This window comes from Dyella flava (genome assembly GCF_016904955.1).
Lineage (GTDB): Bacteria > Pseudomonadota > Gammaproteobacteria > Xanthomonadales > Rhodanobacteraceae > Dyella_B > Dyella_B flava.
On record NZ_JADIKE010000039.1, the window covers coordinates 512,632 to 623,193 of the forward strand.

The 110,562-nt window shown below is 60.8% G+C and carries 94 protein-coding genes and 3 tRNA genes; 58 read left to right on the forward strand and 39 right to left on the reverse strand.

From position 1 onward, the window contains the following. Nucleotides 1–61 precede the first annotated feature (61 nt). Nucleotides 62–1,078 (forward strand): tRNA pseudouridine(13) synthase TruD, encoded by a 1,017-nt coding sequence (truD, locus tag ISP19_RS20700; RefSeq protein ID WP_204684298.1) that lies wholly within the window; start codon nucleotides 62–64, stop codon nucleotides 1,076–1,078. A 102-nt stretch (nucleotides 1,079–1,180) separates the two neighbouring features. Here the strand turns inward: truD and ISP19_RS20705 are convergent, their stop codons facing one another. Next, the gene (locus tag ISP19_RS20705; protein WP_204684299.1) at nucleotides 1,181–1,657 is read right to left on the reverse strand and encodes a hypothetical protein; all 477 of its coding nucleotides are present in this window, start codon (nucleotides 1,655–1,657) and stop codon (nucleotides 1,181–1,183) included. A gap of 136 nt (nucleotides 1,658–1,793) precedes the next feature. Beyond that, the gene (locus ISP19_RS20710) at nucleotides 1,794–2,351 is read right to left on the reverse strand and encodes a Smr/MutS family protein (protein ID WP_204684300.1); all 558 of its coding nucleotides are present in this window, start codon (nucleotides 2,349–2,351) and stop codon (nucleotides 1,794–1,796) included. A 162-nt stretch (nucleotides 2,352–2,513) separates the two neighbouring features. Between ISP19_RS20710 and surE the strand changes: the two genes are divergently transcribed. The 4 genes from surE to ISP19_RS20730 all read left to right on the forward strand — a co-directional run bounded on the left by surE (nucleotide 2,514) and on the right by ISP19_RS20730 (nucleotide 5,576). Next, nucleotides 2,514–3,305 carry a 5'/3'-nucleotidase SurE gene (gene surE, locus ISP19_RS20715; RefSeq protein ID WP_204684406.1) on the forward strand — a complete coding sequence of 264 codons (792 nt, stop codon included), beginning with the start codon at nucleotides 2,514–2,516 and terminating at the stop codon, nucleotides 3,303–3,305. Then, nucleotides 3,305–3,994: a protein-L-isoaspartate(D-aspartate) O-methyltransferase gene (locus ISP19_RS20720; RefSeq protein WP_204684407.1), complete on the forward strand. Its 690-nt coding sequence runs from the start codon at nucleotides 3,305–3,307 to the stop codon at nucleotides 3,992–3,994. The genes surE and ISP19_RS20720 overlap by 1 nt, the downstream gene beginning before the upstream one ends. Beyond that, nucleotides 3,994–4,602, forward strand: a complete 609-nt coding sequence (locus tag ISP19_RS20725) for a YqaA family protein (RefSeq protein WP_204684301.1) — start codon at nucleotides 3,994–3,996, stop codon at nucleotides 4,600–4,602. The genes ISP19_RS20720 and ISP19_RS20725 overlap by 1 nt, the downstream gene beginning before the upstream one ends. A 77-nt stretch (nucleotides 4,603–4,679) precedes the next feature. Then, nucleotides 4,680–5,576: a peptidoglycan DD-metalloendopeptidase family protein gene (locus ISP19_RS20730; protein ID WP_239556965.1), complete on the forward strand. Its 897-nt coding sequence runs from the start codon at nucleotides 4,680–4,682 to the stop codon at nucleotides 5,574–5,576. Between the two features lie 121 nt (nucleotides 5,577–5,697). On the opposite strand, the gene ISP19_RS20735 is transcribed toward ISP19_RS20730, so the two are convergent. Next, a complete protein-coding gene (locus tag ISP19_RS20735) occupies nucleotides 5,698–6,072 on the reverse strand; it encodes an Mth938-like domain-containing protein (RefSeq protein WP_204684302.1) in 375 nt (124 codons plus the stop codon). Nucleotides 6,073–6,081: 9 nt separating this feature from the next. After that, entirely contained in the window at nucleotides 6,082–6,378 is a 297-nt protein-coding gene (yhbY, locus tag ISP19_RS20740; RefSeq protein ID WP_204684303.1) for a ribosome assembly RNA-binding protein YhbY, read from the reverse strand. Between the two features lie 77 nt (nucleotides 6,379–6,455). Between yhbY and rlmE the strand changes: the two genes are divergently transcribed. Both rlmE and ftsH read left to right on the forward strand, forming a co-directional pair. Beyond that, entirely contained in the window at nucleotides 6,456–7,106 is a 651-nt protein-coding gene (gene rlmE / locus ISP19_RS20745; protein WP_204684304.1) for a 23S rRNA (uridine(2552)-2'-O)-methyltransferase RlmE, read from the forward strand. Then, nucleotides 7,103–9,043 (forward strand): ATP-dependent zinc metalloprotease FtsH, encoded by a 1,941-nt coding sequence (gene ftsH, locus ISP19_RS20750; RefSeq protein WP_204684305.1) that lies wholly within the window; start codon nucleotides 7,103–7,105, stop codon nucleotides 9,041–9,043. Before rlmE ends, ftsH begins: the two co-directional genes overlap by 4 nt. Nucleotides 9,044–9,273: 230 nt before the next feature. On the opposite strand, the gene arsC is transcribed toward ftsH, so the two are convergent. From arsC to ISP19_RS20770, 4 genes are read right to left on the reverse strand one after another with little or no spacing between them, the layout of a single operon-like run. After that, nucleotides 9,274–9,624, reverse strand: a complete 351-nt coding sequence (gene arsC / locus ISP19_RS20755; protein WP_204684306.1) for an arsenate reductase (glutaredoxin) — start codon at nucleotides 9,622–9,624, stop codon at nucleotides 9,274–9,276. Between the two features lie 9 nt (nucleotides 9,625–9,633). After that, nucleotides 9,634–11,037, reverse strand: coding sequence for a pseudouridine synthase (locus ISP19_RS20760; RefSeq protein WP_204684307.1), 1,404 nt, complete (start codon nucleotides 11,035–11,037; stop codon nucleotides 9,634–9,636). Next, nucleotides 11,034–11,990 carry an SMC-Scp complex subunit ScpB gene (scpB, locus tag ISP19_RS20765; RefSeq protein ID WP_204684308.1) on the reverse strand — a complete coding sequence of 319 codons (957 nt, stop codon included), beginning with the start codon at nucleotides 11,988–11,990 and terminating at the stop codon, nucleotides 11,034–11,036. The genes ISP19_RS20760 and scpB overlap by 4 nt, the downstream gene beginning before the upstream one ends. Before the next feature lie 53 nt (nucleotides 11,991–12,043). Further along, entirely contained in the window at nucleotides 12,044–12,970 is a 927-nt protein-coding gene (locus tag ISP19_RS20770; RefSeq protein WP_379945867.1) for a segregation and condensation protein A, read from the reverse strand. A gap of 812 nt (nucleotides 12,971–13,782) precedes the next feature. Here ISP19_RS20770 and ISP19_RS20775 point away from each other — a divergent pair. Further along, entirely contained in the window at nucleotides 13,783–14,187 is a 405-nt protein-coding gene (locus tag ISP19_RS20775) for a PilZ domain-containing protein (protein WP_379945868.1), read from the forward strand. Between the two features lie 60 nt (nucleotides 14,188–14,247). Here the strand turns inward: ISP19_RS20775 and ISP19_RS20780 are convergent, their stop codons facing one another. Then, entirely contained in the window at nucleotides 14,248–15,936 is a 1,689-nt protein-coding gene (locus tag ISP19_RS20780) for a long-chain-fatty-acid--CoA ligase (protein WP_204684309.1), read from the reverse strand. Between the two features lie 41 nt (nucleotides 15,937–15,977). Between ISP19_RS20780 and ISP19_RS20785 the strand changes: the two genes are divergently transcribed. Beyond that, nucleotides 15,978–16,511: a hypothetical protein gene (locus ISP19_RS20785; protein ID WP_239556966.1), complete on the forward strand. Its 534-nt coding sequence runs from the start codon at nucleotides 15,978–15,980 to the stop codon at nucleotides 16,509–16,511. 57 nt (nucleotides 16,512–16,568) lie between these two features. Here ISP19_RS20785 and acnA read toward each other — a convergent pair whose 3' ends face one another. Further along, nucleotides 16,569–19,304: an aconitate hydratase AcnA gene (gene acnA / locus ISP19_RS20790; protein ID WP_204684310.1), complete on the reverse strand. Its 2,736-nt coding sequence runs from the start codon at nucleotides 19,302–19,304 to the stop codon at nucleotides 16,569–16,571. 393 nt (nucleotides 19,305–19,697) lie between these two features. Here acnA and acnB point away from each other — a divergent pair, with 393 nt between their 5' ends. Both acnB and ISP19_RS20800 read left to right on the forward strand, forming a co-directional pair. Next, entirely contained in the window at nucleotides 19,698–22,289 is a 2,592-nt protein-coding gene (gene acnB / locus ISP19_RS20795) for a bifunctional aconitate hydratase 2/2-methylisocitrate dehydratase (RefSeq protein WP_204684311.1), read from the forward strand. Between the two features lie 141 nt (nucleotides 22,290–22,430). Continuing rightward, on the forward strand, nucleotides 22,431–23,333 hold the full coding sequence (locus ISP19_RS20800; RefSeq protein WP_204684312.1) for a LysR family transcriptional regulator: 903 nt from the start codon (nucleotides 22,431–22,433) through the stop codon (nucleotides 23,331–23,333). Nucleotides 23,334–23,427: 94 nt separating this feature from the next. Here ISP19_RS20800 and hflD read toward each other — a convergent pair whose 3' ends face one another. From hflD to ISP19_RS20815, 3 genes are read right to left on the reverse strand one after another with little or no spacing between them, the layout of a single operon-like run. Then, nucleotides 23,428–24,051 (reverse strand): high frequency lysogenization protein HflD, encoded by a 624-nt coding sequence (gene hflD, locus ISP19_RS20805; protein WP_204684412.1) that lies wholly within the window; start codon nucleotides 24,049–24,051, stop codon nucleotides 23,428–23,430. Nucleotides 24,052–24,061: 10 nt separating this feature from the next. Further along, complete coding sequence (gene mnmA / locus ISP19_RS20810; RefSeq protein WP_204684313.1) at nucleotides 24,062–25,189, reverse strand: tRNA 2-thiouridine(34) synthase MnmA; 1,128 nt, start codon at nucleotides 25,187–25,189, stop codon at nucleotides 24,062–24,064. Beyond that, nucleotides 25,186–25,677 carry an NUDIX hydrolase gene (locus ISP19_RS20815; RefSeq protein WP_204684314.1) on the reverse strand — a complete coding sequence of 164 codons (492 nt, stop codon included), beginning with the start codon at nucleotides 25,675–25,677 and terminating at the stop codon, nucleotides 25,186–25,188. The genes mnmA and ISP19_RS20815 overlap by 4 nt, the downstream gene beginning before the upstream one ends. A 131-nt stretch (nucleotides 25,678–25,808) precedes the next feature. Between ISP19_RS20815 and clpS the strand changes: the two genes are divergently transcribed. Both clpS and clpA read left to right on the forward strand, forming a co-directional pair. Next, nucleotides 25,809–26,138, forward strand: a complete 330-nt coding sequence (gene clpS / locus ISP19_RS20820; protein WP_204684315.1) for an ATP-dependent Clp protease adapter ClpS — start codon at nucleotides 25,809–25,811, stop codon at nucleotides 26,136–26,138. Nucleotides 26,139–26,258: 120 nt separating this feature from the next. Next, entirely contained in the window at nucleotides 26,259–28,529 is a 2,271-nt protein-coding gene (gene clpA, locus ISP19_RS20825) for an ATP-dependent Clp protease ATP-binding subunit ClpA (protein ID WP_204684316.1), read from the forward strand. 83 nt (nucleotides 28,530–28,612) lie between these two features. On the opposite strand, the gene infA is transcribed toward clpA, so the two are convergent. Both infA and ISP19_RS21530 read right to left on the reverse strand, forming a co-directional pair. Then, on the reverse strand, nucleotides 28,613–28,831 hold the full coding sequence (infA, locus tag ISP19_RS20830) for a translation initiation factor IF-1 (protein WP_115476254.1): 219 nt from the start codon (nucleotides 28,829–28,831) through the stop codon (nucleotides 28,613–28,615). Nucleotides 28,832–28,910: 79 nt separating this feature from the next. Then, nucleotides 28,911–29,405: a polyhydroxyalkanoic acid system family protein gene (locus tag ISP19_RS21530; RefSeq protein ID WP_338082394.1), complete on the reverse strand. Its 495-nt coding sequence runs from the start codon at nucleotides 29,403–29,405 to the stop codon at nucleotides 28,911–28,913. Between ISP19_RS21530 and ISP19_RS20840 the strand changes: the two genes are divergently transcribed. The 11 genes from ISP19_RS20840 to ISP19_RS20890 all read left to right on the forward strand — a co-directional run bounded on the left by ISP19_RS20840 (nucleotide 29,286) and on the right by ISP19_RS20890 (nucleotide 38,242). Next, nucleotides 29,286–30,056 (forward strand): FHA domain-containing protein, encoded by a 771-nt coding sequence (locus ISP19_RS20840; protein WP_204684318.1) that lies wholly within the window; start codon nucleotides 29,286–29,288, stop codon nucleotides 30,054–30,056. The genes ISP19_RS21530 and ISP19_RS20840 overlap by 120 nt on opposite strands. A gap of 90 nt (nucleotides 30,057–30,146) precedes the next feature. Next, a complete protein-coding gene (serC, locus tag ISP19_RS20845; RefSeq protein WP_204684319.1) occupies nucleotides 30,147–31,232 on the forward strand; it encodes a 3-phosphoserine/phosphohydroxythreonine transaminase in 1,086 nt (361 codons plus the stop codon). Nucleotides 31,233–31,322: 90 nt separating this feature from the next. Next, nucleotides 31,323–32,411 carry a prephenate dehydratase gene (gene pheA / locus ISP19_RS20850; RefSeq protein ID WP_204684320.1) on the forward strand — a complete coding sequence of 363 codons (1,089 nt, stop codon included), beginning with the start codon at nucleotides 31,323–31,325 and terminating at the stop codon, nucleotides 32,409–32,411. Then, nucleotides 32,408–33,715 carry a 3-phosphoshikimate 1-carboxyvinyltransferase gene (gene aroA / locus ISP19_RS20855; protein ID WP_204684321.1) on the forward strand — a complete coding sequence of 436 codons (1,308 nt, stop codon included), beginning with the start codon at nucleotides 32,408–32,410 and terminating at the stop codon, nucleotides 33,713–33,715. The genes pheA and aroA overlap by 4 nt, the downstream gene beginning before the upstream one ends. 164 nt (nucleotides 33,716–33,879) lie before the next feature. Beyond that, nucleotides 33,880–34,656 (forward strand): 3-deoxy-manno-octulosonate cytidylyltransferase, encoded by a 777-nt coding sequence (gene kdsB / locus ISP19_RS20860; protein WP_204684322.1) that lies wholly within the window; start codon nucleotides 33,880–33,882, stop codon nucleotides 34,654–34,656. Then, nucleotides 34,653–35,120, forward strand: a complete 468-nt coding sequence (locus ISP19_RS20865) for a low molecular weight protein-tyrosine-phosphatase (protein WP_284385057.1) — start codon at nucleotides 34,653–34,655, stop codon at nucleotides 35,118–35,120. The genes kdsB and ISP19_RS20865 overlap by 4 nt, the downstream gene beginning before the upstream one ends. Nucleotides 35,121–35,186: 66 nt before the next feature. Beyond that, entirely contained in the window at nucleotides 35,187–37,013 is a 1,827-nt protein-coding gene (gene uvrC, locus ISP19_RS20870) for an excinuclease ABC subunit UvrC (protein ID WP_204684323.1), read from the forward strand. A gap of 128 nt (nucleotides 37,014–37,141) precedes the next feature. Next, on the forward strand, nucleotides 37,142–37,753 hold the full coding sequence (pgsA, locus tag ISP19_RS20875) for a CDP-diacylglycerol--glycerol-3-phosphate 3-phosphatidyltransferase (RefSeq protein WP_204684324.1): 612 nt from the start codon (nucleotides 37,142–37,144) through the stop codon (nucleotides 37,751–37,753). 37 nt (nucleotides 37,754–37,790) lie between these two features. After that, nucleotides 37,791–37,866: transfer RNA gene (locus tag ISP19_RS20880), tRNA-Gly, on the forward strand. 146 nt (nucleotides 37,867–38,012) lie between these two features. Then, nucleotides 38,013–38,088: transfer RNA gene (locus ISP19_RS20885), tRNA-Gly, on the forward strand. An 80-nt stretch (nucleotides 38,089–38,168) separates the two neighbouring features. Beyond that, nucleotides 38,169–38,242 (forward strand) — tRNA-Cys (locus ISP19_RS20890). Between the two features lie 125 nt (nucleotides 38,243–38,367). On the opposite strand, the gene ISP19_RS20895 is transcribed toward ISP19_RS20890, so the two are convergent. Beyond that, nucleotides 38,368–38,943: an NADPH-dependent FMN reductase gene (locus ISP19_RS20895; protein ID WP_204684325.1), complete on the reverse strand. Its 576-nt coding sequence runs from the start codon at nucleotides 38,941–38,943 to the stop codon at nucleotides 38,368–38,370. A 62-nt stretch (nucleotides 38,944–39,005) separates the two neighbouring features. On the opposite strand from ISP19_RS20895, the gene ISP19_RS20900 reads away from it, so the two are divergent. Beyond that, complete coding sequence (locus ISP19_RS20900; protein WP_204684326.1) at nucleotides 39,006–39,467, forward strand: MarR family winged helix-turn-helix transcriptional regulator; 462 nt, start codon at nucleotides 39,006–39,008, stop codon at nucleotides 39,465–39,467. Nucleotides 39,468–39,471: 4 nt separating this feature from the next. Here ISP19_RS20900 and ISP19_RS20905 read toward each other — a convergent pair whose 3' ends face one another. Further along, the gene (locus ISP19_RS20905) at nucleotides 39,472–40,326 is read right to left on the reverse strand and encodes a LysR family transcriptional regulator (RefSeq protein ID WP_239556967.1); all 855 of its coding nucleotides are present in this window, start codon (nucleotides 40,324–40,326) and stop codon (nucleotides 39,472–39,474) included. A 110-nt stretch (nucleotides 40,327–40,436) separates the two neighbouring features. On the opposite strand from ISP19_RS20905, the gene ISP19_RS20910 reads away from it, so the two are divergent. The 5 genes from ISP19_RS20910 (at nucleotide 40,437) to ISP19_RS20930 (ending at nucleotide 48,038) form a co-directional block, all read left to right on the forward strand. Next, complete coding sequence (locus tag ISP19_RS20910; RefSeq protein ID WP_204684327.1) at nucleotides 40,437–40,952, forward strand: lipocalin-like domain-containing protein; 516 nt, start codon at nucleotides 40,437–40,439, stop codon at nucleotides 40,950–40,952. A gap of 276 nt (nucleotides 40,953–41,228) precedes the next feature. Continuing rightward, the gene (locus tag ISP19_RS20915; RefSeq protein WP_338082395.1) at nucleotides 41,229–42,461 is read left to right on the forward strand and encodes a TolC family protein; all 1,233 of its coding nucleotides are present in this window, start codon (nucleotides 41,229–41,231) and stop codon (nucleotides 42,459–42,461) included. Then, entirely contained in the window at nucleotides 42,458–43,534 is a 1,077-nt protein-coding gene (locus ISP19_RS20920) for an efflux RND transporter periplasmic adaptor subunit (protein WP_239556968.1), read from the forward strand. The genes ISP19_RS20915 and ISP19_RS20920 overlap by 4 nt, the downstream gene beginning before the upstream one ends. A gap of 2 nt (nucleotides 43,535–43,536) precedes the next feature. Then, the gene (locus tag ISP19_RS20925; RefSeq protein ID WP_239557003.1) at nucleotides 43,537–46,581 is read left to right on the forward strand and encodes an efflux RND transporter permease subunit; all 3,045 of its coding nucleotides are present in this window, start codon (nucleotides 43,537–43,539) and stop codon (nucleotides 46,579–46,581) included. A gap of 41 nt (nucleotides 46,582–46,622) precedes the next feature. Beyond that, nucleotides 46,623–48,038, forward strand: coding sequence for a cryptochrome/photolyase family protein (locus ISP19_RS20930; RefSeq protein WP_204684330.1), 1,416 nt, complete (start codon nucleotides 46,623–46,625; stop codon nucleotides 48,036–48,038). Here ISP19_RS20930 and ISP19_RS20935 read toward each other — a convergent pair. Together ISP19_RS20935 and ISP19_RS20940 are read right to left on the reverse strand one after the other, a co-directional pair. After that, on the reverse strand, nucleotides 48,020–49,222 hold the full coding sequence (locus ISP19_RS20935) for a cation:proton antiporter (RefSeq protein WP_204684331.1): 1,203 nt from the start codon (nucleotides 49,220–49,222) through the stop codon (nucleotides 48,020–48,022). The two genes, ISP19_RS20930 and ISP19_RS20935, sit on opposite strands and share 19 nt — an antisense overlap. A 43-nt stretch (nucleotides 49,223–49,265) precedes the next feature. Further along, the gene (locus ISP19_RS20940; RefSeq protein ID WP_204684332.1) at nucleotides 49,266–50,711 is read right to left on the reverse strand and encodes an MFS transporter; all 1,446 of its coding nucleotides are present in this window, start codon (nucleotides 50,709–50,711) and stop codon (nucleotides 49,266–49,268) included. A gap of 169 nt (nucleotides 50,712–50,880) precedes the next feature. Between ISP19_RS20940 and ligA the strand changes: the two genes are divergently transcribed. Together ligA and epmA are read left to right on the forward strand one after the other, a co-directional pair. Continuing rightward, nucleotides 50,881–53,268 (forward strand): NAD-dependent DNA ligase LigA, encoded by a 2,388-nt coding sequence (ligA, locus tag ISP19_RS20945; RefSeq protein WP_204684333.1) that lies wholly within the window; start codon nucleotides 50,881–50,883, stop codon nucleotides 53,266–53,268. A 6-nt stretch (nucleotides 53,269–53,274) separates the two neighbouring features. Further along, on the forward strand, nucleotides 53,275–54,243 hold the full coding sequence (gene epmA, locus ISP19_RS20950) for an EF-P lysine aminoacylase EpmA (protein ID WP_204684334.1): 969 nt from the start codon (nucleotides 53,275–53,277) through the stop codon (nucleotides 54,241–54,243). Nucleotides 54,244–54,297: 54 nt separating this feature from the next. Here epmA and ISP19_RS20955 read toward each other — a convergent pair whose 3' ends face one another. Further along, nucleotides 54,298–54,942, reverse strand: coding sequence for a response regulator (locus ISP19_RS20955; protein ID WP_204684335.1), 645 nt, complete (start codon nucleotides 54,940–54,942; stop codon nucleotides 54,298–54,300). Between the two features lie 142 nt (nucleotides 54,943–55,084). Here ISP19_RS20955 and ISP19_RS20960 point away from each other — a divergent pair, with 142 nt between their 5' ends. Further along, nucleotides 55,085–55,780, forward strand: a complete 696-nt coding sequence (locus ISP19_RS20960) for a response regulator (RefSeq protein ID WP_204684336.1) — start codon at nucleotides 55,085–55,087, stop codon at nucleotides 55,778–55,780. Between the two features lie 131 nt (nucleotides 55,781–55,911). Continuing rightward, the gene (locus ISP19_RS20965) at nucleotides 55,912–56,163 is read left to right on the forward strand and encodes a hypothetical protein (protein WP_204684337.1); all 252 of its coding nucleotides are present in this window, start codon (nucleotides 55,912–55,914) and stop codon (nucleotides 56,161–56,163) included. 107 nt (nucleotides 56,164–56,270) lie between these two features. On the opposite strand, the gene ISP19_RS20970 is transcribed toward ISP19_RS20965, so the two are convergent. The 6 genes from ISP19_RS20970 to ISP19_RS20995 all read right to left on the reverse strand — a co-directional run bounded on the left by ISP19_RS20970 (nucleotide 56,271) and on the right by ISP19_RS20995 (nucleotide 64,260). Next, nucleotides 56,271–57,269: an NAD(P)H-quinone oxidoreductase gene (locus tag ISP19_RS20970; protein WP_204684416.1), complete on the reverse strand. Its 999-nt coding sequence runs from the start codon at nucleotides 57,267–57,269 to the stop codon at nucleotides 56,271–56,273. Between the two features lie 28 nt (nucleotides 57,270–57,297). After that, nucleotides 57,298–57,999 carry a pirin family protein gene (locus tag ISP19_RS20975; protein ID WP_204684338.1) on the reverse strand — a complete coding sequence of 234 codons (702 nt, stop codon included), beginning with the start codon at nucleotides 57,997–57,999 and terminating at the stop codon, nucleotides 57,298–57,300. Nucleotides 58,000–58,097: 98 nt separating this feature from the next. After that, a complete protein-coding gene (locus ISP19_RS20980; protein WP_379945906.1) occupies nucleotides 58,098–59,546 on the reverse strand; it encodes an MDR family MFS transporter in 1,449 nt (482 codons plus the stop codon). Between the two features lie 241 nt (nucleotides 59,547–59,787). Next, on the reverse strand, nucleotides 59,788–60,993 hold the full coding sequence (locus ISP19_RS20985; protein WP_204684339.1) for an acetyl-CoA C-acyltransferase: 1,206 nt from the start codon (nucleotides 60,991–60,993) through the stop codon (nucleotides 59,788–59,790). Nucleotides 60,994–61,133: 140 nt separating this feature from the next. Continuing rightward, nucleotides 61,134–63,521 (reverse strand): 3-hydroxyacyl-CoA dehydrogenase/enoyl-CoA hydratase family protein, encoded by a 2,388-nt coding sequence (locus tag ISP19_RS20990; RefSeq protein ID WP_204684340.1) that lies wholly within the window; start codon nucleotides 63,519–63,521, stop codon nucleotides 61,134–61,136. An 82-nt stretch (nucleotides 63,522–63,603) separates the two neighbouring features. Beyond that, nucleotides 63,604–64,260, reverse strand: a complete 657-nt coding sequence (locus ISP19_RS20995; RefSeq protein WP_204684341.1) for a TetR/AcrR family transcriptional regulator — start codon at nucleotides 64,258–64,260, stop codon at nucleotides 63,604–63,606. Between the two features lie 233 nt (nucleotides 64,261–64,493). On the opposite strand from ISP19_RS20995, the gene ndk reads away from it, so the two are divergent. The 8 genes from ndk to moeB all read left to right on the forward strand — a co-directional run bounded on the left by ndk (nucleotide 64,494) and on the right by moeB (nucleotide 72,628). Beyond that, nucleotides 64,494–64,919 carry a nucleoside-diphosphate kinase gene (gene ndk / locus ISP19_RS21000; RefSeq protein ID WP_204684342.1) on the forward strand — a complete coding sequence of 142 codons (426 nt, stop codon included), beginning with the start codon at nucleotides 64,494–64,496 and terminating at the stop codon, nucleotides 64,917–64,919. A gap of 20 nt (nucleotides 64,920–64,939) precedes the next feature. Then, nucleotides 64,940–66,049 (forward strand): dual-specificity RNA methyltransferase RlmN, encoded by a 1,110-nt coding sequence (gene rlmN, locus ISP19_RS21005; RefSeq protein WP_204684343.1) that lies wholly within the window; start codon nucleotides 64,940–64,942, stop codon nucleotides 66,047–66,049. Beyond that, nucleotides 66,039–66,836: a type IV pilus biogenesis/stability protein PilW gene (pilW, locus tag ISP19_RS21010; RefSeq protein ID WP_204684344.1), complete on the forward strand. Its 798-nt coding sequence runs from the start codon at nucleotides 66,039–66,041 to the stop codon at nucleotides 66,834–66,836. The genes rlmN and pilW overlap by 11 nt, the downstream gene beginning before the upstream one ends. Beyond that, nucleotides 66,833–67,873: a helix-turn-helix domain-containing protein gene (locus tag ISP19_RS21015; protein WP_204684345.1), complete on the forward strand. Its 1,041-nt coding sequence runs from the start codon at nucleotides 66,833–66,835 to the stop codon at nucleotides 67,871–67,873. Before pilW ends, ISP19_RS21015 begins: the two co-directional genes overlap by 4 nt. Before the next feature lie 155 nt (nucleotides 67,874–68,028). Next, a complete protein-coding gene (locus ISP19_RS21020; protein WP_204684346.1) occupies nucleotides 68,029–68,679 on the forward strand; it encodes a YfgM family protein in 651 nt (216 codons plus the stop codon). Next, nucleotides 68,676–69,875, forward strand: coding sequence for an outer membrane protein assembly factor BamB (gene bamB / locus ISP19_RS21025; RefSeq protein WP_204684347.1), 1,200 nt, complete (start codon nucleotides 68,676–68,678; stop codon nucleotides 69,873–69,875). Before ISP19_RS21020 ends, bamB begins: the two co-directional genes overlap by 4 nt. 18 nt (nucleotides 69,876–69,893) lie before the next feature. Continuing rightward, nucleotides 69,894–71,294, forward strand: a complete 1,401-nt coding sequence (gene der / locus ISP19_RS21030; protein ID WP_204684348.1) for a ribosome biogenesis GTPase Der — start codon at nucleotides 69,894–69,896, stop codon at nucleotides 71,292–71,294. Nucleotides 71,295–71,458: 164 nt separating this feature from the next. Then, a complete protein-coding gene (moeB, locus tag ISP19_RS21035; RefSeq protein ID WP_204684349.1) occupies nucleotides 71,459–72,628 on the forward strand; it encodes a molybdopterin-synthase adenylyltransferase MoeB in 1,170 nt (389 codons plus the stop codon). Here the strand turns inward: moeB and ISP19_RS21040 are convergent. After that, nucleotides 72,625–73,188, reverse strand: coding sequence for a GNAT family N-acetyltransferase (locus ISP19_RS21040; protein WP_204684350.1), 564 nt, complete (start codon nucleotides 73,186–73,188; stop codon nucleotides 72,625–72,627). The two genes, moeB and ISP19_RS21040, sit on opposite strands and share 4 nt — an antisense overlap. A 67-nt stretch (nucleotides 73,189–73,255) precedes the next feature. Between ISP19_RS21040 and folD the strand changes: the two genes are divergently transcribed. From folD to tadA, 4 genes are all read left to right on the forward strand, one after another. Next, nucleotides 73,256–74,110 carry a bifunctional methylenetetrahydrofolate dehydrogenase/methenyltetrahydrofolate cyclohydrolase FolD gene (folD, locus tag ISP19_RS21045; RefSeq protein WP_204684351.1) on the forward strand — a complete coding sequence of 285 codons (855 nt, stop codon included), beginning with the start codon at nucleotides 73,256–73,258 and terminating at the stop codon, nucleotides 74,108–74,110. Between the two features lie 103 nt (nucleotides 74,111–74,213). Beyond that, the gene (gene guaB / locus ISP19_RS21050; protein ID WP_204684352.1) at nucleotides 74,214–75,671 is read left to right on the forward strand and encodes an IMP dehydrogenase; all 1,458 of its coding nucleotides are present in this window, start codon (nucleotides 74,214–74,216) and stop codon (nucleotides 75,669–75,671) included. 117 nt (nucleotides 75,672–75,788) lie between these two features. Next, a complete protein-coding gene (guaA, locus tag ISP19_RS21055; RefSeq protein WP_204684353.1) occupies nucleotides 75,789–77,369 on the forward strand; it encodes a glutamine-hydrolyzing GMP synthase in 1,581 nt (526 codons plus the stop codon). A 75-nt stretch (nucleotides 77,370–77,444) separates the two neighbouring features. Then, nucleotides 77,445–77,939: a tRNA adenosine(34) deaminase TadA gene (gene tadA, locus ISP19_RS21060; RefSeq protein ID WP_204684354.1), complete on the forward strand. Its 495-nt coding sequence runs from the start codon at nucleotides 77,445–77,447 to the stop codon at nucleotides 77,937–77,939. Here tadA and ISP19_RS21065 read toward each other — a convergent pair. Then, nucleotides 77,907–78,791: an NAD-dependent protein deacetylase gene (locus ISP19_RS21065; protein ID WP_379945885.1), complete on the reverse strand. Its 885-nt coding sequence runs from the start codon at nucleotides 78,789–78,791 to the stop codon at nucleotides 77,907–77,909. The two genes, tadA and ISP19_RS21065, sit on opposite strands and share 33 nt — an antisense overlap. A 103-nt stretch (nucleotides 78,792–78,894) precedes the next feature. Here ISP19_RS21065 and ISP19_RS21070 point away from each other — a divergent pair, with 103 nt between their 5' ends. Both ISP19_RS21070 and ISP19_RS21075 read left to right on the forward strand, forming a co-directional pair. Continuing rightward, a complete protein-coding gene (locus ISP19_RS21070; protein WP_204684355.1) occupies nucleotides 78,895–79,572 on the forward strand; it encodes an NAD(P)H-binding protein in 678 nt (225 codons plus the stop codon). A 160-nt stretch (nucleotides 79,573–79,732) separates the two neighbouring features. Next, entirely contained in the window at nucleotides 79,733–80,170 is a 438-nt protein-coding gene (locus tag ISP19_RS21075; protein ID WP_204684356.1) for a universal stress protein, read from the forward strand. Between the two features lie 12 nt (nucleotides 80,171–80,182). Here ISP19_RS21075 and ISP19_RS21080 read toward each other — a convergent pair whose 3' ends face one another. From ISP19_RS21080 to ISP19_RS21100, 5 genes are all read right to left on the reverse strand, one after another. Next, the gene (locus ISP19_RS21080) at nucleotides 80,183–81,061 is read right to left on the reverse strand and encodes a CHAD domain-containing protein (protein ID WP_204684357.1); all 879 of its coding nucleotides are present in this window, start codon (nucleotides 81,059–81,061) and stop codon (nucleotides 80,183–80,185) included. A 39-nt stretch (nucleotides 81,062–81,100) separates the two neighbouring features. Further along, a complete protein-coding gene (locus ISP19_RS21085; protein ID WP_204684358.1) occupies nucleotides 81,101–83,026 on the reverse strand; it encodes a glycosyltransferase family 39 protein in 1,926 nt (641 codons plus the stop codon). Beyond that, nucleotides 83,023–84,102 carry a glycosyltransferase gene (locus tag ISP19_RS21090; protein ID WP_204684359.1) on the reverse strand — a complete coding sequence of 360 codons (1,080 nt, stop codon included), beginning with the start codon at nucleotides 84,100–84,102 and terminating at the stop codon, nucleotides 83,023–83,025. The genes ISP19_RS21085 and ISP19_RS21090 overlap by 4 nt, the downstream gene beginning before the upstream one ends. A gap of 381 nt (nucleotides 84,103–84,483) precedes the next feature. Then, nucleotides 84,484–85,845, reverse strand: a complete 1,362-nt coding sequence (locus tag ISP19_RS21095) for an alpha-L-fucosidase (RefSeq protein ID WP_204684360.1) — start codon at nucleotides 85,843–85,845, stop codon at nucleotides 84,484–84,486. A 39-nt stretch (nucleotides 85,846–85,884) separates the two neighbouring features. After that, entirely contained in the window at nucleotides 85,885–86,661 is a 777-nt protein-coding gene (locus tag ISP19_RS21100; protein ID WP_204684419.1) for an IclR family transcriptional regulator, read from the reverse strand. 218 nt (nucleotides 86,662–86,879) lie between these two features. On the opposite strand from ISP19_RS21100, the gene fucP reads away from it, so the two are divergent. After that, nucleotides 86,880–88,160, forward strand: coding sequence for an L-fucose:H+ symporter permease (gene fucP / locus ISP19_RS21105; RefSeq protein ID WP_284385079.1), 1,281 nt, complete (start codon nucleotides 86,880–86,882; stop codon nucleotides 88,158–88,160). Next, complete coding sequence (locus ISP19_RS21110; RefSeq protein WP_204684361.1) at nucleotides 88,160–88,501, forward strand: L-rhamnose mutarotase; 342 nt, start codon at nucleotides 88,160–88,162, stop codon at nucleotides 88,499–88,501. Before fucP ends, ISP19_RS21110 begins: the two co-directional genes overlap by 1 nt. Nucleotides 88,502–89,223: 722 nt before the next feature. Here the strand turns inward: ISP19_RS21110 and ISP19_RS21115 are convergent. The 6 genes from ISP19_RS21115 to ISP19_RS21140 are packed head-to-tail and all read right to left on the reverse strand — an operon-like array spanning nucleotide 89,224 to nucleotide 95,317. Beyond that, nucleotides 89,224–90,426, reverse strand: coding sequence for an alpha-hydroxy acid oxidase (locus ISP19_RS21115; protein ID WP_204684362.1), 1,203 nt, complete (start codon nucleotides 90,424–90,426; stop codon nucleotides 89,224–89,226). Continuing rightward, complete coding sequence (locus ISP19_RS21120; protein ID WP_204684363.1) at nucleotides 90,423–91,742, reverse strand: enolase C-terminal domain-like protein; 1,320 nt, start codon at nucleotides 91,740–91,742, stop codon at nucleotides 90,423–90,425. The genes ISP19_RS21115 and ISP19_RS21120 overlap by 4 nt, the downstream gene beginning before the upstream one ends. Next, nucleotides 91,739–92,599 (reverse strand): fumarylacetoacetate hydrolase family protein, encoded by an 861-nt coding sequence (locus ISP19_RS21125; RefSeq protein ID WP_204684364.1) that lies wholly within the window; start codon nucleotides 92,597–92,599, stop codon nucleotides 91,739–91,741. The genes ISP19_RS21120 and ISP19_RS21125 overlap by 4 nt, the downstream gene beginning before the upstream one ends. A 21-nt stretch (nucleotides 92,600–92,620) precedes the next feature. Then, nucleotides 92,621–93,367: an SDR family oxidoreductase gene (locus ISP19_RS21130; RefSeq protein ID WP_204684365.1), complete on the reverse strand. Its 747-nt coding sequence runs from the start codon at nucleotides 93,365–93,367 to the stop codon at nucleotides 92,621–92,623. Nucleotides 93,368–93,413: 46 nt separating this feature from the next. Next, a complete protein-coding gene (locus ISP19_RS21135) occupies nucleotides 93,414–94,292 on the reverse strand; it encodes an amidohydrolase family protein (RefSeq protein ID WP_204684366.1) in 879 nt (292 codons plus the stop codon). After that, complete coding sequence (locus ISP19_RS21140) at nucleotides 94,289–95,317, reverse strand: aldo/keto reductase (protein WP_204684367.1); 1,029 nt, start codon at nucleotides 95,315–95,317, stop codon at nucleotides 94,289–94,291. Before ISP19_RS21140 ends, ISP19_RS21135 begins: the two co-directional genes overlap by 4 nt. A gap of 316 nt (nucleotides 95,318–95,633) precedes the next feature. Between ISP19_RS21140 and ISP19_RS21145 the strand changes: the two genes are divergently transcribed. The 8 genes from ISP19_RS21145 (at nucleotide 95,634) to ISP19_RS21180 (ending at nucleotide 110,502) form a co-directional block, all read left to right on the forward strand. Further along, the gene (locus tag ISP19_RS21145; protein WP_204684368.1) at nucleotides 95,634–96,680 is read left to right on the forward strand and encodes a glycosyl hydrolase family 18 protein; all 1,047 of its coding nucleotides are present in this window, start codon (nucleotides 95,634–95,636) and stop codon (nucleotides 96,678–96,680) included. A gap of 31 nt (nucleotides 96,681–96,711) precedes the next feature. After that, nucleotides 96,712–99,333: a glycoside hydrolase family 3 C-terminal domain-containing protein gene (locus ISP19_RS21150; RefSeq protein ID WP_204684369.1), complete on the forward strand. Its 2,622-nt coding sequence runs from the start codon at nucleotides 96,712–96,714 to the stop codon at nucleotides 99,331–99,333. Nucleotides 99,334–99,773: 440 nt separating this feature from the next. After that, complete coding sequence (locus ISP19_RS21155; protein ID WP_204684370.1) at nucleotides 99,774–100,799, forward strand: glucokinase; 1,026 nt, start codon at nucleotides 99,774–99,776, stop codon at nucleotides 100,797–100,799. A 9-nt stretch (nucleotides 100,800–100,808) separates the two neighbouring features. Next, nucleotides 100,809–102,479, forward strand: coding sequence for an alpha-L-fucosidase (locus ISP19_RS21160; protein WP_379945891.1), 1,671 nt, complete (start codon nucleotides 100,809–100,811; stop codon nucleotides 102,477–102,479). A 145-nt stretch (nucleotides 102,480–102,624) separates the two neighbouring features. Next, a complete protein-coding gene (locus ISP19_RS21165) occupies nucleotides 102,625–105,609 on the forward strand; it encodes a TonB-dependent receptor plug domain-containing protein (protein WP_204684371.1) in 2,985 nt (994 codons plus the stop codon). A gap of 101 nt (nucleotides 105,610–105,710) precedes the next feature. After that, a complete protein-coding gene (locus tag ISP19_RS21170; RefSeq protein WP_204684372.1) occupies nucleotides 105,711–107,936 on the forward strand; it encodes a glycoside hydrolase family 20 protein in 2,226 nt (741 codons plus the stop codon). Continuing rightward, on the forward strand, nucleotides 107,917–108,354 hold the full coding sequence (locus tag ISP19_RS21175) for a hypothetical protein (protein WP_204684373.1): 438 nt from the start codon (nucleotides 107,917–107,919) through the stop codon (nucleotides 108,352–108,354). Before ISP19_RS21170 ends, ISP19_RS21175 begins: the two co-directional genes overlap by 20 nt. A gap of 435 nt (nucleotides 108,355–108,789) precedes the next feature. Continuing rightward, a complete protein-coding gene (locus ISP19_RS21180; RefSeq protein WP_204684374.1) occupies nucleotides 108,790–110,502 on the forward strand; it encodes a ShlB/FhaC/HecB family hemolysin secretion/activation protein in 1,713 nt (570 codons plus the stop codon). Nucleotides 110,503–110,562: the final 60 nt, after the last annotated feature.

Genomic DNA, 110,562 nt, shown 5'->3' on the forward strand with positions numbered 1-110,562 from the left:
CTTCGGATCGCGTCCAGGTAACCCAATCTGCGCATTCGCGCTTTCAAGGTTTTACACATTAATGGCCACGACAGAGCTGGAACTACCCAAGGCCTATGGTGTTTCGCCCCTGAGCGCCGAATTACGCCGTACACCGGAAGACTTTCGTGTCGACGAAATCCTTGGCTACGACGCTGATGGCGAAGGCGAGCATGCCTTGTTGTGGGTGGAAAAGCGTGGTGCGAACACGGATTGGGTGGCGCGCGAACTGGCAAGGTTTGCGGGTGTGTCACCGCTCAATGTCGGCTATGCGGGCCTGAAAGATCGGCATGCCGTGACCCGCCAGGCATTCACGGTGCAATTGGCAGGCAAGCCTGATCCGGACTGGTCCGCGTTTCCGCATGATGACGTGAAGGTGCTGGCGAGCACGCGACACAAGCGCAAGCTCAAACGCGGCGCCTTGCGCGGTAATCGCTTCGTCCTTGTATTGCGCAGCGTGCAAGGCGATCATGCCCACGCTGAGCAGGTCCTGCTGGCGATTGCATCACGCGGCGTACCCAATTATTTCGGGGAACAACGCTTTGGACGGGAAGGCGGCAATCTGGCCCAGGCACGTGCGATGTTTGCCGGGCGACGCGTTGACCGCGAGAAACGTTCGATTCTGCTCTCCGCCGCACGCTCACACATTTTCAACAGCGTGCTTGCTGAGCGCGTGGAGCGTGATGTCTGGGATAAACCGCTGGACGGAGAGATCTGGTCGCTGGCCGGTTCACGCTCCTGGTTCGGCCCGGAGCCGTTCGACGACACGCTTGCCACGCGTCTTGCGCAGGGCGATATCCATCCGTCCGGTCCGCTGTGGGGGCAGGGAGAGCCGCCCACGACGGCCGTGGCCGGGACGTTGGAACGTCAAGTTGCCGCGACTTTCGCTGATCTAGCCGAAGGCGTTGCCGCAGCGCGCATGGAGCAAGAGCGTCGCCCTCTGCGGCTGCTACCAAAGGAATTGCACTGGCGCTGGCTGGATAACGAAACGCTGGAACTGAGTTTCGAATTGCCTGCGGGTGCGTACGCTACGGTCGTAGCACGTGAGTTGATTGCATGAATATCATGCCTTGACGGCAAGTGAAGATGCTCACGACATGAGTGCCACGTGCAAGGCCCAGGGATGCGCGGATTTAAACCCGTAGGCCCATATGTGTATCGCTCAATCTGACGAACTTGAACGTATCAACGTCGCCATATCGTTGAGCAGCGCGCCATGCGTGGCAGGTTGTGCCTTGTTGGGATCGTTGTTGGCGCTGAATGGTCGGCTGCGCGGTAGCCAGTAAGGCGCCGTCAGATAAAACGGGAGACGATGGAGTGCATCTGCATTGGACACCGGCGTCAAACCAAGATGGATGTTGGCAGGGCTCGTGAACCGATTGAGCGAAGCAGAAGTCGGCGAGCTGGTTTTCCAGTCACTGGCTTGAACTGGATTTTTGCCCCACGCATCAGGCGTGCTCGTGCCTGCGATAGGCAACGTCGGCATGCCTGCTAATTTTGGTAAGGGTGTTGAGTAACGAGTTTCCGCAGGTTTGTTTTGAAAACTTGTAGAGGGTGTAGCGGCATTCTGCGCGACTGCTTGTAACGACAGCGCCAGCCCACAGACGACCCCAACTGCGATGATGACCTTGCTTCCCATCAGTACACTCCTTTGCGATTCCTAAGCAATGTTTTGCTTTGGTTGGTTGGCATGCCCGCCGCCTGTCACTCGCAGTAAACGCTAGCAAAAAATCGTGCAGGTGACGCTTATCTTTGATGCATCGTATGGAAACCGTTCACGGGCGGCCTTTCGACTTCAAAAGTACGACTACCGCCCCTGTGCCACCCTGCATCGGACGGGCCGACGCAAAAGCAATGACATCGTCACGGCGGCGCAGCAGACGGTCAGTCAGGACCTTCAGGACCGGACCGCCGGCTTTTGAGCGTAACCCTTTGCCATGCACGATGCGTACGCAGTGGATGCTACGCTCGGCGGCCTCGGCAAGAAAAGCCGAAATCGTTGCCTGGGCTGCCGCAGCATTCATCTGATGCAGATCAATCTCGTCCTGCACGCTGAACTGGCCACGCTTGAGCTGGCGCAATAGCTTGGGCGGATAGCCGTCGCGTAGATAGCTCAACTCCTCGCCGACTTCCATCAATCCTGGATCAAAGGCCATGTCGAGCAGTTCACCGGGTACGGCTGCCTCGTCGGCCTCCAGCATGTACGGATGCGGCTCTGGCTTGGGCGCCGATGGGGGCGGTGGGACGGGGTCGAGCTGCCTCACTTCGCCGATCGCCTCGCGAAACAGCCGGCGGTCCTCTTCATTGATGGTAGTGGGCTTGTGACGCTTCATCCGGTCATCCTAGCAACGACCGACCGCGCAGGTGAAAATTCTGTGGGACGGGTTCTAAGTGGCGGTGAAACCGGCGGTCTGCTCGGTTAGACTCGTGCATCTAGGGAGCATGCGCAGCCACCTGTGGGCCGCACGCTGGCAATTGGCTTTGAACGGATCATGATGCGAGTTCTGGTAAGCAACGACGATGGCGTGGACGCCCCGGGCATCCGCGTGCTCGCCGAGCGCCTTGGCGCGGTCGGCCAGGTCACGGTAGTGGCTCCTGATCGGGACCGCTCCGGCGCGAGCAATTCCTTGACGCTCGACGCGCCTATCCGGGCCTTGCGCATGGATAACGGTTATTACCGGGTGGCAGGCACGCCCACTGATTGCGTGCACCTGGCGCTGGCCGGCATGCTGGAAGACGAGCCGGATATCGTGGTGTCCGGTATCAACAATTCCGCCAATCTCGGCGATGACGTGATTTATTCCGGTACGGTTTCGGCGGCAATGGAAGGGCGCTTTCTCGGTTTGCCCGCCATTGCCGTGTCGCTGGTCAGCAAGGATCACAAGGGCGAGCATTACGACTCCGCGGCCAGGGCGGTGCTGCTGTTGATGGAGCGTCTGCTGGTCGATCCGCTGCCTGCCGATACCATTCTCAATGTCAATGTGCCGGACCTGCCGTGGGCCGATATTCAGGGCTTTGAAGTCACCCGCCTGGGCAAGCGGCACCGCTCCGCACCGTGTATCAAGCAGACTGATCCGCGTGGCAAGACCATCTGGTGGATCGGTCCGGCCGGCGACGTGGACGATGCCGGTCCCGGTACCGACTTCCACGCCGTGCGGCGTGGTTTCATTTCTGTCACACCCATCCATGTGGATCTCACCCGTTTCCAGGCGCTGGAAAAAGTGAGCACTTGGGTACATGCCTTGAGCGATGGCATGGCTGACAAATCCGACGGTAAGGCCGCGTGATGCATCCATTGCCGCCATCTGCATTGAAAGGCGAGGGCATGACCTCGCAACGTGCCCGCGACCGGCTGGTTGCCAAGCTGAAGGAAGAGGGCATTCGCGATCAGCGTGTGATCGATGTGATGCGTAACCTGCCGCGCCATCACTTTATCGACCAGGCCTTGCATTCGCGGGCCTACGAAAACACCGCGCTGCCGATTGGCCACGGCCAGACTATTTCCCAGCCGTGGGTGGTGGCGCGCATGACCGAAGCGCTGCTAGAGCCCTTCGATGCGAAGTCGGGCCGTCCGCAAAAGGTGCTGGAGATTGGCACGGGGTCGGGTTATCAGGCCGTGGTGTTGGCCAACCTGGTGCCGCAGGTTTATACGGTGGAACGCATCGAGGAGTTGTTGCGTCAGGCGCGCCGGCGCTTCCGCCAGTTGGGTATTGAGAACATTCGCTCACGTCACGATGACGGTAAGTTGGGCTGGGCGGCGGAGGCGCCGTTCGACGCCATCATCCTTACCGCCGCCGGCGATGCGATTCCCACCCAGGTGCTTGATCAATTGAGTCCCGACGGTGTGCTGGTCGCGCCGGTTGGTTCCCCCAGCAGCCAGACGCTGATCCGCATGCGTGGCGATGGCAAAGGAGATTTTGTGCAGGAAGAGTTGGCCGCAGTGAGTTTCGTACCTTTGCTGGGTGGCATCGGCTGATGCGCCTGTTCGGAAGGTTGTATGCGCGTGTTCTGGTATGGGCGCGCGATCCAAGGGCGGTCTACTACCTGTGCGGATTGAGCTTCGTCGAAGCCTTCATCTTTCCGATCATGCCGGAAGTGATGTTGGCGCCGATGATGCTCGGCAAGCGCCACCGGGCCTTTTTCTACGCCAACATAAGCCTGCTGTTTTCGCTGGTGGGTTCACTGGTGGGCTATTCCCTCGGCCACTGGGCTTTCCATGCACTGACGCCGTTGCTGCAGTCGCTGCACCTGTATGACCGGATCCAGATCGGGGTGGAAAATCTGCGTACGCAGATGAATCAGCATTGGCTGGAGTTGCTGCTGGTATTGACGCTTGCGGCCTTGCAGCCGGTGGTGCCGATGAAGTTTGTTACCTGGGCAGCAGGTATCGTCGGCGTGCCAGTGATTCCGTTCCTGATCTGCATATTGCTTGGACGCGGCAAGCGCGTGTGGTTGCTGGCCTTGTTGATTCGGCTGTTCGGCGAGCGTGCCGAGCGGATGCTGCATAAGCATGTCGAATGGATCGGCTGGGGCGCCCTGGTAGTGCTTGCAGCGCTCGCAGGCTGGTGGGTACTGAAGCATTAACCGCTGGCAATCTTTCCCGCTGGGGCCGCATGAAAACTCTGTTAGACCCCGTTATGCTCACGCGCATGAAAGGATTGATGCGATGGTCTGCCCTTACCACGATTGCGATACTCATGACCGGCTGCGCCCGCACGGTCGTGGTGCAACAGCCCCCCGGCGGGCAGGCTGTTGTGCGTCCCGTGCAAGCGGGTAATGCACCAGGCACTTATACGGTCGTCAAAGGCGACACGCTTTACTCCATCGCTTTTCGCAACGGCACCGACTTTCGTGCTGTTGCCCAGTTGAACGGCATCGCGCAGCCTTACACGATCTGGCCGGGGCAAGTATTGAAACTGCCCGGACACGCCGGTCCGGTTCCTGTGCGGACAGCTCCCACTGTCGTTGTGGCGAAAGCACCGCCAGCACCGCAGCCTTCCAGCACTCCTGCACCGGTGTTCCAGGCTGTTCAAACAACGCCTGTGGGCACACCACCAAGCCAGCCGCCCGCCACGGCGACCACCGTCGTACCGGTTGCCGGCGGTGCCCCTGCGGCGCCTGCTGCGATCGGCAATGCCGCGCCCGCCGCCACGCCCATTATTGCCACCGGTGGTACGCGCAGTGCCGGAGGCGTCAAGTGGCGTTGGCCGGCATCCGGCGCGGTGATAGGCCGCTTCCAATCGGGTGCCGCGATACCGGGCGTCGATATTGCCGGCAAGGCGGGCGATCCCGTCGTGGCCGCAGCCGATGGCGTCGTGGTGTACAGCGGCAACGGCTTGGTCGGCTATGGCGAGCTGATCATCATCAAGCACAACGATAGCTTTCTCTCGGCCTACGGCCATAACCGCAAGCGCCTGGTTACCGAAGGCCAGCAGGTGAAGGCGGGTCAGCAGATCGCCGAAATGGGATCCAGTGGCAGCGCGCGCGATGAACTGCAGTTTCAGATCCGCAAGGACGGTAGCCCTGTCGATCCGCTTGATTACCTGCCTTCGCGGTAAGAAAAGCCAGGACAAGGAAGTTCAGCGAGTGATTTCGCTGTGCGCGTTGACATTGAATCTGGAGCGAAAGACAGAAGCCGATGGCGCTTCGCGGCTGGGTGCCTTTCTCTAGTTCCAGCGACTAGGCCGGCAGGATAAAGGCGGCAACCACACGTCGTCCTTCGCTGGCCAGCAAGCCGTAGGTACGCGCCGCGGCAGCGTTATCCATGACCTCGACACCGATCCCTCGGCGCAGGAAGCCAGCCAGGAACGCAGCCGGGGGAAATTGCTGGCGCGACCCCGTGCCTAGCAATACCAGCTCCGGCTTCAGTTCCAGTATCCCGTCGACATGGCTTTCATCCAGGGCGAGCGCACTGGTTACCGGCCAATGTTCGACGGCGCGTTCGGGTGCCAGCAGGAAGCTGGTGGTCAGGTCACGATCCACCACGGTGATGGCATTGTTGGCGACCCGGCGTACAAACAGGAAATCACCCGGGCGCTCCAGCGAAAGATCCATGATGTTTCCTCAGCGCGGCAAAGCCAGGCGGGGATCGTCCTCGTTGCGCCGGAACAGCACCACGATGTGACCGATCTGTTGCACGCTCTCCGCGCCGGTGCCATTGATCAGCGTATCGATCTGGGCCTCCCGCTCGTCCTTGTCGCCTCCGGACAGCTTCACCTTGACCAGCTCGTGATGCGAGAGCGCAAGGTCGAGCTCCTTCACCACTGCTTCGGTCGCACCCTTGGCACCCAGCAGGATCACCGGGTGGAGGTCGTGAGCGAGGCTGCGCAGATAGCGTCGCTGTGAAGGGGAAATAGCCATGCGTTCAGTCTCGGATTCGCGAGCAGGGGACCTTAAAGGGTATCATGGTATCCCCCTGTTCCCGGCCGTTGCCGATCATGCCTCGCAGCAAGAGCAGTTCCCGCTGGCTGCGGGAGCATTTCGATGATGTCTATGTAAAGAAGGCCCAGGCCGAGGGCCTGCGTTCCCGTGCCGTCTTCAAGCTGGAAGAACTGATCGAGCGCGACCGCTTACTGAAGCCCGGCATGCGCGTCGTCGATCTGGGCGCTGCCCCTGGTGGCTGGTCGCAGCTGGTCCGGCAGCGCCTGGGCGATAGTGGTACCGTGGTGGCACTGGACATCCTGCCCATGCAGGGTATCGCCGGGGTGGATTTCCTGCAGGGCGATTTTCGTGAAGAAAGTGTCTTGCGCGAACTGGAATCACGCCTGGATGGCCAGAAGCTTGATCTTGTGCTGTCTGACATGGCCCCCAATATGAGTGGTGTGGCCTTGGCCGACCAGATCCGGGCGATGGACTTGGCCGAACTGGCGCTTGATTTCAGCCGGCACTGGCTCAAACCGGATGGAGCGTTTTTAATCAAATTGTTCCAGGGATCAGGCTTCGATGATTACCTACGCAGCTTGCGCGCGGAGTTTTCGCGCGTAAGTATGCGTAAACCTAAAGCCTCACGCGCGCGTTCGCGTGAGGTATATGCGCTGGCTACCGGATTCAAACCGGGAGGCCGGCAAACTGGCGAGAACCGCGCATGAACGAGACATGGAAAACCCTGTTGCTCTGGCTGGTAATTGCGGTGGTGTTGATCACCGTGTTCCAGAGCTTCAACCCGCACGGTGGCGCCTCTTCGGATCTGCCTTACAGCAGCTTCGTGCAGAGTGTGGACAGCGGTAATGTCGCCACCGCTACCATCAGCGCCGAAAATCCCGCCACGATCAGCGGCAAGCTGAAGGACGGCAGCAACTACCGTACGGTCGCGCCCGTGCTCGGCTTCTCCACCAGCACGGTGGTCAAGCAGATGCAGGACAAGAACGTCACGGTTACCCAGGATTCCGGTACCGGCTTCTCGCTGATCGGCCTCCTGGTGAACTGGCTGCCGGTGATCCTGATCGTCGGCGTGTTCATCTGGTTCATGCGCCAGATGCAGCAGGGTGGCGGCGGGCGCGGCGCGATGAGCTTCGGCCGTTCGCGTGCCAAGCTGCAGGGCGAGGATCAGGTCAAGGTCAATTTCAGCGACGTCGCCGGTTGCGACGAAGCCAAGGAGGAAGTCGGCGAACTGGTCGAATTCCTGCGTGACCCGGGCAAGTTCCAGCGCCTGGGTGGCAAGATTCCACGTGGCGTGCTGATGGTCGGGCCGCCCGGCACCGGCAAGACGCTGCTGGCCAAGGCGATTGCCGGCGAAGCGAAGGTGCCGTTCTTCTCGATCTCCGGCTCGGACTTCGTGGAAATGTTCGTTGGCGTCGGCGCATCGCGTGTACGCGACATGTTCGACCAGGCCAAGAAGCACGCGCCGTGCATCATCTTCATCGACGAAATCGATGCGGTGGGTCGTCATCGTGGCGCCGGTCTCGGTGGCGGTCATGACGAGCGCGAGCAGACGCTCAATCAGCTGCTGGTCGAGATGGATGGTTTCGAAGGCACCGAAGGCATCATCGTTATCGCCGCGACCAACCGCCCCGACGTGCTCGATCCGGCGCTGCTGCGTCCGGGTCGCTTCGATCGCCAGGTGGTGGTGGGCCTGCCGGACGTAAAGGGCCGCGAGCAGATCCTCAAGGTGCACCTGCGCAAGGTACCGACGGCCAGCGACGTCGATCCGATGGTGATCGCGCGCGGCACGCCCGGTTTCTCCGGTGCGGACCTCGCCAACCTCGTCAATGAAGCGGCGTTGTTCGCCGCGCGCGAAAATGCGCGTGAAGTGCGCATGAACCACATGGACAAGGCTCGCGACAAGATCCTGATGGGTACCGAGCGTCGTTCGATGGCTATGAGCGAGGACGAAAAGAAGCTCACTGCTTATCACGAAGCTGGTCACGCCATTGTCGGCCGCGTGGTGCCCGAGCACGATCCGGTCTACAAGGTCACGATAATTCCGCGCGGCCGCGCGCTGGGTGTCACCATGTACCTGCCGGAAGGCGACAAATACAGCATGAACAAGGTGGCGATCGAATCGCAGCTTTGTTCGCTGTATGGCGGTCGCGTCGCCGAAGAGCTGATCTTCGGTGCGGACAAGGTCACCACCGGTGCTTCCAACGACATCGAGCGCGCCACCAAGATGGCCCGCAACATGGCCACCAAGTGGGGCCTGTCTGATGAGTTGGGTCCGGTGACCTACGGCGAGGAAGAGGATGAAGTGTTCCTGGGCCGTTCGGTGACGCAGCATAAGAACGTCTCCAACGAAACGGCGCGCAAGATCGATGAAGTGGTACGCGACATTCTCGACCGCGCCTACGCCCGTACCACGCAGATCCTGACCGACAATATCGACAAGCTGCATGTGATGGCGGATGCCCTGCTGCAGTACGAAACCATCGATGCGCGCCAGATCGACGACATCATGGCCGGCCGCGTTCCGGGGCCGCCGGCAGACTGGTCAAAGACCTCGTCGTCGTCCGGGTCGTCCGTACCACCGCCGCCGCCGCGCGGTGACGCTGGAGCGAAGGTGGGAGATCCGGCTACGCAAAGCCGCATCTGAGTTAGCACTTAGTGAAAAAAAGCCGCCTCCAGGGGCGGCTTTTTCATGGCCGATGCAAACAGCGGCCGCTGTCGGAATTCGACGCTGGTACGTCGTTGGTTTTGAGCTTTGGCTCCGCCGCAAATTTGCCAGTCGCTGCGGCGAAAGCCGAAGTCAGAAAACATCATCGGGCCCCATGCTTGGTCGGGGCGACCGTGAGCAACGTCGGGCACCGATGCAGTGCCCCGGATTTACCGTTTGAGAATGCCGAGCACGGTTTCCGGCGGACGCCCGATAACGGCTTTGCCATCGGCGACCACAATCGGGCGTTCAATCAGGCGCGGATGTTTGGCCATCGCATCGATCAACGTTGCGTCGTCCAGCGAATCGTTATCCAGGTGCAGCTCCTGGTAGACATCCTCGCCACTGCGTAACAACTGACGAGCGGTCATGCCAAGTTGTGACAGCAAGGTTTTCAGCTCGGCCGCGCTGGGCGGCGTTTCAAGGTAATGGATCACCTCGAAGGGTTTGCCGTGTTGTTCGAGCAGTGCCAACGCGCTGCGCGATTTCGAGCAGCGACTGTTGTGGTAAATGCGGATCATTGAAGCTGCTTAGCGGTTGCCGGAGCGATTGCCGCCGCCACCACCGTGAGGACGACCGCCACCACCATGCCCATGCGGACGGTTGCCACGGCCCTGCGGACGACCACCTTGGCCTTGCGGGCGACCGCCCTGACCTTGGCCGGGACGTCCGCTACCACGCTGGCCGCGGTTGGCATTGCCGCCAGCGTTGAAGCCGCCATAGGGATTCGCGTTGCCGGCGCCCCCACCGCCGCCACCGCCGCGGCGATTGCCAGATGTATTGGCGCCACCACCGCTGCGCCCACCTTCACGGCTCTCACCAGCAAACCAGGTACGCGCCGGTGGCAACTCCTGGCCCGGGCCGATGCCGCGCTTCTTCTTGCGCGGCTTGCCGGCGCGATCCGGTTTGTCGATGTTGCCGTTCACTTCGCGATTTGGATTACGGCGGCGCTGCTGCTTGCCGCGTACGGGCTCTTCGCGGATCCGGTCGAAGGCGCGCAGTTCGCGGGCCTCGTCGTGATAGCCACCACTCCATGCGGTACCAGCACCTTTTTCCGGGCGATATTCGGTGACGTTGCGCGGTGCGCGGCGCTGGTGCAGCACAGGACTGAGCGTGAGCACCGGCTGCGGTGCGCCGAGGCCGGCGACCTTGCGCAGTTCCTTGACTGATTCTTCGTTGAGCGCTTCGCAGTCGCCACGGCGCAGCATGCGCGGCAGCTCGATGTTGCCGTAGCGGATACGCTTGAGGCGGCTGACCAGAAAGCCTTGCGAATCCCACAGACGGCGGACTTCGCGATTGCGGCCTTCGCGGATCACCACCCGGAACCAGCTATGGCTGCCGCCACGGCTGATGATGGCGATTTCATCGAAGCGGGCAGGGCCATCTTCCAGTTCTACCCCAGCCTTGAGTTTTTCGATGATTTCGTCCGGCACTTCGCCATGCACGCGGCATAGGTACTCGCGCTCCAGGCCGCTGCGCGGGTGCATCAGGGCATTGGCGAGTTCACCGTCGGTGGTCAGCAGCAGAAGGCCGGTGGTGTTGATGTCGAGGCGGCCTACGGCGACCCAGCGCGCGCCTTTGAGTCGCGGCAACTGTTCGAACACGGTGGCGCGGCCTTCAGGATCTTCGCGGGTGGTCACCACGCCCTCAGGCTTGTGGTAGACCAGTACTTCGGCGTCGTCGCGGTTATCGGTGGCGACGACAAATTGCTTGCCGTCGAGTACTACGCGGTCACCTGCGCGGACACTGGCGCCGATGTTGGCGGCACTGCCGTTCACTTCGACTTCGCCCGCCTGAATACGCTGCTCCAGCATGCGTCGCGAGCCGAGGCCGGCGTTGGCGAGCACTTTGTGCAGGCGTTCTTCGATCTGGGGGGTATTCTCAGGCGGCGTGGCGCGCTTGAGGCTCAATACGGATTTTTGCGGCGCATTCATGCGCGGTACTCCTCGGTGTCTTGCTCGGCGGAGCCTTCATCGGCGTCCGCGTGGTCCGCTGCCTCGTCGGCAGTGGCGGGGGATTCGGTGACAGCATCTGCTTCGCTAGCGGATGCCTCGTGCTTGGATCCGGTGTCGTCCGCGTGGTGCTGCGGCTCCGGGTTTTCAGGTATTTCGTCGGCCTCTGCTTCGATAGCTGGTTCTTCCGACGCGGTTTCTTTGTGAGCGTGCTCTTGAGCTAGTTCCTCATGAGCATGAGCTTCATCGACGTGTTCTTCCTGGATCTGTAGCTCTTCGGAATGCGGATCGTATTCCTGTCCCTCAGCAGTCGCTTCGGCTTCGACATCTTCGGCATCCGGATCGATCGGCAGATCCTTGATGACACGCGGCGGGAAGGGCTCGTTATCCAGGCGGAGCTGAGGATCTTCCATGTCGCGGATTTCGGAAAGCGTAGGCAGCTCGTCCAGTGACTTCAGGTTGAAATAGTCGAGAAAGCTGCGCGTGGTGCCGTACAACGCGGGTTTGCCGGGTACATCGCGGTGGCCCACCACACGTACCCACTCGCGCTCTTCCAGCGTCTTGATGATGTTGGATGAGACCACCACGCCACGAATCTGTTCAATTTCCGGGCGCGTGATGGGCTGGCGGTAGGCAATCAGTGCCAGCGTTTCCAGCAGGGCACGCGAGTACCGGCTCGGCTTCTCGCTCCACATGCGTGAAACCCAGGGATGCACGTCCTGGCGGACCTGGTAGCGGAAGCCGGAACCGACTTCCTTCAGCTCGACTCCGCGACCCTGGCTGTCGTCGGCGAGCATCTCCAGCGCCATGGCGATCTGCGCCCGGTCGACTTCATCTTCCTCGATGAACAATTCGCCGAGCTGGGCCACGCTCAACGGCTGGCTGGCGGCAAGCAGGGCTGCTTCGATAATCGCTTTGAGTTGCTCGATCTGCATAGCCTTAGGATCGGGTGTCCATAACGGTTGCGTGCCTTTGTCTCAGAGGCTGGTCATTCGGTGCCGGATGCGACGTTCTGTTCTTCGAAGGCATCGTCGCCAGCGGCAACTTCGGCTTCTTCGCTGGCCGAGTTGGCGTTGGCTTTCACGTAAATCGGTGCCAGCGGCTCTTCCTGCACGATGTTGATGAGGAACTCCTTGGCTAGCTCCAGCATGGCCAGGAAGGTGACCACCACGCCCAGACGCCCCTCGCTTACATCAAACAGGCTTTCGAAACGATGGAACTGGGTGTCATCCAGGCGACTGAGCAGCTCACCCATGCGCTGGCGCACACTCAGTGCCTCGCGCTTGATGGCGTGATGCCCGAACAATTCGGCCCGGTGCAGCACATCCTTGAGGGCCAGCAGCATTTCCTTCAGGTCCAGCGGCGGCGGCAACTTGATGACATTGCGCTCGCCGACATCGGCCTGCACGGCCACCGTATCGCGCTCCAGACGGGGCAGGGCGTCAATGTCTTCGGCCGCTTTCTTGAAGCGCTCGTACTCCTGCAGACGGCGCACCAGTTCGGCACGCGGATCTTCTTCCAGGCCTTCTTCCGTGGGCGGCCTGGGCAACAACAGCCGCGATTTGATTTCAGCCAGGATCGCGGCCATCAGCAGGTATTCCGCGGCCAGCTCCAGGCGCATCACATCGCGCATCATCTCGATGTATTCCATGTACTGCCGGGTGATTTCGGCAATCGGGATATCGAGAATGTCGAGGTTCTGCCGGCGAATCAGGTACAGCAATAGATCCAGCGGTCCCTCGAACGCCTCCAGGATGACTTCCAGCGCATCCGGAGGAATGTACAGGTCCTGCGGCATTTGCAGGATCGGTTCGCCGCGCACGATGGCAAGCGGCATTTCCTGCTGCTGCGGAACCCCGGCAAACGCATCATGCGTTGCTTGTACAGGCTGAGACTCGGTTGGCTCAGTGCTCATTAATGCATGTCATTAGGCCACCCGGCAGGGCTGGCGGTTCGTTCTGTGGACGATCAAAACCTGTTTTCGATGCACGATCGAAGCGAGGTTCATGCCTGGAATGCCTTCGCTTGCACAGGCACCCCTAATGAAGCCAATCACTTTTCGCGATGCCCAGCCAAGACATGCGGTGTTCCCGCGATAACAACCCTGATGAAGCCACTTGGTGCGGTTCGGTCAGGTGGGCGGTCGCTAGGTGCCGGGTCGATATCGCTGAAAACGATCAGGCAGGAACCATGCGTGACGCCGCTGGCGTCGCCCGCGATTCGTAAGGTCGGCTGAGTACATCGGGTGGAGGCCATCCCCACCGGGGCTCCCAGTGGCCATCCATGCATGGCTCCACACGCGGGTTACAGATTAACGGCAGGATGGCGACATGTCCAGTAAGGGCTTCAGCTTTTGTAAGGGGCTGGAAAGGTGCTTTATGAGCAATGGGGCGACAAGGGCGCCCGCCTCCGGCAAAGCCTGTCTGGGGCTTGATTCGGCGGGCGGGTAGGAGCACGGTCATGGGTCCCCGGTTGCTCCATCGGAAGAAGGCGAATGTACTGACACGGCAGCATGTGACCCATTGTGTCGATGGTTGTTCGTTCAGGACGGTTTGACATGCCTTGCTCGGATGGCTGCAACGTGGTTGTAGCAGTGGCATGCCGCTTGCTTCATCATATGCGGCTATCCGGGAGACATCGGCCGATGATGAGGCGATGTTGAGGGACACAGAGGGAAGTGTCGAAGGGAGGCACAGGCTTGGTTGCCTGCAAGTCGGATCTGGGCGTATGGCGGAAACGCTGTGCGGGGAGATAAAAGGCATGACCACAATGGGTGACGACGCCATGGACGGTTCCGATAAGGAACATTTGCGCCCGGCGCGCATGCGCATCAAGACGACGGTGCTGATGAGCCATGGCGACGAATCGCATCCGACCGACCTGATCGACATCTCGGCCACCGGCGTGCTGTTGCGCCGGCCACGCGAGTGGGGTGGCAAGGCGGGGGAAAGCTGGGTGCTGGACATGATCTTCGGCAGCGACCTGCATATCCACCTCGAGGCGAAGGTGGCCCGTGTATCAGAAAGACACATCGGTTTCGCCTACACGCACATTCCGGAAGACAAGCAGGTGCCGCTGTGGAACTTGCTGGGCGGCTACGCGGACATCCTGGAGATGTGGCACGACGAATGATCGTGCGGATCCACCCCGCATTACGCGGGGTGTATGAACCTGGAGCCTTGAGGCGCGATATCAGCTGGTTGCGACAGCTTTCTTCTCATCGCGCAATTCGCGACGCAGAATCTTGCCGACATTGCTCTTGGGCAGGGCATCGCGGAATTCGATCACCCTCGGGCGCTTGTAGCCGGTAAGGTTCTCGCGGCAGAACTCCTTGAGCTTTTCCACCGTGAGGTTCGGATCCTTGCGTACCACGAACAGCTTCACGGCTTCGCCGGAATGTTCGTCGGCAATGCCGATGGCTGCGACTTCAGCGACGCCTGGGCACTTCATCACCGTATCCTCGATCTCGTTCGGATACACGTTGAAGCCCGACACCAGGATCATGTCCTTCTTGCGGTCGACGATGTAGATATAGCCGGAGTCGTCCATGCGGCCGATATCGCCGGTTCGCAACCAGCCATCCGCGCTGAGCACCTTGCTGGTTTCGGCGGGCTGATTCCAGTAGCCCTTCATGACCTGCGGGCCCTTGATGCAGATTTCGCCGACCTCTCCAATGCCCAGGTGCTTGCCATCTTCATCCTGGATGCTGATCGAGGTCGAAGGAATGGGCAGACCGATGGAGCCATTGAAGTGGGCACCATCCACCAGTGGATTGATGGTGGCGACCGGGGAGCTCTCGGTCATGCCATAGCCTTCGATCAATGCGCAGCCGGTCACTTTCTCCCATTTCTCAGCCACCGCGCGCTGCACGGCCATGCCGCCGCCGAAGCTCATGCGCAGGCTGGAGAAATTGATCTGGTCGAAGCCGGGGGTATTCAGCAGGCCGTTGAACAGGGTATTGACGCCGGTGATCGCGGTGAAGCGGATCTTGCTCAATTCCTTGACGAAGCCCGGCATGTCGCGCGGATTGGTGATGAGTATGCTGCGGCCGCCGAAGCGCAGGAAGATGAAGCAATTACAAGTGAGGGCAAAGATGTGATACAGCGGCAACGCTGTGATGATGGTTTCTTCGCCAGACTTGATCTTCGCGCCGAACCACGCCCCAGCCTGCAGCATGTTCGCGATCATGTTGCCGTGCGTAAGCATCGCACCCTTGGCAACGCCTGTCGTGCCCCCGGTGTATTGCAGGAAAGCAACGTCGTCGTGCCCGAGCGAAGGCTTGGGCAGCTGGTGCTTCGCGCCGCGGGTCAGCGCTTCGGAGAAACGTACCGCATGTGGAAGATGGTAGGCGGGTACCATTTTCTTGACGTGCTTGAGCACGAAATTGACCAGCACGCCCTTGGCGCCCAGCAGGTCACCGATGCCGGTCGTGACGATGTGCTTGACGCTTGTCTCGCTGACAATTTCCTGCAGCGTTGAAGCGAAATTGTCGAGCACCACGATCGCCTGCGCGCCGGCATCGGTCAGCTGATGCTTGAGTTCACGTGCCGTGTACATCGGGTTGGTATTCACCACCACCAGTCCGGCGCGCAAGGCGCCAAACAATGCGATGGGATACTGAAGAATATTGGGCAACATGATCGCGATGCGATCGCCCTGCTTGAGCTTGAGCTCACCGGTCAGGTAGCCCGCGAACTGACGGCTGAGCGTATCGATCTCGCCATAAGTAAGGCTTTTACCGAAGTTGCTAAAGGCGGACTGTTGCCGATAGCGTTCAAACGCTTCGTCCAGCACGGCAGCAACCGATGTGTATTGATTGATGTCGATCTCTGCAGGTACGCCAGCCGGGTAGTAATTCAGCCACGGACGCTCATTACTCATGTTCGATCCCAACCTCCAGTAGTGACATGCCGATGGTGACGATGGCTGGCATCAGGCATGATGCGGGCAAGGCATTGGAGCATACGCGTGCGTATAGCGGCAAGCCGCGCTGCAACGAGATTTCTCATGGGTGGGCGATGACGTCGAGGTTGCGATTTGGGAGCCTGATGATGGTGCTGGCGCTTGCCATGACGGCTTGCCACCGCACCCCGGACGATGTCGCCGTTCGGCAAGCCATTGATGCGGCGGCCCGGGCGGCCGAGCAGGTGGATGCCTCGGCGCTGCTCGGCCAGCTTACCGATGATTTCGATGGCAATGACAACGCCATGAGCCGGCAAGACATCGGCAATCTGCTACGTGCAGCGAGATTTCGTGGCGAGACCTTGCACGCAGTACTTGGTCCGGTGGATGTCGAGCAGCGTGGCGATCGCTACGTGGCGGATTTCACGGTCACGCTCACCAGCGGCGGCAAACTGTTCCCTTCGCAGTTGGGCGTCTACAAGGTGGAAACGGCATGGCGCCGGGAAGGGCATGCTTGGCGCTGTTACGAGGCGACCTGGACGCAGCAGCTTTGAGCCTGCGCGGTATTTGCCCCCTCTCCTGCCGGGAGAGGGGGCATGCGGCGCGTTACGTCAGGCAGCCTTCTTGCTGGCCAATTGACGCAGTACGTATTGCAGGATGCCGCCGTGGCGGAAGAATTCGCGTTCCTTCGGCGTCAGCAGCAGCACTTTCACCGTGAATTTCTTTTCACCTCCGTCGCCCTTGGCAACCACCGTGGCTTCCTTCGACTCCCCGTCCTTCAGGCCGGTGATCTCGAAAGTCTCCTTGCCGGTCAGGCCCAGCGACTTGGCGTTTTCGCCATCCTTGAATTGCAGCGGCAATACGCCCATGCCGACCAGGTTGGAGCGATGGATGCGTTCGAAACTCTCGGCGATCACTGCTTTCACGCCTAACAGCAGGGTGCCCTTGGCTGCCCAGTCGCGCGACGAACCGGTGCCATATTCCTTGCCGGCGATCACGATCAGCGGTGTCTTGTCGGCTTTGTACTTCATGGCGGCATCGTAGATGGCCAGTTGCTCACCACTGGGTACGTACAGCGTATAGCCGCCTTCCACGCCGCTCAGCATCAGGTTTTTGATGCGGATGTTGGCGAAAGTGCCGCGCACCATCACATCGTCGTTGCCGCGGCGCGAGCCGTAGGAGTTGAAGTCCTTCGGTTCCACGCCCCTGGAGATCAGGAAGCGGCCGGCCGGGCTGTCCTTCTTGATCGAGCCGGCCGGAGAGATGTGATCGGTGGTGATCGAGTCGCCGAACAGGCCGAGCACGCGCGCACCGTGGATGTCTTCGATCTTGCCCGTCTCCATCGTCATGCCATCGAAGTAGGGCGGGTTCTTGATATAGGTGGAGTCGCTCCACTTGTAGACCGAGCCGTCAGGCGATGCGATGTTGTTCCAGCGGCTGTCGCCCTTGAATACATCGGCATAGTTTTTCTCGAACATCTGCGGATTGATGGCGCCCGCGATCACATCTGAGATTTCTTTGTTGCTCGGCCAGATGTCTTTCAGGTAGACCGGCTTGCCATCGCTGCCTTCACCGATCGGATCCTGGGTGAGATTGATGTTCAGGGTGCCGGCCAGCGCATAAGCCACCACCAGTGGCGGGGACGCGAGATAGTTCATCTTCACTTCCGGATGCACGCGACCTTCGAAGTTGCGGTTGCCGGAAAGCACCGAGGCCACGGCAAGATCACCTTCGGCAATGCCTTTACTGATTTCCGGCGGCAACGGGCCAGAGTTGCCGATGCAGGTGGTACAGCCATAACCGACAATATAGAAGCCGACTTTCTCCAGCTCCTGCAACAACCCGGTCTTTTTCAGGTAATCCGTTACGACTAGCGACCCCGGGCCGATCGATGTCTTTACCCACGGCTTGGCTTTCAGGCCTTTTGCCGCGGCTTTCTTCGCCACCAGGCCGGCGCCGAGCATCACTGCGGGATTGGATGTGTTCGTGCAGGAGGTGATCGCCGCGATCACCACGGAGCCATCCTGCAAATGAAATTCATGGCCGTTCATGTGTACGCGCGAGCCCTTGTAGGGTGCGCTGGCGTCGTTTCCTATGGCGGTACCGCCGCCTTCGTTAGCAAAGCGTGCCTCGGCAGTATTGCGGTTGGCGGTGAGTGCGCCAAGGCTGTCCTCGAAACTCTTTTTCACATCGCCCAGCAGTACACGGTCCTGTGGGCGTTTGGGGCCAGCCATCGAGGGCTTCACGTCGGCCAGATCGAGCTCGAGCGTGGTGGTGAATTCGGCATGCGGGGTGTTTTCGTCGTGCCACAACCCTTGTGCCTTGGCATAGGTTTCGACCAGCTTGATCTGGTCTTCGCTGCGGCCGGACAGATGCAAATAATTGAGCGCTTCCTGGTCGATCGGGAAGATGCCGCAGGTTGCGCCATATTCCGGCGCCATGTTGCCGATGGTGGCGCGATCGGCTAGCGGCAGATGCTTGAGGCCGTCGCCGAAGAATTCCACGAATTTGCCGACCACGCCGAGTTTGCGCAGTATCTGCGTGACGGTCAGCACCAGGTCGGTCGCCGTGACGCCTTCCGACAGTTTGCCGGTCAGCTTGAAGCCCACCACCTGGGGAATCAGCATCGATGACGGCTGGCCCAGCATTGCCGCTTCCGCTTCGATGCCGCCCACGCCCCAGCCCAGCACGCCGATGCCGTTGATCATGGTGGTGTGCGAGTCGGTACCGAATACGGTGTCCGGATACAGCCATGACTGGCCGGCTTTTTCAGTGGCAAACACCACACGTGCGAGGTGTTCCAGGTTCACCTGATGCACGATGCCCGTGCGTGGCGGTACGACCTTGAAGTTGTTGAAGGCTTTCTGGCCCCAACGAAGAAACGAGTAGCGTTCCTGATTGCGGTGGAATTCGATCTCGACATTCTTTTCCAGCGCCGATTCCGAACCGTACACATCAACCTGCACCGAGTGGTCGATCACCAGTTCCGCCGGCGCCAGCGGATTGATCTGCTTGGCGTCGCCACCCAGCTTCACCACGGCATCGCGCATGGCGGCGAGGTCGACCACGCACGGTACACCTGTGAAATCCTGCAACACCACGCGCGCGGGCATGAAGGAAATCTCGGTATCCGGTTCTGCCTTGGCATTCCAATTGGCAACGGCTTCGATTTCCTTCTTGGTGACATTGACGCCGTCCTCGTGGCGCAACAGATTCTCCAGCAGAATCTTCATCGAGTAGGGCAGGCGCTTGATGTTGAAGTGCTGGCCGAGTTTGGTCAGGCTGGCGATCTGGTACGAGCTGCCGTTGACGTTGAGGGTGTCGCGGGTGGCGAATGAATCCAGCATGGGAATAACTCCTGTTGCGTGAAGTCTGGCGGACGCACGAGGCGTAGCAGGGGGATGCTAGTGCAACAAACGTTAGGGGAATTGCAAAAACAACCTTCTTGTCTGGAGGTCCCGAAGAGTTTGGGCCAAATTGGCAGGCACGCAAGCCACTTTGGAGTCATTTCGCCATGCTCACATTGCAAGATTTCGAATGCAGGCGGAAACACCATCTTGGATTGCGGCCATTGCGCGGCGACTGGCAAAATACGCGACTGAAATGAAGCCCGAAAGCGGCATGGGGACAGGCTTTCCGCCTGTCCGGCCCAGGTAGCGGCCGTGCCGAATCGAACCAACCGGGGATCTATCCGCCCGACGGCGGAGGCATCCCTTTTGCCAGCCACAGGACGAGATCACATGCTCAACGCCTATCGCCAACAAGCCGCCGAGCGCGCCGCGCTGGGAATTCCCCCGCTGCCGCTGTCGGCCCAGCAGACTGCCGACCTGATCGAACTGCTGAAGAACCCACCTGCCGGCGAAGAGGCGTTCCTGGTGGACCTGATCACCAACCGCGTGCCGGCTGGTGTGGACGATGCCGCCAAGGTCAAGGCTTCCTACCTGGCAGCGGTGGCCTTCGGCGCCGAGAAGTGCGCGCTGATCAGCCGTGAGAAGGCGACCGAACTGCTCGGCACCATGCTGGGCGGCTACAACATCCAGCCGCTGATCGAGCTGCTGGACGATGCGCAGGTTGGCGGCATCGCGGCCGACGCGCTGAAGAAGACGCTGCTGATGTTCGACTCCTTCCACGACGTGAAGGAAAAAGCCGATAAGGGCAATGCGCACGCCAAGGCCGTGCTGCAGAGCTGGGCTGATGCCGAATGGTTCACCAGCCGCCCGGAAGTGCCACAGAGCCTGACGATCACCGTGTTCAAGGTGCCGGGTGAAACCAATACCGACGACTTGTCGCCCGCACCCGATGCCACCACGCGTCCCGACATCCCGCTGCATGCACTGGCCATGCTGAAGAACAAGCGCGAAGGTGCGCCGTTCCAGCCGGAAGAAGACGGCAAGCGCGGTCCGATCCAGTTGATCCAGGATCTTGCCAAACAGGGCCACCTGGTTGCCTACGTTGGTGACGTGGTCGGTACCGGCTCGAGCCGCAAGTCCGCTACCAACTCCGTGTTGTGGTGGACGGGCGAAGACATCCCGTTCATCCCGAACAAGCGCTTCGGCGGTGTGTGCCTGGGCAGCAAGATTGCTCCGATCTTCTACAACACCATGGAAGACGCTGGCGCACTGCCGATCGAACTGGACGTCTCCAAGATGGACATGGGGGATGTGGTCGAGCTGCGTCCGTATGAAGGCAAGGCGCTGAAGAACGGGCAGGTGATCGCCGAGTTCCAGGTGAAGTCCGAGGTGCTGTTCGACGAAGTGCGTGCCGGCGGCCGTATTCCGCTGATCATTGGCCGAGGCCTCACCGCCAAGGCGCGCGAGGCGCTGGGCCTGCCGCCGTCCAACCTGTTCCGTCTGCCGCAAAACCCAGCCGATACCGGCAAGGGTTACACCCTGGCGCAAAAGATGGTCGGCCGCGCCTGTGGTCTACCAGAGGGCAAGGGTGTGCGTCCGGGCACCTACTGCGAGCCCAGGATGACCTCGGTGGGTTCGCAGGACACCACCGGCCCGATGACCCGCGACGAGCTGAAGGACCTCGCCTGCCTGGGCTTCTCGGCCGATCTGGTGATGCAGTCGTTCTGCCACACCGCGGCCTACCCCAAGCCGGTGGACGTGAAGACGCACCACGAACTGCCGGCCTTTATCGCCAACCGCGGCGGTATCAGCCTGCGCCCGGGCGATGGCGTCATCCACTCCTGGCTCAACCGCATGCTGCTGCCTGACACCGTCGGCACCGGCGGCGACAGCCACACCCGCTTCCCGATCGGTATTTCGTTCCCGGCCGGCTCCGGCCTGGTGGCCTTCGCTGCTGCCACCGGTGTGATGCCGCTGGATATGCCCGAATCGGTGCTCGTTCGCTTCAAGGGTGAACTGCAGCCGGGCGTCACGCTGCGTGACCTGGTCAACGCGATTCCGCTCTATGCCATCAAACAGGGGCTGCTGACGGTGGCCAAGCAGGGCAAGAAGAACATCTTCTCCGGCCGCATCCTGGAAATCGAAGGTCTGCCCAGCCTCAAGGTGGAGCAGGCGTTCGAGCTCTCCGACGCATCGGCCGAGCGCTCGGCTGCCGGCTGTACCGTGCACCTCAACAAGGAACCGATCATCGAATACCTCAACAGCAACATCACGCTGCTGAAGTACATGATTGCCCAGGGTTATCAGGATGCCCGCAGCCTGCAGCGGCGGATCAAGGCGATGGAAGCCTGGCTGGCCAATCCGCAACTGCTCGAACGCGATGCAGATGCTGAGTACGCCGCAGTGATCGAGATTGATCTGGCCGATGTGCACGAACCGATCGTTGCCTGCCCGAACGATCCAGACGACGTAAAGACTCTGTCCGATGTTGCCGGCGCCACCATCGACGAAGTGTTCATCGGCTCATGCATGACCAACATCGGTCACTTCCGTGCCGCATCGAAGTTGCTGGAAGGCAAGCGTGATATCCCGACTCGCCTGTGGGTGGCACCGCCGACCAAGATGGATCAGCAGCAGCTCACCGAGGAAGGTCACTACGGCGTGCTCGGTACGGCTGGTGCGCGTATGGAAATGCCGGGTTGCTCGCTGTGCATGGGCAACCAGGCGCAGGTGCGTGAAGGTGCGACGGTGTTCTCCACCTCTACCCGCAACTTCCCGAACCGCCTGGGCAAGAACTCCAACGTGTATCTGGGCTCGGCCGAACTGGCTGCGATCTGCTCGCGTCTGGGCCGCATCCCGACCAAGCAGGAGTACATGGCCGATATTGGTGTGATCAACGCCAATGGCGACAAGATCTATCGCTACATGAACTTCGACAAGATCCAGGACTTCAAGCAGGTTGCGGATACCGTCGAGGCCTGAGTGATCAGGTAAGTGGAACCGAAGCCCGGCCCCCGCGCCGGGCTTCGTCGTTTATGCTGTGCCACGTTGTGAAGCGCCTCCGCCGGGGCGCCGGAATGACCACGCGATGCGTACGCACTGCAACGGATACGGGACGGCAGGATGATTTCCACTCACTTATCGGTCGTTTCGTTGCGAGACTTGATCCTTGTGCAGGCGGTGCATCGCCATGGCAGCTTCAACAGTGCGGCACGGGCCATGCACATCAGCCCATCCGGCTTGTCGCATCAGGTACAGAAGGTAGAGCAGGCACTGGGCGCACCGCTGTTCGAGCGCGGCGGCCGGCGTGTGGTGCCTACGGCGGGCGGGCAGCGTCTGCTGCAACAAATCGATGCGGTACTATTGGCGGCCGAGCATTTGCAACAGGCTGCGCGTGCGGGTGAAACCGCGTTCGGCGGCGAGTTGCGTTTGGGGGTGCTGGCGACGCTGGGGCCCTATCTCTTGCCTCATCTGATTGCGCCGTTTCCGCAGCATTTTCCTGGCGCGCGGCTAAGCCTGTCGGAAGGCAAGCCACGTGGCTTGCTGCGTCGTTTGCACGAAGGCGAGCTGGATGCCGTGCTGGCGCCACCGGTTCCCGCCGTCAGTGGCATCTGCATGCAAGCGCTGTTCTTTGAGCCATGGGAAGTGCTGCTGCGCGCCGACCATGCTTTGGCCGGCAAGCGCACTGTTTCGTTGGATCAGCTTGAAACCAATGAAGCGATTTTGATGGCGGAAAGCCACGCTGATGGCGAGGGCTATGTGCAGGATGTGAGCCTGGAGAGCCTGGCCGCGCTGGTGACCCTGCGTGGTGGCCATGCCTTGGTACCGGCACTTGCGCATGATCGTTTGGCATCGATGCCCGACATCGCGCTGGCCAAGATCAAGGGGCAGCAGGCCCCGGGGCGCGAAATTGCTCTGTATTGGCGTGAAGCTTCGCCATGGCACGGCGATCTGCAAGTGTTTGCCGCCTTGCTGCGCAAGTTGGCGCGGCAGCGGCCGGGGCTCAAGCTCATTGGCGATGATTGACCAACGCGGCGTTTCGCTAAGCGGTTAGCACGCTGTCGCACCACGCGTTGTTAAAGCTGCATGGATATGGCCGCAGCTTGGGTTCTGGCTTTAATCAGCGATTATCCAGCGTCGTACCGGTCAATAGCCCGCGCGCCAGCATGCTGCATTGGCGGCGGTGAAACAGTAGTTGCCACTGGCGCCCGCCAATCTGGTGCCACAGTACGGCCGAACGTACCGCTGCAAGCAAACTCGTGCGCACGCGTTCCACCAGGGCCGGCTGCTGCAACCATTGCGGATTGCCCGTCACCATCACGCGCGGCCGCAAGGTAGAGAGCGTGCCGGCGTAGAGTTCGGCCAGCCGGCTGAACACTTGGGGTGAATTGAGACCGAAATGCTCGGCCTGCCGCTTGGCCGACACAATGCCCTGTTGCAATTGATCGAGCAGATCCTTGCGGTGCACAAGGCTGCGCTCCAGGCGCATGACGGTTACCACCATGCGCGTTATCGCCATATCGCGACTGTTTTCGTCCAGTTGCCCGATCAAGGTGCGTAGGCCGACACGCAGGCCGGAAACATTGCCGTACACGCCGATGACGGAGGGCGCGTCGATACGAAACACGCTGGCAAGGCTTGCATCCAGTGCCAGGTCGTCACAGCGGCCTTCGTTCGCCAATTGATGGGCAAGCGCTGACGCCTGGAACAGGCCGGCCAGGGCAAGAACGCGTTCCTCATTGATCGCAAAGGCTTCAAACACGCTGTGACACTCTTGTTGTTGCTTCTTGTTGCAAGCCGCCATAAGCGGCATCGGTGGCGGAGATTACTGCACCACCCAGGCATTCCTCGCCGGCGTAGAACACCACCGACTGGCCGGGCGTGACGGCGCGTTGCGGATCGTCGAAACGTACTTCTACCTGATCGTGATGCACGGACACCACGCAAGCTTGATCGTGCTGGCGATAGCGGGTCTTGGCCGTGCAGCGAAATTCCGCGGCGGGCGGGGCCCCGGCAATCCAGGTGGGCGATTCGGCAACCAACCGCCGCGAATGCAGCCATTCGTTCTCGCCACCCTGCGCCACGAACAGCACATTGTGCGCGACATCCTTGCCAACCACGTACCAGGGTTCGCCGCCGGCGTTTTGACGCCCGCCGATGCCAAGTCCGTTGCGCTGTCCCAGGGTGTAGTACATCACGCCCTGATGCTCGCCGATAAGGTGGCCGTCCGGACTGCGCATCTCGCCTAGCCGGGCAGGGATGTATTGGGTCAGAAACTGACGAAAATCGCGCTCGCCAATGAAACAGATGCCCGTGGAATCTTTCTTTGCGTGAGTAGGCAGGGCTGCCTCGCGCGCCATGTCCCTTACGCGGGACTTTTCGATTTCCCCAACCGGGAACAGCGTGGCGGCAAGTTGCTGCTGTCCCAGTGCATGCAGGAAATAGGTCTGATCCTTACCGGTATCGACCGCGCGCAGCAGCCGATAACGCCCGTCCAGATCATCGACCCGGGCGTAATGACCGGTGGCGATCTTGTCCGCGCCCAGGGCGCGGGCCTCGTCCAGAAACGTCTTGAACTTGATCTCGCGGTTGCACAGCACGTCCGGATTGGGGGTGCGGCCCGCGCGGTATTCGGCCAGGAAGTGTTCGAACACCCCATCCCAGTACTCGGCGGCAAAATTGCGGGCATGAAACGGAATACCCAGCCGTCCACAGACGGCCACGGCATCCTTGCGATCCGCATCGGTGGTGCAGGGGCCGCTGCGGTCGTCTTCCTCCCAGTTCTGCATGAACAGGCCTTCAACCTCGTAACCGGCCTGTTGCAGCAGGAGGGCGGCGACCGACGAATCGACGCCACCGGAAATGCCCAGCATGACCTTCATGACCGGCCCCCACCCGGCATCAGGTTGGCCACGACCGACAGTGGCAGGCGCTGCCCGGCCAGCCAGTCGTCAATGCTCATCAGCACCATCGGACTGCGCAGGCGCGGGCCGAGCTCGGCGATTTCGCCTCGGGTCAGCCACAGGGGCCGACAGATGCCGGTGTCCAGTGGTTGTTGAGGATCGTGCGTTAAGGGCCTGGCGGCAAAGCTGAAACGCACCACCACATCGCCATGTTCCTCACTGCGCCACTGGTGCACGCCGATCAGGTGGGTAAGTTCCACCGTCCAGCCGGTTTCCTCGCGGGTTTCGCGCACGGCGGCCTGCTGCAGGCTCTCGAAGTCATCCAGGTGCCCGGCCGGCTGGTTGTAGGCGATGCGGCCATTAACCTCCTCTTCGACCATGAGGTAGCGGTGGCCATCGGCTACCACACAGGCAACGGTGACATGGGGACGCCACACGTCGTTACGGGAACTGTCAGCTTCTGTCATTTAAAGATCAACCAAGCCCGGGGTGGGCACTGGAAATGGCGTTATTGTGCCATTACCTCAAGCGCTACCGCCGAGGAGCATGATTCGCCTAGGCGTATACTGCACTTGAGCAAACGCAAACCCTGAAAAGCATGGCGAACGAACCCGAACAAGAACAACACGGCGGTGGACATGGTCTTGCCGTTGAAGTATCCAAGCCTGAAGTGGCGCGCCCCCCGCTGTTTCAGGTGTTGCTGCTGAACGACGATTTCACACCGATGGATTTCGTAGTCGAGGTATTGCGCAGTTTCTTTGGGATGGACCAGGAAAAAGCCGTACAGATCATGTTGCACGTACACACCCGCGGTAAGGGCGTGTGCGGGGTGTTTACCCGCGAGGTGGCTGAAACCAAAGTCACGCAGGTGAACGAGTATTCACGTGCCAACCAGCATCCTCTGTTATGCACGATGGAAAAGGTTTGAGGCCTGTTCAAGATTCCGGCGTGACGGGCGTTATGCAGGGATATTGATCAGGTGTTTTTGGCCCCCATCTTGCATCCAACGCGGTAGAGCCGCCCCATCATCGCAGTGGAGTAGGTCCGGATGTTCAGCAAGGATCTCGAAGTCACCATCGGCCAGTGCTACAAGCAGGCCCGTGAACAACGCCATGAGTTCATGACGGTCGAGCACCTGTTGCTCGCCCTCACCGAGAACCAGTCGGCGCTGGGCGCCCTGCGAGCCTGCGGCGCGGATCTTCCGCGACTCACCCATGAGCTGGAAAAAATCATTGCCGAGACCGTGCCGGTTTTGCCGCACGGCGACGAGCGTGATACCCAGCCGACATTGGGCTTCCAGCGTGTGCTGCAGCGCGCGGTCTACCACGTGCAGTCTTCCGGTCGTAAGGAAGTCACCGGCGCCAACGTGCTGGTGGCCATCTTCGGCGAGAAGGATTCACACGCTGTGTACTTCCTGCATCAGCAGGAAATTACGCGTCTGGACGTGGTCAACTATATTTCTCACGGCATCGCCAAGATCGGCGACGAGCCGTCCTCCGGCATGTCCGGCGCTGATCGGGATGCCGAGGAAGGCGGCGAGGGCAAGGGCAATCCGCTTAGCGAATATGCTTCCAACCTCAACGAGCTCGCTCTCGAAGGCAAGATCGACCCGCTGATCGGCCGTCAGGACGAGATCGAGCGCACCATCCAGGTGCTGTGTCGCCGGCGCAAGAACAATCCGCTTTATGTAGGCGAGGCCGGCGTCGGCAAGACGGCCCTGGCTGAAGGTCTGGCCAAGCGCATCGTCGACGGTGAAGTGCCGGAGGTATTGGAAAACGCCACCATTTGGGCCCTTGATCTCGGCGCCTTGGTGGCTGGCACCAAATACCGCGGTGATTTCGAGAAACGCCTGAAGGCGGTGATCGGTCAGCTCAAGAAACAGCCTGGCGCGATCCTTTTCATCGATGAGATCCACACCATCATCGGTGCCGGTTCGGCCTCGGGTGGCACGATGGACGCCAGCAACCTGATCAAGCCGATGCTGGCCTCGGGCGAACTGCGCTGCATTGGCTCGACCACCTTCCAGGAATTCCGCGGCATCTTCGAAAAAGACCGCGCGCTGGCGCGCCGCTTCCAGAAGATCGACGTGGTCGAACCCAGCGTCGCCGAAAGCTTCGATATTCTCAAGGGTCTGAAGTCGCGCTTCGAGGAGCACCACAGCGTTACCTACACCGTCGAGGCCCTCAAGGCTGCGGTCGATTTGTCCGTGAAGCACATCCCGGATCGCCTGCTGCCCGACAAGGCCATCGACGTGATCGATGAGGCCGGCGCGCGTCAGCGCTTGCTGCCGGCCGATCAGCGCACCGGCAAGGTCGATGTGGCGGAAGTGGAATACATCGTTGCCAAGATGGCGCGTATCCCGGCCAAGCAGGTTTCGGCATCCGATCGCGATGTGCTGAAGAACCTGGAACGCAATCTCAAGATGGTGGTATTCGGCCAGGATCCGGCCATCGAGGCGCTGGCCGCGTCGATCAAGATGGCGCGTTCGGGTCTGGCCGATCCGTCCAAGCCGATCGGCTGCTTCCTGCTTGCCGGTCCTACCGGCGTGGGCAAGACCGAGGTCACCAAGCAGCTTGCCATGCAGCTGGGCATCGAGATGATCCGCTTCGACATGTCCGAGTACATGGAAGCGCATTCCGTCTCGCGTCTGGTTGGCGCACCTCCAGGCTATGTTGGCTTCGATCAGGGCGGTCTGCTTACCGAAGCGGTGACCAAGCATCCGCACGCCGTGCTGCTGCTTGACGAGATCGAAAAGGCGCATCCGGATGTGTTCAACATCCTGTTGCAGGTGATGGACCGTGGTGTGCTGACCGATACCAACGGTCGCGAAGCCAACTTCAAGAACGTGATCGTGGTGATGACGACCAATGCAGGTGCGCAGCAGGCTTCGCGTCGTGGCATCGGCTTCGTGAAGCAGAATCACTCTATGGACGCGATGGAAGTGATCCGTCGTAGCTTCACGCCGGAGTTCCGCAATCGTCTGGACGCGATCATCCAGTTCAATGCGCTGGACTTCGATCACATCCTGCGTGTGGTCGACAAGTTCCTGATCGAGCTGGAATCGCAGCTCAGCGAGAAACACGTCACCCTTGACGTCGATGCCGATGCCCGCCGCTGGCTGGCCGAGCATGGCTTCGATCCGCAGATGGGCGCCCGCCCGATGGCCCGCGTGATCCAGGAGAAGGTCAAGCGCGTATTGGCGGACGAACTGCTGTTCGGCAAGCTGGCCGAGGGCGGCAAGGTCATGCTGAGCGTGCGCGACGGTGAGCTGCGCGTGGATACGGAGGCCGCCGAGCCGGTACCGGCTGCGGTGTCCTGAGGCCAGGCAGATTGCAGGAAGCAAAAAAAGCCGCGCATTGCGCGGCTTTTTTGTTGGCTGGCGCGCGGTGCGTCCTGCCGGGATTACTTCATGCGGTAGGTGATGCGCCCCTTGGTCAGGTCGTAAGGCGTCATTTCCACCTTGACCTTGTCGCCCGTCAGGATACGGATGTAGTGCTTGCGCATGCGGCCTGAGATATGGGCGATAACTATATGGCCGTTTTCCAGCTGCACACGAAACATGGTGTTGGGCAGGGTTTCCACCACCGTGCCTTCCATTTCAATGACGTCGTCTTTGGCCATGCGTTCCGGGTTCGCGCAGGCCAACATGGCCGCGTAAGCCTTCGATTATGCCACGGATCGCAGGATGGTCAAAGAAGATTCAGGCAAAGTGCTCATCCAGCTTGCGCCGAATTTCTTGCTCGATCATGCCCTTGAGCGGAGAAAACAGCATGCCGAGCTGGGCGCTCACCCGGATTTCATCGCCGCCGATAGCAATTTTGCCGCTGATGCCGGGACGCTCGAAGGCCAGCGTGCCGTCAAGCCACTGCGTCTTCACCTCGAATTTCTCGCGCATGCGCGCGGCGACCTTGTCGATCACGGCATGGGCTTCGGACTGGGAAAGGCTGTGCGGGCGACGGATATCGATACTTGCCATGGTGAATCTCAAGAAACGAACTCCGCATGATAAGCGCAATCCCTGCCGATAGTTCCTACGCTTCTGATAGAGTCGCGCGGTCACGCAGTCGGTCACTTCATGCGCATTGAGTTTCCCCATTCGACCCGGGCAGGTTTCCAATGGAACCAGGCACTGCTGCGCATTGGCAGCGACCCCGGCAATGATCTGATCCTGGGAGCCAGTCAGGCTGCGCCACATCACCTGTCCATCAGCCTGGACCGCCGTGGCTGGGTCCTGGAGGTGTTGCCCGACACCACCCGCGTCTATGTGAATGCCCGGCCGGTACGCGAGCGCGCCATCCTGCGGCCCGGCGACATGCTGAGCGTGGGCGACTGCCGCATGCTCCTCTGCGCAGACGGCGTGCCAGGTGGGCGAACCTCTCCGGAGATGCCCGAGCAGGAGCGCTGCACCGTGGCGCTGCGTGCCGTCGCCGGTCCGCTTTCTGGCCAGGTATTGCCTTTGGCCGACCGCCTGGAACTGGGGCCGCAAGGCCGGATTCCGCTGGATCTGCCGCAGGGCGAAGTCGCCTCGCTGGTCATTTTCTGGCGTGACGGCCAGCTGTGCCTGGAAACCGGGCAGGCCGCCGATTCGCGCTATCCGGCACGCGTGAACGGCTCCCCGGTGCAACAGAGTGTGCTGTTGCCCGGCGATCAGATCGGCATCGGCATGCATCGATTCATGATTGATGCTCCCGGGCTTGAGCCCGAGCCGGAGATCGTCATTCCCGAGCCGGAGCCAGAGCCGTTGCCGGAAGACACCGCCGGGCCGCGCGGTGAAGTCTGGTGGCTGATCGTGACTGCGGCCGTCCTTGCTTTAGGCATTGCCTTACTCTTGCTGATGCATTTCTGACCCTTTGGGGGAAGCCTGTATTGCGCCGGTTGACGATGCGTTGCTGCGACGCGGCATAATGCATCGATCATCCACGACGGGAACCGGTGCGTGAGCAGGGTATGGAATTTCAGCGCAGGTCCGGCGGCGTTGCCGTTGCCGGTGCTCGAACGCGCACAGCGCGAACTGCTGGACTGGAACGGCAGCGGCGCCTCGGTGATGGAGCAGTCCCATCGCGGCAAGCGCTTTATGGCTATGGCCGCGCAAGTCGAGGCAGACCTGCGTGAGCTGATGGGTATTCCTGGCGACTACGCCGTGCTGTTCGAGCAGGGTGGGGCGACCCAGCATTTCGCGCAGATCCCGATGAATCTGGCTGGGGAAGGCGACAGTGCCGATTACATCGTCACCGGTCATTGGAGCGAGAAGGCCGCCAGTGAAGCTGCCTCGTACGTGCGTGTGAATGTGGCGGCAAACAGCAAGGCAGATAGCTATCTGCGTATGCCGCCGCGCGACACGTGGAAACTCGATGCTTCCGCTGCCTATGTGCATATCGCCACCAACGAAACGATCCACGGTGTGGAGTTTCAGGATGTACCTGATGTGGGCGATGTGCCGCTGGTGGCGGACATGTCTTCGGATATCCTGTCTGGCCCGATCGATGTGCGCCGTTTCGGCCTGATTTATGCCGGTGCACAGAAAAACATCGGACCGTCCGGCCTGGTGCTGATGATCGTTCGCCGTGATCTGCTCGAGCGCAAGGGGCGTCCGATGGCGCGCATCTTTCGTTACGCGGAACACGCTGCCAACGACTCCATGCTCAATACGCCCAACACCTGGGGCTGGTACCTCGCGGGCTTAACCTTCCAGTGGTTGCGGGAAGGCGGCGGCCTGTTGGCCATGGCTGAGCGTAATCGTGAAAAGGCGAGCTTGCTTTACGCCAGCATCGATAGCTCCGGCGGCTTCTATCGCAACCCCATCGAGCCGGCAGCGCGCTCTCGTATGAATGTGCCCTTCACCTTGCACGACAACGCACTCGATGCGCTTTTTCTGCAGGAATCGGAAGCTGCCGGTCTGTTGGCGCTTAAAGGGCACAAGGCGCTGGGTGGTATGCGTGCTTCGCTGTATAACGCCGTGCCGATGGAAGCTGTGCAGGCGCTCGTCGCTTTCATGCGTGACTTCGCCAGCCGGCACGGTTGAATATTTCGGATGCCGGATACGGACATTCCGGCCAGTTTCAGGCACTATTCGGCCTGAATTCAGACATCTTTACGCTTGGACATCCATTACATGAACGACCCCAAGTCATCGCTGGCACAGGTGCGTGAACGCATCGACAGCATCGACCGGCAGATCCAGGAACTGATCTCCGAACGCGCTAACTGGGCACGCGAAGTGGCGCGTGTAAAGGGCGAGGGGCTTTCCGCGATCGACTATTACCGTCCGGAACGCGAAGCGCATGTGCTGCGCATGGTGGTGGATCGCAATAAGGGTCCGCTTTCTGATGGGGAGATGGTGCGTCTTTTTCGCGAGATCATGTCATCCTGCCTCGCGCAGGAAGATCCGCTGAAGGTGGGCTACCTTGGTCCCGAAGGCACGTTCAGCGAGCAGGCGGTGCGCAAGCATTTCGGTCATGCTGCGTATGGGCTGCCACTGGGCAGCATCGAGGAAGTTTTCCAGGAAGTCGTCGCCGGACACGCCGATTTCGGCATCGTGCCAGTGGAAAACTCCGGGCAGGGCATGATCCAGATTACGCTGGACATGTTCCTCACTTCTGAGGCCCGCATCTGCGGTGAAGTCGAGCTACGCGTGCATCAATGCCTGCTTTCCCAGCGCGAGTCGCTGGAGGGCATCCAGCGCGTGTATGGTCATGCGCAGTCGTTGCAGCAATGCAAGACGTGGCTGCGGGTGAACTTGCCTGAGGCCGAATGCATTGCCGTTCACAGCAATGCCGAAGGTGCGCGCCTCGCCCGCCATACCGATGACGCTGCGGCGATTGCCGGCGAAACCGCTGGCAAGATTTACGGCTTGAAGATGGTGGCCAACGCCATCGAGGATCGCGCCGACAATACCACGCGCTTCCTGGTGATCGGCCGTTCGTTGTTTCCACCATCAGGCAACGATCGCACATCGTTGCTGATTACCGTCAATGACAAACCCGGCGCGCTGTACGACGTGCTGAGCCCATTCGCCAAGCGTGGCGTGAGCATGAATCGCATTGAATCGCGCCCGGCGCATACCGGTAAATGGCAATACGCCTTCTTCATCGACGTTTCCGGCCATATCGATGATGAGTCTCTGCAGGCTGCCTTGAAGGACATGGGGCCGGTCGCCACCCAGATGCGTGTGCTCGGTTCCTACCCGGTAGCCCTGCCATGAGCAGTGCGCGGCGTCTGGATTGGGTCAGCGGACCCGCAATGTCCTTGCGTGGCGAGGTGGTGGTGCCGGGCGACAAGTCGGTATCACACCGTTCGATGATGCTGTCGGCCATTGCCGACGGCACTTCGCACATTCGTGGATTTCTTGAAGGCGAGGACACGCGCGCCACGGCAGCGGTGCTCGCGCAATTGGGCGTATCGATCGAGTCACCATCGGCGGGTGAGCGCATCGTGCGCGGTGTGGGTTTGCATGGTCTGCGCGGATCGGACAAACCGCTCGATTGCGGTAATGCCGGTACCGGTATGCGTCTGCTGACCGGCCTGCTGGCAGGACAATCCTTCGACAGCACCTTGATCGGTGACGAGTCGCTGTCCAAACGGCCGATGCGCCGCGTTACCGATCCGCTTGCCAACATGGGCGCTCACGTCGACAGCCAGAATGGACTGCCGCCGTTGCACGTCCACGGTGGCCGAAAGCTGCGTGGCATCCGTTATGAATTGCCGGTCGCCAGTGCGCAGATCAAATCCGCTTTGCTGTTGGCTGGTCTGTATGCCGAGGGCAGCACGGAAGTCATCGAGCCGCATCCTACGCGCGACTATACCGAGCGCATGCTCGCTGCTTTCGGCTGGCCTATCGAATTTTCACCCGGCTACGCGAAGCTTGAGGGCGGTCATACATTGCGCGCTACGGATGTTGTCGTTCCTGCTGACTTCTCCTCGGCGGCATTTTTCCTGGTGGCGGCCAGCATCGTGCCGGGCTCGGTCCTGCGTTTGCCCGCGGTAGGGCTGAATCCGCGTCGCACCGGCTTGCTGGAAGCCTTGCGCCTGATGGGCGCGGATATCCGTATTGAGAATCGGACCGAGAGCGGTGGCGAGGTGATTGGCGATCTCGTTGTCCGCCACGCGCCGTTGCATGGCATCGAGTTGCCTGAAGCTTTGGTGCCGGACATGATCGATGAATTCCCCGCCTTGTTTATCGCCGCAGCGGTGGCGAAAGGGCGCACGGTCGTCCGTGGCGCCGCCGAACTACGTGTGAAGGAGTCCGACCGCATCGCGACCATGGCTGCCGGTATGCGAGCGTTAGGCGTAAACCTCGATGAAACCCCGGACGGCGCGATCATCGATGGCGGCACGATTGTCCCGGGTACGGTGGATAGCCACGGCGATCACCGCATTGCAATGAGCTTTGCCGTGGCCGGCGTGGTAGGCAAGGGCGAGGTGACCATCCGCGATTGCGCCAATGTCGCTACGTCGTTCCCGGGCTTCCTGGAACTGGCAAACAGTTGCGGTTTTACTCTGCGCTGACCTTCCGTCAGCGTTCCGCTTCCCGTCGGGAAAGGTTGCCGATAGGCGAGGGCGGATACGTTCGGCACGCGGGTGGCGGATTTCTGTCCAAGCCGCCAATATCGCTTCCTGTGTGAATCCTCGCCCCAACCCCTTCGGGAGCTGGGGCTTATTGCGAGCCGTGCATGCCATCTGCTGTGCCCAACTTCATCGTCGCCATTCCCGCCCGTTACGGCTCCACCCGTCTGCCGGGCAAGCCATTACGTGCCATAGCCGGCGTGCCGATGGTGGTGCGTGTGGCCCAGCGCGCCTTGCTCGCAGGTGCATCACAGGTAGTGGTGGCGACTGACGATCAGCGCATTGTCGATGCCTTGTCAGGGCAGGGCGTAACGGTGTGCATGACCCGCAGCGATCACGCCTCCGGTAGCGACCGCTTGGCTGAATGCGCCGCGCACTACGGATGGCCTGCGGACGCCATCGTGGTGAACCTGCAAGGCGATGAGCCTTTCGCGCCCGCAGCCGGCATTCGAGAAGTCGCACGGGCCTTGGCTGATGACGATGCGCCCATGGCGACACTGGCAACGCCGATCAGCGACGCTCATGAATTGTTCGACCCGAACGTGGTGAAGCTGGTGCGTGCCTCGAATGGCCGTGCGCTGTACTTCAGCCGTGCGCCGTTGCCATGGGCGCGCGATGCCTTCGCCACGAATCGCGACGTGCTGCCCAATGATCTGCCATTCCTGCGGCATATTGGCATCTATGCCTACCGGGCCGGTTTTCTGCAGGAGTACGCCTCGCTTGTGCGCACGCCGCTGGAACAGGCGGAATCGCTGGAGCAACTGCGCGTGCTGGAGCACGGCTATCCAATTGCCGCGCGCTTGACCCCCGAACCCTTTCCGCCAGGAATCGACACCGAAACCGATCTGCAACGCGCCGAAGCGTGGTTGAGCCGTCCGTCGTGACCGTCCATCGCATCCTGTTTGTCTGCATGGGCAATATTTGCCGTTCGCCGCTGGTCGAGGCGGTGGCGCGCAAACGCTTTGCGGAGGTGGGCTTGAAGGTGGAAGTGGCTTCCTGTGGCACGGGTGGTTGGCATGCTGGCGAACAGGCTGATCCTCGCATGCGGGCTGCTGCGGCCGGTGCGGGTTACGAACTGGGTGGTCATCGTGCGCGGCAGCTCATGCTGGAAGACTTCGACCGCTACGATCTGCTGCTGGCCATGGACAGTGACAATCTGCGCGAAATGCGGCGCATGATGGGGGCCGACGCCGCCAGGCGCGCCTCGCTGTTTCTGGAATGGGCAGGTCTGGCGCCACCGCACGAATTTCCCGACCCCTACTACGGGGAGCTGACCGGCTTTGTGCAGTCCATCGTACTGGCCGAGCAGGGCGTGCGCGGCCTGATCGAGCGCCTGCGCGCAGACTGAATTTGCTGCCGGGAGGGCTCCAGAAGAAAGCACGGGGAACACCTCAAACGGGCTAAAATCCTTGCCATGCAGCCCGCCCCCTCGCAGGCCTTCGACGGCAAGGCCTTTGTCAGCACGCTCACCACGTCCCCCGGCGTCTATCGTTACTTCAACGAAGACGGCGAACTGCTCTACGTGGGTAAGGCCAGCAGCCTCAAGAAGCGCGTCGGCAGCTATTTTCTGAAACCGCGCATGGAGCCGCGCATTGCGGCCATGGTGTCGCAGATCGCGCGCGCCGAAATCACCGTCACCCGCACCGAGGCGGAAGCCTTGCTGCTGGAGTCGCAGCTGATCAAGGCGCTCAAGCCGCGCTACAACATCCTGCTACGCGACGACAAAAGTTATCCGTACATCTATCTCTCGGGTGGCGAGGATTATCCGCGTCTGGCGTTTCACCGTGGCGCACGCAATCAGCCGGGTCGCTATTTCGGCCCATTCCCCAGCGCCTTCGCCGTGCGGGAAAGTCTCAATCTGATGCAAAAGCTGTTCAAGGTGCGCCAGTGTGAGGATAGCTACTTCCGCAATCGCTCGCGTCCCTGCCTGCAATACCAGATCGGCCGCTGCACTGGACCGTGCGTGGGCTTGATCAACACGGAGGATTACCGCAACGACGTGCGCCACGTGGAGATGTTCCTGGAAGGTCGCAGCAGCGCCGTGATCGATGAACTGGTCAGCGCGATGGAGCAAGCCAGCGCCGCGCTGAATTTCGAACGGGCGGCAGCATTGCGTGACCAGGTCGCTGCGTTGCGCAAACTCCATGCGCAGAACCACGTGCAAGGCGCTACCACCGATATGGACGTAATTGCCTGCCGTATCGAGTCGGGTATTGCTTGCGTCAGTGTGCTGTTCTTCCGCAACGGCATCAGCCTGGGCACCCGCGATTTCTATCCGCGCTTGCCGCTGGATGCAGAGCCGGCTGACGTGCTGGCGCAGTTCATTGCCCAGTACTACCTGGATCGCCCGGTGCCACGCGAGATCATCCTTGGCGAAGCGATGGCAGACGAGCAACTGCTAAGCGAGGTGCTGGCCCAGCAATCCGGTCACGCCGTGGAGATCAAGACGCGTGTGCGCGGTGATCGCGCACAGTTCCTGCAGATGGCCGAGCGCAATGCGCAGGCTTCACTGACCTCACGCATCGCCAGCCGCCAGACGCTTGGCACCCGTTTCGATGATCTTCAAAACCTGCTGGGCCTGGACGAGCCGCCACGCCGTATCGAATGTTTCGATATCAGCCACACACGCGGTGAGGCGACCGTCGCATCCTGCGTGGTGTTCGGCCCGGAAGGTCCGGAGAAATCACACTACCGACGCTTCAATATCGCCGGCATCACCCCGGGGGACGATTACGCTGCCATGCATCAGGCGCTGACTCGGCGCTTTCGCAAGGTGGCTGAGGGCGAGGGCGCGCGGCCCGATGTCCTGCTGATCGACGGCGGCACTGGTCAGGTGGCGCAGGCCTTGGACGTGCTGCGGGAGCTGGGTGTGACCGGCATCGAGGTGGTCGGCGTGGCCAAGGGGCCGGGCCGTCGAGCGGGTGAGGAGACCCTGATCCTGGCCGGGTCAAACCGCGAGCTCCATCCTGGACCCAGTTCACCGGCCCTGCATCTGGTGGCCGCCGTGCGTGACGAGTCCCATCGCTTTGCCATCAGCGGCCACCGTAAACGGCGTGAGAAGGCTCGCGAACGCAGCGTGCTGGAAGACGTGCAGGGCGTCGGGGCGCGTCGTCGGACGGCTCTGCTCAAGGCCTTCGGTGGATTGGCCGGGGTGGAAGCCGCCGGGGTCGAGGAACTTATGCAGGTGAAGGGGATTGATCGCGGCCTGGCTGAACGCATTTATGACGCGCTACACGCCTGACTCGACCAACGCCCTCCTTACGCAGGGGAGCAGGCCAGGCGCGGAGCCCAACTTGCGAAAGCTTTAACCCGATCACCCGACGCATTCTGCTTCCAACGTGCGACACTGACAGAAAACGGAAAGGACCCATGCGCATCAATTTGCCGACCTGGCTCACGCTGTTCCGTGTAGCGCTGCTGCCGGTCATGGTGCTGGTGTTCTATCTGCCGTTCAGGGGGCACAACATCACTGCCGCGGTCGTCTTTGCGCTGGCCGGCGTGACCGATTGGCTGGATGGCTATCTTGCCCGTCGGCTCAACATGACGTCCAAATTCGGCGCCTTCCTAGATCCGGTGGCCGACAAGCTGATGGTGGCGGTCACCCTGTTCATGTTGGTGGATACGAATCGTGGCGGCTGGCCGGGCATCCTCATGGCCGTCACCTCGGCCATCATCGTTGGCCGCGAGATCAGCATCTCGGCGCTGCGTGAGTGGATGGCCGAAATCGGCATGCGGGCCACGGTGCGGGTGGCTTTTCTGGGCAAACTGAAAACCACGATGCAGGTGGTGGCGCTGATTGTGCTGATCCTGCAACATGAAAAAGACGCCGAGGCCCTGCGCCTCTATCACATTGGTGAGGGACTACTGGTGCTGGCCGGCGTGCTCACCATCTGGTCGGGTTTGTACTACCTGCGTGCGGCCTGGCCCGCTTTGCATAGCGACGGGCCCGCACTCTCATCCGAGCAAGATAGAAACGCTTGACGGTTTCGTTTCAGTCGCTAAAATGCGCGGCTCCGATGCGGGAATAGCTCAGTTGGTAGAGCACGACCTTGCCAAGGTCGGGGTCGCGAGTTCGAGTCTCGTTTCCCGCTCCAGATGCCAGACAAAGCCCCAGGTAAAAGCCTGGGGCTTTGTTGTTTCGGTACTTTAAGCATGTGCGGCAAGTTGCTTGAATCACTGAAAAAAAGCGGTGCCGGCTATTCACATCGGCACCGGTTCTGCTATAGTTGCACGCTCCGATGCGGGAATAGCTCAGTTGGTAGAGCACGACCTTGCCAAGGTCGGGGTCGCGAGTTCGAGTCTCGTTTCCCGCTCCAGTTTCAAGCAAAACCTCGGACCACCGGGGTTTTGTTCTTTAAGGGAGTCCTGATCCAGTAAGATCGTGAATCCCAGCAATGGCCGGGTGGCAGAGTGGTCATGCAGCGGCCTGCAAAGCCGTGTACGCCGGTTCGATTCCGACCTCGGCCTCCATTGCAAAGTTGAAAAAAGCGCCCGAGTGGCGCTTTTTTTATGGGCTTCTTTGGACATCGTACAAAAGCCCCCCGCTATCGCCGTGGGGCAGTACACAGATCACCAATCCGATTGCACGAAGCGCTTCAGGATTCGCTCGTCACATTGATGTGTTCGGCCAATTCGGCGAGAGCGTTTTGGATGGACGGCAAATGTTGCTGGAAGTCGTGTTCCGGCTCAAAAGGTGCTGCTTCGCGAATCACCGCTTTGGGCAGGATGATGCCGGGCATGGTCGGCATGACGCGCATTTTTACGGCACTGGCGATCTGTTTGAGCTGTTCGGCGCACTTGCCGCCGCCATGGCCGCCGTAGGTCACGATAGCGGCGGGTTTGTTGCGCCATTCATGGTAAAGGTGGTCGATGGCGTTCTTTAGCGCCGCCGGGTAGCCCCAGTTGAATTGAGGAGTGACGAAGATCACCGCATCTGCGGTTTTGATCTTTTCGCTCCATGCGCGTGTATGTGCCTGGGCATACGGCAGTCCCTTCTCGGGGATTTCCGGTTCGTCGTTCATCGGGAGCGGCCAATCCGCGAGATCGACGGTTTCGTAGGTAAGCCCGGTGCTCGCGTGGCCGAGCTGGGCAATCCATGCCGTAATTTTTGGACAGATGCGACCCGCCCTGGTGCTGCCCATGATCAAAAGTACCGTTTTCTTGTGTTCCATGGGGTTGCCAATTTACATGTATGATACATGCATTGTCGGACGGTCAGGGCTTGATGTAAAGCATGTACGATACACGTAATTTGGATGCCATTACCTCGGCACTGATTGACCTCACCGGTTGCCTGAACAGCCCGCGCCAGGATGACGCCCTGCTGCAGAAAGCGGGCGTATCCCTGGATCGGGCTTTGTTTCCTTTGCTGGTCCGGCTAAATGCTGCCGAATCCATGAGCGTAGCGGAGCTTGCCGATCAGGCTGGCCGTGATCCGTCCACGGTCAGTCGCCAGTTGGCCAAGCTCGAACAGCTTGGTTTGGTCAAACGGCCGTTGAGCCGTGAAGACATGCGGGTGCGCGCTGCGACCATTACCAAGGCCGGATCACGCGTTGTCACCGCCATTACCGAGGCCCGGCGAAAACTGCTTGGCGAATTGATGCAGGATTGGTCCGCCGACGAACGCCGGATACTTCCAACGTTGGTACAGAAGCTCGCCGACGCCATGAAGGCAAGACTTGGTAATGCAGGCTGACGCGTCACGCTGCGGAAAGACCTTTGAATGCGGTAACCAGCGTGCGTATGGCATCGCGCGAACGGCGGTCGTTGAGCGCGGTGTACAGCACAGCCTCCTGGCGAGGGAGCGAGGGAAGGGATAGCTTCGCGCCCATATCGATCGTGCCGCTTGGCGCTGTACGTCGTGCGAGCACGGCAATCGCCAGTCCGGCTGCGGCGGCTGCGCCGACAACGGCGGCACCCTTGCCAATGAAGACTTCAGTCCAGGCAATGCCGGCCTGATCGAGCGCACGTACCGCTGCGGCGCGAATGCTGCACGATTCACCTTGAGTGGCCAGCGGCAAAGCCTGGCCCGGGTGCGATTCCCAGTTGGGGATCCCGATCCACGCAAAGCTTTCGGTGAACAGGGTTTCGCCCTGATGGCGGCGGTTTTCCGGTTGTAACACCAGTGCGGCATCCAGCATGCGTTCTTCGTATGCCTGCATGACTTCGCGCGAACCCGCCACGCGCATTTCAATCAGCAGGCTTGGATCGTGCTCGTTCATGCGACGGAGCAGGGCGGGCAATTCGCTGCCGACAATCTGCTGACTGATGCCGATGGTCAAGCGGCGTCGTTCGATCTGAAAAGAGCCAATAGCTCGTTCATGCGCGCCGACCAGCGAACGTGCCGCGTCGAGAAACGCTGCGCCCTCCGCCGATAGCCGTACCTGTCTGGGCGTGCGCTCCAGCAGCCGCCGGCCAAGCTGATCCTCCAGGCGGCGCAACTTCAGGCTGATGGCTGACTGGGTGGTGTCCAGCGCCTCTGCCGCCCGGGTAAAGCTCTGCAGATCGGCGATGAAGACAAAGGCTTTTACCGCATCGAGATCGAGCGCTTTCATGGAATCAATCATGTCATTTTGCAATGACTGAAATATACAATCATTGCATTTACGAATGCATGTCCGAGGACTAGGCTTTGCCGGTCCTCCACTGAAAATCAGGGATTCCCATGCGCCATTGGCATTCCTTACGCGGCATCCTGCTGGCGGCCTTGATCGTCAGTCAGGCAGCTTTGGCGGATACCGCCGCAACCCCCTCCCTGGCGGGCACCTGGACGCTGAAAGCGGCCTATGACCTGCACAAGGACGGTAGCAAGACCTTCGGCTTCGGTCCGGCACCCAGCGGCATCTTGATGATCGATCGTGATGGCCGCTATTCGCTTCAGATCTACCGTAGCAATCAGCCCACCCATGCCATCGATGCAAAGGGCGTTCGCACGGACTTCAAGCCCGGCGAAATCGCCAGTACGCATTACGGCGAGGTGAGTCTGGATCCGGCTACGCACAGCGTGACCTTCCGGATTGAACGGGCTTACAACCTGCGTTGGGATGGCACGGTCCAGGTACGGCCCTACATGTTGTCGGCCGATGTACTCAGTTATCAGGTACCGCAGCAACCGGGCAGCGATAGTGTCGCGGTTTCGGTATGGCAGCGAGTGAAGCCGGCGATCAAGGGCGCCCCCTGAGCGTGTCGTCACAAAAGTGCCTTATCGCCTTGCAAAGTAATCGCTAAGCCACAGCCGCTAGCCTTATGCCGTTATCGGCAACAGGCCAGAGGCTTGCGGGTGCGGTTGTTGAAGATTTCACCACGTTACAAAATGATGTCACGTGTGCACGAGTGGCGCGCGTGTGTCTTGATTTGCATCGCACTGAGTTCAGGGTGTGCGACATACAAGCCGCAACCGCTGGGCGAAGGGCAGGGTATCAAGGATGCATCGCAGCTCTCCGTAAACACAGCTGACATGCCTTTGCCGGCATGGCGCACACATCGTTTCGATCTCTCGCAAGGGTTGGACGTGACCGATGTGGCGATACTCGCCGTCGCCAACAACCCTGATCTAAAGGTGATGCGCGATCAACTGGGCATCGCGCGCGCCCAGTCCTTTGCGGCTGGTTTATTGCCAGATCCACAGATCGCCATCGGCAGGGATTTTCTGACGCACAAGCAGGTGGGGTTCACCAGTGCGTATAACTACGGTATCAGCGAAGACGTCAGCAGCTTGCTTACGCGTTCAATGCGCAAGGCGGCGGCCAGGAGCCAGGCCGATCAGGTGAATCTGGACCTGCTTTGGGCAGAGTGGCAAACGATTGCGCAGGCGCGTCTATTGTTCAATCAAGTCGTGTCTTTGCGTGCGCAGCAGAAGCAGCTCACCGCGGAACAGACGGCACTGGCTTCCGTCGATGGATACGTGCGCAAGGCTTTGCAGCAGGGCAACCTGACCGACGATAGCGCCAGCGCCGGCTTGAATGCTTACGCGGATGCCAGCAAGCGCTTGTCGGACTGTATGGTCCAATTGCACCAGGCCGAACACGATCTGCGCCTCTTGCTGGGGCTGGCGCCGGACGTACCGTTGCAACTGGTTGGTGAACCTTTCCATGTTTCGCCGACGCCTGAGCAAGTGCAAGCTGCCTTGGCGAGTTTGTCGCAACGGCGCCCGGATCTGCTCGCCTTGCAAGCCGGCTACAAAGCACAGGAGGCTAGCTTGCGTGCTGCAATTCGTGCGCAGTTTCCCGCGCTGAATGTAGGTGTTGACCGCCAGCGTGATACCAGCGACATCGTGACCAACGGCTTCACGTTGGGGGTGACCCTGCCGTTGTTCGATCGCAATCGCGGCAATATCGCCATCGAGACGGCGACGCGGCAACAGCTTAAAGACGACTACGACAATCGCGTGCTGACTACGCGCAGCGATATCCAGCAGTTGCTCGCTGATCTCGACACGCTCGCGGCACAGCGTGATCGGCTTGAGTCGCAAGCCATGCGTCTGGACCAGGCACGCCATGCAGCGGAAGCGGCGTGGCAGCAGGGCTTGCTCGACTGGCCGACGTACCTTTCCATTCGTGGCAACGCACTTGGTGCGGACATGGATGTCATCGCCGCGCGTGATCAGCAATCACAACAGGCGATCGCATTGGAAACCTTGCTTGGCGACACCGATCTTCAACCGTCTTCTGTAGCGACCACCCAGCCATGAACCACACTTTCCTGACTCGCGCCACGCTGATGGCGCTGCTTGCCTTGCTGGCCGGTTGTGGCAGCAGCGGTGCTGCAGACGATGATGATGCGCCGGATGTAAGCGGCCAGGTACAGGTGACGACAACACTGCCGGTAAGCCAGACCTTTCACGACACCATCCAGGCGTGGGGAAGCGTGATGGGCGATCCGCACCGGGCCGGCGTAATCAGTCTGGGGCATGGCGGTCAAGTGATCGGCATGGATGTTGTCGCAGGGCAAGCTGTCAGGCGTGGTGATGAGTTGCTGCGCATCGCACCCGATCCGGCAGCACGCAATGCCTACCGGCAGGCACAGAGTGAGCTGGAACTCGCCAGCGGTGAACTCAAGCGCACCGAGCAAATGATGGCGCAGCATTTGGCTACGCAGTCTCAGCTCGCCGCGGCGCGCAAGGCGCTGGATGACGCAGAGGCGGGGCTGGAGGCGCAGCGCGCGCTTGGCGGCGGTGATGCCGAAGAATCCATCAATGCGCCGGTCGATGGCGTGGTAACCACATTGGGCGTGAATCTGGGCGACCGTTTTCAGGCTGATGCGAGCTTGCTGACCTTTACGCCCGCACATGGCTTGATCGCGAAATTGGGCGTGCAGCCGGAAGATGGCGCGCAGCTGAAGGCAGGCATGCCGGTGCAGGTGCAGGCTGTTTACGGCAAGGCTGCGAACCTGAAGGGCCGCGTCGATATGGTGGGGCAGGTGGTCGATGCACAAACGCACTTGCTGCCCTTGCAAGTTGCTTTGCCGCCGGAAGCCAGCGTGTCTTGGGTGTCTGGCGCGCCCGTGCAGGCCACGATCGAAACCGCTGCCTATACGGCGTGGGCCTTGCCGCGTGACGCTGTGTTGCACGATGACAAGGGAACTTACGTCTTCGCGGTTGAGCATGATCATGCCAAGCGCATCGAGGTAAGCCTGAAATATCCGGACGGTGACACCGTCGGCGTGCAAGGCCCGCTGAACGCCAAGACACGCGTCATCGTGCTGGGCAGTTATGAGCTGGATGACGGTGACGCCGTGCGCGAGCAGCAGGAGCCGGCCAAGTGAGCATGACCGCATGGATGCAGCGTCACCGGCGCTCGCTGCTGTTCCTCGTATTGATGCTGGCGATCGGCGGCATCGCCAGTGCCGTTTTTATGCCGGTGGCGCTGTTTCCGAATGTGGCGTTTCCACGCGTGCAATTGTTCCTGGACTCGGGTGATCGTCCGGCCGACCAGATGGCCATCGAAGTCACCACGCCGATCGAAGATGCGTTGCGTCGTGTTCCCGGCGTGCGCGATGTGCGTTCAACCACCAGCCGCGGCAGCGCTGATATCGAAGTGAGTTTTGACTGGGGCACGGATATGAGCCGTGCGCTGGCCGATATCAATGCCGCGGCCAGTCAGGTGCTGCCGGAATTACCGACGGGGACGCAACTCAGCAGCCGGCGCATGGACCCGACCACCTATCCGATGCTGGCGTACAGCTTGCGCTCGCATACCTTGTCGCCCAGTGCGCTGTACGACCTGGCGCAGTATCAGCTGCGTCCCTTGCTCAGCAGTATTCCGGGCGTGGCGCACGTCGGTGTTCAAGGTGGTGAAGTCGCGGAATTCCATGCCGATGTCGACCCGAACCGCTTGCGAGCGCAGGATCTGAGCTTGTCTGATGTGGCCGCAGCCGTCAGCCATGCCGCGACCATTCAGGCAATGGGGCACGTTTCCGATCATTACAAGCTGTACCTGCTGTTGGCGGATAACCATCCGGGCACGGTAGCGGCCTTGCGCGATATCGTGGTGCGCGCGGACGGTCACGGCGTCGTGCGACTGGGTGATATCGCCGATGTCACGCTCAGCCATGTGCCGCAGTGGATCCGTGTTACGGCCGATGGCCAGGATGCGGTGCTGATGCAGATATTCCAGCAGCCGGACGGTAACAGCGTGCAGATCGCACGCGATGTGAAGCAGCGCTTGCAGGATTACGCACCGCAGATGCCGCCCGGCGTCAAAGTGGCCAACTGGTATGACCAATCGCAGCTGGTGACGGGGGCGGCGGGCAGCGTGCGCGACGCCATCCTTGTCGGCATCGTTTTAGCCGGGCTGGTGCTGTTTGTTTTTCTGCGCAATACACGGGTGATCCTGGTCGCCTTGCTGGTCGTGCCGGCCGTATTGACCATCACCGTTCTGTTGCTGCGCGTACTTGGCATGAGCTTCAACATGATGACGCTGGGTGGCATGGCAGCCGCCGTGGGTTTGATCATAGATGACGTGATCGTGATGCTGGAGCACATCATGCGCCGGCTGCGCGGCGCAGGCGGTGAGGTGAACGAACGTATCGCGCACGCCGCCTGGGAATTCACCCGTCCGCTGACCGGTTCCAGCGCGGCGACGGTGGTTATCTTTCTGCCGCTTGCGTTTCTCACCGGCGTCACGGGTGCGTTCTTCAAAGCCTTGTCATTGACGATGGCCAGTGCCCTGGTGATCTCGTATTTGTTGACCTGGATCGTGGTGCCCCTGTTGTCGGAGCGCTTGCTGGATCAGCGACATATCACCGATCACACGGCCAACCCATTTTCGCAACGCGTGATGAGTATTTATCAGCGCGTACTGCAACGCTGGTTGCAGCGGCCGGCCTGGATGCTCTTGCTAGTGCTACCGTTGATTGCGATGGGCGCACTCGCTTATAGCCGCGTCGGCACGGGCTTCATGCCTGCGATGGACGAAGGCGGCTTTACCTTTGACTACATCTCCAAGCCCGGCACTTCACTGGAGGAAACCGGGCGCCTGCTCAATCAGGTCGAGGCGATCATTCGCGCCAATCCGTATGTGGATACGTATTCGCGTCGCACCGGCCTGCAATTGGGCGATGGCCTGACTGAAGCGAATACCGGCGATATTTTCGTGCGATTGAAGAGCGGCTCACGGCCTTCCACCGAAGAGGTGATGAACGATATTCGCGAGGAGGCCGAGGCCAAGGTGCCGGGTCTCGACGTGGATGTGTCGCAATTGATGGAGGACATGATCGGTGATCTGGTGGCTGTACCCGAACCGATCGAGATCCAGCTTTACAGCGACGATGCGGACCAACTCAATACCACGGCGCAAAAGGTGGCTGATGCATTGGGCAAGATCAAGGGCGTCAATGGCGTCCTCAATGGCATCAATCCGGCCGGCGATGCGTTGACGATGACGGTGGATCCGGTGAAGGCGGCACTGCAGGGCCTGGATCCGGCATCGATTACCGATCAGGTAACGGCGGCCATTGATGGCACCGTAGCTGCACAATTGCCGGCAGAAGGAAAGGTGATCGGTGTGCGCGTACGCTTGCCGCCCACCTCGTACAAGCATCTGGAACAGGTGGCTGCCTTGCCCATCCGGGCAGGGGATGGCCATCTGCTGCCGCTCTCGCAGGTGGCAAACTTGCAGGTCGTGCAGGGGCAACCGGAAATCACACGCAATAACCTCAAGCGCATGGTCGCCGTGACAGGGCGCATCAGCGGACGCAGCATGGGCGCCACAATCGACGATGTGAAAGCCATGCTGGCCAAGCCCGGCTTGTTGCCGAAGGGCATGTACTGCCAGCTGGGCGGCTTGTATCAACAACAGCAGGAAGCATTTCGCGGCTTGACGGTAGTGCTGTTGGCGGCGATCGCGCTGGTGTTTACCTTGCTGCTGTTTCTGTATGAAAGCTTCCGCGTGGCCCTGGCGATTCTGGCCATGCCTTTGTTGGCGATCGGCGCGGTCTTTGTCGGACTGTGGATCACCGGCATCGAACTCAACATCTCAGCCATGATGGGTATGACCATGATCGTGGGCATTGTGACCGAGGTGGCGATCTTCTATTTCTCCGAATTGGAGGAGGTGGCTGGCAAGCTGCCGCTGCATCAGGCGCTGTTGGCTGCTGCACAACACCGCACGCGCCCGATCCTGATGTCGACATTGGCGGCCATCCTTACGTTGTCGCCGTTGGCACTTGCGCTGGGGACCGGTTCGCAGATGCAGCAACCCCTGGCAGTGGCGATCATTGCCGGGATGCTTGTGCAGGTACCGCTGGTGTTGCTGGTCATGCCAGTGCTGTACGCCGCGCTGATGCGTTCGAGGGGCAGTGTTGATGCGTAGGCAGGCTTTGCGGCGAGCGCGAATGCCATCACACTGATGGCATGAGTACTGCCATTGTCTGGTTCCGGCGCGATCTTCGGCTTGCCGACAACATGGCGTTGCACCAGGCATGTTCTGCACATGCCCAGGTGCTGCCTTTGTATATCCATGCGCCGCAGGAGGAGGGCGACTGGACGCCTGGGGCAGCCAGTCGCTGGTGGCTTCATCACGCCTTGCTGGCGCTGGATGAGGCGTTGCGCTTGCGGCAGGGGGCGCTGCACATCCGTCAGGGCGACAGTCTGAAGATTCTGCTCGCGACCGTGAAGCAGAGCGGTGCAGATACGGTTTACTGGAACCGCTTGTACGAGCCCGCTGCGATTGTGCGTGATATGCAAATCAAGGCTGCGTTGCGTGAGCAGGGGATTGCCGTAAACAGCTTTGGTGGCTCGTTGTGGCAGGAACCTTGGCATTTGGCGACCCAGGAGGGGCAGCCTTATCGCGTTTTCACGCCGTTCTGGCGCAAGCTGCGCACCATGATCGACAAGGCGGAACCCTTGCCGGCATTGTCGCGCCTGGCAGCGTTGCGTATCGATCATGGCCTGCCGTTGGCGGCGCTGGATCTGTTGCCACGCCTGCCTTGGGATGCCGGCATGCGCGAATGCTGGACGCCAGGTGAGCAGGGCGCGCACGCCATGCTTGAGCTCTTCGCCGATGACGCGATCACGCGTTACGCGACTGCACGTGATTTACCTGCTCGGCATGGCACATCCCGCCTTTCCCCACATCTGCATTTTGGCGAAATCACGCCACGGCAAATTCATCAGGCTTTGGTCAAACTACAGCGGCGGCTGGATGCCAGGCGCCGGCCGGATATCGAACCTTATCTGCGCGAACTCGGCTGGCGCGAATTTGCGCATCACCTGCTTTATCACTTTCCGAATACCACCACTGGTAATTTCAATCCGCGTTTTGATAGTTTTTCGTGGACGCCGGATAAAGAAATCTGGTTGTGCCGCTGGCAACAGGGGCGCACCGGCATTCCGCTGGTTGATGCAGGGATGCGTGAGCTATGGCACACCGGCTGGATGCATAACCGCGTGCGCATGGTGGTGGCGAGTTTTCTTACCAAAAACCTGCGCCAGCATTGGCACCATGGTGCGCGTTGGTTCTGGGACACGCTGGTGGACGCCGATCTTGCCAACAACACCTTGGGCTGGCAGTGGGTGGCCGGTTGCGGCGCTGATGCCGCCCCCTACTTTCGTATCTTCAATCCGGTTTCACAGTCGCAGAAATTCGACCCGAAAGCCGAGTATCTGCGCCGTTGGTTGCCGGAATTGAGCCGCGCACCCGACGCGCTGCTGCACGAGCCCTGGAAGGATGAGGCACTACTCAAGCGCAGCGGTTATCCCCATCCCATGGTCGACCTGAGGGCCTCCCGGCAAAGTGCCCTCGCTACGTATCAGGCATTGCGTTGCTGAGCGGAAGCCTCGTTGCCGACGGTCTTACGCAGCAGCCAGGCGAGGATGGGTGGTGTCACCATCGCGGTCAGCAAGGACATGGCGACGATAATCGCGTACATCTGGCCATTAAACACGTCGGCGGCCAAACCGAGGCTGGCAATCACTACACCGACTTCACCGCGCGGCACCATGCCGAAGCCGACAATGGCTGCGCTCGTCTTGCCCAGCGATAGTGCGCCGAGGAAGCCGCCAAGCAGCTTGGAAATGATGGCGATCAGCGTGACCACGCCCAGGGCAATCAGCGCATCGGCGCTGGCGAGCTGATGCAGGTCGATCTTGCTGCCGGTCAACACGAAGAAGAACGGAGTCAGCAACGCCAGCAAGGGCTGGAACTGTTGTTCCAGTGTGTGCTGCTGACGCGTTTCGGATGCAATCATGCCGGCCAGGAAGGCTCCGATGATCGCAGCCAGCCCGAACAAGGTAGAGACGTAGGCCAGACCAAGGCACAACGCCAGCACAATCAGCAGCGGTGAATGCAGGTTACGTGGCTTCTCCAGCCAGGTTGAATTCCAGCGCATCACGCGCGTGCCGCCCCATCCGATCACGGCGATAAATCCGATCGCACCGGCCAATACCATCACCAGATGTGTAGCGTCGAAACCTTGGCCGCCCTGCAGCGACACCACTACGCCGAGCAGCAGCATGGCCAGAATATCGTCGATCACCGCGGCGCCGAGGATCACCTTGCTTTCCATGCGCTGCAAAACACCGAGTTCCTGCAAGACGCGCGCAGTAATGCCCGCCGAAGTGGCGACGAACGCCGCAGCGACAAACAACGATTTGCCCCAGTCGAAGCCGCTTGCGTGCGCCCACACGCCACCCATGGCGAACGGCAGCAGCACGCCCAGCACGCCGACCAGGAACGCCGACTTGCCGACTTTTTTCAGATCTTCCAGTCGCGTTTCCAGGCCGACAGAAAACAGCAGCAGCACCACGCCGATTTCGGACAGCACATCGAGCGGCGTGCCTGTGGCGATCTGGTCAGGCGTAATCCAGCCCAGCAGGGAAGGGCCGATTACGCAGCCGGCGGCGATTTCGCCGACCACGCCGGGCAGTTTCAGCCGTTGCGCAATCTCTGCGCCAATCTGCGCAGCGACGAAGACAATAAACAGCGAGAACAGGATTTCGTTCGCGTGATGCATGTTCGGTTCCATCGATCATGGGCATTCCCGTCATGCTACCCGTTCACGGCGACGATGGCACGGCGATCGGGGCCTTCTCCAACCGCGCAAAGACGCGGCTGGCTACCGCGGTAATGAGCGCCAGGACAATCACCGTCCAGCGGAACGCCACCACATAAGCGCCACTGCCCTGGCCGTGTAACAGTGTCTGCATCAGGATGGTGGCCAGGGCAATACCGAAGCTCATCGACAAGTATTGCGTGGTGGAGGCCATCGACGAAGCCATGGAGGCATATTTCACATCCAGATCGGTGTAGATCAGCGTGTTCATCACCGTGTACTGCATGCCCATGAAGCCGCCGTACACGTAGACCAGCAGTGCGGTCAGCAACATTGGCGTGTGCGGGCCGAGCAGGGCGAACAGGGCCAGCAACACCGCCACGATCAGCGTGTTGCCGAATAGCAGGCGGCGATAGCCCAGCCGCACCAGCGTGCGGTTTACGAACCACTTGGCAGTGATCGAGCCAAGGGCCTGCGGCACCATCATCAAGCCGGCCATCAGCGGCGACCAGCCACAGCCCACCTGCAGGAACAGCACGATCAGCAGGAACATGCCGCTGACCCCGAGCCGTGTGAGCAGGTTGCCCGACAGCGCGACCCACACGCTGCGCACCCGCAACAGGACCAGGTCTGCCACCGGATGATCGATGCGGCGGCTGTGCCAGACATAGGTACCGCCGAAAACGATGGCCATCACCACCAGCGAGCCCATCCAGGCCCAGCGGATGTTCTGGTCGGCGGCACATTCGGAGGCGCCCAGCAGCAGCGCCGAGGAGGCCGCAAACAGCACGAAGCCCAACAGATCGAAGCGGTTGGGTCGGGTCAGGCGGTACTCCGGCATCTCGCGCAGGTTGAGCCAAAGGCCAACAATGCCGACGGGCACATTGAGCAGAAAGATCAGGCGCCAATTGGTGTATTCCACCAGCGCGCCACCCAACAGCGGGCCGAGTACCGAACCCAGCAAGCCAAAGGTGGCGACGGTGCTCATCACCTGCACGAATTCGCGCTTGTCGATGGTGCGGACCAGGACATAGCGGCCGACCGGCATCAGCGCCGCACCGCCACAACCCTGTAGCACGCGTGCCATCACCAGCTCCGGCAGGGTCTGCGAAATGCCGCAAAGCAGGGAGCCGATGGCAAACACGCTGATTGCCACGGCAAATACCCGGCGCGTGCCGAAGCGGTCGCACAGCCAGGGGCTGGCCGGAATCAGGATCGCCAGGGTCAAGACGTAACTGGTGAGCGCGCTGCGCATGTTCAGCGGCGTTTCGCCCAGGGCGTTGGCGATGGCCGGCACCGCCGTGTTGACGATGGTGGAATCGAGCGCCTGCATAAAGAACGAGGCCGAAACCAGCCAGATCAGGCCGCGATAGCGCTCGCTCGAGGATCGCCCATCCCTGACCGCTGTCGCCTCGGCGGTCGCGGTGGAAACAGGAGGGGGAGAAGACATGGGCGCTATGATACTTGCTATGACAGTTATTTGCCGGGAAGGGGCTGTGCAGGAGTTAGCCAGATTTCATCGAGGAAGCTTACGGCCGTTGCGGCATGCATCGGTCCGAAACGCCTCCTCCACCTATCGGGTGTCTCATCCATAACCCACGAATCGTTACACTTCCGCTATGAGCAAATCGTCAGCATCCTCCCTGCCGGCACAGCGCGTAGACGACCTGCGCGGGCAGATCGAACAGGCCAATTACCGTTACCACGTTCTCGACGATCCAGCGATCACCGACGCCGAATATGACGGTTTGATGCGTGAGCTGGAAGCGCTGGAAGCCAACCATCCGCAACTGGCGACCCCCGACTCGCCGACCCGCCGGGTCGGCGCGCGTGCGCTAGGCGGCTTTGCGGAAGTGCGCCATGCCTTGCCGATGCTGTCGCTGAGCAATGCTTTCGAGCAGGAAGGCGGCAATGATCGCGAGCAGTACCGGGAGGTGGCCGAATTCGAGCGGCGCATCGAGCAGACCCTCGGACGCAAGCAGCCCGTGTTCTCGGTCGAACCCAAGCTCGATGGGCTGGCGATCAGCCTGCGCTACGAAAACGGCGTGTTCGTGCAGGGTGCTACCCGTGGCGATGGCGAAACAGGCGAGGATGTCACCGCCAATCTGCGTACGGTACGTGCGATTCCCTTGCGCCTGCGCGGTAAAGACTGGCCGCGTGTGCTGGAAGTGCGTGGCGAAGTGATCATGCTGCGCAAGGACTTTGAAGCCTTCAACGCTTACGCACGCCAACACGGCGAGAAGTCACTGGCCAACCCGCGCAACGGCGCGGCGGGCTCCTTGCGGCAGTTGGACCCGGCGATCACGGCCAAGCGCAAGCTCAGCTTTTTCGCGTACGCAGTCGGCGTGGTCGAAGGCGGTCAATTGCCCGATACGCATTCGAAGACCTTGCAGACATTGCGTGAATGGGGTTTTCCGGTTTCTGCTGAAGTGGATGTCGCCAAGGGCTTCGAGGGCTTGATCGCTTATTTCAAACGCATCGGCGCCAAACGTGACAGTTTGCCTTACGACATCGATGGCGTGGTCTACAAATTGGACGATTACGCCGGTCAGCGCGAGATGGGTTTTGTGGCGCGTGCGCCGCGCTGGGCCATTGCGCACAAGTTTCCTGCGCAGGAACAAAGCACGACGGTCGATGCGATTGAAATTCAGATCGGCCGCACCGGTGCCGCGACACCGGTCGCACGGCTTACGCCGGTGCAGGTGGCTGGCGTCACCGTCACCAATGCAACCTTGCACAACGCCGACCAGGTGGCTCGCCTGGACGTGCGAGTGGGCGATACCGTGATCGTCCGCCGCGCAGGCGACGTGATTCCTGAAGTAGTGCGCGTGATCCTCGATCGGCGTCCGGCCAAGACGCATCCCTGGAAGATGCCCACGCATTGCCCGGTTTGCGGATCTGCGCTGGTGCGGGAAGAGGGCGAGGCGGCCTGGCGTTGTTCCGGCGGTTTGATCTGTGCCGCGCAACGGAAGGAAGCCCTGATTCATTTTGCGTCGCGCCGTGCGATGGATATCGAAGGGATCGGTGAACGCTTTGTCGATGCGCTGGTCGATTTCGGCTACGTGCACACCCCTGCTGATCTGTACAAGCTCACGCTCGATCATTTCCTGGAAATGAAGCAGCGCGCGGACGAACGCGATGGCACCGTGCCGGAAACCGTCAAGGCCGGCAAGATCGCCACCAAGTGGGCGGAAAATCTGGTGGAGGCGATCGACGCCAGCAAGAAAACCACGTTATCGCGTTTTCTCTACGCACTGGGCATCGTGCACATCGGTGAGAGCACCGCCAAAACGCTGGCCAGTTGGCTGGGCAGCCTGGAGTGGGTGCGCAGCGTGCCGGCGCCCATCTTGCGCGAGTTGCCGGATATCGGCGGTGAAGTAGCCGGATCGATCGCCGCCTTCTTCCGGCAGGATGGCAACCGCGCGGTGGTTGATGCGCTGCTGGCGGCGGGCATTGCGCTGAGCGACGAGAGCGATCCTTCCCCACGTCTTCATCAGAAGCTGAGTTTCGCAACGCTGCTGGAAGATGCGGGCATCAATGGCATTGGCCGCCGCAATGCCGAATTGCTGGCCGCCCATTTCCCCGGCATCAGCAAACTGCACGCGGCAGGCAGTGCGCATTGGATCACCGCCGGCTTGCCACAGCATGCTGCTCTGAGTCTCGATGAGTTTCTTGCCGACGCCGATCGGCGCATGCGCTTGCAGGAGGCAGAAGCGGCCATGCATCGCCTGCTTGCCGCCACACCACAAGCAGCTGCGGCCGAAGCCCTGCCACTGGCCGGGCAGACCGCCGTGCTCACCGGCACGCTTTCGGGCATGGGGCGCGACGAGGCCAAGGAAAAACTTGAAGCGCTGGGAGCAAAGGTGGCTGGCAGCGTGTCCAAGAAGACCAGTTTTGTAGTGGCCGGCGAGGCGGCTGGTTCCAAGCTCGACAAGGCGCAGGAACTGGGTGTCGATGTGTGGGACGAAGCGCGCTTGCTGGACCTGTTCAAGAAACACGGAAGCTAAGTTGCCATGGTTGCCAGTAATGTCACCCCGTTTCGACAGCGCCTGCAGGGACGAGCCCGGCTCTACGCGCTGATTCGCGCATTCTTCGCCGAGCGCGGCGTACTGGAAGTGGAGACGCCGATTCTTTCTGCCGCGGGAAACACGGACCCGAACATCGAAAGCTTCAGCGCGCCGTTCCACGGTCATGTGGATGCTGGCGCGCGTGAGCGCTGGCTGCGTACCTCGCCGGAGTATCCACTCAAACGGCTGCTTGCGGATGGCGTGGGCGATTGCTACGAACTAGGGCGGGTATTTCGCAACGGCGAGGCCGGAGAGCGTCACAACCCCGAATTCACCATGCTGGAGTGGTATCGGGTTGGTTGGACGCATCGCCAGTTGATGGAGGAATCCATCACGCTGGTCGAAGCCGCATTGGCGGCGGTAGGGCGTCGCGCTGAGGTGCTAATTGAAGGGTATCGTCAGTTCTTTATCGACGAGCTCGGCCTGGATCCCTTGCATGCTCCGATCGACGCGCTGCGCGCGCCGCTGGCCCGATACCACATCGATCCGGAAGGACTCACCCGCGACGATTGGCTTGATTTGCTGATCACCCATCTATTGCAGCCGAACTTTCCGCGCGACCGCATCACGGTCATTCATGATTACCCGGCGACCCAGTCGGCACTGGCGCGCATCCGTCCCGGGGATCCACCGCTGGCTGAACGTTTCGAGCTTTATCTGGGGCCTCACGAACTGGCCAACGGATACCACGAACTGAACGACGCAGAGGAGCAGCGTGCTCGCTTTGAGCGTGATAATGCACGCCGGCGTGAACGTGGATTACGCGAGATGCCTATCGACGAACAGCTGCTGGCGGTGCTCGGCAAAATGCCGGACTGTGCCGGTGTGGCCGTGGGTATAGAACGGTTGCTGATGTGCCTGGCCGGCACTGACCGGATTGGCGACGTGCTTACCTTTCCGTTCTCGCAAGCTTGATGCGGCCTCTGTCCGCGATACCGGGGGAGCGTAAAAAGCTTTTCCCCGGTGGTTTCAGCCTGGTTTTTGGGTCAGGCCCAACTCGATCGCATACTTGAACAGATCGGCATCGCTCTCGATGCCCAGCTTGCGCATTGCGCTGACCTTCTGGGTGCTGATGGTCTGTTTGCTTCGATTGAGCTTTTCCGCGATGCCATTGATGGTCGTGCCGCTGACGTACAGCTTGATGACCTCGACCTCCCGTGGCGAAAGCCGCGACGAGTGGGTAGAGGGAAAAGCCTTTATCAACTTGGTAATGCGGGGAGAGTAGTACTTGCGCTTGCTGTGCACTGCCTGTACTGCGCTGCGCAGGTGCGACATGTCATCGGCCTTGCTCAGGATCGCATCGACACCGCACGCCAGCAGGCTTCGTATCAGTACGGCCTTGTCCATGCTCGTGATGACAATGAGGCCCAGCTCGGAATAACGCTCGCGGAGGAATCCCATCAATTCCAGTCCGTCGCCATACTGGCCGCCGGGCATGGCGTAGTCCGTGATGAGTATGTCGCAGGCTTGTGAATCGAGCAGGGCGACCAACTGCGTCGAGTCGACCGCAGAGCCAATCCGCCTTACGGTGGAAATATCGTCAAGCGTGGCCTCGATACCCAGTCGGATCACCGGGTGGTCATCGGCCAAGGCAATACGAATGTGGTTGTCCATCCTGGTCTGCACTTATTCGCAAAGTTGGCAGAAAATAGCCTCTGCCTAGCCTATTTATCGTAATACAACCTATCAGGTTGAGCACCATGGCCTGTGCTAGTTTAAGCGGCGTACGATGGACCATGGACCCAAGGAGCCCGCTTTGACTATCAGGGTAACCGTAGCCGATGACCACCCTACCTTACTGGCAGGGGTCGAGCATCTGTTATCCAAGGTGCAGGGAATTACCTTGATTGGTCTGGTTACCAACTCCACGGAGCTTGTCGAGTTACTCGGGCGTTCGAACTGCGATGTCGTCGTGACGGACTTTTCCATGCCTGGTGGGCGTTATGGGGATGGGCTTTCACTGCTGCGCTTTCTGAGACGACGCTTTCCCAATGTCCGGTTGGTCGTGTTGACGGGCGTAGAAAGCAGCGTCGTCATGGAGAGCATCATGAAGGTCGGTGTTACCGGCCTGGTCAGCAAGTCCGATGACCTGGGTCACCTTGAGTCCGCCATTCGTATGGCGCATTTGGGCAACCGCTATGTCTCACCCACCAAAAGCGAACAATTGAAGGGACAGAGCCCTGCTTCTGACACGCAAGGCGATGAGACGGTCAAGCTCAGCAAGCGTGAAACAGAAGTGCTGCGCATGTATGCAGAAGGCCTCACCGTGTCGGAGATTGGTGTGCGTGCAGGGCGAAGCAGCAAGACGATCAGCGCACAGAAAATGGCCGCGATGAAGAAGCTGCGACTGCGGCACGATGCCGATATCTTCAAGTACGCACTATCGCACGGACTTGTACAGGCGTCACAAACGTCTCAGAAGAATGCGCGGCAGGATGATGATGATGTCTGAATGCCCCTACATGTCGTGGGCATGACCGCTATGTTCGATGGGCGTCATCCGATAGCGCACGATTGTCGGGAGAGGTAGTCTTTGTTGAGTCGAAGTCGATCTTCAATCAGCCTTCACCTACAAAGGGCTTTATGGGCGAGTCTTACGACATCATCTCTGCCGCGCTCCTTGGGTACGCCATGCTTAGCAATGCGCAACGCAAGGTCTTCATGGATCGCCTGAATCAATTCACGTTCTTGTCACCTCAACAGCAGCGGCGCATTGCGGAGGATTTGTTGCGCTCCTGCAAGGAATCGGCCAATCAGACTGCCCGTATGATTGCTGAAACCGCTGCTGTGTACGGCGCTGGAAACAAAAAGACCAAAAAATCCGACAAGGATTAATGCTTGGCAAATACACGCTTGTCACGTCGTCGATCCTGCCGTCGGCGAGCAAGTCTGCGTGCATTTTCAATCGTTTGGTTGCTGCGTGAGCTATTCGAAGCTGGCTTTTACCAGCGCAGCACGATCTTGCCGATATGAGTGCTGCTTTCCATCAATGCGTGAGCGCGCGCCGCTTCAGCAGCGGGAAGAACTTCGTGGATAACGGGGCGCAAGCGCTGTGCAGCAAAGAGCGGCCATACATGTTCATGCAATTTGCAGGCGATAGCGGCTTTGAAAGGAATGGGGCGCGGGCGCAATGTTGATCCGGTAATGCTGAGCCGGTGACGCATTACCTTGTGTGCATCCACGGTTGCATGATTGCCACCAAGTGTGGCGATGACCACAAGACGGCCGTCGTCGGCGAGCGCGTCGATTTCGCGTGCTACGTAATCGCCTGCCACCATATCGAGAATCACATCCACGCCAAGGGCATCGGTCCAGGCTTTGATGCGTTCGACAAAATTTTCGGTGCGATAATTGATGGCGCGTGCGCCGAGTGCTTCGCAAGCGCGGCATTTTTCATCATTGCCCGCGGTCGCAAAGACGGGATGACCCAAGGCATGGGCCAACTGGATGGCTGTGACGCCGATGCCGCTTGAACCTCCTTGCACCAGCAGGCTTTCCGGCGAGCCATTGTCGCGGTGGCCAAGCTGGCCGCGATCAAACACGTTGCTCCACACCGTGAAGTAGTTTTCAGGCAGTGAGGCTGCCTCAACCAGGTTCAAGCCATGCGGTGTTGGCAGGCATTGTCCCAGCGGGGCCACCGCGTATTCCGCGTAACCGCCGCCGGCGAGCAGGGCACATACGGCATCGCCAAGCTTGAGGCCAAACGGGTTGTGGGTGCTGAAATCACCACCAACCAACTCGCCCGCCACTTCCAGGCCTGGGAGATCGGATGCGCCAGGTGGCGGGGCATAGTTGCCCATGCGTTGGAACACGTCCGGCCGGTTTACACCCGATGCGGCCACCTTGATCAGTACTTCGCCGGGACCCGGTTGTGGCATCGGCCTTTGCGCAGGGCGCAAGACTTCCGGACCGCCGGGATGGCTGATTTCGATGGCCTGCATGGACGACACGCTGATAACTCCTTGTTGCTTAAGGAGCAGAGTCTACGAGCACCAGCTCCGCATCATCGAGCGCCTTGATGGTCAGCGCCGTTTCGTTACGAATGGCTGCGCCGTCACGGGCATCAAGATGCATGCCGTTAATCTCCACGGAGCCTTTGGCGGGAACCAGATAAGCGTAGCGATCTGGGGCGAGCGTATAGCTTGCGGTTTCACCGGCCTTGAGTGTTGCGCCAAGCACGCGTGCGTCGGTGCGCAACGGCAAGGCGTCATGGTCTTCCTTGAATCCGCTCGCCAGGGCAACGAAGCGTCCGGAGCGCTCCCCGGTCGGGAAGGGTTTGGCGCCCCAGGACGGCGCACGACCGCGTTCATCCGGAATGATCCAGATCTGGAAAATACGTGTCGTACCCGGTTCCAGATTGTATTCGCTGTGGGTGATGCCACTGCCCGCACTCATCACCTGGACATCACCAGCTTCGGTGCGGCCCTCGTTGCCCAGGCTGTCGCGGTGCGTGATGGCACCTTCGCGGACGTAGGTAATGATTTCCATGTCCGCATGCGGATGCGCGGGGAAACCGGTTTGCGAGGCGATGGTATCGTCGTTCCACACACGCAAGGCGCCCCAGCCCATGCGCCTTGCGTCGTTATAGCCGGCAAACGAAAAGTGATGCTTGGCCTTGAGCCAGCCGTGGTCGGCTCCGCCAAGGCTGTCAAAGGGACGGCGTTCAATCATGAGAGCACCTGATGTGATTTGCGGATGCCGTTAAACATAAGGGCGCTGGCGACAGTGTAGAACTACCGTCAGGGAAACAGTGTGTGCCCGCCCATGGCCTAGTGATCGCTGGCGCGATGGCGATGCCCGCTCAATTCATGCCCGACGTCATGCACAAAAGCCAGGTGCCAACGGGTGGAGCTGAGGGAAATCAGGGTGACGATCAGGAAGGCCACCGAAAAGTTCAGCCGGCTTGGCTCGGCGTTATGCGCCAGCGCCATGGTGAACTTGAGGATCAGTGCGCCGCAGCATACGCCCACCGACAGCATGAGCTGCTGCAGGGTGGAATAGAAGCTATTGGCGGCGCTCATGCGATCGGTGGGCACGGACTCATAGGCCACCGTGTTGTAGGCGGCGAACTGGAAGGACATGAAGGCGCCGCAGCAGACCAGCAGCATGAACATCAGCCAGAACGGCCAATCGGCGCGGAAGAACGCGCAGACCGCATAGCCAAGGCTGGCCAGCACGCCGTTGTAGACCATCGCCCGGCGAAAACCGAGCCAGCGCAGAAGGCGCGTGGTAAAGCCGCGCGAGAACAGTGCACCTAGCGAGATAGCCAGGATCAGCTGACCGCTGCGCACGGCGGAAAAGCCAAGTCCGATCTGGAACAGCAGCGGCAGCAGGAACGGCTGGGCGCCCTGGGTAATGCGCATCAGCGACCCGGAAATCACCGACAGGCGAAATGAGTCGATGCGCATCAGCGTGAGATCGATGACCGGATCCAAGCGGCGTCCGGCATGCACCAGGTAACCAAATAGCGCAGCAGCACCCAGCACAATCAGGCCGAGTGCGTTGACGACATTGGTGTTTTCGCCGAACAGTTCCAGTCCGAACAACGCGCATCCCAAGCCGAGACTGCACAGGGTAAAACCCAGCCAGTCGAAGCGTGATGGACGCTTAACGCAGTGCACGACCGGGATATAGCGCTTCACCAGCCAAAAGCCGAGTACACCGATCGGCAGGTTGATATAGAAGATCCAGCGCCAGTCGAGGTATTGGACAATGAAGCCGCCCAGCGGCGGTCCGGCCATGGTGCCGAGAATCGCTGGCATTAGGGTCCACGACATGGATGACACCAGGTGTCTGCGATCGACCGTGCGCAGAATCACCAGGCGCCCGACCGGCGTCATCATGGCGCCGCCAATGCCTTGCAGCAGGCGCGAGGCCACCATCATCGGCAAGCTGGTGGTCAGCGAGCAAAGGATCGAGCCCAGGATGAAAACGCCAATGGAGGCATTGAAGACGCGCTTCACACCGAAGCGGTCCGCGATGGCGCCGCTTACCGGAATCAGAATCGCCAATGCGAGCAGGTAACTGGTTACCGCGATGCTCATGGCCGGAGCAGTGACGCCGAAATCACGCGCCATCGTCGGCAAGGCCGTGGCAAGGACGGTGCCGTCCACCTGCTCAAGGAAGATGGCGCAGCCCACGATCAAGGAAATCAGACGGTAGTCCGGATACGCCGGCTGGGTCACTGCCGGAGTCTCCACCTTTTCGTCAACTAGCACGGACACGTTTGCTTCCTGGACGAGCGCACGGCAGCCTGCGCCGGCACAGGCGCGGGATCAGGGGCAGACTCGAAACGCCGGCGCACCGGATTGTGCGTCGCAGCATGCATATTATTCGCTTGTCGCATGAGTGCAGCAAGAGTGAAAGGTCACACTTGTCGTCATTGATTCATGAAAAAGGCGCCGTGCGGGCACGACGCCTTTTTGCTTGCTGCTTCGATTTCGTACCGGCAGAACAGGTTTAGACGGCTTCGAAAATACCTGCCGCGCCCATGCCGGTGCCGATGCACATGGTCACCATGCCGTACTTCTGCTTGCGGCGACGCAGACCATGCAACAAGGTGGCAACGCGGATGGCACCGGTGGCGCCAAGCGGGTGGCCCAGGGCAATGGCACCGCCCAGCGGATTGACCTTGTTGGTGTCGAGGCCCAGGTCACCGATCACCGCCAAGGCCTGTGCGGCGAACGCTTCGTTGAGCTCGATCCAGTCGAGCTGGTCCTGCTTGATGCCGGTCTGCCTGAGCGCCTTCGGAATCGCTTCCTTCGGGCCAATACCCATGATGTCCGGACGCACCCCCGCCACCGAGTAGCCGACGAAGCGGGCGAGTGGCGTGAGGTTGTAATCCTTGATCGCCTGTTCGCTGGCCACCAGCACGGCGCCGGCGCCGTCGGAGGTCTGCGAGGAGTTGCCGGCCGTGACCGAGCCACCGAACTGGCCGTTGCGGAACACGGTCTTCAGCTTCGCCAGTACTTCCGGCGTGGTGCCCGCGCGCGGACCCTCGTCGGTATCGATCACGCGGCTGTCGGTCTTGATGCCGCGCGTGGCGAGGTCGGGGTAATGGTCATCGAGCTGGAACGGCGTGATTTCGTCTTTGAATTCGCCGGCGGCAATGCCGGCCAGCGCACGGCGATGGCTTTCCACCGAGAAGGCGTCCTGCTGTTCGCGACTGACCTTCCATTGCTTGGCGACATTCTCGGCCGTGATACCCATGCCGTAGGCGATGCCGATGTGTTCGTTGTCGAAGATGCCCGGATTCATCGCCACCTTGTGACCCATCATCGGCACCATGCTCATGCTTTCGGTGCCACCGGCCAGCATCAGGTCGGCTTCGCCCAGGCGGATGCGGTCGGCGGCCATCGCCACGGCTTGCAGGCCGGACGAGCAGAAACGGTTGATCGTGACACCAGGCACGGTGTCAGGCAGGCCGGCCAGCAGCAGGCCGATGCGCGCCACGTTCATGCCTTGCTCGGCTTCCGGCATGGCGCAGCCGATGATGACATCGCCGATGCGATGCGGGTCGATGCCCGGCGCCTGCGCCAATACAGCGCGGATGACGTGGGCGAGCATGTCGTCGGGACGGGTGTTGCGGAATACACCGCGCGGCGCTTTGCCGACCGGGGTACGGGTGGCGGCGACGATGTAGGCGTCTTGCACTTGCTTGGTCATGGTCTTTGCTCCGTGGCGTCGCGCACTGTGCAGCGACGCCGTTTGGTTTGTCCGTCGTCCCGGCGAGGGCCGGGACCCAGTGTCTTCAGTGGTGCATGCGAAAGTTGCTGGGCCCCGGCCTGCGCCGGGGCGACGAGCGTTTAGTTCCTCAGCGGTTTGCCGGTAGTCATCGTGTGTGCGATGCGCGCCTGGGTTTTCTCCGTCTGCGCGAGCTCCACGAAGTGCTTGCGTTCCAGATCCAGCAACCATTCCTCATCCACCAGCGAGCCACGCTCGATCGCGCCGCCGCACAGCGCGTCGGCGATGCGCGTGGCGATCGCCACATCGTGCTCGGAGGCGAAGTAACCGGCTTGCAGATTCGCCAGCGATGCCTTGAATGTCGCGGTACCGACATCGCCAGCGACCGGGATGTTGCGGTTGTACAGCGGCGCGCGCCAGCCGCTTTCGGCCAGCGACAGCGCCACCTGCTTGGCGACGTAAAGCAGTTCATAGGCGTTGAACACCACCACATCGCTGTCGCGCAGCAGACCCAACTGCTTGGCTTCCAGCGCACTGGCGGACACCTTGGCCATGGCCACCGTCTCGAACACCTTCTTCAGGTATTCGAACGGATCGGTCGGATTGACCTGTGCTGCGCGCACGGCAAGTTCATGCAGGCCGCCACCGGCCGGCAGCAGACCCACGCCTGCTTCAACCAGGCCGATGTAGCTTTCCAGCGCCGCTACCGTGCGTGCCGAATGCATCTGGAATTCGCAGCCGCCACCGAGGGCAAGACCGCGCACCGCCGCTACCACCGGTACCAGTGAATGCTTGATACGCATGCTGGTGCGCTGGAAGTTGGCGACCATGGCCTTGAAGTCGTCGATCTTGCCGGCCTGCAGCAGGCCCAGCGCACCCTTCAGGTCCGCACCCGCGGAGAACGGCTCGCTGTTCTGCCAGATCACCACTGCCTTGAGCTTTTCTTCCGCAATGCCGATGGCGTGTTGGATGCCATCGAGCACCTGGTCGTTGACCGTATTCATCTTGGTCTTGAACGAGATGATTCCAACGCCATCGTCGCCCAAGGTCCACAGGCGGATACCGTCGTTCTCCCACACGGTGCTGCCCTGGTCGAACTTCTCGCCCAGGATCGGATCGGGGAACAGTTGGCGCTGATAGACCGGGTGCTGCGAGCGCGGCTTGTCGGCGTTGGCGGCGGCAGAGTAGGAGCCGTTCTTGCCATGCACGCCGGTGCGACCGTCAGTGACCCATGCAGGAAGCGGCGCCTTGCTCATGGCCTTGCCGGCGGCGATGTCTTCGGCAATCCAACCGGCGACCTGCTGCCAGCCGGCGGCCTGCCAGGTCTCGAACGGACCCAGCTTCCAGCCATAGCCCCAGCGGATGGCGAAATCGACGTCGCGGGCGGTGTCGGCAATATCAGCCAGGTGATAGGCGGTGTAATGGAACAGATCGCGGAACGTCGCCCAGAGGAACTGCGCCTGCGGGTCGCTGGATCCACGCAGCTTGCCGAACTTTTCGGCCGGATCCTTGATGGCGAGAATGGCGGCTACTTCGTCCGAGGCCTTCTGCTCGGACGGGCGATAGTCACGCTTGGCAACATCCAGCACCACGATGTCCTTGCCGGCCTTCTTGTAAAAGCCCGCGCCGGTCTTCTGGCCCAGTGCACCTTGTTCGATCAGGCCGCTTAGCCACGCCGGTGCCTTGAAGTATTCATGCCACGGATCGTTGGCCAGGGTGTCGGCCATGGTCTTGATCACGTGCGCCATGGTGTCCAGGCCCACCACGTCGGCAGTGCGATAAGTCGCGCTCTTCGGGCGGCCAACAGCCGGACCGGTCAGCGCATCGACGGTATCGAAGCCGAGCTTGAACTGCTCGGTGTGATACATGGTGGCCAGCATCGAGAACACGCCGATGCGGTTGCCGATGAAGTTCGGGGTGTCCTTGGCATAGACGACGCCCTTGCCGACGGTCGTGGTAAGGAAGGCTTCCAGGCCTTCGAGCACCTTCTTGTCAGTGAGCTTGGTCGGAATCAGCTCGACCAGTTGCATGTAGCGTGGCGGATTGAAGAAATGCACGCCGGTAAAGCGATGCCGCAGTTCTTCCGGCAGTGCGTCGGCCAGGCCGTTGATCGACAGGCCCGAGGTGTTGCTGGCCAGCACGGCGGTCTTGGATACGTAGGGCGCGATCTTCTTATAGAGATCCAGTTTCCAGTCCATGCGTTCGGCGATCGCCTCGATCACCAGGTCAACGTCCTTCAGGTGCTCCAGGTCATCGTCGTAATTGGCCGGAATGATGGCGGCCGCGCGCGTGCTATCGGCCAACGGGGCCGGCGAGAGCTTCTTCAGGTTCTCGATCGCCTTCAAGGCGATGCCGCTCTTCGGGCCCTCCTTGGCGGGCAGATCAAACAGCACGGTTTCGACGTTGGCGTTGGTCAGGTGCGCGGCGATCTGCGCGCCCATGACGCCTGCACCAAGCACCGCCGCTTTGCGGATGCGTAGCGCTGACTGGGATGAAGATGGAGCGGTCATTGGCTTCTCCGGGTACGAACGAAACGGGTAGGGAACAAGGTTGGGGGACGGCCATGGCTGGCCGGTGACAAAATCAGAGGTATCAGGGCGCGCTGAGGCCGGCGGCGGCAAAGCGGATCAGGTGAGCGGCGGTCTGTTCGCGATGGGTGGTTTCGCTCACATCGCTCTTGCGCTGGATGATGCCGAAGCCGGACATGGCGTGGGTCAGGGCGCCCGTTACCAGGTCGATGCGCCAGTACAGCTCCTCCTTGCTGAGATTCGGCAGCAGGCGAGCAAATTCGGCGGTGAATTGACGCATGACATGGCCGTAGTTCTCGGACAGGAACTTGCGCAGGCTGTCGTCGTGATCGGCAAAGGCCCGGGCCAGCACGCGCATGAACAGGCCCCCGCCACCGTCGTGGGACAGGTCAAGGGCGGGCCGGATGAAGGCCGAAAGCACGTCCTCCAGGGTCGTGCCGGGCTGACCGGCGACCTGCTTCAGGGCAGCCATACGGCGGGCATTGAGCTGGTCCAGGCGGCGCTTGAAGACCTCTTCGACCAGGTTGTCCTTGGAGCCGAAGTGGTAATTGACCGCGGCGAGATTCACGCCGGCGGCGGCCGTGAGCTGGCGGAGCGAGGCGCCTTCGAAGCCGCGCTGGGCAAACAAGGCCTCGGCGGCGGTCAGGATGCGTTCCTTGGTGGAAGCGGAGCTGTTCACGGGTAGCGCCCATCCGATCGAATCAAACGATCGTTTGAGCATACGCGCCGGGCTCGGGGGGAGTCAAACGATCGTTTTGTTTTGTGTGGGTGCTGGGCTCTACATGGCGCCCAGACTGGGTTCGGCGGCCACCGGGCGGGGTTGCTTATGGGCTAGAATCTGTCAAACTTTCGTGCGCTAAATCCGTATTTCGCGGCGCATTTAGTTCTAAATTCCGCTGACGTACCAAGTCAGACCGCCCATTAAAAATAATCCGTATACCCGGAGCAGACCGTATGGCGCTGGAGCGCACCCTTTCCATTATCAAGCCCGATGCCGTTGCCAAGAATGTTGTCGGTGAAATCTACGCCCGCTTCGAGAAGGCCGGGTTGAAAGTCGCTGCAGCAAAGATGAAGCATCTTTCGCGTAAAGAGGCGGAAGGTTTCTACGCGGTACACCGCGAGCGTCCGTTCTTCAATGCGCTGGTGGAATTCATGATTTCCGGTCCGGTCATGATCCAGGTGCTGCAGGGCGACAATGCGATTCTCAAGAATCGCGAACTGATGGGCGCCACCAATCCGAAGGATGCTGCCAAGGGCACGATCCGCGCCGACTTCGCTGATTCGATCGATGCGAATGCCGTGCACGGTTCGGATGCTGCTGAAACGGCTGCGGTGGAAATCGCCTATTTCTTCGCTGCGACTGAAGTCTTCCCGCGCTGAGATGTGATGTTGTGAACCAGATGGAAAAAGTCAATCTGCTCGATTTCGATCGCCAGGGGCTGCGTGAGTTTTTCGCGCAGCTCGGCGAGAAGCCGTATCGTGCCGAGCAGGTGATGAAGTGGATCTATCACCATCTGGAAGACAACTTCGAGAACATGACCGATGTGGGTAAGGCGCTGCGCGCCAAGCTCGAGGCTTCGTGCTACATCGGTCCGCCCAAGACAATGTTTGACAAGGGCGCCGCCGACGGCACGCACAAGTGGCTGCTCGGCATGGATGGCGGCAACGCCGTCGAAGCGGTGTATATCCCGGAGCCGACCCGCGGCACGCTGTGCGTGTCCTCGCAGGTGGGCTGCGGCCTGAACTGCCAGTTCTGTTCCACCGCCACCCAGGGCTTCAACCGCAATCTGGCCACCTCCGAAATCATCGGCCAGATGTGGGTTGCCGCCAAATACCTCGGCAATGTCACACACCAGAACCGTCGCATCACCAACGTGGTGATGATGGGCATGGGTGAGCCGCTGCTGAACTTCGACAACGTTGTGCATGCGATGAGCCTGATGCGCGACGACCTTGGCTTCGGTCTTGCCTCCAAGCGCGTCACGTTATCGACTGCCGGCCTTGTGCCGATGATCGACAAGCTGTCCGAAGCCATCGACGTATCACTGGCCGTGTCGCTGCATGCGGCGAACGACGAGCTGCGAACCGAACTGGTGCCGCTCAACAAGCGTTATCCGATCGCCGAACTCACGGCTGCGTGCCAACGCTGGATTGCACGCAAGCCGCGCACGTCGATTACCTTCGAATACACGCTGATGAAGGGTGTGAACGATCAGCCTGAGCATGCGCGCCAGCTGATCAAGTTCATGCGGCGCCTGCCCACCTGCAAGGTCAATCTGATTCCGTTCAACCCGTTCCCGGGTACGCGCTTCGAGCGCTCGGAACCGGATGTGATTCGCGCCTTCCAGACGCAACTGCTCAATGCAAACATCCTGACCATGCTGCGGCGCACGCGCGGCGATGATATCGACGCTGCCTGTGGCCAGTTGAAAGGCCAGGTACTCGATCGCACACGCCGTCAGGCTGAATTCCAGAAACGACTGGCCGAGGATGCAGCTCATGCGGCGTGATCGCCTGTTGCCTTGTCTGTGCATCATGGTCCTTGCCCTGGCGGGCTGCCACACGTCTCCGACGATCCCGCCGCCGCCGTCTGATCCCAAGCTGCCCGCTGAAACCAAGGCGCAGAAGGCGCAGAGCGCAGCGGATGTTCATACGCGTCTGGCGCAGCACTACATCGACATCGGCAATCTGCAGGGCGCGCTGGAGAAGGTGAAGATCGCTGTTTCCGACGACCCGACCTACGTGCCGGCCCAGACGGTGATGGCCTACATCTACGAGCGCATCAACGACTTGCCGAATTCGGAAATCCATTATCGCCGCGCCGTCGAGTTGCAGCCGGACAAGGGCGATACCAACAACAACCTGGGCCAGTTCCTGTGCCGTGAAGGCAAGGTGCAGGAGTCGCTGCCTTATTTTGCCAAGGCAGTCGCCGATCCGTTCTACCAGACGCCCGATGTGGCCCTGACCAATCAGGGCGTTTGCCAGTTGCAGATCAATGATCGCGTGAATGCTGAAACCAGTTTCCGTGAAGCAGTGAAGCGCAATCCGAACAACGCCACGGCGTTGCTGCAGATCACCAATCTGCTTTACCTCAATCAGCGCTATTTCGATGCGAGTGCCTTCCTGCAGCGCTTCGATGCGCTGGGTCAGGCCACTCCCGATTCGCTGAAGCTTGGCTACGAAATCGAATCTCGCTTGGGCAACATGGAAGCAGCCCAAAATTACACCAAACGGCTACTCAGCCAGTTCCCGGATTCGGAACAGGCACAAGCCCTCAATCAAACCGTACGCCCATGATTTCCGAGCAGTCCAATCCGGACGGGCAGGAGGAGAGCATCTCCGCCGCACCCGCCACGACCGCAGTGAACATGGATGAAAACGCTGCCGAATTTCGTTTCAACGAAGCCCCCGGTTTTGGTTCGCGTCTGCGTGCCGTACGTGAGGCACGTGGTCTGGACCTGGAGACCTGCGGCCACGCCCTGCGTTTGCCGGTGCGTGTGCTGCGTCAGCTCGAGAACAACGAGCTTGACGGCATCGACTATCAGGTTTATCTCGGCGGTTACATCCGCAAGTACGCGCGTTATCTGGAGATTGATGACGCCGAAGCCGAAACGGCTGTTGCACGGCTGAAGCCGAGTCAGCCTCCGCTGGTTGCGACGGGCGGGGTTTCGCATTCGCGCTATCTGCTGGATCGCTATGCCACGGCAGCTACCTATGTGGTACTGACCCTGGTGATCGCGGTGCCGATCGTGTGGCTGGGCATGCGCGGCACACTCTCGCGCGACATGAGCCATCTGGCACCGCTGGATGCTGCGCCGGTCGCGCAACAAGATGCGCCGCCGGTGCCGGCTTCTTCCAGCAGCGCGGCGAAGGCCGTCGCGAGCAACGCGGCAACATTGGCACAGACGGCCACGCCTGCGCCGGCTCCCGCGGCTTCGGCAGCGCGCACGGCCGAACAGCAGCCTCTGCTTGCTTCGATGGTGCCGGTGCCGAATCTCGACGGGGATGCCAGCGTGACGCCGCCCCCTGCCAACGTTGCCGATGCGGCTAATGTTGGCAGCGGTAGCCACAGCCTGACGCTCAATTTACCGAACAGCAGCTGGGTCGAGGTGATCGGCAAGGACGGTTCGCGTCTGGAATACGGTCTGCTGCCGGCCGGTACGTCCAAGACCTACCATAGCGATCAGCCGTTGGAAGTGCGCATCGGTAACGCAACCGGTGCGCAGGTCAGCGTCGATGGTCAGCCGGTGACGCTGGATCCGTACCGTCGATCCAACGTGGCGCATTTCCGCGTCGATATCCAGGATGGCAAGGCCGCCCCGACGGGCGCCTGATGGCGGGGCGCTAACGCCCCTCGAACATCCTCGATCGGTTATGCTTGCGCATTGTCCGCCTGCAAGGCGGGCAATGCCGGCTGCCGCCGGGTCGCGGCGGCTCCTGGGACACCCTTTCTGGCGCCTCGCGGCGTCTTTTGCGATACGGTGATTGCATGGCATTTGATGCATACGACGACTACGAACAGAGCGAACGCGTACAAAAGTGGCTGCGACAGAACGGCCTGTCGATCGCTGTGGGTGTGGTCATCGGCCTGATCGCCATTTTCGGCTATCAGCAGTGGCGGAATCATCAGGCTACGCATCAACTGGCCGCGTCAGGTCTTTATCAAGAGCTGCAATCGGTCATCGACAACGGCAATACCAATGCCAGCGATGTGCTGATCCAGCAGCTGATGAGCAATTACGCCGACACCCCCTACGCGATGTTCGCCGTCAGCGACCGTGCGCGCCACCAGGTCGAGGCCAAGCAATACGACAAGGCGCTCGAATCGCTCTCGTGGGCGGAGCAGCACGCCGTCAGCCCGGAACTCAAGGCCCTGGTGGAAGTGCGCATGGCGCATGTGCAGCTGGCCAAGGGCAATGCCCAGGATGCGCTGAGCACACTGGACCGCGTGCCCGCCGACAGCTACGCCATCGTGAGTCAGGAACTACGTGGCGATGCGCTGGTCAAGCTTGGACGGCGTGACGATGCCCTCAAGGCCTATCAGGCAGCCGTGAAGGCCATGGGCCCGAGTGTTCAGCAGGGCAATGAAGTGCAATTGAAAATCGACGATCTGGCCACGGCCGGGAAGCAGGGTGCATGAAACGTTTTGGGCTGATCGTATTGACCGCTTCACTGGTGGCTCTCGCGGGCTGTCATTCCTTCAAAAAAGAAAACATCCAGCCGCCGACGCCGCTGGACAAGAATTTCAAACCCACCGTCCAGGTGACGCGGGTGTGGAAGACGCGCGTCGGCCATGGTGCCGGCGCGAGCGGCGTGCGCATGCAGCCTACGGTCGTTGGCGACGTCCTGTACGCCGCCAGCACCGATGGCGCGATTGGCGCTTACGACGCGGCCACCGGCAAGACCATCTGGGAAAACAAGTCGCGCGTCAAAGGCTGGTTCGGTTGGGGTGACAAGAAGCGCAAAGACGCTTTCTACTCCGGCGGTCCGGCGGTTTCCGGGGATCTGCTGGCCATCGGTACGCTTAACGGCCACGTCTACGGCTTGAACGTGAAGGATGGCAGTCAGCGCTGGGATACCGCGCTGCCCTCCGAAGTCATCGATTCGCCGACCATTGCCGGTCCGCTCACCATCGTGCGCACCCAGGACGGCCGTGTGTACGGTCTTGATAGCAACACCGGCGAGCGCCGGTGGGTGAATGACCAGGGTAACGTGCCGCTACTCAGCCTGCGCGGCAATGGCCCGCTCTTGGTAGCCAACGGCGTGGTGTTCTTCGGTAGCGACGACGGCAAACTGATCGCCTTGCGCCTGGATAATGGCGAGAAGCTCTGGGAACAGAAGCTGGCGAGCGGCGAAGGCCGCACCGATATCGAGCGCATGAACGATGCCGATGGCAGTGTCCTGCTTGATGGCAGCACGCTTTATGCCGCGGCGTACCATGGCAACCTGACCGCCATCGACGGCCCCAGTGGCCGCCCGATGTGGGCCCGCCCGTTCTCCACCTATACCTCCATGGCCGTTAGCGGCAACAGCCTGTTCGGCGCGGACACCGACTCGCAGGTCTGGGCGTTCGACAAGAGCAGTGGCGCCGACATGTGGAAGAACACCAACCTCAAGTATCGCTGGATCACGGCTCCCGCTGTGCAGGGCGATTACGTGGTGGTCGGTGACATCGAAGGCTACGTGCACTGGCTGCAGGTGGGTGATGGCGCCTTGGCCGGCCGCGAGCGCCTGTCCAAGAAGGCGATCCGCGCACAACCGGTCGTGGCGGGTGATCTGGTGTACATCGAAGATGTGCAGGGCCACCTCGCTGCTTACCGCCTCGGCGCTAAGTAATACCTGGAACCATGATTCGTGCTGCCTGTCATCGCCCTGGTCGGTCGTCCCAACGTCGGTAAATCGACCCTTTTCAATGCGCTGACGCGTAGCCGTGACGCCCTGGTCGCCGACATGCCGGGCGTCACCCGCGATCGTCACTACGGCGTATGCCGTACGGGCGAGCACCCGTTTGTGGTCGTCGACACCGGCGGTTTATCGGGTGTCGACGAAGGTCTCGATGCACTTACCGCGCAGCAAGTGCGCCTCGCGATCGAAGAGGCGCAGGTGCTGGTGTTCGTGGTCGACGCGCGTGACGGATTGTTGCCGCAGGACCGCAGCATCCTTGGCGAACTGCGACGCAGCGGCAAGCCCATCATCGCTGCCGTCAACAAGACGGACGGCTTGGACATACAGGACGCGCTGGCGGAATTCGCCGTTTTCGGTATCGCCCAGACCTTGCCGCTTTCCGCTGCACATAACCGCGGCACCGAAGAACTCATTGCCGCCGTACTGCCGCTGCTGCCGGAAGATGCGCACGAAGAGCTGGCGCCAGACGATAACGACAGTATTCGTGTCGCCATCGTCGGTCGCCCCAATGCCGGCAAATCGACCCTGATCAACCGGTTGCTCGGTGAGGATCGCCTGATCGTCTCGGATGTCGCCGGCACCACGCGCGATCCGATCCGCGTGCCGCTTGAGCGTGATGGCAAGCGCTACACCCTGATCGATACCGCCGGTGTGCGGCGCAAGGCACGCGTCGAAGAGGCCGTCGAGAAGTTCAGCGTGATCAAGACGCTGCAATCGATGGCGGCCGCTCAGGTTGTCGTGGTGATGATCGACGCGCGCGAAAACCTTGCCGATCAGGATCTCACCTTGATCGGGCACGTGCTCGATGAGGGCAGGGCACTGGTGATTGCCGTCAACAAGTGGGATGGCATGGATGCGTACCAGCGCGAGCAATGCCAGCGCGCACTTGAGCGCAGGCTGGGTTTCGTCGACTGGGCCAAGCAAGTCTTTATTTCCGCCCTGCATGGCTCCGGCCTGCGCGAGTTGATGCGCGCCATCGTGCGTGCCCATACAGCCGCCATGCGCGAACTCGGCACGTCGGATCTTACGCGCACACTTGAACGCGCGTACGAAGGCTATCAACCGCCGCTGGTGCGTGGTCATGCACCGAAGTTGCGCTTTGCCCATCCCGGCGGCAGCAATCCGCCGACGATCGTGATTCACGGCAGCCGCACCAAGCATATTGCGCCGGCGTATCGGCGCTACTTGGAAAACTTCTTCCGTCAGCGTTACAAACTGGAAGGGACGCCGGTCAAGATCGAGTTCCGCGAAGGCGAAAATCCTTTCGCAGGCAAGAAAAACGTGCTGAGCGAAGCGCAGCAGCGCAAGCGCCAGCGCATGATTCGTGAGATGAAGCGACGCAAGCGTTAAGGCGTTCTCTGGCTTCTCATGGAGAAGCTGGGTCGTGGTGTTAATGGATTCTCCCGTCTCAGCGTCAACCTGCGAGTGCAGGAATGGTATGGGGCAAGGTTTGCCGCCTCATCACCTTCATGTTCCCCGGATAGGTGATGGCCCTGGCGCGCTAAACTGCCGCCATGAACAGTCCTCTCGACCGCGATTCCTGGCTGGCCACTCTCCGTCAGCGCGTAGCTGAAATCTCACCTGCCGAGGCCCTCGCTCAGCAGGCGCAAGGCGCGCTGCTGATCGACGTGCGGGAAGAGAACGAGCGCGCAGCGGGTTCACCGACTGGCGCCCTTGCGCTATCGCGGGGCTTCCTCGAGCTGCGCATTGAAGACAACGAGCCCAACCGCGATCGCCCCATCGTGACCTTGTGCGCCAGCGGCAGGCGATCGCTGCTTGCCGCGGAAGCGCTGCAGCGCATGGGTTATCGCCATGTGGTCTCTGTGGCCGGCGGTTACGACCGCTGGAAGAGCGAAGGCTTGCCGGTCACGGCTGGGAATCTCGATGCGGACGCGTCGGAACGCTACGCCCGGCAATTGCGCTTGCCCCAGGTGGGCGAGGCAGGGCAACTCAAGCTCAACCAGGCGAAGGTCGTCTTGCTCGGCGCAGGTGGCTTGGGTGCGCCGGCGGCGCTGTATCTCGCCGCCGCCGGAGTAGGGCAGCTGACGTTGATCGATGACGATCGTGTCGAGCGTTCGAATCTTCACCGCCAGGTGATTCATGCGGATGCGCGCGTCGGCATGGCGAAGACCGAATCCGCGCGAATGAGCTTGAACGCGCTGAATCCACGCATTCAGGTGGAACTGCGCAGCGAGCGCCTGCGTGCCGGCAATGTCGAGCATCTGCTCGGTGGCCATGATCTGGTGATCGACGGCGCCGACAATTTTCCTGCGCGCTATTTGCTCGCTGCAGCGACGCGCCGCTTGAAGATGCCGATGGTTTACGGCGCCGTCGAGCGATTTGCCGGGCAAGTCAGCGTGTTCGATCCGCGTCGTGACGATTCCCCATGCTATCGCTGCCTGTTCCCCGAGCCGCCCAGCGCGGCGGATGCCCCCAATTGCAGTGAAGCGGGTGTGCTCGGTGTACTGCCGGGTATCGTCGGCCTGTTGCAGGCAACCGAAGCCTTGAAGTTGATCCTTGGCATCGGCGAGCCATTGGTTGGCCGCCTATTGTCCTTCGATACGCTGGGCATGCATTTTCGCGAAACACGCCTGCCGCGCGATCCTGCATGCCCGGGTTGCAACCCGCAGGCGGTGTTCAAGGGCTACGAGGACATCGCGCAATGGTGCGCGGCGGCAGGTTAGGCGAGATCGCCGGGCAGCAGGCCATAGATCACGGCGTCCTGCGACTGTCCGTGTAGAAATACACGTTGCCGCGCCACACCCTCGCGCTTGGCGCCGATGCGTTCCGCGCAGCGCTGGCTGGCGAGATTGCCGATGGCTGCGACAATCTCTATCCGTCGCAACGCGAGTGCTTCGAACCCGAATGCCGCCACCGCACGCCCGGCGAACGTCGCATAACCTTGGCCGGTGGCGGAAAGACGCAGCCAGTAGCCGAGGTTGGCTCGCAGATCACGCGCATCCAGTTGATTCAGACCGATGCCGCCAACCAGCCGATGCTGCCGGTCGAACAGGGCGAAGGCGTAATCCTCCCCTTCATCCCAGCTCCGTTGGCAGAACGCCACCCACTTGTGTGCTTCGTTCAGGTCGTAGCCGGCATGACACCATGGCAGCCATCGGCCGACGCTTTCCATGGACTCCTGCACGGCCTCGTGCAAGGCTGGCGCGTAGTCTTCGCGCCAGGGGCGCAGCGACAGCGATGGGGTCTCGAGTATGACCGGGCTGGGGCGCGACTGAGCGGACATGGCAGCAGGTTTGTGCGGGCAACAGGGAGTCAGGATAATGTCGCGCTTTGCGGGGCAGGAAAACACCATGAGTGCACGCATCCTCGATGGCAAACGCATCGCGCAGGAAGTGCTGGAACGCATCGGCAAGCGTGTGAGCGAGCGCAAAGCACAGGGCAAGGCCGAACCCGGCCTGGCGGTGGTCCTGGTGGGTGACGATGCCGCGTCTTCGGTCTACGTACGCAACAAGCGCAAGGCCTGTCATCAGGTGGGGTTCCGTTCCTTCGATTACGACCTGCCGTCCAGCACCAGCCAGGAAGAACTGTTTGCCCTGATCGATCGTCTCAACGCCGAGCCGTCCGTACACGGCATCCTGGTGCAGTCACCACTACCGGAGCACATCGACGAGGACGCCCTGGTCGACCGTATCGACCCGAACAAGGATGTGGATGGCTTCCAGGCGGTGAATGTCGGCCGTCTCGCGCTACGCCGGTTCGGCCTGCGTCCGTGTACCCCCAAGGGTGTCATGACCCTGCTGGGCCATACCGATCGCCCGGTACGTGGGCAGCACGCGGTGGTCGTCGGTGTTTCCAACCACGTCGGACGCCCGCTGGTGCTTGAACTGCTGATCGCCGGCTGCACCACTACTTGCTGCCATCGCTTTACCCGCGATCTGGAAGGCTATGTGCGGCAGGCTGACATCCTGGTGGTGGCGGTGGGCAAACCAGGGCTGGTCAAAGGCGAGTGGATCAAGCCGGGCGCGGTCGTGGTGGATGTCGGCATCAACCGTCTGGACGACGGCCGTCTGGTCGGTGACGTGGACTTCAATGTGGCTTCGCAACGCGCCAGCTGGATTACGCCGGTGCCCGGCGGTGTTGGCCCGATGACCGTGGCGACGTTGATGGAAAACACGCTGGAGGCGGCCGAGGCACGCGATCCTTGATTCTTACTCTCCGTTGGGAGAGAGGTGAGGGGAACTTCGCGACCAAATTAGCTTTAGGGGCCGCTCCCGCGTATAATCTCCTCTTTGGAGCGAGACTTTTCGCATGCGTATCCTCGCCGAGGCCCTCACCTACGACGACGTCTACCTCGTCCCGGCCCACTCTCAAATTTTACCGCGTGACGTGGACACCTCCACGCGGCTTACGCGGAATCTTCGACTGAACATCCCTATCGTGTCCGCCGCCATGGACACGGTCACCGAAGCGCGGCTCGCCATTACCATGGCGCAAAACGGTGGCATGGGCATCATCCACAAAAACATGACCGCCGAGCAGCAGGCCGCCGAAGTGCGCCTGGTGAAGAAGTTTGAAGCGGGTGTCATCCGCAGTCCGATCACGGTCGGTCCGCACACTTCGATTCGCGACGTGCTCAAGCTGACCCGCGCACACAACATTTCCGGCGTGCCGGTCGTGGAAGGTGAGCAGTTGGTCGGCATCGTTACCAGCCGCGATCTGCGTTTCGAGCGCAAGCATGACGATCCGGTGCGCAACATCATGACGCGCCAGGACAAGCTGGTCACAGTGCGCGAAGGTGCCAGCCAGGATGAAGTGCTGCAACTGCTGCACAAGAACCGCATCGAAAAGGTGCTGGTGGTCAACGATGCGTTTCAGCTGCGTGGCCTGATCACTGTCAAAGATATCCAGAAAGCCCGCGACAACCCGAACGCCGCCAAGGACAGGCACGAGCGTCTCGTCGTTGGTGCGGCAGTCGGCGTGGGCGGCGATACCGAACAACGCGTCGAAGCACTGGTTGATGCCGGTGTGGACGTAATCGTGGTCGATACCGCGCATGGTCATTCGCAGGGCGTCATCGAGCGCGCCGCATGGGTGAAGAAGCAGTATCCGCAAGTGCAGGTGATCGCCGGCAACATCGTTACGGGTGAAGCTGCACGTGCGCTGCTGGATGCGGGCGTCGATGCGGTAAAGGTTGGCGTGGGTCCTGGTTCGATCTGCACCACGCGTGTGGTGGCTGGCGTGGGTGTGCCGCAGATCACGGCCATCGACCTGGTTGCGACGGCGCTGAAGGACGAGATCCCGCTGATTGCCGACGGCGGTATTCGCTACTCGGGCGATATTCCCAAGGCGCTGGCCGCCGGCGCGTCCACCGTGATGCTCGGCTCGATGTTCGCCGGCACCGAAGAATCTCCTGGCGAAGTCGAATTGTTCCAGGGGCGTTCCTACAAGAGCTATCGCGGCATGGGTTCACTCGGTGCGATGGCGCTCGGTTCCAAGGATCGTTACTTCCAGGACGAAGCCGACGCCGACAAACTGGTGCCGGAAGGCATCGAAGGCCGCGTGCCGTACCGTGGCCCACTGCGCAACATCATTCACCAGCTGATCGGCGGCCTGCGCGCGTCGATGGGCTATCTCGGTGCAGCGACCATTGACGATGTGCGCAACAAGGCGCAGTTCGTCAAAGTGACCGCGGCCGGTGTGACCGAAGCGCATCCGCACGATATCCAGATCACCAAGGAAGCGCCGAATTACCGGCTCAATTCCTGATCGGAGCATGCGTGAGCGGCAGCGGCGCGTTGCAACGATGCTGGTCGTTGCTGCGTAGCCGCTGCTTCGTTTCCGGTTGACGCCCTTCCATTTCCGTTTCTTGTTTACCTGGCCGCCATGACCAATATCCATAGCGACAAGATCCTCATCCTCGACTTCGGCGCGCAGTACACCCAGCTGATCGCGCGACGCATCCGCGAGATCGGCGTCTATTGCGAGATCTGGGCCTGGGACCATAACCCGGCCGAGATCGCCGCGTTCGGTGCCAAGGGCATCATCCTGTCCGGCGGACCGGAGTCGACCACGGTACACGGCGCACCCGAGGCCCCGCAGGAAGTGTTCGATTCGGGCCTGCCGATCCTGGGCATCTGCTACGGCATGCAGACACTGGCCGCGCAGTTGGGCGGTGCGACGGAAGCAGCCGATGCGCGTGAGTTCGGACATGCGAGGGTGGACGTGGTCGCTTCCGACAAGCTGTTCACCGGCCTCAGCGATCATGATTCCTGCCACGCACTCGACGTATGGATGAGTCATGGTGACCACGTTGCCAAGGCGCCGCCGGGCTTCACCGTCACGGCCCTCACCGATCGCATTCCGGTGGCCGCGATGTCCAATGAGGCCAAACGCTGGTACGGCGTGCAATTCCATCCGGAAGTGACGCACACCAAGCAGGGCAATGCCTTGCTTAAGCGTTTCGTGACGGAAATCTGCGGGTGCCAGACGCTCTGGACCGCTGCGCAGATCATCGACGACCAGATCGCCCGCGTGCGCGAGCAAGTCGGCAAGGATCATGTGCTGCTGGGCTTGTCCGGCGGCGTGGATTCCTCGGTCGTCGCGGCGTTGCTGCACCGTGCGATCGGCGACCAGCTCACCTGCGTGTTTGTCGACACCGGTCTCCTGCGCTGGCAGGAAGGTGATCAGGTCATGGCAACCATGGCCCAGCACATGGGCGTAAAGGTCATTCGCGTCAATGCCGCCGAGCGTTATTTCAAGGCGCTGGAAGGTGTGGCCGACCCGGAAGCCAAGCGCAAGATCATCGGCCGCCTGTTTGTGGAGATCTTCGACGAGGAGTCGGCCAAGGTCACCGCCGCTGGCCATGGCCAGGTGAAGTGGCTGGCGCAGGGCACCATCTATCCGGACGTGATCGAGTCGGCCGGCAGCAAGACCGGCAAGGCGCACGTGATCAAGAGCCATCACAACGTTGGCGGCCTGCCGGAGCACATGAAGCTCAAGCTGGTCGAGCCGTTGCGCGAGTTGTTCAAGGACGAGGTGCGTCGTATTGGCGTGGAACTCGGCCTGGCGCGCGAGATGGTTTATCGCCACCCGTTCCCCGGCCCGGGTCTGGGTGTACGCATCCTGGGTGAGGTGAAGGCCGAGTACGCCGAGTTGCTGGCGCGGGCGGATGCGATCTTTATCGAGGAACTGCGCAAGGCTGATCTCTACGACAGCGTCAGCCAGGCCTTTGCCGTCTTCCTGCCGGTGAAGTCGGTGGGTGTCGTGGGCGATGCCCGCGCCTACGAATGGGTCATCGCCCTGCGTGCGGTCGAGACCATCGATTTCATGACGGCGCACTGGGCGCACTTGCCATACGACTTCCTTGGCACGGTTTCAAATCGTATTATCAATGAGTTACGCGGTGTTTCTCGTGTCGTTTATGACATAAGCGGCAAGCCGCCCGCCACCATTGAGTGGGAATAAGAGAATCAATGGCTTGGCGCGTCATTCGCGCCCATGAAAAACACCTACATTAAGAACATCATCTAACCATCTGAAATGGCTGACGAATCGACCAGCAATCAAGTCGCGCCTGCGTTCAGTGCCGAAGATGAGGCGTTCATGCGCCGTGCGCTGCAGTTGGCCGAGCATGCGCGCGATGCCGAGAACGAAGTCCCGGTCGGTGCGGTGCTGGTGCAGGACGGACAGATCGTCGGCTTGGGCTGGAACCGCAATATCACCCTGCATGACCCCACCGCCCATGCGGAAATCATGGCGCTGCGCGCGGCGGGCGAAAAACTGGCGAATTACCGTATTGTCGGCGCCACCTTGTACGTAACACTGGAACCTTGTGCGATGTGCGCCATGGCGCTGGTGCATGCCCGCATCGGCCGGGTCGTGTACGGCACCACCGATCCGAAAACCGGCGCTGCCGGCAGCGTGTTCGATACGCTGATTTCCGACAAGCACAACCACCAGGTCGAGGTTCAAGGCGGTTTGCTGGCCGATGAATCGGCGGTGTTACTGCGCGATTTCTTCCGCGCGCGCCGTTGACGCTTCACGCAGGAAAGCCAGTGCTTCGGCGCAAGGCTGCTCCACTTTCAGGCTCAGCAGCGGATCGGCTCGCGTGCGCCCAAGATTGACCGCGGCGACCGGCTTGCCGGCTTTCGCCGCGGCATGCACAAACCGGTAACCCGAAAACACCATCAGCGACGATCCCACCACCAGCACGGCGTCGGCATCTTCCAGCGCCTGCATGGCTTCTGCGACGCGATCACGCGGCACGTTTTCGCCAAAGAACACCACGTCCGGCTTCAGCACGCCGCCGCACTGCGGACAGGGCGGCACTGCAAACGTGTTGAAATCGTGGCCCTCCAGATCGGCATCGCCGTCCGGTGCATTGGTGGCATCGAGTTTCGCCCAGGCTGGATTGAGCTGTAGTAAAGCCTGCTGCAGCGCATGCCGGGGCGAACGCTGTTCGCAACCCGTGCAGCGCACCGTGTCCAGGCGACCGTGCATGTCCAGCACCTGCCGACTACCCGCGCGTTGATGCAGGCCATCCACATTCTGGGTCAGCAATAGCTGCACCTTGCCAAGCTGTTCGAGCCTGGCCAGCGCGTGATGGGTATCGTTCGGCACGGCATATCCAAAGCGGCGCCAGCCGACCAGGCTACGCGCCCAGTAGCGTTTGCGGGTCAGCTCTTCGCCCATGAAGGCCTGATAGGTCACCGGTTGTGCACGCTTCCAGCCACCATTGGCGTCCCGATAATCCGGGATGCCCGAATCGGTGCTGCAACCGGCGCCAGTCAACACGAATAGCCGCTGATGCCTGCCTACGAAATCACGTAAAGCATCGTCGCCGGCCAGGTTCGGTCCATTCGTCGTGATGCTTTGATCAAATGCCACGTCCTACCTCGTTTTTAGGGCCTAATAGGGCTTGCGTTGACGTGTATCTTGCAGGCATTGAATACCCTCGGCATAACCACGCCAGTCTTATTGGAAAACCGCCATGAATGTCCTGCTATTTGGTGCCACCGGCATGGTTGGACAAGGTGTCCTGAGAGAGTGCCTTGAGGCGCCGGATGTGGCTTTGGTCCAGACCGTCGGGCGTCTGGCGACCGGACAGCGGCATCCCAAGCTGAGGGAGGTCGTGCAGGCGGATCTTTTTGACAGTGCCGCCATCGCCGGCGAACTGCAGGGCTTCGACGCCTGTTTCTTCTGCCTCGGCGTTTCCTCAGCCGGTATGGACGAGGCCGGTTATACGCGGTTGTCTTACGACCTGACGCTCTCCGTGGCGAGAACCCTGGCTTCGCGCAATCCCGGCATGACCTTTGTCTATGTATCCGGAGCAGGCACCGACAGTACCGAACACGGCCGCAGCATGTGGGCCAGAGTCAAAGGGCGTACCGAAAATGCCCTGCAGCGGTTGCCGTTCAAAGCGGTGTATCTGTTTCGTCCCGGCATTATCCAGCCTTTGCACGGCATACGTTCCAAGACATCGTCGTATCAGCTTTTTTATAGCCTGACCAAACCACTGTTGACGCCACTGCGCCGGCTGTTGCCGAACGTGATTCTTACGACGCAGCTCATGGGTCAGGCAATGTTGAATGCGGCTCGGCACGGCGCGCCGAAGGCGGTGCTGGAAACGGCGGATATCCGGACCTTGGCGACACGGACGCGTGTTTGACGATGCGTTGCAGCAAAGCCTATCGGCGATAACTCCTGCGCCGGGTGTAAAATCGCGACAAGTCCACGAGCACGGGCGACATGTTTGTCGCGGTGACGTTGGAACACGGTCTGGTGAGTGCGGTGCGTTCGAAAAGGATCCGCGGATCCGAGGAGGCATCATGTTCTCGCATATCCTGATTCCTACCGATGGCTCCGAGCATGCCTTGCATGCCGCAAAAATCGGCATCGAACTTGCGCGTAAAGTGGACGCGCGTATCTACGCCTTTCACGTACTGGCGCCGCTCGCCGCAGTGGCCTATTTCTCTGATGTGATCCAGCACGCCGAGGACTCCTACACCGATAGGGCGATCGCTCGCGCCCAGGTACATCTGGCGGATATTCGGGCTATGGCGAAGCAGGCCGGCCTGGAAGCTGACGGCGGTTATGCGTTCGATCGTCGTCCTTATGTGGCGATTATCGGTGCCGCCAAGCAACAGCACTGCGATCTGATCGTGATGAGCACGTATGGCTATGCCACGCTCGATCGCATTCTGCTGGGCAGTGAAACGAATCGGGTACTGAGTTGCTGCGATATTCCGGTGCTGGTTTGCCACTGAATGCGCGGCGCATCAGTGCGCCGTGTGCGGCGGAGCCGGCGTGTCGGCAGGGGCGTGTTTCACCTTGGTGGGAGCCGTCTTCGAAAGAGGGGCGGATTTCCTGGCCAGTGCTTCACGCAAGGCAAGTACATCATCCGAAGCCGATAGCCGGTCCAGCGTCATGAGGAAAACCCGGAAGTCTTGCCGCCAACCCAGGCGGTCGGTAAGCAACCCCAACTGCTTGGCGCGTGCTCCGTATTCTTGGCCATGGCTTTTCCTCATGCCGGCCATCTGGCGCGCCTTGCGCAGGAACTCAAGCTGGTAGCGGACTTGCCGCGCACGCCGCCGCCAGCGATGAAACGCCTTGTTGGTACGTTTTTCCAGCGCAGCACGACGTGCTTTTTTCATGCGCTTGATGCTGTGCTTCAAGGCTTTCTTGGTGGTGGTTGGCGTGAGGGTGGACCAGCCAAGCGCCTCGATCGCCGTGGTTATTCGCACGGATTTGCCGGATCGGCGCCGCCAATCGGGATCTTTGTCCAACGCGGCGTCCAGCAATGCCGCGCTACGGCGTTTGAGCTGGTCAATCAGTGCCGGTGTGACCGTCGCTGTGTGACTGCTTGCCAGCAGACGCGCCGTGCGAGTTGCCACGTGGGCGTCACGCAGGTCGGAGAAGCTATGCACCAATCGCCGCAGCGACTTGTGCAGCGCCTCGACATGCGGTTGGTCGGACGATGTTTCGAGAAAGTCGAGCAGGCTGCGCAATTTCCGGCATGCACGGCGGGCATGATGGATGCCACCGTGACGCTCTTTACGCGTGGTCAGTGCCTGCAGCAGCAAGCGGCATTCCTTGAGCGCCAGTGCGCCTAGCGACGCCCCGATACTCAATCCGCCGTTGTGCCTGACTTTGCCCATTCGCCCAGATGATCTCCGGGAATGCCTGCTTGCGCGCCATCATAACTGCCCGCCGATGTCGCTCGCATGGGTAGGCAGCGGCCGGTCGCTGCAGCCGGGTAGCTCCGGGTTAGGCCAAACGTCCCAATTGTCCTTGGAGGTCGGCGGATCGCAGGTCAGGCGATGGACTGCCAGGAAATCCTCGTACGGTGGCTTATGTGCGGTCCAGCGTTGAATGGAGTAGATGTCTACCGTATAGGCAGGACCGCTGGAGCCCGTGTAGCTGGTCAGATAATCGACCACTACCCGATCGCCAACGATGGTCGCCTCATTGCCTTGCAAGTGAATGATGGGCGAGGGGGGCGGTTCCACGCGCGAACTGGCAGCTTTCGGCACGACGAGGTAGACATAACCCTCAGGGATCTGCACCCATTTCAAGCCGCTCGGCACATAGGTCATGAATTCCTGCATCAACACGCGGCGTGGCGCAATGCCGGGTTGACGGGCCAGGTCCAGTGCGACTTTGAGTGCGGAGGATTCCTGCAGATCGTGGACGCCCCACGCCAGCAGGGTGCAGCCACTTCCCGACTCGGCATTGGCGGCGCGCGAAGCGAGCAGTTGCGGCAAGCCATCTACCGGACGACGCGCCGCCAGTTCCGCCGGCAAATAGGCCTGTGTCGGTGCGCCGCTGGGCAGGTAGTAGCCGAAGAAATCGTGCTCGGCGAGCGAGCGGAAGAACGTATTGGAATGGCCGAAGCGGTAGGGAAGAATGACCGGCAACGGTTGGTTTGCACAGCCGGGTAGCTGCTCGATGAAATGCGCAGTCGGACGCCAGCTTTCGGTGCGGGGCAGTTCGCGTCCGCGTAGCAACGCCAAGTGCGCGCCGACCAGGAGCATCACCAGCACGGCGAGGATCTTGCTGCCTCGCGTATCGCCGCGCGGCCCCATGGCATCGTACAGGCGCCCGATCAGCAGCCACGCAAAAGGCGCACACGTCCCCAGGTTGCGATCCGAATACGAAGGCGCGACCAGCAGCGATACCCCAATGCCGCAAGCGATCACGCCGACCAGCACAAAGCCGGCAAGCGCTGTGGTCCAGCGGGTATCGAGTTCATCGAAAACAAAGAACGAATTGCCGGCGCATTTTCGCTGGATGCCGAACAACAGCATCAAGCCGATGACCAGGGCGATGCGGCCAGGCACCAGGCTGTAGAAAGCCTGCCGGGTCTGCATCTTGAAAAAGCCGACGCTGTTGGTGAACCAGAGATTCTGCAGATCCTGCTCGGACGAGTGGATCATCATTTTGTAGTACGCGGCATTGAAGGCGAGTACTACCAGGCCGGTGATGATCAGCGCCGCGCGCAACCGCCAGGAGGAGGATAGGCTGAGCAGCAGGAATAGCAGCACCATGCCCAAGGCCAGCAACAGGTAGGCATGGGTAAGGCTCGCAGCCAGCCCCAGCACGCTGAGTACAAGCCAATGCGCCAGCGGAAAACCCGGGTGCGCGCGCGTTCTTTTGCGCAAGGCGATGGCCGCCCAGATCAGGCACGACGCAAACGCCATGCACAGCGCATAGCTTCGCGTATTCTGCGATTGGTGAAACCAAAATTCGGAAAGCCCGGCGACGGCACATGCGAACGCTATCGCTGTGGGACTGAGTACGCGCCGCGTACCTGCCGCGAAAGCGACAATGGCCAGCACCGCAAAGACTGCGCTGGGCAAGCGCAACGCCCACTCCGACAAGCCAGCCAGACGCGTCCAGCCGTATAGCAAGAAATAATAAAAAGGGGGGTGAGTATCAGTGAGCGCGCGGCGAAACACTTCGCCCAGGCCGCCGTTGTGGTGAATCAGATGGACAGTGAATAGCTCATCGATCCACAAGCCGCTTGCCGACAGCCCGACAAAGGCACCGCAGCAAGCAATAAAAGCAATCAATCCGTAAACAAAAAACTGCCAGCGGGCGGGCGCCCGGAGGGATACATTCACGCGTAAGCTCCCGCCTTATTTCCAATATGGTAGCGGGTTTCGGCCAGCAACACGCCGGCAGCGACGGCCAGCGGCCATGGACAGCGCAGTGCGCACAGCCCAATGACGATACCGGCGTTCAAAATCACATCGCTCCAGCGGCCGAGATAAAAGGCGGACCATTGCCGCACAACATCGTGCAGGGTATTCGGGCGAAGTGAGCGTGATGTCGCCAGATACTTGAACCACAAACGGCCCGCCAGACCGAAGCCGACCGACAGCAGCGCGGATGCCCAAAGCGGGCAGGCAAGTTTCAGCAACACCGCCATGGACAACCACTGTGCGCAGAGCGTCACCAGCGTGGTCATGCTGTTCATCATGGTCTTGGCGGTAAAACGGCCGCGCGTGCGTTTCTCGATCAGCAGGGTCATCAAATCGATCACCACGCGTGTATCCAGTTTCGATACACCGCCCGCGCGGGCGCGCAGCATGGTCGGGAGCTGAGCGGTGCGCGGGCGCCGCTGTCCGGAAGCGACAACGTCAATAAGAATCTTGAAGCCGAGGCCGGATAGCTCCTGGCGCACTTCGGTATACCAGTCGCGGGTCATTGCGAAGCAGCCGCTCAACGGATCGGCGAGCGGGACGCCCAGCGTGGTATCGGTCAGCCAGATGCCGGCACGGCTCAACGTATGGCGGATGCCGCTCAGGCCGGAACGGGAATCTTCCAGATAACGGCTGGCTACGGCGACATCGGCATCCGTGTGGGTGAGTTTTTCCAACAGACCTTTGATCAGCGCCGGATCGTGCTGACCGTCGCCATCCATGATGGCGAGAAAGCGCCCCTTGGCGAGATCCCAGCCGGTGATGGCTGCAGACGAAAGGCCGCTGGCGTTATAACGGCGGACAAGGCGTATGCATGGATCCCCCGCGGCATACGCATTCACCGCGTCCCCGGTGCGTTCGTCGGTCGAATCATCCACCACGATGATCTCGTGCTGGATGCCTTGCAGGTATTCCCCCAGCTCCTCCAGCACGCCGGCGATGGCTTCATGCTCGTTGAGGGTGCATATGACGATGGAGAGAACGGGCGAGGGCAATGTGAGCGTCTCGGTAGCGGCGTCGCAACATCTTGGTGCTTCTACCACTTTTATCGTAGGAATTTGTGCCAGATACACGAGTGTTACGCCATAACAAAACCGTCACCCATGGCAAACGCGCCGGTCAACGCGTTGTTGACCACAGCAGCGCAACCATGCCCCTAAAGTTAAGTGAATTTCCCTTTCTGGCGGCGCGACCCGCACCGCTTCCGAACGTTCGACGATGCGACGCCAGGGTCCCGTTGGGCGCGTATTCTGCCGCAATGGCGCTTCCAAAAACCTGAAGCAGGCCGTTTTTCACAAATAATTCTTAATGTTGCAACGCTGTGCAGTGCACAGCGTCAGGGTCGTGTCAGCTTCATGCCGTCGCTACCGGAAGCACTATCGATTTGCGCCAACGTTGAACAACTGGAATTCCCGGATGCGCGCCGTGCAGGTGCTGGACAGAATGTTCAGGCGGACCTTGTCGGTGGTGGCTGGCGCAAACCGGTCAATCTTCATGTGGCCGATGGCCTCGGCCTGGGCCAGCGGCGTCCAGGCATCGTGGATCCAAGCCTCGACCGCATACTTCTCCACGCACTGACCCTCATTCAGCCACTCCATGCTGAGGCTGTGATCGAAGGTGATCGGCTTGGCGAAGTCGACCTCTAACACCGCGTGATGCGAGCCTTCCGGGGCCGACCAGAATGTATCGCGGTCGCCATCAAGCGCCGCCGTCGTGTTCGCATCGGTGGCGACATGGTTGCGCGCCAGATCCTTGCCCACGCCGTAGCGGGCTTGTAACGCCTCGCCAAATTCCTTCAGGCGGACCACGTCAGCAGCAGGCAGCAGCCCATGACGATTCGGCGCGATGCCCAGCATCAGCTGACCGCCACGGCCCACGCTGTTTTCCCAGATGTCGACCAGTTCATCGACGCTCTTCAAGGTTTGATCGCTGTCCGGATGCCAGAACCATTGCAGCTTGTGCAAGGGCGTATCCACTTCTACCGGTCGCCAGCGCAACTGCCCGTGGCGATCGATTACATTCCAGTTTTCGCCGCGGATGTGTCCGTCCTCCTGGCCGACCCAGCGAATGTCGCCGTAGTCGAACAGCGCCATGTCGGCGAACACCATCGTGTCGGGTTGATAGGTGCGCAGCTCTTCGACGTATTTCTTGAAGTCATAAACATGGCCGGCGCTGCCTGCGCCATCGAGCCACCATTCCACCAGCGGTCCGTAACCCTGCACCAGCTCGTCCATCTGCGCGAGATAGTAGTTGTCGTACGCGGCGGGGTCCTTGTAACGCGGCTCGTGGCGATCCCACGGTGACAGGTAGATACCAAACTCCAGGCCTTGCTTGCGTACCGCCTCTTCAGTCATGCGCACCAGATCGCCTTTGCCACCCATCCACGGACTTTGCTTGACCGAATAATCGCTTTGTCCGGTGGGCCACAGCGCGAAGCCATCATGATGCTTGGCGACCAGCACCACGTATTGCGCGCCGGCAGACCTGGCGGCACGCACCCACTGATCCGGGTCCACCTGATCGGGGTTGAAGACCTTGGGATCAGCCGTGCCATCGCCCCATTCGCGATCCAGGAAGGTATTGGTGCCGAAATGTACGATCACGCCGAACTGCAGATCCTGCCAATACACCTGCTGCGGTGACGGTTTGATATCGACAAAGTTCTGCGCTGAAGAACTGCCGCTTACGAAGGTGGCCAGCAGGGCGGCGGCGCAGAGAACGCGTCGGGATAGCAGCATGGCTGAAGAACCTTCAATAGCGATGGGATAAGTGGATCGTCAGGGCTGACGCGCGGCGGTGCCGAATTGCAGCACATCGGAAATTTCCGCCGTCGCACGGAGCAGGGCGGCGATGACGTCGTCCATGGTCTGCCGAGCGGTCTGCTGTTCGATGTACGGAATAGTGAGTGCGCACACCGCGCTGCCGTGCTGCATCACCGGCGCCGAAAGATCGGTGACGGCATCGACGACGTGACTGGGTTCGCTGGCATAGCCACGCGTACGCAGCTGGCTCAGCAGCTTGATCAGCTTCTTGCGTTCCAGGGCAGGCTCATGGTGGGCGATGATGTCCAGCCAGCGCTCGCGAACCTGATCATCCTGGAACGCCAGCAAGACGTGACCCGAGGTGGATTGCGACATCGGACGGCGATGGCCGACACGCACGACCAGTGCGACTTCGCCGGGCGGATCCACGCGGGCAATCACCACAATCTGTTCGCCCGACGGCACCACCAGATGACAAGCCTGGCCACTGGTGTCGGCAAGGTGATGCATCACCGGCAAGGCTGCCTCGACCATGCTTTTTACCGGTGGCTGTTCCATGCCCAGGCGGAACAGCCGTGGCGTCACCGAATAGCCGGTATCGCCCTCGCCACGAGTGATGTAATCGCGCTCTTCCAGTACCTGCAGCATGCGGAATATTTCGCCACGGGAACGACCGACCCCCTCGGAAATTTCCGCAATGCTCAGCGGCCTTTTCGCACCGGCCAGCAACTCGAGGATATCCAGTCCCTTATCGAGCGCAGGCGCGCGGTATTTGGGTATGGGATTGGGCATGGTTTCCTGTCCCTGTTTGTGACCTGACATCTGCGCCAGCCACACATTGCGACACCTTATGCGGGTTGACCGCCCGGCATGCTGCGGCGCGTCTTGTGGTATACGTGAATAACGGTTTCATATTTGCACAAACCGGCGATGCCGTCACGTCCAGATCCGCGCCGGTGCGCCATCGGGAGAAGAGGGTGAATGTGCAATCCATAACCGACGAGCCGTCCATAAGCACGGCCGAGGTCGCGGTGCCTGAGCAGCGCGTATCGTGGCTACCGTTGGCCTTGATCGTCAGCTTGTTCTTCCTCTGGGGGGGCGCCAACAATCTCAATGACGTGCTGATTGCCCAGTTCAAGAAAGCCTTCGTGCTCAGTGATTTTGGCGCAGGCCTGGTGCAGAGCGCGTTCTATCTGGGCTATTTCCTGGTCGCAATGCCGGCAGGCATGTATATGCGCCGCTTCGGCTACAAGAGTGCGGTTATATTCGGCTTGCTGCTCTATGGCGTGGGTGCACTGCTGTTCTGGCCCGCCGCATCACAGGCCACCTATGGGCTGTTTCTCTTCGCCCTGTTCGTCATCGCCAGCGGGCTGGCTTTTCTGGAAACCTCGGCCAACCCGTTCGTGACCTTGCTCGGATCGCAGGAAACGGCGACACGCCGGCTCAATCTGGCGCAGGCCTTCAATCCGCTGGGCTCGATTGCCGGCATTTTGATCGGCCAGCACTTCATCTTCACCGGTATTGAGCACTCTCCCGCGCAGATTGCAGCGATGAGCGTAGCGGAGCGCGTCGCCTATTTCGAAAGTGAAACACATGCCGTGCAATGGCCCTATCTGGTGATCGGCCTGGTGGTGCTCGCCTGGGCATGGCTGATTGCGTTGACGCGTTTTCCCAACGCAGCTGCGTCCTCTGCCATGGCCGCGGGCAAAGGCGTGCTGCGCAAACTATTGCGCGACCCCCGGTTTGTCGGCGCGCTATTCGCGCAATTCTTCTATGTCGGCGCCCAGGTCGGTGTGTGGAGCTACACCATTCGTTACGTGCAGGCGAACATGCCGGGTACCTCGGCGCGAGAGGCGGCTAATTTCCTGACGGCGGAACTGGTGTGCTTTATGGCGGGGCGTTTCGCCGGTGCCGCCTTGATGAAATACCTCAGGCCAGTGCGCCTGCTGCTGGCTTTTGCCGCCATCAATATGCTGCTGACGCTCTTTGCCGTGCTTCATCCCAGAGCAAGCGGTGCGTATGCGCTGGTGGCCTGCAGTTTCTTTATGTCGGTGATGTATCCGACGGTGTTTGCGCTGGGGGTGGAAGGGCGCAACGACGACGAACGCAAACTCGGTTCGGCTTTGCTGGTGATGACCATTATTGGCGGTGCGGTGCTCACTGCATTGATGGGCGCCGTGTCTGACCATTCCAGCATTGCCACGGCGATGAGTGTGCCGGTGGGGTGCTTTACCGTGGTGTTGCTCTTTGCATGGCGGCGTGGTCGTTATTCCGTGGGAGCTGCTGGTTGATGTCTCGCTACTACTATGCGCTGGACCTTCGTGATGATGCTGAAGCGATTGCTGAGTACGAGCGCTGGCATCAGCCGGGGCACGTTTGGCCGGAAATCGTTGCTTCCATTCGTGCCTCAGGTGTTGAGGATATGGAGATTTTTTGCACTGGTAATCGGTTGGTGATGGTGGTGCAGGTAGCTGAGTGGAGTGATGCGTCGCCGCGTAAGCGGGATGTGGTGGATGCTAAGACGCGGGAGTGGGAGGCGTTGATGGATCGGTATCAGCAGCGGCTGCCGTGGGCGGAGGTTGGGCAGAAGTGGGTGCCGATGCGGCGGATTTTTTCGTTGGTTGAATGTTGAGTGTTTTGTGTCTTGGCGTGGCTGGGCATTTCGTTGATTGGACCATTGCCTGCGGCGCTTTCGGTCCCCAAAAGGGCCCGAGTCACTTTATCTTTGCTGGCCCAAAGAAAAGTAACCCAAAGAATCCGTAGTGCGCCTGTTCGGTTGATCGCAGCGTAATTTGGCGTATTTTTGCAATATTGTGCATTTCGCTCATTGGACCATTGCCTGCGGCGCTTTCGGTCCCTAAAGGGCCCGAGTCACTTTTCTTTGCTGGCCCAAAGAAAAGTAACCCAAAGAAATGGCCTCAAGAACTCGTGGCACGGTGCAGGTTACAAGCCTGAACGATTACGCCATGCCCTGTTGGTTAACAGGCCACGCTTACACAGTGCCGCTATACCGCGAGGCGTCGAAGCGGTGAGGAAAAAAACAACACGGGCAAAGCTCGACTTATCGGTGCACAGGCTTTAAGCCCTCAGTGCCCCGACGCCTCGCGGTATAGCGGGGACGCATAACCATGGGCCATTAACTATCCCATTGCCGCCAACGCTCAAGCTTTTATCCCTCCTACGCCACGAGCCTTTCAGGCCATTTCTTTGGGTTACTTTTCTTTGGGCCAGCAAAGAAAAGTGACTCGGCCTTTAGGCCGAAAGCGCCGCAGGCAATGGTCCAACTAACGAAATGCACAGCAGTGCCAAAACACCCCCGAAGCGCCACGACCACCCATTACCCCCCCACATTCATCAGCGCCCACAAGCCCCCCCATCAAACCGCGTACTAACAATATTGAGCACCCCATCCGGCGCCTTACGCCAAATCACATCCGAAGCAAGCCGCCGCACATCACTCTGCCCAGTCAGCGCCATACTCACACTCAACTCCCGCCGTATCAGCTCGATAACCTGCGTAACACCAGCCTCACCCAGCGCCCCAAGCCCATAAAGAAACGCCTTGCCAATCAACCCCGCCCGCGCACCACAGGCGAGCGCCTTGAGCAAATCCTGCCCACTGAGAATGCCGCCATCGAACAGCACTTCCATGCGATCACCAACGGCCTGCACGATCGACGGCAATACTTCAATGCTGGCCGGCGCACCATCCAACTGACGACCGCCATGATTGGATACCACAATCGCATCCACCCCAAGATCGGCGGCGATTCGCGCATCGCGCGGATCAAGAATGCCTTTGATGATCAGCTTGCCCGGCCACAGTTCGCGGATCCATTCGAGATCTTTCCATTCCAGGGTCGGATCAAACTGCTTGGCGATCCATTGCGCGAGCGTGGTAAGGCTGTCGGTGTTATCGATGCGCCCCTGCAAATTGCCGAATGAACGGCTCGGTGCGCGCAGCATGCTCCACGCCCAGCGCGGTTTGCTGGCCATGTCGAGGATGTTGCGCAGGGTGATCCGCGGCGGTACCGACAGGCCATTCTTGATTTCACGGTGACGCTGGCCTTGCACGGTCAGGTCGGCGGTCAGCATCAAGGCGCTGCAATCGGCTGCCTTGGCGCGTCGGATAAGGTCTCGCGTAAAGCCGCGGTCGCGCATGACATACACTTGAAACCAGAACGGCGTGTCCACCGCCGCATGCACTTGTTCGATCGAACAGATCGACATGGTGCTCAGACAGAACGGAATACCAGCCTTGGCTGCGGCGCGTGCGCCAAGAATTTCACCCCCGCCATGTTGCAGTCCGGTGAGGCCGGTCGGCGCGATGGCCAGTGGCATCGATGCCGGTTGGCCGATGATCTCGGTCGTGAGCGAACGGTTGTCGACGTTGCACATCACCCGCTGCCGCAGTGCGATATGTTCCAGTGCCGCGCGGTTCGCCCGCAGGGTGGCTTCGTCGTATGAGCCGCAGTCGGCGTATTCGAAGAATGCACGCGGCACCCGCCGCCTGGCCAGGGCGCGCAGGTCGGCAACGTTGGTGATGGGGCTTGTCACGATGCTCTCGCCATGTCGGCCGGTTCATGCCACGCCGGACCCTCCGGATAACGATAGCGCTCCACGCTATGCGTGTGCATCTGTGCGGAAAAACCGGGCGCGTCCGGCGCGATATAGCAGCCGTTGGAGACGATGACCGGGTCGACGAAATGCTGATGCAGGTGGTCGACGAATTCAATCGCACGATCGTCCTTCTTGCCGCTGATCGCCACGAAATCCGCCATCGCCAGGTGTTGTACCAGCTCGCACAGACCGACGCCGCCGGCATGCGGGAAAACGCGCACGCCATATTTGGCGGCCAGCAACAGGATGGCCAGGTTTTCATTCACGCCGCCTACACGGGCTGCGTCGATCTGCACCAGATCCACCGCGTTGGCCTGGAACAACTGCTTGAACATGACACGATTGTGGGTATGTTCACCGGTTGATATCGGCACCGGCGTCACCGCGCGGCGAATGGCTGCATGGCCGAGAATATCGTCCGGGCTGGTGGGTTCTTCGACCCAGGCCAGCTGGACGCCTGCCAGGTGACGCAGCCAGCTGATCGCATCGGGCACATCCCAACGCTGGTTGGCGTCGACCGCAATGGCGATATCGGGCCCGACCGTTTTACGCGCGAGCCGGCAGCGGCGCACATCGTCCTCGATGTTCATGCCGACCTTGAGCTTGATGGTGCGGAAACCGGCGGACACCGCTTCACGCGCGAGGCGCTGCATCTTTTCGTCGCTGTAACCCAGCCAGCCTGGCGAGGTCGTGTAGGCCGGATAGCCTTCTGCCAGCAATTGCGAGATGCGCCGCAGCTTGCCGGGCACGGCAGCATGCAGCATCGTCAGCGCCTCGCCGGGAGTCAGTGCATCGGTGAGGTAACGGAAGTCGATGGTGGCGACCAGCTGCTCCGGCGTCATCTCCGCAATAAAACGCCACACCGGCTTTCCGGCCATGCGTGCCGCCAGATCCCAGGCGGCGTTGATCACCGCACCGATGGCCATGTGCATCACGCCCTTTTCAGGGCCCAGCCAGCGCAATTGGGAGTCGCCGATCAGCCGCCGGGCAAAGCCGCCAAGGTCGTCGATGACATCGTCCACATCCAGGCCAACCACGTGATGATGCAGGGCGTCGATGGCGGCCTTTTGCACATCGTTGCCGCGGCCGATGGTGAAGGCCAGTGCGTAACCCGCCATGTCGGGCTGGTCGGTGCGCATCACCACATAGGCCGCGGAGTAATCCGGGTCGGGATTCATCGCGTCCGAACCGTCCAGCTCGCGCGAGGTTGGGAAGCGGACATCGTAAGTGTCCAGCGCCGTGATTCTACTCATGCCATATTCCTAGCTGCGTGGGCGCGAACCTGTTGCCGCTGCTGTCCCAGCCCATCAATGCCCAGCTCGATCACGTCGCCGGCTCGCAGATAGACCGGCGGCTTTTGCCCCAGCCCAACGCCCGACGGCGTGCCCGTGCTGATCACATCGCCGGGCAACAAAGTCATATAGCGGCTGATGTGGCTGACCAGCTCAGCCACGCTGAAGATCATCGTACGAGTGTGGCCGTTCTGGTAGCGATGGCCGTTGATCTCCAGCCACAGGGCGAGATTCTGCGGATCAGGCACTTCATCGCGCGTGACCAGCCAGGGACCCAGTGGTCCAAAGGTGTCGCAGCTCTTGCCCTTGACCCACTGCCCGCCATGCTCGAACTGAAAATCGCGCTCGGACAGATCGTTCACCACCAGGTAGCCGGCGACGTGCGCGAGCGCGTCTTCAACACTGACGCTGCGTGCCGTTTCGCCAATCACCACGCCCAGTTCCACTTCCCAGTCGGTCTTGACGGAGCCGCGCGGAATGACCACGTCATCGTTCGGCCCCATGATGGCGCTGGTGGCCTTCATGAAAAGCACCGGCATTTGCGGTACCGGTGTGTTGGTTTCCGCCGCATGTTCGGCGTAGTTCATGCCGACGCAAATCATCTTGCCGACATGCGCGACCGGCGTGCCGTACCGCGGCTCGCCAGGCACTTGCGGCAACTGCTGCGGATCGATCCTGGCCAGCCGTGCCAGGCTTTCGCGGCCAAGCGCCTGCGCGTCGATATCGCTGATAACGGAAGAAAGGTCGCGCAGCTTGCCTGTGTCGTCGATCATGCCGGGCTTTTCCTTGCCCACGGCGCCATAGCGGGTCAGTTTCATGTGCTTGCTCCTGCTGCTTTATCAATTAGACCAGCCGCCGTCTACGATATGGATGGTGCCGGTGGTAAAGGCGGATTCGTCGGAGGCGAGGTAAAGCGCCAGCGCGGCGATTTCCTCAGGCATGCCTAGCCGGCCCATCGGCTGGCGTGCGGTAAAGGCTTGCCAGTTGGCCGCTTCGTCGCCGCCCAGTGCGCGCACCCGTTCGCCGAGCGACGGCGTTTTCACCGTGCCGGGGCAGATGGCATTGCAGCGCACGCCACGCGATACAAAGTCAGCGGCGATCGAGCGGGTCAGGCCGATCACGGCTGCCTTGGTCGCGCCGTAGGCGAAACGGTTGGGCACGCCTTTCACGCTGGAGGCGACCGAGGCCATGTTGATGATGCTGCCCTTGCCGTGTTCCAGCATGTCCGGCAGCACGGCCTTGCACAGGTGGAACATGCTGTCGACATTGATCGCGAACGAGCGATGCCAGCTTGCATCGTCGGTATCGAGAATGGTTCCTGCGTGCACATAACCGGCACAGTTGAACAACACATCGAATGGGCCTGCGGCGTGCACCACGGTGCGGATGTTTTCCGCGCGCGTGACATCCAGCGTCCGCGTGACGATCGACGCATGCTCAGTCGCCAGGCTGGCCAGCGCATCAGCGTCGATATCGGTGGCGAGCACCTGCGCGCCGGCGCCGGCGAAGGCGAGGGCAGTGGCGCGGCCGATGCCGGCGCCCGCCGCGGTGATCAGCGCCTTTTTGCCGGACAGACGTCCGCTCATGTGATAGCTCCTCGGTCAGTGATGTAAAAACGGAAACGCGGCATGCTCATGACGCTGCCGGCATGTTCAGACGGGTTTTTGCCGCAGCGATATCCCGTGCATAGAAACGCGCTGCGTTAGCGGCAAACACGTCCGCCTGCGAGCCGGGCGCATAGCGTTCGGTAAGGTTCAGTGCCACGGTCAGCCAGTGGCTGAAACTCGCGTGCGTGGTGAGCACCGGCCAATCACTACCCCAGATCAGGCGCGCCGCACCGAAATGGGCGAAAAGATCGGCCACATAGGGCTCGATCGCGTCTTCGTGCATGGGTTCGCCAAGCAGCGTCAGCAAGCCCGACAATTTGCAATGCAGTGGTGGGTGCTGTGAGAGCTCGTCAATCCACGCCGTCCATTGGTCGAAACGCCCGTCGCCGATGGCCGGCTTGCCGGCGTGATCAAGCACGACCTTCAATTGCGGATGTCTGCGCAAACGGCGGCATAGCGCGGACAAATGCGGCATGCCCACCAAGGCGTCGAAACTCAGGCAGCGCTCCTGAATGCAATCGAAGGCCCGGTCGAGCGAAGGTTTCGCCAACCAATCCGGATCGGCCATGTCCTGCACCATCGGGCGCAGTCCGCATAGCAGGCCGTCGCCTGCGTGAATCAGCGCATCAATGCGTGCGCCGACATCATCGGCCTCCATGTCCACCCAGCCCACCACACCGATGACGGCGGGATCGTGGCGCGCCAGTTCGAACAGATAGCGTGTTTCCTGTTCGGTCGGCGCCGCTTGCACCAGTACGCTGAAGGTCACGCCGGCCGCTTTGCGTTCGGCAAGCAAGTCCACTGGTAAAAACGAGCGGCGCAAAGATGCGGGCGCATCGGCCAGCCAGCCATAGTCACCGCGTGATGGCTGCCAATAATGCTGATGCGCATCGACGATGATCATGGCGTGGGCACTCCCGCCTGCAACAAGCCGGCGTCGCGCAGGGCGCGCCATGCATCGGCGGGGATGTTTGCCTGCATGCGCTCGCTCGCCGTATCGACTTCAGCGATGGAGCGCAACCCACACACCACGCTGGCCACCGCGGGATGCGCCAGCGGGAATTGCAATGCGGCCGCGCCGACATCGGTATGCGTGCGTCCAAGCACGTCATAGAAGCGTTGCGCCTTGTCGAGGACTGCCGCGTCGGCAGGCGCGTAGTTGTAGAAATGGCCCGGGCCATCGCTATGACCGAGCAGGCCGGAGTTGTAGGGGCCGGCAATCAGCATGGCGATGCCACGGGCCTGCGCCTGTGCCATCACCGCCATGCTGTGTTGTTGTTCGAACAAGGTGTAACGCCCGGCCAGCATGATCACATCCAGCGAAAACCGCGGCATCACTTCCAGGCATACCGCTTCTTCATTCACGCCCAGTCCGATCGCGTGGCATACGCCCTGGCTGCGCAGTTCCTCCATGGTCGGCAACGCTTCCTCCAGCGCTTGTCGCAGCACCGCCGCATGCTTGGCGCCATGTGTCAGCGCGCCGATGTCGTGCAGCAGCAAGGCGTCGACATGCTGGATTCTCAGGCGCGCAAGACTCGCCTCGACCGAGCGCAGGATGCCGTCGCGGCTGTAATCGAAACGGGCACGGCAGCCATCGACCGCAAAACCATCGGCACGGCTGGTTTGCTGCGCATCCGTTTCGATGATCCGGCCGACCTTGGTCGATACGCTGAAACTGTCGCGAGGCAGATCTTTCAACACGGCGCCGAGCCGGCGTTCACTCAGGCCATAGCCGTAGTAGGGCGCGGTGTCGTAGTGCCGGATGTCGCGTTGCCATGCGCGTGCAAGAGTCAGGGCAGCGGATTCGTCGTCCATCGGCGCATAGAGATTGCCGATGGGCGCACCGCCAAACGCCAGCCGCGAGCGTAGCCATCGATGCGGCCAAGCCTTGGCGTTGCCTGATTCCGTGGGGATCGTCGCTTGTGTCATGCATCTCCGCGATCACATCGGTGCCCAGCGGGGAGGTGCGGATGGCGCCTGCCGCGACGGATCTTCAGCCGATGATCGCGCATCCCGGCTGCTGTGTATATATAAACAATCAATTTACAGGTGTTTGGACCCATGCCGGCTTGGCGCTGTTAAAGCGCTTGCATTCCGATTTGGAACGATCTAAAAATGCCATGGATAAACTTTAGTTTTGCTGATGAACAGCGATGACCCTCGGGGTGGGCCGCTCGTCGCAGGCATCGGGGAGGCGCACGTGCGGGTTCCGGCGGTCCGTCCTTACATCGCGAAGGGGGTTTTGATGAAATGGCTTGCCCTGTTGGCGGCTGTGTTCGCATGCGGCGCCGTTTCGGCGAAACAGCCCGATGCGCTGTTCTATCTGATGGGCTCGTCAAAGTCGGTCAGCTCGTTTGCGGCGCATGTCGACAAGATCGGCCTGCTGGTCCCGACCTGGTACGGCGTCGACAATCAGGGGCTGGTCAACGGCGGACCCAATCAGTACGTGCTGAGCATCGCCAAACAGCATCGCTTGCCGGTCGAGCCGATCATCTCCATGACGGCCGGACGCAACGGTTTTCACGCGCTGCTGCACGATGAAACCGCCAAGCAACACATGATCGCGTCGATGCTGCAGCAGGCCGAGCAATACGGTTATGCCGGTTTCCAGTTCGACTTCGAGAATATTTCCTGGACCGATCGCGATGCGTACAGCCTGCTGGTCAAGCAGACCGCCGAGGCGTTGCATCAGCATGGCTTCAAGTTGTCGATCGCGGTGGTGCCGAACGCGCCGGGGCACGCCGGGGAAGGGCGTTTCTCCAAATGGATGTGGCGGTACTGGCGCGGCGCTTACGACCTGGCTGCGCTGAGCCAGTACGCGGACCTGATCTGCCTGATGACCTACGACCAGCACACGCGCTGGACCACGCCGGGTCCCGTGGATGGCATGCCGTGGGTATTGAACCATCTGAAATATGCGTTGACGGTCGTGCCCAGGGAAAAGTTGTCGCTGGGCATCGCCCTGTATGGCTATCACTGGTACACCGGCGACCCGGTGCGCGATGACGGCACTGAAGCTTCCAACATCAAGGCCGATTACATCGATGCCGATGAATCAATCCTGCTGGCACAGGAGCAACAGGCGACCGTGCAATGGGATCCGGTGGAGCATGAGTCCTGGTATTACTTCTACCGCGACGATATGCGCGAATGGGTGTTCATGCCGGATGCGCACGGCTTTCGCGATCGCTATGCGTTGGTGAAGCAATACGGCCTGGAGGGATTTTGTTCCTGGGTGCTGGGTGCCGAAGATCCCAAGGTCTGGGACGAGTTGCCGGTTGTGCAGCGCTAGTTGCGTCAACAAAGGGTGGCCGCAAGAGGTGATGAGGTTTCGCGCTAGCTCGAAAACGAATCGTTGGCTGCCTGGGATCGTGGTGGCGCTGTCGGTCGCTGCGCATGCAAGGGCGGCCACACCGGATGCTGACGCGCAAGCGGCGGCGCTGGTGGCAAAGATGACCCTGCCGGAAAAGGTGTCGCAGCTGCAAAGCAGTGCGCCAGCCATACCGCGGCTCGGCATCGCCGCCTATGACTGGTGGAGCGAAGGCCTGCATGGCATCGCGCGCGATGGCTATGCCACGGTGTTTCCGCAGGCGATCGGGCTGGCGGCGAGTTGGGACGATGCCTTGTTGCATCAGGTCGGCACCACGGTATCCACCGAAGCGCGCGCCAAGTTCAACGCCGCCGGCGTGGGGCATGATCATGCGCGTTATCAGGGACTGAGCATCTGGTCGCCCAACATCAATATTTTCCGTGATCCGCGCTGGGGCAGGGGGCAGGAGACTTACGGCGAAGATCCTTATCTCACCGGCCAGCTGGCGATCGGTTTTATTCGCGGTATCCAGGGCGATGATCCGGCGCATCCACGCGCCATCGCCACACCCAAGCATTTTGTGGTGCACAGCGGGCCGGAAGCCGGTCGTCACGGTTTCGACGTGGACGTGTCTGCGCACGATCTGGAAGCGACGTACCTGCCAGCATTTCGCGCCGCCATCACCGAAGGTGGCGCTGATTCCATCATGTGCGCCTACAACGCGCTGCATGGCACGCCGGTGTGCGCGAATGATGCATTGCTGACGACGACGCTGCGGCACGATTGGGGCTTCAAGGGTTATGTCGTTTCCGATTGCGACGCGATCGACGACATGACGAACTTCCACTATTTCAAGCCCGACAACGCCCAGTCATCCGCCGCGGCCATCCAGGCGGGTACCGATCTGGACTGCGGCGATGCATATGCGGATTTGCCCGACGCAGTGCGGAAGGGTTACGTCAAGGCATCGGTATTGGATACGGCGCTGACCCGGTTGTTTGCGGCCCGCTACCGGCTGGGTGAGTGGGGCGTTGCGGCGAATGACCCGTACGCCGGTATCGGCATGGATCAGGTGGACAGTGCCGCGCACCGCCGGCTTGCCTTGCAGGCTGCGCTTGAGTCCGTGGTTTTGTTGAAAAATACGCACGATATCCTGCCGCTTAAGCAAGGCATACGCCTGGCGGTGATCGGACCGAACGCAGATACGCTGGAAACGCTGGAGGCCAATTACCATGGCACGGCGCGCAACCCGGTCACCCCGCTTGAAGGCTTGCGTCAGCATTTCGGTGCACAACACATCTTCTATGTGCAGGGATCGCCCATTGCCGACGGTGTCCCCGAGCCGATTCCCGAAACAGCCTTGCGCGCAACGGATCATGCGCAGCCGGGTCTGACCGGTGAATACTTCGATCATCTGGATTTCAGCGGCACGCCGAGCCTGACGCGCACCGATCGTGTCATCGATTTCGACTGGGATCACGTCGCGCCTTCCGAGCAACTGCCCGCGCATCACTACGCGGTACGTTGGACTGGCGAACTGCTGCCACCAGGGCCCGGCGACTACACACTGGCTGTGCATGTGGATCGTTGTTTTGATTGCGCCGGTCACGATCCGGTGCGCCTGTATATCGACAATCAGCGGGTGATCGATGACAGCGGCAGCGATCAGCACATGCAGGCAAACCTGCATTTTGCCGACACGCGTCCGCATGCCATTCGACTCGACCTGGTGCATGCCGGACAGGATCAAGGCGTGCGTTTGCAATGGCTCGCACCGGCCCAGGCCCAGCTCGCCGAAGCGGAAAAAGCCGTGCAAAACGCAGACGTGTCGGTCGCCTTTGTCGGCTTGTCGCCGGATGTCGAAGGCGAGGAATTGAAGGTCGATGTACCGGGCTTCAACGGCGGTGATCGCACTGACATCGGTTTGCCGGCATCGCAACAAGCCTTGCTTGAGCGTGCTGCGGCGAGCGGTAAGCCCTTGGTGGTGGTGTTGATGTCCGGCAGTGCCGTGGCACTGAATTGGGCCAAGGCGCACGCTGATGCAATCCTGGTTGCCTGGTATCCAGGCGAGGCGGGTGGTGATGCTGTTGCCCAGGTGCTGGCCGGGGATTACAACCCGGGTGGTCGTCTGCCGGTGACGTTTTACCGCGCCACTCGCGATCTGCCGCCGTTTGTAAGCTACGCCATGCAAGGACGAACGTACCGCTATTTCGACGGTACGCCGCTTTATCCGTTTGGCTACGGACTCAGCTATACGCATTTCAGCTACTCGGATCTCACTCTGTCGACCGCGCAATTGCACGCAGGCGACCCGCTGCAGGCGAGCGTAACGGTTCGCAATGACGGCAAGCGTGCAGGCGATGAAGTGGTGCAGATCTATCTCGATGCACCGGGTCTGCCGCTTGCACCACGTCACGCGCTGGTGGGTTTTCGCCGCGTGCACCTTGCCCCCGGCGAGCGCCGTCAAATCGAATTTGCATTGACTCCGCGCCTGCTCAGCCAGGTCGATGCGGCAGGTCATCGCACAGTCGATGCAGGCCACTACCAGCTGTTTGCCGGTGGTGCACAACCAGGCGATGGTGAGGGTGTGTCGACCAGCTTCAGCATCGTCGGGAGTGAGGTGCTTCCCCGATGATCGCGATCAAACCTACGCCAAGCTTGCGTTCTTTGCCGAGTGTCGTTTGCCAGAGGCTTGCCCTGCCGGCCAGTTCGTTCCTGTTGCATCTATAAAACAAGGGCTTATCAATGGTTAGCGAATTCTGTGGGATCGTAAAAACTCTGCTGCACTGCGACTTGCCTCGATCTAAATTCGACCTATAAGCTTTTACTCATAAATATAAAACTGGCGTTCGTATGTAAAACAGAACGCCGCGTTGGGCACGTACTTCGTGCAAGCGTTGTAATCACCGGAGGGGAGATGCAGGGCTCGATCCAGTTGGATAGCGGCGTGACTGTGCCGGTTGCCGGCATGGGTTTGTGTTGCGTATGAAAGCCGACTATCAAATGTATGGCGACGCAGGAAGCGCCCAGCCTCTATCCGACACCCTTGACGCTGCTGTGCTGCACGAAGATCCGATGACGTCTGTCACACTGAGTACGTTTTCCACCGAACAGAGTGCGTTTCTTGCGGCGGATGTCGGTGGCACGCACGCGCGCATCGGTCTGGTCGCGTTCCGCCCGGGCCAGAGTGCGCCGGTTATGTTGGCTTACCGCGTGTACAAGTGCGCGGACTATTCCAGCCTGGAGGCGATTGTCCGCACCTTCTGCGAAGCCTTCGCCATTCGTCCGCGTCGTCTTGCGCTGGCTTGCGCGGGTTTCCTGCTAGACGGGCGCGTGGTCAACAACAACTTGTTGTGGCCGGTAGTGCCTGCGGATCTGGCACATGCGCTCGCCTTGCAAGACGTTGACGTGCTCAATGATTTTGAAGCGCTCGCCTACGGCACCGCCTATCTCGACGCGGACAGCGTGCAGACCATGCATCGTCCTGCGCAGCAGGAAAACGCGGGCAGCGGCCCGGTGGTGATTGTCGGCCCGGGTACAGGCCTGGGCGTCGCCGTGCGTTTGCCGGACGCGCAGCCGAAAGTACTGGCCACCGAAGCCGGACATATCCAGCTGGCCGCGCGGGTAGGGCGTGAACAACAGGTGCTCGCAGAACTGGCACCTGCCGACACGCATGTTCCTTACGATTACGTGCTGTCCGGTCCTGGCTTGCTGCGGCTGTATCAGGCCGTTTGCCGGCTGGAAAATGCTTCGCCGCTGCTCGAAGACCCGGCGGCGATCACGGCGGCCGCCTGCGCAGGCACAAACGCGCAAGCTGTGGAGACTTTGCAGTTGTTCTGTGGATGGCTCGGTTCCTATATCGGCGACCTGGCCATGCTGTACGGCGCGACCGGTGGCGTTTATCTGGCCGGCGGATTCCTGTCGCGCATCACCGATTTCATGGCGAGAAGCAGCTTTATCGAACGCTTCCTCGACAAGGGCGTGGTGCGCCCGTTCCTGCAAACCGTCCCGGTGCATGTGGTGGATCACGCACAGCTGGCCGTTATTGGCGCCGCCAGCTGGCTGATGGATCGCCCTGCCCAGCGCGATATCCAACAGTAAGGGGCGGCCATGACTGCACGGAAGTTGTGCCGCACCTGCATTTGGATCGTGATTATTGCCGCAATGCATGGTACGTCCGCGTTGGCTGCCGATACCGCGCATAGCGTCACACCGCCCGATGCGGCCACTATCGAAAAGCAATGGGTAGCCGCCAATCGTGCCTTCGACGGCGTGCGACAGGCGATCCTTGCGCAGACCGGCAAGATCGCCTGGCAAGGGCCGATGCAGCCGGACTGGCAGAGCCTCACTGGCTACACCACGCCCGAATGGTATCGGGATGCCAAATTCGGCATCTTCATTCACTGGGGTGTGTATTCGGTCGCGGCGTACAAAGGCGAGTGGTATCCGCGCCACGCCTACGAACGCACTGGTGAATACGCCGATTATTACCAGCATCAGATCAAGACCTACGGTCCGATGCCGCAGGTCGGCTACAAGGATCTGATTCCGCTGTTCAAGGCCGAGCACTTCGATCCGAATGCATGGGCCAGTTTGTTCCGTGAAGCCGGTGCACGCTACGTGGTGCCGGTGGCCGAACACCACGATGGCTTCGCGATGTACGACTCGAAGCTGTCGGACTGGACGGCGGTGAAAATGGGGCCGCATCGCGATGTAATCGGCGAATTGGCCAAGGCCATTCGCGCGCAGGGCATGAAACTTGGCTTGTCCTCGCATCGCGCCGAGCACGACTGGTTCTACGAGTACGGTCGTACCTTCAATTCCGACGTCAATGATCCGCGTTACGCGGCGCTGTACGGACCGGCGCATCCCTCGATCTCCGTCAAAGGCGAAGACGGCCAGGATGTGGACTGGACCTTCGTCTCCGATGTCTACCTCAATGACTGGCTGGCACGTTCGTCGGAAATCGTGCAGGACTACCACCCCGACCTGATGTATTTCGATTGGTGGGTGGGACAGCCGCGGTTCCGCGGCGCGCTGGCCGAGTTTGCCGCGTTCTACTACAACCAGGCAGCCGCGCGCGGGCAGGGCGTGGTACTCAACTACAAGCTCGACGACATGCGCCCCGGCACCGGGACGCTAAGCATCGAGCGCGGGCAGGCGGCAGATATCCGTGCGCAACCGTGGCAGACCGAAACCTCGATCAGCCCTGATTCGTGGGGCTACGCCGAGAACGACACATACAAGACGCCCGACGAAATCGTGCAACTGCTTGCCGACGTGGTGAGCAAGAACGGCAACCTGTTGTTGAACATCGGTCCCAAGGCCGACGGCACCATTCCGGAACAAGCAAGACAGATCCTGCTGGCGATCGGACAGTGGATGCATGCCAACGGCGAGGCCATTTACGGCACGCGGCCATGGACGCATTTTGGCGAAGGCCCCACGCAGGTTGTGTCCGGCACCATGCAGGACACCAAGACCAAGCCGTATACCGCTAAAGATTTTCGTTTCACGACCGACAACGGACATTTGTATGCGATCGAGATGGCGTGGCCGGCTTCTGGGCAGGTGCTGATCCATTCGATTACGCCTTCGATGAAAGTGTCGTCGGTCACGCAGCTGGCGAGCGGCAAATCCGTTGCATTCCGTCAGCAGGCTGATGGCTTGCATCTTGTGTTGCCTGCACAACCTTCAGGCGTGCACGTGTATGCATACCGCATAGATGTGCAAAAGGATGAGGCTGAAACGACCAAGGAGGGCAGCGCGTCTAAATCATAAATCGTTGCCGCTCGATAAAAGCAATAAAACGTCCGATGGGCAGTTCTGCGATCGGATCCAGGCAATTCACTTAAACATTGGTTCCGACTTAATTAGGGGGTCGGAAACAACTTGAAACTCCGATTTTCACCGGGAGGGGAGAAACATGAGCAAGATCCACGTGCGCCGCGGCGTACTAGCTAGTTCTTTGGCTTTGGCGTTGTTTGCGCCACATGTTTTTGCACAGACGTCGACCACGTCTACGAATTCGACCAATCCACAGGCCACCACACAGAGTGCTTCTTCCAGCAGCCAGCAGGGCGCCACGCCGCAAAAGGCGCAGACCCTGGACAAGGTGGTCGTGACCGGTTCGCGCATTCCGCGTTCCACCATTGAAGGTCCGGCGCCGGTCGAAATCGTGACCGGTGAACAGATCAAGAAAGAGGGCTTCACCACCTTGTGGGAATTCCTCGATTCGATGCCGCAGGTTTCCGCACCGGACTTTGCCAACCGCGTTTCCACCTGGGGTAACAGCGCGGTCAACGCGCGCGTGGTGAATCTGCGCAACCTCGGTCCGGACCACACGTTGCTGCTGATCGACGGTCATCGCGTCACCGACTATCCGATGCCGGGTGACAACGGCGAGACCACGTTCCAGAACTACAACAACATCCCGATCGGCATGGTCGATCACGTCGAAGTGCTGGGTTCCGGCGCGTCCTCGATCTACGGTTCGGATGCCGTAGCCGGCGTGATCAACGTGATCCTGAAGAAAAACTACGAGGGTGACGACATCAAGGTCACCGCCGGTGGCGCCACCATGGGCGGCCGCCAGTACGGTGATTTCCTCTACACGGGTGGCCGTTCGGGCGACAAGTGGCACCTGATGTACACCTACGAGCACACCAATCGCTCGCCGTTATGGGGCAGCGACCGCTCTTACACCGATTCGGATGCCGATGCCGGCTACGGCGCGTACAACCCGATCGACCGCGAGTTCGGTTTTCCGCGCAGCCCGGGTATCTTTTTGAACGGCCCGACCAGCTTCAACTCAACCAATCCCGGCACGCCTGGCTCTCCGGGCGCGGGCTCCGCCTATGTCAGCCCGCCTGCCGGTTCGTGTAGCAAGTTCGGCAATGAGTTCAGCCAATACAACTACAAGTCGGTCAACACCAGCGGCGACTCGGTGCTGCCGGGCGCGACCAATTGGGGCTCCTACTGCCAGCAGAACGCACTGTATGAAAACTGGGTGCTGTCGCCGGGGTATCGCGCCGACAACTTCTACGTGGCTGGCGAATACGACTTCAGCGAGGCGGTCCAGGCTTACGCCTCGATCGGCCTGTACACCAATACCGGCACCACCAATACCCAGTTGCCGGAATTCGGCCCGGCGTTTGGCAGCCTGCCCAACAATTTCTACGATCAAACCAGCGGTCAGATCATCACCAACTACGGCCGCCAGTTGACGGAAGCCGAGATGGGCACCATGGGTAACACCCATGACTACGAAACCAACTGGGACATCCATACCGGCTTACGCGGCACGGTGTTTGATAACTGGGATTGGGATTTCAATCTCGGCACCAGCAAGTACATCGTGCACGAGGACTACACGGCCTATAACTATCAGGCCATGTCCAACTTCTTCTTCGGCCAGCAGCTCGGCACCACCACGATCGGCGGCACCACGTATCCGGTCTATGCGATCAATTCGCAGCGCTGGTGGAATCCGATCACCCCAGCGGAATACTCGACCTTTGCCGCAGGCGGCGAGAACAGCGCGGTGAGCTGGATGAACCAAGCCACGTTGAACCTGACCAACGGTGAGTTGTTCAACACCTGGGCCGGCCCGGTCGGTGCATCGTGGGTGTTCGAAGCCAACCACGAAGTCTATTCGCTGGCGCCCGATCCGCGCGGATTCAGCGTCACCTTCGCCGATCCGTTCTTCAACTACTACACCGGCGGCGGTACCCGTACGCGCTTCTCGACGGCGACCGAGTTCCGTGTGCCGCTGGCCGATACGCTGACCTGGACCATCTCTGGCCGTATCGACAAATACGACGACCACAGCAGCGCTGATATCGCCAAGACCTGGGGTACCGGTATCGAATGGCGTCCGATCGACGGCCTGCTGGTGCGTGGCACGTACGGCACCAACTTCCATGCGCCGGACATGCAGGCGATCTATCTGCAGGATTCAGTGCAAACGGTGGGCAACTATGCCGACCCGCTGCAGTGTATCCAGACGGACAACCGCACCTGCGCGAACTATCAGCACTCCAACTACTTCAACCAGTACCAGGGCGGCAGCTACAACCTGCTGCCTGAAACCGGTCACTCCTGGACCTACGGTTTCGTGTGGGATATCCCGGGTGTCGAAGGCCTGTCGTTCTCTGCCGACTACTGGCACATGGGCGTCAACAACGCGATCCAATGGATTGGCTTGCAGCAGGCGCTTACCGACGAAGCAGGCTGTCTGACCGGCCTGCAAGTGAGCGGTGCGCCCTATATCGCACATCCGCTGGGTTCGCAGTATTGCCAGGAAGCGATTGCCAACGTCGTGCGCGATGCGGCCGGCAACATCCTCAGTGTTCACACCGGCCCGATCAACATTGCCGAGGAATATGTGAGCGGCATCGACAGCTCGCTGGTGTACAAGCTGTCCACGTCGAACTGGGGCAACTTCAAGTTCGATCTGAACTACACCAACAACTTGTCGTTCAAGCAGCGTACGGATCTGTCCGATCCGCTGACCAATACGCGCTACCAATACCCGGCGACCAAGTCCGTTGCCAACGTCAATTGGTATATCAACAAGTGGGACTTCACCCTGCACGGCGAACGCACCGGTGGTATGCGCGCTGCCAACTATGGCGGTTGCGAAACGCTGCCCAATGGCATCCAGCCGAGCCTCGGTGATCCGAACTGCGTGATCTATACCGGCAACGTACCGGGTTGGGTGATCTTCAGCACGGCCGCGTCGTATAACATCAACGACAAGGTCAAAGTGAGCCTGAATGTGTCGAACATCTTCAACAAGGTCGGCCCGATTACCGAGTATGCCGGCGGGTTCGAGTTCATTCCGGAGCAGCAGGGCGACGATTACGTAGGACGCGAAATCTTCGCCACGGTGGATTGGAAGATCGATTGATGTAAGCAAGCTGAGCGAGCCCGGCCAAAAGCCGGGCTCGCTTGTTTTACGCGGCTTGCCGCGAGCGTCATCGCTGCATGCCTGTGCGGGGAGTATTGTCGATGTTGAAGTCTCTGGTGATGGGCTGCCTGGGTGTGTCGATACTGCTGGCGAGCACGTACGCCGCCGCGGAGATCTCGATTATTCCGCAACCCCAGCACATGGAAGCGGGCGAGGGCAGTTATCGGCTGGATGCCAATACCGGCATTGATGCGCCAGATGACGCGCGTTCGCGCGAGATCGTGGCCTTTTTGCGTGATGCTGTGCGCGACCAGACCGGCATCCACGTGTCCGAAAGCCCGCATGCGCACGGCATCGTGCTGGCGATCGATCCAACGGTCGGAGGCGACGAGGCTTATCGGCTTTCCGTAACGAAACGCGGCGTCATCATCCAGGCCTCGACCGACAAGGGGCTTTTCTGGGGCGTGCAGACCTTGCGTCAGCTGCTGCCGCTCGAACATGGTGCGCCCGCGCAGATTCCGGCGGTACAGATCGAGGACGCTCCGGCATTCGCCTATCGTGGTTTCATGCTCGATGTCGGTCGCCATTTCTATCCGGTTTCCTTTATCAAGAAGCAGATCGACCTGCTCAGCTACTACAAGATCAATACTTTCCACTGGCACCTCACCGAGGACCAGGGTTGGCGCTTGCAGATCAACCGCTACCCCAAACTCACCAGCGTTGGCGCGTGGCGGACCGAAGCGGATGGCAGTCGTTATGGCGGCTTCTATACCCAGGCGGAGGCGCGTGAGGTGGTGGAGTATGCGCGGCAGCGCAATATCAGGGTCATTCCGGAAATCGAGATGCCCGGCCACAGCGTGGCGGCGCTGGCCGCGTACCCCGAGCTTTCGTGCACCAAACAGTCGTTGCCGGTGCCCACGACCTGGGGTGTGTTCAAGGATATCGATTGCGTCGGCGATCCCAATACCTTCGTCTTTCTCCAGCATGTACTGGATGAAGTGACGGCCATCTTCCCATCGCCGTATGTGCATATTGGCGGAGACGAGACGCCAAAGGATCGCTGGAAAGATTGCGCTTCCTGCCAGGCTTTGCTGCACCAGCAAGGACTGAAAGATGAAGAAGGCCTGCAAAGCTATTTCATCCGTCATATCCAAAGCTACCTGGCCAGCAAGGACAAGACCCTGATCGGCTGGGATGAAATTCTTGAAGGCGGCGCCGACAAGAACGCCATCATCGAAATCTGGCGTGGCGACGATGAAGCACGCAAGGCGCTGGCCAACGGCAATCGCATCATCGTGGCCGGGCCGTTCTATCTGGACTGGCCCATCGAACAACTGACCGCCAGGAACATTTACCAAACCGAGATTACCGGTGCGGCCAACGATCCGGTGTTTGCGGCGCATCGTGCGCAGATACTGGGCGCCGAGGCGCCGCTATGGAGCGAGCGGGCCAATCCGTTCAATGCAGAATCCAAGATCTATCCGCGCATGCTGGCGTTTGCGGAAAACCTGTGGACCCACGGCGCGCATGACGAAGCCGGCTACGCGGATTTCGAACATCGCTTGCAGGCGCAATATCCATGGCTCGATACCCAGCAAGTCGCCTATGGCCTCGAAGACCGTGCGGTGGTTCAGTACGCCCTAACCGCTAACACTCAGCAGGGTGGCTGGCAATTGCACGCCAAGCGTGGCTTTGAAGACCTGCAAAATCACTACACCGCCAATGGTGCCGAGCCCACCGCACAATCCCCATCATTCGGCGACACGGTCGATATCAAACAGGCCGGCGTCGTGAAAGTGGTTCCATTCCGGCGTGGCTTGCGCTACGACAATGCCAGCAGCTTCACCCTGGTCAACAACGAAGCCACCGGGCATCCCATCACCTTCGCCCAACCCGCATCGCCGCCTTACGCACCCGGCGATGTGCTGGTGGATGGCGTCTTGGGAAGCGACGATTTCCACGATGGACGATGGGCTGCGTGGCATGACAGCGACCTGGATGCCACGATCGATCTGCAAAGGAACATTGATTTGCACACCATCAAGGCCGGATTTCTCGCCGATCCGGCATCCAGGATCCTGCTGCCCGGAAAGATTTCCTTTTTCGTGTCGGCGGATGGCCAGCATTGGATCAAGGTGTACAGCGATGCACCCAGCGTGGATATGACCTCGCCGCTACGGTTGCAGCAGTTCGAATTCAGTGCCTCCAAGCCAGTGGCGGCGCGCTATATCCGGATCGAAGCAGACCGGGTTTCATCCGTGCCGGCCACTTATGCCAATGGCGCCAAGGATATCTGGCTGTTTGCTGATGAAATCCTTGTTCAGTAGGGTGTCGGCTATTGGGGGGGGCGCCAAAGCCCCAGTGACAGCAGGGCGGGTTGATCAGAAAGGTGGTTGCACGATCTCATCGCGAGGCTTCCGTCAGCACATCGCTGACGGAAGCCGCATTTATGCGGGCGCCATTCTCCCTTTCGAAATCCATGCGTATCCCGTTGCAGGCTTCATCGCCCAACGCTTAATCCTTGGATGGATCGGGGACGCTATCGGTAGTCGGCAGATCAAGGATCTCGCGCAATGCGTCGCGATTTCCCTCGGCGGCAAGCATGTCGCGGCCAAAACCTTTGCACGCCAGGATAAAACGGTCCGCCAACTGGCGCTGCAGTGGATTGAATTGAAGGCGCGCGGCATCCAAGAGAATCAAGGTTGCATCCAGCTCTTCGAAAATCTCTGCGCACATTGCAGTTGATTCCTTGTTGATGTATTCGATCGCAGGTAGGTATTTCCGCATGTTCTTTGCTCCTTGTTAGCGTCCGTGTAACTGCGAGTTATGCCATGAAAATCATCGCGGATGATGCACTCCCTGCGTGAGTGCGTTTCAAAATGCGTACGATCTTAAAAAAAATAGAAGAGATCTTGGTGGTTAGGAAGAAAGGGCGCACAGCAATCGCAGACAAAGTCTATAGCGAAGCAAGACTATTCCTACATTTAATCTGCATAGGATCCCGTCTAATTAACGCCACTGATGAAACGCGTCTGAGGTAATGGGCGCCCATCATCTTGGCATGCGTGGTCTGCGGCACTGCACCGGTCGTTGATGCCGTCAGCACTGCGTTCGAGATACGTCACGCACAGGGCTGTTAGTGGTCGCTGTAAGCAGGGTGAAATGGAGTTGGTTTGCATCATGGATGATCGTTATGTACACCGTTGTCGCCCGTCCCGATGGCGTTGGCTGCCTCTTGCAGGATTGGCCGCGCTTGCACCGGCGGCATTCGCGCAGGACCGGCCGCAAACGCTCGACGAGCTACAGCAACGCGAGCGTACGCAACGCCAGGCACAGGAACGTCAGCTGCGCGATAAGGGGCCGGATGTTCGCCTGCAACAGGAAGTATCCAGCAACTTCCACAACCTCGCCTTGCCCGAAGAAGCCGGCTGTGTCGAACTTAGTCGTATTCATCTGGTGGGCGAGCGTGCCACCCATTTCTGGTTCGTGCAGCGTTATCTCAGCCAGTACGCCGGTCGTTGCGTTGGCCACGAGGGCATCAGCCTGATCGTGCGTCGCGCGGGCGACATGATCATCGATCGCGGCTATGTCACCACGCGCATTGGCTTGGGGCAGCAGGATCTTTCCAAGGGCGTGCTCACCATCACCCTGATGCCCGGCGTGATTCACGCCATTCGCATGGCCGATGGCGCTTCGTCCAACGATTGGCGTTGGGCGTTGCCGATGCGTCCAGGCGATCTGCTCAATCTGCGCGACGTCGAGCAGGGGCTGGATCAAATGCAGCGACTGCCATCGCAGGACGTAAAGATCGATATCGCGCCAGCGGAAGGAGCGGGCCAATCCGATCTCGTCATCAGCATCCAGCGCAGCAAGCCCTGGCATGTGGTCGCCACACTCGATGATTCCGGCGCGGCGGCAACCGGTCTCTATCAGGCAGGTCTCAATATCGGCATCGACAATCCACTGCATGCCAATGACCTGCTGTCGCTGGGCGTCACGCATGACGTGCTCAACGGTTCGGGGCGGGGCACGCAGGGTTTCAACGGCAATTACGCCATTCCTCGCGGCAACTGGCTGTTCTCTGCCAGCGTCTACGGTTTTCGCTATCACCAGACCGTTGAAGGTTCCGCGCAGGCCTTCATGAGCAGCGGCATCTCCAAGTCGCTGGATCTGTCGGCGCAGCGCCTGCTGCATCGCAATCATTACAGCAAGACCACCGCCGAACTGCACGTCGGCAAGCGCTGGGCACACAGTTATATCGAAGACGTGGAGCTGGATTCACAGCGCCGCGACATGACCATGGTGGAAGCAGCCATCCTGCACCGCCGCTATCTCGGCAACGCGCAGCTGGATCTGCGTCTGGCCGAACGCTTCGGCGTGCCGTGGTTCGGCGGACAGCATGATCCAGTCGATCATCAGCCCGGCGATCCTTCCTTCCGCTACCACCTCACCACCATGGATGCGTCGCTCACCCAGCCGTTCATCCTGGGTGGGCAGCCGGCGCAGTGGACCAGCGAATTCCACGGCCAATACACCGATAACCATCTTTACGGTTCCGAATACATCAGCATCGGCGGCCGCTACACCGTGCGCGGATTCGACGGTGAGCAGACGCTGGCCGCCGCCAAGGGCTGGTATTGGCGCAACACCTTGTCCATGCCGCTGGGAAAGTGGCCGCTGGTGTTTTACGCCGGCCTCGACACCGGCCGCGTGAGCGGCCCCGGCACCGAATACATCCCCGGCAACACTGCCTTGAGTGGCGGCTTCTTCGGTTTGCGCGGCAGTTATCGCCAACTCAGTTGGGATGCCTTTATCGGCAAGGCCGTGCATGGGGGACGCCTGTTACCCACCACGCGGCCGGCCAGCGGCTTCCAGCTGGTGTACGCCTTTTGATCTCCATCACGACCCGTTATCCGTCAAGGACAGACCCATGACTTTTCGTCGTTCCCGTCC

Coding starts and splice junctions, on each gene's coding strand:
- ISP19_RS20925 (WP_239557003.1), top strand. CDS start 43,537: ATGACCGCATGGATGCAGCGTCACCGGCGCTCGCTGCTGTTCCTCGTA.
- ISP19_RS20985 (WP_204684339.1), bottom strand. CDS start 60,993: ATGACCAAGCAAGTGCAAGACGCCTACATCGTCGCCGCCACCCGTACC.
- ISP19_RS20815 (WP_204684314.1), bottom strand. CDS start 25,677: ATGACAGAAGCTGACAGTTCCCGTAACGACGTGTGGCGTCCCCATGTC.
- ISP19_RS20955 (WP_204684335.1), bottom strand. CDS start 54,942: ATGGACAACCACATTCGTATTGCCTTGGCCGATGACCACCCGGTGATC.
- ISP19_RS20910 (WP_204684327.1), top strand. CDS start 40,437: ATGCGCCATTGGCATTCCTTACGCGGCATCCTGCTGGCGGCCTTGATC.
- ISP19_RS20995 (WP_204684341.1), bottom strand. CDS start 64,260: ATGCTCAAACGATCGTTTGATTCGATCGGATGGGCGCTACCCGTGAAC.
- ISP19_RS21075 (WP_204684356.1), top strand. CDS start 79,733: ATGTTCTCGCATATCCTGATTCCTACCGATGGCTCCGAGCATGCCTTG.
- ISP19_RS21110 (WP_204684361.1), top strand. CDS start 88,160: ATGTCTCGCTACTACTATGCGCTGGACCTTCGTGATGATGCTGAAGCG.
- truD (WP_204684298.1), top strand. CDS start 62: ATGGCCACGACAGAGCTGGAACTACCCAAGGCCTATGGTGTTTCGCCC.
- ISP19_RS20935 (WP_204684331.1), bottom strand. CDS start 49,222: ATGCATCACGCGAACGAAATCCTGTTCTCGCTGTTTATTGTCTTCGTC.
- scpB (WP_204684308.1), bottom strand. CDS start 11,990: ATGCAGATCGAGCAACTCAAAGCGATTATCGAAGCAGCCCTGCTTGCC.
- ISP19_RS21155 (WP_204684370.1), top strand. CDS start 99,774: ATGACGTCTGTCACACTGAGTACGTTTTCCACCGAACAGAGTGCGTTT.
- guaB (WP_204684352.1), top strand. CDS start 74,214: ATGCGTATCCTCGCCGAGGCCCTCACCTACGACGACGTCTACCTCGTC.
- ISP19_RS20915 (WP_338082395.1), top strand. CDS start 41,229: ATGCCTTTGCCGGCATGGCGCACACATCGTTTCGATCTCTCGCAAGGG.
- ISP19_RS20730 (WP_239556965.1), top strand. CDS start 4,680: ATGCGATGGTCTGCCCTTACCACGATTGCGATACTCATGACCGGCTGC.
- ISP19_RS21180 (WP_204684374.1), top strand. CDS start 108,790: ATGGATGATCGTTATGTACACCGTTGTCGCCCGTCCCGATGGCGTTGG.
- ISP19_RS21130 (WP_204684365.1), bottom strand. CDS start 93,367: ATGAGCGGACGTCTGTCCGGCAAAAAGGCGCTGATCACCGCGGCGGGC.
- ISP19_RS21145 (WP_204684368.1), top strand. CDS start 95,634: ATGAAATGGCTTGCCCTGTTGGCGGCTGTGTTCGCATGCGGCGCCGTT.
- ISP19_RS21125 (WP_204684364.1), bottom strand. CDS start 92,599: ATGAAACTGACCCGCTATGGCGCCGTGGGCAAGGAAAAGCCCGGCATG.
- ISP19_RS20840 (WP_204684318.1), top strand. CDS start 29,286: ATGCGCATTGAGTTTCCCCATTCGACCCGGGCAGGTTTCCAATGGAAC.
- ftsH (WP_204684305.1), top strand. CDS start 7,103: ATGAACGAGACATGGAAAACCCTGTTGCTCTGGCTGGTAATTGCGGTG.
- pheA (WP_204684320.1), top strand. CDS start 31,323: ATGAACGACCCCAAGTCATCGCTGGCACAGGTGCGTGAACGCATCGAC.
- ISP19_RS21095 (WP_204684360.1), bottom strand. CDS start 85,845: ATGCTGCTATCCCGACGCGTTCTCTGCGCCGCCGCCCTGCTGGCCACC.
- kdsB (WP_204684322.1), top strand. CDS start 33,880: ATGCCATCTGCTGTGCCCAACTTCATCGTCGCCATTCCCGCCCGTTAC.
- ISP19_RS20785 (WP_239556966.1), top strand. CDS start 15,978: ATGGCTGGCATCAGGCATGATGCGGGCAAGGCATTGGAGCATACGCGT.
- rlmN (WP_204684343.1), top strand. CDS start 64,940: ATGGAAAAAGTCAATCTGCTCGATTTCGATCGCCAGGGGCTGCGTGAG.
- ISP19_RS21140 (WP_204684367.1), bottom strand. CDS start 95,317: ATGACACAAGCGACGATCCCCACGGAATCAGGCAACGCCAAGGCTTGG.
- folD (WP_204684351.1), top strand. CDS start 73,256: ATGAGTGCACGCATCCTCGATGGCAAACGCATCGCGCAGGAAGTGCTG.
- ISP19_RS21100 (WP_204684419.1), bottom strand. CDS start 86,661: ATGCCCAATCCCATACCCAAATACCGCGCGCCTGCGCTCGATAAGGGA.
- ISP19_RS20930 (WP_204684330.1), top strand. CDS start 46,623: ATGAGTACTGCCATTGTCTGGTTCCGGCGCGATCTTCGGCTTGCCGAC.
- ISP19_RS21175 (WP_204684373.1), top strand. CDS start 107,917: ATGAAATCCTTGTTCAGTAGGGTGTCGGCTATTGGGGGGGGCGCCAAA.
- ISP19_RS20720 (WP_204684407.1), top strand. CDS start 3,305: ATGCATCCATTGCCGCCATCTGCATTGAAAGGCGAGGGCATGACCTCG.
- ISP19_RS20800 (WP_204684312.1), top strand. CDS start 22,431: ATGATTTCCACTCACTTATCGGTCGTTTCGTTGCGAGACTTGATCCTT.
- ISP19_RS20735 (WP_204684302.1), bottom strand. CDS start 6,072: ATGGATCTTTCGCTGGAGCGCCCGGGTGATTTCCTGTTTGTACGCCGG.
- ISP19_RS21160 (WP_379945891.1), top strand. CDS start 100,809: ATGACTGCACGGAAGTTGTGCCGCACCTGCATTTGGATCGTGATTATT.
- ISP19_RS20990 (WP_204684340.1), bottom strand. CDS start 63,521: ATGACCGCTCCATCTTCATCCCAGTCAGCGCTACGCATCCGCAAAGCG.
- moeB (WP_204684349.1), top strand. CDS start 71,459: ATGAACAGTCCTCTCGACCGCGATTCCTGGCTGGCCACTCTCCGTCAG.
- ISP19_RS20975 (WP_204684338.1), bottom strand. CDS start 57,999: ATGATTGAACGCCGTCCCTTTGACAGCCTTGGCGGAGCCGACCACGGC.
- ISP19_RS21150 (WP_204684369.1), top strand. CDS start 96,712: ATGAGGTTTCGCGCTAGCTCGAAAACGAATCGTTGGCTGCCTGGGATC.
- ndk (WP_204684342.1), top strand. CDS start 64,494: ATGGCGCTGGAGCGCACCCTTTCCATTATCAAGCCCGATGCCGTTGCC.
- pgsA (WP_204684324.1), top strand. CDS start 37,142: ATGCGCATCAATTTGCCGACCTGGCTCACGCTGTTCCGTGTAGCGCTG.
- acnB (WP_204684311.1), top strand. CDS start 19,698: ATGCTCAACGCCTATCGCCAACAAGCCGCCGAGCGCGCCGCGCTGGGA.
- guaA (WP_204684353.1), top strand. CDS start 75,789: ATGACCAATATCCATAGCGACAAGATCCTCATCCTCGACTTCGGCGCG.
- ligA (WP_204684333.1), top strand. CDS start 50,881: ATGAGCAAATCGTCAGCATCCTCCCTGCCGGCACAGCGCGTAGACGAC.
- surE (WP_204684406.1), top strand. CDS start 2,514: ATGCGAGTTCTGGTAAGCAACGACGATGGCGTGGACGCCCCGGGCATC.
- infA (WP_115476254.1), bottom strand. CDS start 28,831: ATGGCCAAAGACGACGTCATTGAAATGGAAGGCACGGTGGTGGAAACC.
- ISP19_RS20965 (WP_204684337.1), top strand. CDS start 55,912: ATGGGCGAGTCTTACGACATCATCTCTGCCGCGCTCCTTGGGTACGCC.
- ISP19_RS20905 (WP_239556967.1), bottom strand. CDS start 40,326: ATGAAAGCGCTCGATCTCGATGCGGTAAAAGCCTTTGTCTTCATCGCC.
- ISP19_RS21120 (WP_204684363.1), bottom strand. CDS start 91,742: ATGAGTAGAATCACGGCGCTGGACACTTACGATGTCCGCTTCCCAACC.
- ISP19_RS20770 (WP_379945867.1), bottom strand. CDS start 12,970: ATGAGCACTGAGCCAACCGAGTCTCAGCCTGTACAAGCAACGCATGAT.
- ISP19_RS21015 (WP_204684345.1), top strand. CDS start 66,833: ATGATTTCCGAGCAGTCCAATCCGGACGGGCAGGAGGAGAGCATCTCC.
- clpA (WP_204684316.1), top strand. CDS start 26,259: ATGTTCAGCAAGGATCTCGAAGTCACCATCGGCCAGTGCTACAAGCAG.
- ISP19_RS21020 (WP_204684346.1), top strand. CDS start 68,029: ATGGCATTTGATGCATACGACGACTACGAACAGAGCGAACGCGTACAA.
- ISP19_RS20710 (WP_204684300.1), bottom strand. CDS start 2,351: ATGAAGCGTCACAAGCCCACTACCATCAATGAAGAGGACCGCCGGCTG.
- rlmE (WP_204684304.1), top strand. CDS start 6,456: ATGCCTCGCAGCAAGAGCAGTTCCCGCTGGCTGCGGGAGCATTTCGAT.
- ISP19_RS20895 (WP_204684325.1), bottom strand. CDS start 38,943: ATGGAACACAAGAAAACGGTACTTTTGATCATGGGCAGCACCAGGGCG.
- aroA (WP_204684321.1), top strand. CDS start 32,408: ATGAGCAGTGCGCGGCGTCTGGATTGGGTCAGCGGACCCGCAATGTCC.
- epmA (WP_204684334.1), top strand. CDS start 53,275: ATGGTTGCCAGTAATGTCACCCCGTTTCGACAGCGCCTGCAGGGACGA.
- ISP19_RS21135 (WP_204684366.1), bottom strand. CDS start 94,292: ATGATCATCGTCGATGCGCATCAGCATTATTGGCAGCCATCACGCGGT.
- yhbY (WP_204684303.1), bottom strand. CDS start 6,378: ATGGCTATTTCCCCTTCACAGCGACGCTATCTGCGCAGCCTCGCTCAC.
- ISP19_RS20760 (WP_204684307.1), bottom strand. CDS start 11,037: ATGAATGCGCCGCAAAAATCCGTATTGAGCCTCAAGCGCGCCACGCCG.
- uvrC (WP_204684323.1), top strand. CDS start 35,187: ATGCAGCCCGCCCCCTCGCAGGCCTTCGACGGCAAGGCCTTTGTCAGC.
- ISP19_RS21530 (WP_338082394.1), bottom strand. CDS start 29,405: ATGTGGCGCAGCCTGACTGGCTCCCAGGATCAGATCATTGCCGGGGTC.
- ISP19_RS20900 (WP_204684326.1), top strand. CDS start 39,006: ATGTACGATACACGTAATTTGGATGCCATTACCTCGGCACTGATTGAC.
- tadA (WP_204684354.1), top strand. CDS start 77,445: ATGGCTGACGAATCGACCAGCAATCAAGTCGCGCCTGCGTTCAGTGCC.
- ISP19_RS20705 (WP_204684299.1), bottom strand. CDS start 1,657: ATGGGAAGCAAGGTCATCATCGCAGTTGGGGTCGTCTGTGGGCTGGCG.
- ISP19_RS20775 (WP_379945868.1), top strand. CDS start 13,783: ATGGCGGAAACGCTGTGCGGGGAGATAAAAGGCATGACCACAATGGGT.
- arsC (WP_204684306.1), bottom strand. CDS start 9,624: ATGATCCGCATTTACCACAACAGTCGCTGCTCGAAATCGCGCAGCGCG.
- ISP19_RS20725 (WP_204684301.1), top strand. CDS start 3,994: ATGCGCCTGTTCGGAAGGTTGTATGCGCGTGTTCTGGTATGGGCGCGC.
- acnA (WP_204684310.1), bottom strand. CDS start 19,304: ATGCTGGATTCATTCGCCACCCGCGACACCCTCAACGTCAACGGCAGC.
- ISP19_RS21170 (WP_204684372.1), top strand. CDS start 105,711: ATGTTGAAGTCTCTGGTGATGGGCTGCCTGGGTGTGTCGATACTGCTG.
- ISP19_RS20780 (WP_204684309.1), bottom strand. CDS start 15,936: ATGAGTAATGAGCGTCCGTGGCTGAATTACTACCCGGCTGGCGTACCT.
- ISP19_RS20970 (WP_204684416.1), bottom strand. CDS start 57,269: ATGCAGGCCATCGAAATCAGCCATCCCGGCGGTCCGGAAGTCTTGCGC.
- mnmA (WP_204684313.1), bottom strand. CDS start 25,189: ATGAAGGTCATGCTGGGCATTTCCGGTGGCGTCGATTCGTCGGTCGCC.
- ISP19_RS20920 (WP_239556968.1), top strand. CDS start 42,458: ATGAACCACACTTTCCTGACTCGCGCCACGCTGATGGCGCTGCTTGCC.
- pilW (WP_204684344.1), top strand. CDS start 66,039: ATGCGGCGTGATCGCCTGTTGCCTTGTCTGTGCATCATGGTCCTTGCC.
- ISP19_RS21165 (WP_204684371.1), top strand. CDS start 102,625: ATGAGCAAGATCCACGTGCGCCGCGGCGTACTAGCTAGTTCTTTGGCT.
- ISP19_RS21070 (WP_204684355.1), top strand. CDS start 78,895: ATGAATGTCCTGCTATTTGGTGCCACCGGCATGGTTGGACAAGGTGTC.
- ISP19_RS20940 (WP_204684332.1), bottom strand. CDS start 50,711: ATGTCTTCTCCCCCTCCTGTTTCCACCGCGACCGCCGAGGCGACAGCG.
- bamB (WP_204684347.1), top strand. CDS start 68,676: ATGAAACGTTTTGGGCTGATCGTATTGACCGCTTCACTGGTGGCTCTC.
- clpS (WP_204684315.1), top strand. CDS start 25,809: ATGGCGAACGAACCCGAACAAGAACAACACGGCGGTGGACATGGTCTT.
- ISP19_RS21040 (WP_204684350.1), bottom strand. CDS start 73,188: ATGTCCGCTCAGTCGCGCCCCAGCCCGGTCATACTCGAGACCCCATCG.
- ISP19_RS21080 (WP_204684357.1), bottom strand. CDS start 81,061: ATGGGCAAAGTCAGGCACAACGGCGGATTGAGTATCGGGGCGTCGCTA.